The sequence below is a fragment of the Synergistes jonesii genome (genome assembly GCF_000712295.1).
Lineage (GTDB): Bacteria > Synergistota > Synergistia > Synergistales > Synergistaceae > Synergistes > Synergistes jonesii.
In genome coordinates, this window is sequence record NZ_JMKI01000051.1 from 1 (window position 1) to 96,255 (window position 96,255).

The 96,255-nt window shown below is 55.2% G+C and carries 92 protein-coding genes; 23 read left to right on the top strand and 69 right to left on the bottom strand.

Features of this window, described 5'->3' with window-relative positions:
- The 18 genes from EH55_RS11600 to EH55_RS11685 form a co-directional block, all read right to left on the bottom strand.
- On the bottom strand, window positions 1-399 hold a 399-nt coding region (locus EH55_RS11600), incomplete at its 3' end, for a transposase (RefSeq protein ID WP_037978073.1).
- A 280-nt stretch (window positions 400-679) separates the two neighbouring features.
- Window positions 680-2,776 carry a heavy metal translocating P-type ATPase gene (locus EH55_RS11605; protein ID WP_037978074.1) on the bottom strand — a complete coding sequence of 699 codons (2,097 nt, stop codon included), beginning with the start codon at window positions 2,774-2,776 and terminating at the stop codon, window positions 680-682.
- A 79-nt stretch (window positions 2,777-2,855) separates the two neighbouring features.
- Window positions 2,856-3,080, bottom strand: a complete 225-nt coding sequence (locus EH55_RS11610; protein WP_037978075.1) for a DUF1490 family protein — start codon at window positions 3,078-3,080, stop codon at window positions 2,856-2,858.
- Window positions 3,081-3,203: 123 nt separating this feature from the next.
- Window positions 3,204-3,632 carry a flavodoxin gene (locus tag EH55_RS11615; RefSeq protein WP_037978078.1) on the bottom strand — a complete coding sequence of 143 codons (429 nt, stop codon included), beginning with the start codon at window positions 3,630-3,632 and terminating at the stop codon, window positions 3,204-3,206.
- A 27-nt stretch (window positions 3,633-3,659) separates the two neighbouring features.
- Window positions 3,660-4,229 (bottom strand): DUF3793 family protein, encoded by a 570-nt coding sequence (locus tag EH55_RS11620; RefSeq protein WP_037978079.1) that lies wholly within the window; start codon window positions 4,227-4,229, stop codon window positions 3,660-3,662.
- A gap of 164 nt (window positions 4,230-4,393) precedes the next feature.
- Complete coding sequence (gene xth / locus EH55_RS11625; protein ID WP_037978080.1) at window positions 4,394-5,197, bottom strand: exodeoxyribonuclease III; 804 nt, start codon at window positions 5,195-5,197, stop codon at window positions 4,394-4,396.
- Window positions 5,198-5,258: 61 nt separating this feature from the next.
- Complete coding sequence (gene guaB / locus EH55_RS11630) at window positions 5,259-6,737, bottom strand: IMP dehydrogenase (protein ID WP_037978081.1); 1,479 nt, start codon at window positions 6,735-6,737, stop codon at window positions 5,259-5,261.
- A 35-nt stretch (window positions 6,738-6,772) separates the two neighbouring features.
- Window positions 6,773-7,927, bottom strand: a complete 1,155-nt coding sequence (gene ispF, locus EH55_RS11635; protein WP_037978083.1) for a 2-C-methyl-D-erythritol 2,4-cyclodiphosphate synthase — start codon at window positions 7,925-7,927, stop codon at window positions 6,773-6,775.
- Window positions 7,928-7,929: 2 nt separating this feature from the next.
- Window positions 7,930-9,078: a PIN/TRAM domain-containing protein gene (locus tag EH55_RS11640; RefSeq protein WP_037978084.1), complete on the bottom strand. Its 1,149-nt coding sequence runs from the start codon at window positions 9,076-9,078 to the stop codon at window positions 7,930-7,932.
- Between the two features lie 58 nt (window positions 9,079-9,136).
- Window positions 9,137-9,754 (bottom strand): recombination mediator RecR, encoded by a 618-nt coding sequence (gene recR / locus EH55_RS11645; RefSeq protein WP_037978085.1) that lies wholly within the window; start codon window positions 9,752-9,754, stop codon window positions 9,137-9,139.
- Between the two features lie 11 nt (window positions 9,755-9,765).
- Window positions 9,766-10,080, bottom strand: a complete 315-nt coding sequence (locus EH55_RS11650; protein WP_037978087.1) for a YbaB/EbfC family nucleoid-associated protein — start codon at window positions 10,078-10,080, stop codon at window positions 9,766-9,768.
- Between the two features lie 45 nt (window positions 10,081-10,125).
- Window positions 10,126-11,868, bottom strand: a complete 1,743-nt coding sequence (locus EH55_RS11655; protein ID WP_037978089.1) for a WecB/TagA/CpsF family glycosyltransferase — start codon at window positions 11,866-11,868, stop codon at window positions 10,126-10,128.
- A 116-nt stretch (window positions 11,869-11,984) separates the two neighbouring features.
- Complete coding sequence (gene serS, locus EH55_RS11660; RefSeq protein ID WP_037978091.1) at window positions 11,985-13,259, bottom strand: serine--tRNA ligase; 1,275 nt, start codon at window positions 13,257-13,259, stop codon at window positions 11,985-11,987.
- Window positions 13,259-13,744, bottom strand: coding sequence for a 6,7-dimethyl-8-ribityllumazine synthase (ribH, locus tag EH55_RS11665; protein ID WP_037978093.1), 486 nt, complete (start codon window positions 13,742-13,744; stop codon window positions 13,259-13,261). The genes serS and ribH overlap by 1 nt, the downstream gene beginning before the upstream one ends.
- Before the next feature lie 32 nt (window positions 13,745-13,776).
- Entirely contained in the window at window positions 13,777-15,024 is a 1,248-nt protein-coding gene (locus EH55_RS11670) for a bifunctional 3,4-dihydroxy-2-butanone-4-phosphate synthase/GTP cyclohydrolase II (protein ID WP_037978096.1), read from the bottom strand.
- A gap of 29 nt (window positions 15,025-15,053) precedes the next feature.
- Entirely contained in the window at window positions 15,054-15,719 is a 666-nt protein-coding gene (locus EH55_RS11675) for a riboflavin synthase (protein WP_037978097.1), read from the bottom strand.
- Window positions 15,701-16,798, bottom strand: coding sequence for a bifunctional diaminohydroxyphosphoribosylaminopyrimidine deaminase/5-amino-6-(5-phosphoribosylamino)uracil reductase RibD (gene ribD / locus EH55_RS11680; RefSeq protein ID WP_236617130.1), 1,098 nt, complete (start codon window positions 16,796-16,798; stop codon window positions 15,701-15,703). The genes EH55_RS11675 and ribD overlap by 19 nt, the downstream gene beginning before the upstream one ends.
- Complete coding sequence (locus EH55_RS11685; protein WP_037978101.1) at window positions 16,776-18,293, bottom strand: excinuclease ABC subunit UvrC; 1,518 nt, start codon at window positions 18,291-18,293, stop codon at window positions 16,776-16,778. The genes ribD and EH55_RS11685 overlap by 23 nt, the downstream gene beginning before the upstream one ends.
- Before the next feature lie 88 nt (window positions 18,294-18,381).
- On the opposite strand from EH55_RS11685, the gene cysS reads away from it, so the two are divergent.
- Complete coding sequence (gene cysS, locus EH55_RS11690) at window positions 18,382-19,788, top strand: cysteine--tRNA ligase (RefSeq protein ID WP_037978103.1); 1,407 nt, start codon at window positions 18,382-18,384, stop codon at window positions 19,786-19,788.
- A 64-nt stretch (window positions 19,789-19,852) separates the two neighbouring features.
- Here the strand turns inward: cysS and EH55_RS11695 are convergent, their stop codons facing one another.
- From EH55_RS11695 to EH55_RS11725, 7 genes are all read right to left on the bottom strand, one after another.
- Complete coding sequence (locus EH55_RS11695) at window positions 19,853-20,845, bottom strand: RluA family pseudouridine synthase (protein WP_051682876.1); 993 nt, start codon at window positions 20,843-20,845, stop codon at window positions 19,853-19,855.
- Entirely contained in the window at window positions 20,826-23,609 is a 2,784-nt protein-coding gene (ileS, locus tag EH55_RS11700) for an isoleucine--tRNA ligase (RefSeq protein WP_037978106.1), read from the bottom strand. Before ileS ends, EH55_RS11695 begins: the two co-directional genes overlap by 20 nt.
- 386 nt (window positions 23,610-23,995) lie before the next feature.
- A complete protein-coding gene (locus tag EH55_RS11705) occupies window positions 23,996-25,573 on the bottom strand; it encodes a BCCT family transporter (protein ID WP_037978110.1) in 1,578 nt (525 codons plus the stop codon).
- A gap of 27 nt (window positions 25,574-25,600) precedes the next feature.
- Window positions 25,601-26,407 (bottom strand): SDR family NAD(P)-dependent oxidoreductase, encoded by an 807-nt coding sequence (locus EH55_RS11710; RefSeq protein WP_037978112.1) that lies wholly within the window; start codon window positions 26,405-26,407, stop codon window positions 25,601-25,603.
- A 32-nt stretch (window positions 26,408-26,439) separates the two neighbouring features.
- Entirely contained in the window at window positions 26,440-27,372 is a 933-nt protein-coding gene (locus EH55_RS11715; RefSeq protein ID WP_037978114.1) for a glycyl-radical enzyme activating protein, read from the bottom strand.
- A 78-nt stretch (window positions 27,373-27,450) separates the two neighbouring features.
- Window positions 27,451-29,829 carry a glycyl radical protein gene (locus tag EH55_RS11720; RefSeq protein WP_037978116.1) on the bottom strand — a complete coding sequence of 793 codons (2,379 nt, stop codon included), beginning with the start codon at window positions 29,827-29,829 and terminating at the stop codon, window positions 27,451-27,453.
- A 217-nt stretch (window positions 29,830-30,046) separates the two neighbouring features.
- Window positions 30,047-30,958, bottom strand: a complete 912-nt coding sequence (locus EH55_RS11725) for a LysR family transcriptional regulator (protein ID WP_152550732.1) — start codon at window positions 30,956-30,958, stop codon at window positions 30,047-30,049.
- A gap of 267 nt (window positions 30,959-31,225) precedes the next feature.
- Here EH55_RS11725 and rbr point away from each other — a divergent pair, with 267 nt between their 5' ends.
- Entirely contained in the window at window positions 31,226-31,759 is a 534-nt protein-coding gene (gene rbr, locus EH55_RS11730; protein ID WP_037978119.1) for a rubrerythrin, read from the top strand.
- 150 nt (window positions 31,760-31,909) lie between these two features.
- On the opposite strand, the gene EH55_RS11735 is transcribed toward rbr, so the two are convergent.
- Both EH55_RS11735 and EH55_RS11740 read right to left on the bottom strand, forming a co-directional pair.
- Window positions 31,910-32,539 (bottom strand): cyclodeaminase/cyclohydrolase family protein, encoded by a 630-nt coding sequence (locus EH55_RS11735; protein ID WP_037978121.1) that lies wholly within the window; start codon window positions 32,537-32,539, stop codon window positions 31,910-31,912.
- A 96-nt stretch (window positions 32,540-32,635) separates the two neighbouring features.
- Window positions 32,636-34,654: a urocanate hydratase gene (locus tag EH55_RS11740; protein ID WP_037978123.1), complete on the bottom strand. Its 2,019-nt coding sequence runs from the start codon at window positions 34,652-34,654 to the stop codon at window positions 32,636-32,638.
- A 249-nt stretch (window positions 34,655-34,903) separates the two neighbouring features.
- On the opposite strand from EH55_RS11740, the gene hutH reads away from it, so the two are divergent.
- Genes hutH through hutI form a run of 3 tightly spaced genes read left to right on the top strand, consistent with a single transcriptional unit; the run spans window position 34,904 to window position 38,642 of the window.
- On the top strand, window positions 34,904-36,430 hold the full coding sequence (gene hutH / locus EH55_RS11745; RefSeq protein WP_037978126.1) for a histidine ammonia-lyase: 1,527 nt from the start codon (window positions 34,904-34,906) through the stop codon (window positions 36,428-36,430).
- A gap of 42 nt (window positions 36,431-36,472) precedes the next feature.
- A complete protein-coding gene (ftcD, locus tag EH55_RS11750; protein WP_037978129.1) occupies window positions 36,473-37,396 on the top strand; it encodes a glutamate formimidoyltransferase in 924 nt (307 codons plus the stop codon).
- A gap of 1 nt (window position 37,397) precedes the next feature.
- On the top strand, window positions 37,398-38,642 hold the full coding sequence (gene hutI / locus EH55_RS11755) for an imidazolonepropionase (protein ID WP_037978131.1): 1,245 nt from the start codon (window positions 37,398-37,400) through the stop codon (window positions 38,640-38,642).
- An 83-nt stretch (window positions 38,643-38,725) separates the two neighbouring features.
- Here hutI and EH55_RS11760 read toward each other — a convergent pair whose 3' ends face one another.
- The 6 genes from EH55_RS11760 to xseB are packed head-to-tail and all read right to left on the bottom strand — an operon-like array spanning window position 38,726 to window position 45,129.
- A complete protein-coding gene (locus EH55_RS11760) occupies window positions 38,726-40,387 on the bottom strand; it encodes a DNA repair protein RecN (RefSeq protein ID WP_037978134.1) in 1,662 nt (553 codons plus the stop codon).
- 1 nt (window position 40,388) lies between these two features.
- Entirely contained in the window at window positions 40,389-41,279 is an 891-nt protein-coding gene (locus EH55_RS11765) for an NAD(+)/NADH kinase (protein ID WP_037978136.1), read from the bottom strand.
- 11 nt (window positions 41,280-41,290) lie between these two features.
- Window positions 41,291-42,118 (bottom strand): TlyA family RNA methyltransferase, encoded by an 828-nt coding sequence (locus tag EH55_RS11770; protein WP_037978212.1) that lies wholly within the window; start codon window positions 42,116-42,118, stop codon window positions 41,291-41,293.
- A complete protein-coding gene (gene dxs, locus EH55_RS11775) occupies window positions 42,115-43,977 on the bottom strand; it encodes a 1-deoxy-D-xylulose-5-phosphate synthase (RefSeq protein ID WP_037978139.1) in 1,863 nt (620 codons plus the stop codon). Before dxs ends, EH55_RS11770 begins: the two co-directional genes overlap by 4 nt.
- 44 nt (window positions 43,978-44,021) lie before the next feature.
- Entirely contained in the window at window positions 44,022-44,924 is a 903-nt protein-coding gene (locus tag EH55_RS11780) for a polyprenyl synthetase family protein (RefSeq protein WP_037978140.1), read from the bottom strand.
- Window positions 44,917-45,129, bottom strand: a complete 213-nt coding sequence (xseB, locus tag EH55_RS11785) for an exodeoxyribonuclease VII small subunit (protein ID WP_037978142.1) — start codon at window positions 45,127-45,129, stop codon at window positions 44,917-44,919. Before xseB ends, EH55_RS11780 begins: the two co-directional genes overlap by 8 nt.
- Window positions 45,130-45,311: 182 nt before the next feature.
- Between xseB and rpmB the strand changes: the two genes are divergently transcribed.
- Window positions 45,312-45,506, top strand: a complete 195-nt coding sequence (rpmB, locus tag EH55_RS13985; protein ID WP_081839576.1) for a 50S ribosomal protein L28 — start codon at window positions 45,312-45,314, stop codon at window positions 45,504-45,506.
- A 22-nt stretch (window positions 45,507-45,528) separates the two neighbouring features.
- Here the strand turns inward: rpmB and EH55_RS14280 are convergent, their stop codons facing one another.
- Genes EH55_RS14280 through mltG form a run of 4 tightly spaced genes read right to left on the bottom strand, consistent with a single transcriptional unit; the run spans window position 45,529 to window position 50,820 of the window.
- Window positions 45,529-48,204: a DNA translocase FtsK gene (locus tag EH55_RS14280; RefSeq protein WP_141730563.1), complete on the bottom strand. Its 2,676-nt coding sequence runs from the start codon at window positions 48,202-48,204 to the stop codon at window positions 45,529-45,531.
- Window positions 48,205-49,569 carry a TldD/PmbA family protein gene (locus EH55_RS11800; RefSeq protein ID WP_037978144.1) on the bottom strand — a complete coding sequence of 455 codons (1,365 nt, stop codon included), beginning with the start codon at window positions 49,567-49,569 and terminating at the stop codon, window positions 48,205-48,207. It abuts the gene before it with no gap.
- A complete protein-coding gene (locus tag EH55_RS11805; protein ID WP_037978146.1) occupies window positions 49,553-49,813 on the bottom strand; it encodes a DUF4911 domain-containing protein in 261 nt (86 codons plus the stop codon). The genes EH55_RS11800 and EH55_RS11805 overlap by 17 nt, the downstream gene beginning before the upstream one ends.
- On the bottom strand, window positions 49,810-50,820 hold the full coding sequence (gene mltG / locus EH55_RS11810; protein ID WP_051682877.1) for an endolytic transglycosylase MltG: 1,011 nt from the start codon (window positions 50,818-50,820) through the stop codon (window positions 49,810-49,812). Before mltG ends, EH55_RS11805 begins: the two co-directional genes overlap by 4 nt.
- 167 nt (window positions 50,821-50,987) lie before the next feature.
- On the opposite strand from mltG, the gene EH55_RS11815 reads away from it, so the two are divergent.
- From EH55_RS11815 to EH55_RS11825, 3 genes are all read left to right on the top strand, one after another.
- Window positions 50,988-51,233 carry a Veg family protein gene (locus EH55_RS11815; protein ID WP_037978148.1) on the top strand — a complete coding sequence of 82 codons (246 nt, stop codon included), beginning with the start codon at window positions 50,988-50,990 and terminating at the stop codon, window positions 51,231-51,233.
- Between the two features lie 215 nt (window positions 51,234-51,448).
- Window positions 51,449-52,162 carry a GHMP family kinase ATP-binding protein gene (locus tag EH55_RS11820; RefSeq protein ID WP_141730564.1) on the top strand — a complete coding sequence of 238 codons (714 nt, stop codon included), beginning with the start codon at window positions 51,449-51,451 and terminating at the stop codon, window positions 52,160-52,162.
- A gap of 5 nt (window positions 52,163-52,167) precedes the next feature.
- Window positions 52,168-52,971, top strand: a complete 804-nt coding sequence (locus EH55_RS11825; protein WP_037978150.1) for a phosphoribosyltransferase family protein — start codon at window positions 52,168-52,170, stop codon at window positions 52,969-52,971.
- Window positions 52,972-53,054: 83 nt separating this feature from the next.
- Here the strand turns inward: EH55_RS11825 and EH55_RS11830 are convergent, their stop codons facing one another.
- Complete coding sequence (locus tag EH55_RS11830; protein WP_081839577.1) at window positions 53,055-53,531, bottom strand: L,D-transpeptidase; 477 nt, start codon at window positions 53,529-53,531, stop codon at window positions 53,055-53,057.
- 313 nt (window positions 53,532-53,844) lie between these two features.
- Between EH55_RS11830 and EH55_RS11835 the strand changes: the two genes are divergently transcribed.
- Window positions 53,845-54,399, top strand: a complete 555-nt coding sequence (locus EH55_RS11835; protein WP_037978153.1) for a LemA family protein — start codon at window positions 53,845-53,847, stop codon at window positions 54,397-54,399.
- 86 nt (window positions 54,400-54,485) lie between these two features.
- Here the strand turns inward: EH55_RS11835 and EH55_RS11840 are convergent, their stop codons facing one another.
- From EH55_RS11840 to EH55_RS11850, 3 genes are read right to left on the bottom strand one after another with little or no spacing between them, the layout of a single operon-like run.
- Window positions 54,486-54,710, bottom strand: coding sequence for a hypothetical protein (locus EH55_RS11840; RefSeq protein ID WP_037978156.1), 225 nt, complete (start codon window positions 54,708-54,710; stop codon window positions 54,486-54,488).
- Window positions 54,697-55,014, bottom strand: a complete 318-nt coding sequence (locus EH55_RS11845; RefSeq protein WP_051682879.1) for a hypothetical protein — start codon at window positions 55,012-55,014, stop codon at window positions 54,697-54,699. The genes EH55_RS11840 and EH55_RS11845 overlap by 14 nt, the downstream gene beginning before the upstream one ends.
- 50 nt (window positions 55,015-55,064) lie before the next feature.
- Window positions 55,065-55,466 (bottom strand): hypothetical protein, encoded by a 402-nt coding sequence (locus EH55_RS11850; RefSeq protein WP_037978158.1) that lies wholly within the window; start codon window positions 55,464-55,466, stop codon window positions 55,065-55,067.
- Window positions 55,467-55,586: 120 nt separating this feature from the next.
- Between EH55_RS11850 and EH55_RS11855 the strand changes: the two genes are divergently transcribed.
- Entirely contained in the window at window positions 55,587-56,054 is a 468-nt protein-coding gene (locus EH55_RS11855) for an L-2-amino-thiazoline-4-carboxylic acid hydrolase (protein ID WP_037978159.1), read from the top strand.
- Between the two features lie 120 nt (window positions 56,055-56,174).
- Here EH55_RS11855 and EH55_RS11860 read toward each other — a convergent pair whose 3' ends face one another.
- From EH55_RS11860 to rpmH, 7 genes are all read right to left on the bottom strand, one after another.
- On the bottom strand, window positions 56,175-57,698 hold the full coding sequence (locus EH55_RS11860) for a Do family serine endopeptidase (protein WP_037978160.1): 1,524 nt from the start codon (window positions 57,696-57,698) through the stop codon (window positions 56,175-56,177).
- 137 nt (window positions 57,699-57,835) lie between these two features.
- Window positions 57,836-58,606 carry a prolipoprotein diacylglyceryl transferase family protein gene (locus tag EH55_RS11865; RefSeq protein WP_037978161.1) on the bottom strand — a complete coding sequence of 257 codons (771 nt, stop codon included), beginning with the start codon at window positions 58,604-58,606 and terminating at the stop codon, window positions 57,836-57,838.
- A 9-nt stretch (window positions 58,607-58,615) separates the two neighbouring features.
- The gene (jag, locus tag EH55_RS11870) at window positions 58,616-59,311 is read right to left on the bottom strand and encodes an RNA-binding cell elongation regulator Jag/EloR (protein ID WP_051682880.1); all 696 of its coding nucleotides are present in this window, start codon (window positions 59,309-59,311) and stop codon (window positions 58,616-58,618) included.
- A 3-nt stretch (window positions 59,312-59,314) separates the two neighbouring features.
- Window positions 59,315-60,121 (bottom strand): YidC/Oxa1 family membrane protein insertase, encoded by an 807-nt coding sequence (locus EH55_RS11875; protein WP_037978164.1) that lies wholly within the window; start codon window positions 60,119-60,121, stop codon window positions 59,315-59,317.
- Window positions 60,122-60,126: 5 nt separating this feature from the next.
- Window positions 60,127-60,423, bottom strand: coding sequence for a membrane protein insertion efficiency factor YidD (yidD, locus tag EH55_RS13990; protein WP_070110184.1), 297 nt, complete (start codon window positions 60,421-60,423; stop codon window positions 60,127-60,129).
- Window positions 60,414-60,818, bottom strand: a complete 405-nt coding sequence (gene rnpA, locus EH55_RS11885) for a ribonuclease P protein component (protein ID WP_037978165.1) — start codon at window positions 60,816-60,818, stop codon at window positions 60,414-60,416. The genes yidD and rnpA overlap by 10 nt, the downstream gene beginning before the upstream one ends.
- A 6-nt stretch (window positions 60,819-60,824) precedes the next feature.
- The gene (gene rpmH / locus EH55_RS13995; protein WP_081839579.1) at window positions 60,825-60,959 is read right to left on the bottom strand and encodes a 50S ribosomal protein L34; all 135 of its coding nucleotides are present in this window, start codon (window positions 60,957-60,959) and stop codon (window positions 60,825-60,827) included.
- 212 nt (window positions 60,960-61,171) lie between these two features.
- Here rpmH and rpsT point away from each other — a divergent pair, with 212 nt between their 5' ends.
- Entirely contained in the window at window positions 61,172-61,438 is a 267-nt protein-coding gene (gene rpsT / locus EH55_RS11890; RefSeq protein ID WP_037978166.1) for a 30S ribosomal protein S20, read from the top strand.
- Window positions 61,439-61,494: 56 nt separating this feature from the next.
- Here the strand turns inward: rpsT and holA are convergent, their stop codons facing one another.
- Together holA and leuS are read right to left on the bottom strand one after the other, a co-directional pair.
- Window positions 61,495-62,436 carry a DNA polymerase III subunit delta gene (holA, locus tag EH55_RS11895; RefSeq protein ID WP_037978167.1) on the bottom strand — a complete coding sequence of 314 codons (942 nt, stop codon included), beginning with the start codon at window positions 62,434-62,436 and terminating at the stop codon, window positions 61,495-61,497.
- Window positions 62,436-64,934, bottom strand: a complete 2,499-nt coding sequence (gene leuS, locus EH55_RS11900) for a leucine--tRNA ligase (RefSeq protein WP_037978169.1) — start codon at window positions 64,932-64,934, stop codon at window positions 62,436-62,438. The genes holA and leuS overlap by 1 nt, the downstream gene beginning before the upstream one ends.
- Before the next feature lie 476 nt (window positions 64,935-65,410).
- On the opposite strand from leuS, the gene serA reads away from it, so the two are divergent.
- The 9 genes from serA to EH55_RS11945 all read left to right on the top strand — a co-directional run bounded on the left by serA (window position 65,411) and on the right by EH55_RS11945 (window position 76,835).
- Window positions 65,411-67,060, top strand: a complete 1,650-nt coding sequence (gene serA, locus EH55_RS11905) for a phosphoglycerate dehydrogenase (RefSeq protein ID WP_037978170.1) — start codon at window positions 65,411-65,413, stop codon at window positions 67,058-67,060.
- Window positions 67,061-67,172: 112 nt separating this feature from the next.
- Window positions 67,173-68,348 (top strand): ADP-ribosylglycohydrolase family protein, encoded by a 1,176-nt coding sequence (locus EH55_RS14000; protein ID WP_070110186.1) that lies wholly within the window; start codon window positions 67,173-67,175, stop codon window positions 68,346-68,348.
- A 149-nt stretch (window positions 68,349-68,497) separates the two neighbouring features.
- Entirely contained in the window at window positions 68,498-69,358 is an 861-nt protein-coding gene (locus EH55_RS11915; protein ID WP_037978171.1) for a DMT family transporter, read from the top strand.
- A gap of 372 nt (window positions 69,359-69,730) precedes the next feature.
- Window positions 69,731-70,390: a GntR family transcriptional regulator gene (locus EH55_RS11920; protein WP_037978172.1), complete on the top strand. Its 660-nt coding sequence runs from the start codon at window positions 69,731-69,733 to the stop codon at window positions 70,388-70,390.
- A gap of 576 nt (window positions 70,391-70,966) precedes the next feature.
- The gene (locus EH55_RS11925; protein WP_037978173.1) at window positions 70,967-72,052 is read left to right on the top strand and encodes an NAD/NADP-dependent octopine/nopaline dehydrogenase family protein; all 1,086 of its coding nucleotides are present in this window, start codon (window positions 70,967-70,969) and stop codon (window positions 72,050-72,052) included.
- 131 nt (window positions 72,053-72,183) lie between these two features.
- Window positions 72,184-73,599: a Na+/H+ antiporter NhaC family protein gene (locus EH55_RS11930; RefSeq protein ID WP_037978175.1), complete on the top strand. Its 1,416-nt coding sequence runs from the start codon at window positions 72,184-72,186 to the stop codon at window positions 73,597-73,599.
- A gap of 92 nt (window positions 73,600-73,691) precedes the next feature.
- A complete protein-coding gene (locus EH55_RS11935) occupies window positions 73,692-74,429 on the top strand; it encodes an aspartate/glutamate racemase family protein (RefSeq protein ID WP_037978176.1) in 738 nt (245 codons plus the stop codon).
- Between the two features lie 55 nt (window positions 74,430-74,484).
- A complete protein-coding gene (locus tag EH55_RS11940) occupies window positions 74,485-75,453 on the top strand; it encodes a N(5)-(carboxyethyl)ornithine synthase (RefSeq protein WP_037978177.1) in 969 nt (322 codons plus the stop codon).
- 62 nt (window positions 75,454-75,515) lie between these two features.
- On the top strand, window positions 75,516-76,835 hold the full coding sequence (locus EH55_RS11945) for a saccharopine dehydrogenase C-terminal domain-containing protein (RefSeq protein ID WP_037978179.1): 1,320 nt from the start codon (window positions 75,516-75,518) through the stop codon (window positions 76,833-76,835).
- A gap of 124 nt (window positions 76,836-76,959) precedes the next feature.
- Here EH55_RS11945 and glpX read toward each other — a convergent pair whose 3' ends face one another.
- Genes glpX through tmk form a run of 7 tightly spaced genes read right to left on the bottom strand, consistent with a single transcriptional unit; the run spans window position 76,960 to window position 83,423 of the window.
- Window positions 76,960-77,973, bottom strand: a complete 1,014-nt coding sequence (glpX, locus tag EH55_RS11950; RefSeq protein ID WP_037978182.1) for a class II fructose-bisphosphatase — start codon at window positions 77,971-77,973, stop codon at window positions 76,960-76,962.
- A gap of 19 nt (window positions 77,974-77,992) precedes the next feature.
- Entirely contained in the window at window positions 77,993-79,309 is a 1,317-nt protein-coding gene (gene purB, locus EH55_RS11955; RefSeq protein ID WP_037978184.1) for an adenylosuccinate lyase, read from the bottom strand.
- A 19-nt stretch (window positions 79,310-79,328) separates the two neighbouring features.
- Complete coding sequence (locus tag EH55_RS11960) at window positions 79,329-79,895, bottom strand: DUF4416 family protein (protein ID WP_037978185.1); 567 nt, start codon at window positions 79,893-79,895, stop codon at window positions 79,329-79,331.
- Window positions 79,876-80,805: a signal recognition particle-docking protein FtsY gene (ftsY, locus tag EH55_RS11965; protein WP_037978186.1), complete on the bottom strand. Its 930-nt coding sequence runs from the start codon at window positions 80,803-80,805 to the stop codon at window positions 79,876-79,878. The genes EH55_RS11960 and ftsY overlap by 20 nt, the downstream gene beginning before the upstream one ends.
- Complete coding sequence (locus tag EH55_RS11970; RefSeq protein ID WP_037978189.1) at window positions 80,802-82,103, bottom strand: PSP1 domain-containing protein; 1,302 nt, start codon at window positions 82,101-82,103, stop codon at window positions 80,802-80,804. Before EH55_RS11970 ends, ftsY begins: the two co-directional genes overlap by 4 nt.
- Window positions 82,075-82,818 (bottom strand): hypothetical protein, encoded by a 744-nt coding sequence (locus tag EH55_RS13650; protein WP_051682881.1) that lies wholly within the window; start codon window positions 82,816-82,818, stop codon window positions 82,075-82,077. Before EH55_RS13650 ends, EH55_RS11970 begins: the two co-directional genes overlap by 29 nt.
- On the bottom strand, window positions 82,815-83,423 hold the full coding sequence (tmk, locus tag EH55_RS11980) for a dTMP kinase (protein WP_037978192.1): 609 nt from the start codon (window positions 83,421-83,423) through the stop codon (window positions 82,815-82,817). Before tmk ends, EH55_RS13650 begins: the two co-directional genes overlap by 4 nt.
- Before the next feature lie 83 nt (window positions 83,424-83,506).
- On the opposite strand from tmk, the gene EH55_RS11985 reads away from it, so the two are divergent.
- Window positions 83,507-84,388 carry an MBL fold metallo-hydrolase gene (locus EH55_RS11985; RefSeq protein WP_037978195.1) on the top strand — a complete coding sequence of 294 codons (882 nt, stop codon included), beginning with the start codon at window positions 83,507-83,509 and terminating at the stop codon, window positions 84,386-84,388.
- A gap of 72 nt (window positions 84,389-84,460) precedes the next feature.
- On the opposite strand, the gene EH55_RS11990 is transcribed toward EH55_RS11985, so the two are convergent.
- The 4 genes from EH55_RS11990 to EH55_RS13655 form a co-directional block, all read right to left on the bottom strand.
- Window positions 84,461-85,120 (bottom strand): Crp/Fnr family transcriptional regulator, encoded by a 660-nt coding sequence (locus tag EH55_RS11990; protein ID WP_037978197.1) that lies wholly within the window; start codon window positions 85,118-85,120, stop codon window positions 84,461-84,463.
- An 80-nt stretch (window positions 85,121-85,200) separates the two neighbouring features.
- Window positions 85,201-85,785, bottom strand: a complete 585-nt coding sequence (locus EH55_RS11995) for a methyltransferase family protein (protein ID WP_037978198.1) — start codon at window positions 85,783-85,785, stop codon at window positions 85,201-85,203.
- A 3-nt stretch (window positions 85,786-85,788) separates the two neighbouring features.
- Window positions 85,789-86,847, bottom strand: coding sequence for a lysylphosphatidylglycerol synthase transmembrane domain-containing protein (locus EH55_RS12000; protein ID WP_037978200.1), 1,059 nt, complete (start codon window positions 86,845-86,847; stop codon window positions 85,789-85,791).
- A 47-nt stretch (window positions 86,848-86,894) separates the two neighbouring features.
- Window positions 86,895-87,581, bottom strand: coding sequence for a helix-turn-helix transcriptional regulator (locus tag EH55_RS13655; RefSeq protein WP_051682882.1), 687 nt, complete (start codon window positions 87,579-87,581; stop codon window positions 86,895-86,897).
- An 85-nt stretch (window positions 87,582-87,666) separates the two neighbouring features.
- On the opposite strand from EH55_RS13655, the gene EH55_RS12010 reads away from it, so the two are divergent.
- Window positions 87,667-88,425, top strand: coding sequence for a tRNA 2-thiocytidine biosynthesis TtcA family protein (locus EH55_RS12010; RefSeq protein WP_037978201.1), 759 nt, complete (start codon window positions 87,667-87,669; stop codon window positions 88,423-88,425).
- An 11-nt stretch (window positions 88,426-88,436) separates the two neighbouring features.
- Here the strand turns inward: EH55_RS12010 and EH55_RS12015 are convergent, their stop codons facing one another.
- The 8 genes from EH55_RS12015 to EH55_RS14485 form a co-directional block, all read right to left on the bottom strand.
- Window positions 88,437-89,168, bottom strand: coding sequence for a pseudouridine synthase (locus EH55_RS12015; RefSeq protein ID WP_236617132.1), 732 nt, complete (start codon window positions 89,166-89,168; stop codon window positions 88,437-88,439).
- Window positions 89,168-89,794, bottom strand: coding sequence for an SMC-Scp complex subunit ScpB (scpB, locus tag EH55_RS12020; RefSeq protein ID WP_070110188.1), 627 nt, complete (start codon window positions 89,792-89,794; stop codon window positions 89,168-89,170). The genes EH55_RS12015 and scpB overlap by 1 nt, the downstream gene beginning before the upstream one ends.
- Window positions 89,781-90,584 carry a segregation and condensation protein A gene (locus EH55_RS12025; RefSeq protein ID WP_051682883.1) on the bottom strand — a complete coding sequence of 268 codons (804 nt, stop codon included), beginning with the start codon at window positions 90,582-90,584 and terminating at the stop codon, window positions 89,781-89,783. Before EH55_RS12025 ends, scpB begins: the two co-directional genes overlap by 14 nt.
- A 9-nt stretch (window positions 90,585-90,593) precedes the next feature.
- Window positions 90,594-91,589 (bottom strand): tryptophan--tRNA ligase, encoded by a 996-nt coding sequence (trpS, locus tag EH55_RS12030; RefSeq protein WP_037978202.1) that lies wholly within the window; start codon window positions 91,587-91,589, stop codon window positions 90,594-90,596.
- A gap of 57 nt (window positions 91,590-91,646) precedes the next feature.
- The gene (locus tag EH55_RS12035) at window positions 91,647-92,441 is read right to left on the bottom strand and encodes a Nif3-like dinuclear metal center hexameric protein (RefSeq protein ID WP_051682884.1); all 795 of its coding nucleotides are present in this window, start codon (window positions 92,439-92,441) and stop codon (window positions 91,647-91,649) included.
- Between the two features lie 336 nt (window positions 92,442-92,777).
- Window positions 92,778-94,223: a Na+/H+ antiporter NhaC family protein gene (locus EH55_RS12040; RefSeq protein ID WP_037978206.1), complete on the bottom strand. Its 1,446-nt coding sequence runs from the start codon at window positions 94,221-94,223 to the stop codon at window positions 92,778-92,780.
- 33 nt (window positions 94,224-94,256) lie between these two features.
- On the bottom strand, window positions 94,257-95,300 hold the full coding sequence (locus EH55_RS12045; RefSeq protein WP_160170749.1) for a homoserine dehydrogenase: 1,044 nt from the start codon (window positions 95,298-95,300) through the stop codon (window positions 94,257-94,259).
- Between the two features lie 34 nt (window positions 95,301-95,334).
- A partial coding sequence (locus tag EH55_RS14485) for an alanine racemase (protein WP_037978208.1) occupies window positions 95,335-96,255 on the bottom strand: 921 nt, incomplete at its 5' end.

Below are 96,255 nucleotides of genomic sequence, written 5' to 3' on the forward strand. Positions count from 1 at the left end.
CAGGTGAGCCGAGATATCCCGGGTCGTCATGCCTTTTGCATACATGGACAGGACCTGATCCTCTATATTTGAGATATCGGTCTGGTTCTTTTTGACTGACTGCGGTTCGAAGTCACCCTTGCGGTCTCTGGGGACGTCGATCGGGATATCTCCGGCCGAAGAGGTGACTGTTTTAGGGCTGTAGCCGTTGCGGCTGTCATCTGTATGCTTGTTCTTGTAGTCATATTTGCTGTAACCGAGATGGTCATCCATCTCGGCTTCCAGCATCTGCTGGATCGTATCTCCGAGAAGATCCCTCAGCATAGCCTGTACGTCCTGGGCGTCTTCCGGTTTGTAGTGGGAAAGGAGACTCTGAATAAGCGCTTTTCTTTCCGGTGTCAGTTTTCTCTGTCTTGCCATAAAAATATCCTCCTGGATTGAATTTATCTTAACACCAATCCAGGAGGCTTGCTTTCTTCTCTATGGAGTTTACACAGAATTTGTTATACTCTCATCGTACAAGCAGGCAGGCATGAAAATCTGCTTTCCAACGCGGACGGTTACTACTTCAAGCTGTGGAATAAGGGGACAACCCATCCCGCTCCGCAAGAGGCGGTCTGAAATGACTGAACAACGACGACTCCCAGTTCGGCAGAGATTTTCGCGCCTTTCCGCGCCCTGCTTTTTTGGGAGCGTATCCTTAATTTTTTTGCGTCCGCTTCCGCTCAAGGACTGGCGAGAGGCTGTATGCGCTGGCTCCCACCGTCGACAGATTATGCAGCAGCGCCGAGAGCGCCGGCGAAATATATCCGCCGAGTCCAAGCGCCAACAACAGAGAATTCGCGCAGACGATGAAACAATAATTCCTATTTATCTTTGACATCGTCCGCCTTCCTATGCGCACGGCGTCCGTAAGCGGAGAAATGTTATTCTCAAGCAGCACGACGTCGGCTACTTCCTGCGCTATGTCCGCCCCGCTTCTCATGGAAACGCCGGCGCTCGCTGCGGAAAGAGCCGGAGAATCGTTCACGCCGTCCCCCACCATTATCACGCCCTTCTGTTGTCCGGCAAGCGCCTCTACGTACTGCGACTTCTCTACTGGCAGCATTTCGTGGCGGAATTCAGTTATCCCCAGCTTTGACGCGGCGTTTTCAGCGGCCTTTTTGCAGTCGCCGGTGAGCATCACGATGCGCTTTATCCCCTCTCTCCTCAGCTCGGCTACGACCGGCGCGGCCTCGGCGCGGAGCGGGTCGGCTATGCATATTATGCCGGCGAGTCTGTTTCCCACGGCGAGATAAAGCAGCGAGTAATGTCCGCTCTCTTCGTCGATAATCTTCTTTTCTTTCTCCGATATCTCTATCCCCTCGTCCTCAAAGACAAAATGCGCGCTGCCGATTATGACCCGTTTGCCGCTGAGGCTGGACGCTATGCCGTGGGCGACGGCGTACTCCACCTCGGCGTGCTCCTCGGCGTGACGCAGCTCTTCCTCTTCGGCTTTGCAGACGACGGCCTTGGCTATCGAATGGGGGAAATGCTCCTCAAGGCACGCGGCGAGCTTCAACGCTTCGTCGCGGCGGTAGCCGTTTAGAGGAATGACCTTGACGACCTTCGGCTCGGCGACGGTCAGAGTGCCGGTCTTATCGAAGACCACCGTGTCGGCCGCGGCGAGCGCTTCGAGGTATTTGCCTCCTTTTATCAGGATGCCGTGCTTTACTCCTTCGCGCATCGACGCGAGTATTGCGAGCGGCGTGGCCAGTTTTATTGCGCAGGAGTAGTCGACCATCAGCGCCGACGACGCGCGCAGAGGGTCTCTCGTCGCAAGGTAGATCAGGCCGGCGAGCATGAAGTTGAAGGGCACTATGCTGTCGGCGAGATGTTCGGAGCGTCCCTGTATCGAGGCCTTGCGCTCTTCGGATTCCTCGACCACCTTGATGATTCTGCTTATCCTCGTAGCGTTTCCGATCTCTATCGCCTCGACAACTATCATGCCTTCCTCGACGACCGTCCCGGCGTAGACGCTGTGCCCCGTTCTGCGCGCTATTCCCAGCGCCTCTCCCGTCATAGACGATTGATTGACGACGGCTTCGCCTTCCGCGACCCTTCCGTCGACCGGTATCACGCTGCCTGCGCGCACTATGATAAGGTCGCCCTTCACCACTTCGGCGAAGGGCACTTCGATCTCTTCGCCGCCGCGTTTTAGCCACACACGCTCAGTGCGAAGCGCCAGAGTCTTGGCGAGATCTTCTTTAGACTTCTGTTCCGTCCAGCTTCCGAGAAGGTCTCCGAGCCGTATGAGGGTCATCACTACTCCGGCGGAGGTAAAGTCGTTTCTCGCCATAGCGCTTACTATCGCGGAGGCGTCGAGCACCGCGACGTCTATTTTCCGGCGCACGAAAATCGAATGCAGCCCGCGCCTGACGAAGCACAGCGAGCGCATTACGCTGACGGCTCTGCGCAGCGGGAAGGGAAGCATCATGCGCAATACCGAGCGCGCCGCCATCAGGGCGATGCTGCCCATCAGGCTCGGAACCGCCGAATCTCTGCTTAAGGCGTAAAGCTCGCTGTCGTCGTAAATATCCTTAGTGAGCAACGCCGCCGCAGAGAGGACTCTTCCTCTGTACGGCTCGTCGAAATATATCAAAATACTGCCGGTAAGCGCGGAGGCCTTGACTTTTTTTACGCCGCGCTGCGCTTCGAGCAGCGTCTCTATCGCGGCTTCGTTTTTTTTGTTGAAAGCACCCTTCGCCGGGCGCAACCGGATGCGCCCGGGCAATTCGTGTACGATTGAAAATTCCATAAGACTCCCTCACAGCCCGCGGTCCGCGTTTTTTTAAACGCGGACCGCGGAAGATAACAGAAATTTCAGCCGCTGGCGGCTATTTCTCTTCATCCATGCAGCATCTTGCCTCTGCGATCATATCAGACGCCGCTTCCTTCGCGGCCTCGGCCGAGGCCGCCACCTTTTCCTGAAGCTGCATCCCCTTGGCGAGGGCCTTTACAGCGGCTTTCTTAGCGGCGCCGTTCTTTACGAGCGCAAAGGCCCCGGCTCCGACAAGGACTCCAGCTGCGAAAAACAGACAACGCTCACACCCTTCTTTCATCGTGAAAACCTCCCTTGAATCGTTTTATTCGCCGTTATTGGTCGGTTGTCGCGACCATTTCCGCCAAAAAAATAACCCTTTGCGAGAAATTTCTCTCCCCGCAAAGGTTGCTACTCATTTAGTTTAAAACTTTGCGAAACGCGCGCCGAACTCCTCGCACTTTTTGATTCCCTCTTCGTCCGGCGTCAGGTTGATGATGAGCCCAGTCTCGAATACGAGGCAGCCGTCGTCCAGCATCCTCTTTTCCCAATTTCTCATCCATTCGCCGTCTCCCCAGCCGTACGAACCAAAGAGGGCGATCTTTTCTCCGGATAATTGCTTTTCCACCGACGCGACGAAAGGCTCGAATTCGCTTTCCTCGAGGACCTCGACGCCCATCGAGGGGCAGCCTAAAGCAAACTTTTCATAGTCGTTCAGATTTTTTCCTCCGAATTCCGATACCGTGTATACTTCAGCGCATACGTCCTGCGATGCTATGCCTTTCGCGATTGCGTTGGCCATCGCCTCGGTGTTTCCTCCGGAGCTCCAGTAAATTACAGCGATTTTACCCACGATATTCTCCACCTTTCTTTGTCGCATTCAGCTGAACATGGGAGCAGAATAGACTATCTGCGCCATTTCGCGGCCTGCGTCAAAATTTTTACAGAAATATTCGGTGCATCTCTTGTAGCGGTCAAAAAGCTGCAGACTTTTCTCCTTGTCGCCGTAGACCTTCCAAGTTCCGCAAACCTTATATCCGTGCCCGTTATTCTCTATGAAGCCGCGCACGTCTTCGATGGGATAGCCGAGAAAAAGCCCTATCTCATGCGGAAAACAGCCGCAGGAGAAAAAGCGCTCTTTAAGCGTGTCTAGCTTTTCACAGACGCCGGCTTCGGATTTATAGCCGTAACCCTCCAAAAATTCGTTTGCTTCGGGCGTAAAAACCTCTTCAAGCATATTTCTGCGGTATATATAGATCAGCGAATGTCTTTCGCAGCTGCAAAGCACCTCTAATGAAACACCGCAGTCTCTGAGGATATTTTTCGCCGTCGCCGCGCTCATCTCGGAGGCGGGCGCGGCGCGCCAGCTGAACATATTGGCAGGCTTTATTCCGGCGAGCGTCGGAGCGCAATGAAAAGCGATAAGATAATCGAGAGACTTGCTGTCCATAGCCTTCCTCCATTCGAGTTAGCAATATCTAACAAACGTGTATATAATAATTAGCATAAGCTAACTTGTCAAGAGAGAAAAATGAAATTGCCTCGGAGATTTTCCGAGACAATTCTTGTCGCTTTTGCAGGAGCTTGAGGGAAAACTTTTGGCCGTTGGGGGGGTTAATCGAAGCTGAAGGAGGCGACTACGGCCGTATGGTCGCTCGGGCGTTCGGCGGCGCGCAGCCCGCGCTCGACCTTAACGCCTGTGCAGCGGGCCGCGACGCTTTTCGTGCCGAGGATGTGGTCGATGCGCCAGCCGATGTTCCTCTCAAGCGCGTTTTTTATTCGGTAATCCCAAAAGGTGTACTCACCGGCCCCCGGCAGCTGCTCGCGGAATATGTCGACGAGCCCCCACCCCATAGCGTCCTTCAGCGCTTTTTTTACGTCTTCGTGGAAGCAGACGTGCTCTTTTTTATTTTTGGGGTTCGTTACGTCGATATCCGTAGGTGCGACGTTAAGATCTCCTAGCCATACTACCCTATCCTCCGGAGTGCATTTTCTTTCGAGGAGTCCGCGCACACGCGCGATGAAGCGCAGCTTATAAGGGTAATCGGGGTTATCGATCTCTTTGCCCTGAGGAATGTAGGTGTTGAGCACTGTGAGCGGCCCGAAGCGCGCTCTTACAACCCGCGCGTTTTCCGATTCTTCGCGTCCATCTTCCTCTCCGTCGCAGAGGCCGAACTCAAATTCGTCCGGCGCTTCGCGCGAAATGACGGCCACGCCGTTATAGCTCTTCATTCCTTTATAAACGCAGCGGTATCCGCGCCCCTCAAAAAATGCCGACGGGAATTCTTCGTCGCGGCATTTCGTTTCCTGAAGACAGAGGATGTCCGGCGCGCCCGAGTGCGCAAGCCAGCCCTCAAGGAGCGGCAGGCGGCTTTTTACGGAATTTACGTTGAAGGTCGCTATTTTGATGTCGGGCATTCGATTCTCCTTTATGTTCGCAGTCGTACGAACAGAAGCCGCGCTGCGCGGCGTCTGCCTTTTATTCCGCCCAGTAGTTCGGGGCCTCTTTCGTGATGACTATATCGTGCGGATGGCTTTCCTTCATCGACGCCGCCGTCACTTGGACGAAGCGTGCGTTCTCGTGCAGTGCGTCGACCGTCGGCGCTCCGACGTAGCCCATCCCGGCGCGGACGCCTCCGACCATCTGATAGATGACTCCGGAGAGCGGGCCCTTGTGCGGGACCATTCCCTCTATTCCTTCGGGCACGAGCTTGTCCTCCGATATGCCCTCCTGGAAGTAGCGGTCTTTGCTGCAGCCGCCCTTCATCGCTCCGAGAGAGCCCATGCCGCGGTAGCTCTTGAAGGAGCGCCCTTTGTAGATGACGGCCTCCCCCGGACTTTCCTCTGTGCCGGCGAAGAGCGAGCCAATCATAACGACGTCGCCGCCGGCCGCGAGGGCCTTGACTATGTCGCCGGAGTAGCGGATGCCGCCGTCGGCGATGACGGTCTTTCCGCGCCTGTGGGCTTCTTCGGAGACGTTCATCACGGCCGCGACCTGCGGGACGCCGATACCGGCGACGATTCTCGTCGTACATATCGAACCAGGTCCGATGCCGACCTTGACTCCGTCGGCCCCCGCGTCGATCAGCATATCCGCCGCCTCCTTCGTCGCGATGTTGCCGGCGATTATCGGAATGTCGGGATAGAGCGCGCGTATCTCGCTTACCATGTCGATCACCGTTCTTGAATGTCCGTGCGCGGTGTCTATCACGATCACGTCTACGCCGGCCTTCACAAGCGCCTCTGCGCGCTCTTTGGCGTCCTCTCCTACTCCGATCGCCGCGCCGGCGCGCAGGCGTCCGTGCGAGTCCTTAGTCGCGTTCGGGAACGCCTTCGCCTTCAGGATGTCCTTTATCGTGATGAGCCCCTTCAATTTATTTTCCTTGTCGACTATCGGCAACTTCTCCACCTTTGTCCCCATGAGTATCTGCTTGGCGTCGTTGAGCGTCGTCCCCACGGGAGCGGTGATGAGGTTCTCCTTCGTCATTATGTTGGATATGGGTTGGTCGAGATTCGTTACGAAACGGAGGTCCCTGTTCGTGATGATGCCGACGAGGCGTATCTGATCGTCCACTACCGGTACGCCGGAGATATGGTAGTGCTCCATAAGAGCAACTGCCTCGCGCACCGAATCGGATGGGTGACGGTAGAAGGGGTCGACTATGACGCCGGACTCGGAGCGCTTCACTTTATCTATTTCCATTGCCTGACGCTCTATCGGCATGTTTCTGTGCATGATGCCGATTCCCCCCTCGCGCGCAAGGGCTATCGCGAGCCGCGCCTCTGTCACCGTATCCATGGCGGCGCTGCAAATCGGAATGTTGAGCTCGATCTGCGGGGTCAGCCTGGTAGCCACGCTGACTTTCGCCGGCACGACTTCGCTGTAGCCGGGCACCAGCAGCACGTCGTCGAACGTAAAGCCACTGTAGTCAACAAATTTATCTTCTCTCCAGCCCATTTATCAATACCTCCGTATAAAATTAAATTTTTCTCTCAAAGCGCGATGCGGCTTATCTCCGCGACGCAGTGGCAGATCATGCACTCGCCGCGCCCGGCGCTTCCGCACTCCTCGGCGGATTTCACCTTAATGTTGAATCTCGGATGTTCGCCGTCGCCCTCGAGCTCCGCGTTGAGCTTCTCCCTGAATTGCGGGAGAAGAGCGCCGAGCTTGGGGCGCTGCGCGATCAGCGTCGCGTCGACCCAATCGGCGCGCCAGCCCTTAGAGGCGAGCAGCGCAAGCACGCTGTGCAGCAGCGTTATGCTGTCCGCGCCGCGCCATTTTTCATCGCTTGCCGGAAAGAGCGTCCCGATGTCGGCTTCCCCGGCCGCGCCGAGCAGCGCGTCCATTACCGCATGCGTAACGACGTCGGCGTCGGAATGTCCGAAGAGGCCGAAATCAACGCCGGCGACTCTGACTCCGGCGATTATCAGGGGCCTGCCTTCGGCGAGCCTGTGGATGTCGAAGCCGTGCCCCGCCCTTCTTTCGATATTGTTTTCAGCCATCGCGCGGGCCATCTCCCAGTCGAACTGCGTCGTTATCTTAAAATTCCTTTCGTCTCCGTCGACTCGTACGATGCCGCGCCCCGAAGCCGTCCACAGGGAGGCCTCGTCGTCCGCAGGGGATGCGCCGCGCAGCAGCGACGTCAGCTCTTCCCGCCTGAAAGCCTGAGGAGTCTGAGTGCGTAGATAAATATTCCTGTCGGCCGCCGTTAGGAGGCTTCCGTCGATTTTTTTCAGCGCGTCGGTGCAGCGCAGGAGCGGCACGGCGGCGCCGTGCCGCTCCGCCTCGCTCATGAGCGTGAGCAAGAGTTCCTCGGTAATAAAAGGGCGGGCCCCATCGTGCACAAGCACGTGCGACCCGCGGCATTTTTCAAGTCCGTTGAGCACGGATTCGGAGCGCGTGGCTCCGCCGCGCGCAATTGTTATGTTCAACCTCTCACAGTCGGCAGCGAATTCCTCGATTCTCTCCGCGGGAAGCACGAGCACGATGTCGCGCAGCGCCCCTTCCGAGCGCAGACGCTCTGCAGTCTCGTACGACCAGCGCCACACCGGTCGGCCGGCAAGCGCGCGGAACTGCTTCGGCGTTCCGCCGAGCCTGCTTCCGCTGCCAGCCGCTGCGATCAGGAATGACCAGTGAGGAGTTTCCATAGCTATGGGTGTATGCGTCCGAATACCATTCTGCCGGCCGAGGTCTGAAGCATCGAGGTGACGGTGACCTTGACGCGCTCGCCTACGTGGCGCGAACCGTCCTCTACGACGAGCATCGTGCCGTCGTCTAGATAGCCTATCCCCTGATGGTTTTCTTTGCCGAGGCGTATTATGTCTATCTCGACCTTTTCGCCGGGAAGTAACATCGGCTTCAGCGAATTCGCTAAGTCGTTGACGTTGAGAACGTCGACGCCCTCAATCTGAGCAACCTGGTTGAGGTTGTAGTCCGTCGTGATTACTTTCCCGTTCAGCCGGCGCGCAAGCACGACGAGCGCTTCGTCCACCTTGTCGCGATCGAGCTCGCGCAGCGTGACTTCGGGTATTTCGACGGTCAGCCCCTCGACTTTCTGAAGCTCCGTAACGACTGAGAGGCCGCGGCGGCCGCGCGTCCTGCGCAGCGAATCGGTCGAATCAGCGACGCCCTGCAGCTCGGCTAAGATGAAGCGCGGCAGCACGATCGTCCCCTCAAGGAAGCCCGTCTGCGCTACGTCGAGGATACGTCCGTCGATTATCGCGCTCGTGTCGAGCACCTTGGGATATGAAAACTGCGCCCCCTGCGAGATCGCCACGCCGCTCTCGGCGGCGCCCTTCTTTTTCGACGGAAGCGAGAGCTTCGATTTTATGTTGATGTTGGTCAGCATGTTCCAGAAATCGTCTCCGCGCTTCGCGAAGAATCTCAGCCCCCAGTAGCCTAAGGCTACGTTCAGTAGTATCGCGATATATACGCCGATTCCTCCAGGAATCTTGGAAAGCGGAATCGCTATCAGGTTTGCGAGCAGCAGCCCCAGCATCAGCCCTATTATACTTATTATCAGATCTGACACGCTCACGTTCTGTATTCTTGTCTCGAAGAACTGCCCGAATTTAATCAAAGCCCACCAGAAGAGCGGCGCAAGAATAAAGCCTAAAACTGCCGAGAGCAGTACGATAAAGACTGTCATTCCAATCGGGTGTATCGACGACATCGAGGGCCACAGCTTAGCGCGCAGTATCAGCAGGGATATCTGATATCCGGCCGCCGCGCAGACAAACACCATCACCGCGTACACGACTCTTCTCATCATCTTTGAAAGTTCTCTGTCATGGCGCATTGAAAATTCCTCCTCTCTTATTTTGTAGTTGCTTTGAATGCACGCTTTAAATCAGAAATTAAAAATTTTCTCCCGTATGGGTCATCTCCTTTCTCGCCTCCATCGCCATGTGCAGCGTAACGCGGTCGGCAAAACCTATGCTGCCGCCCACCGGCAGGCCGTACGAAAGGCGCGATACCTTGACCGGCACTCCCGAAAGCGCCTCCTGAACGGCGTACGCCGTCAGGTCTCCTTCGATTCTCGGCGCCGTCGCGAGGATTATCTCCTCGACCCCGCCCATTTCGACGCGCTCGCGCAACCTTTCAAGGCTCTCCTGCGGTATCTCTTCGTCGTCGAGCGGCGATAGGCGTCCTCCGATCACATGGTATATCCCGTTGAATATGCCGGCCTGCTCCATCGCAACGCAGTCCTCTTCGTTTTCGACGACGCAGAGCAGCTTTTGGTTTCGCAGGGGGTCGGTGCAGATCTGGCAGGGATCGACGTCGGTTATCGCTCCGCAGAGGCTGCAGTGGCGAATATTTTCGGTAAGTGATATCACGGCCTCGCCGAATTCCCTTATCTGCTGAGGCTCCTGCCTGAGCAGATAAAATACCATGCGCCGGGCAGTCTTTTCCCCGACTCCCGGCAACTTGCTCCACTGTTTTATTAGTTTTTGTACTGGCCCGGGAAGAGACAAGGGGCGCCTCGCTACATAAGTCCTGGGAAACCCGCGCCGAGGCCGCCCGTCAGCGTGTTCATCTTCGAGCCGTAAAGCTCTTTGGCCTTCGAGAGAGCTTCTTTTATCGCTCCGAGCACGAGGTCTTCGAGCATCTCGATCTCTTCGGGGTTTACGACCTCTTTGTCTATCGTTACCGAAAGCACGTCGCCGTGGCCGTTCACCGTGACCTTAACCGCACCGCCTCCGGCCGTTCCCTCGAGCACCGCCTTTTCAAGCTCTTGCTGCGCGAGAGCCATCTGTGCCTGCATTCTCTGCGCCTGTTTGAGCAATTTGTCCATTTTCATTTCAATCACAATCCCTTTCGTTTTATTGAAGCATCCGATTCGGCGTCACTCATCGCCGGCGCCGTCTTTATAGCCGTCGATGTGGAGACGCGTCAGCAGGAAATACCAGACGAAGAGCGGAAGCTTCGAAAGCCTCCTCCAGCGCCACGGCTCCTGTATCGCTCGGTAAAGCCATTCGAGGCAGAGAGACTGCCATAACTTCGGCGCGCGCGCCAGCTTGCCCGAAATAACATCCATGCTGCCGCCTATCCCCATGCCGACGACCGCGCCGGTCGCGGCGAAATATTCGTCGAGCCAGTACTCCTGCTTCGGTACCCCAAGGCCGACGAAAAGTATATCCGTTTCGGCCGCCCTGATAGCTTCACAGCGCGAGCCGCTCTCTTCGGGTTTGAAAAAGCCGTCGCCAGCGCCGGCGACGACGAGCCTCGGGTACTTTTCCATCAGTTTTGCGGCCGCCGCCTCCGCCACCCCCGGCTCGCCGCCGAGCATCCATACGCGCCACCCGTTCTGTTCGGCAAGGCGGCAGAGATGTTCGGTGAATTCTACACCAGGAATGCGTTCCTGTACAGGGGTCCCGTTAAGTTTAAGAGCTCCGGCGAGCCCGGCGCCGTCGGGCAGCACAAGCCCGGCCCCGCGTACGATCCTTCTGTATCTTTCGTCCGTCCTGCTCCTGAGAGCTGCGAGCGCGTCGGGCGTTACGATTATATGAGGGGCGCGTTGGGAATTCATCCAATGCTGGACGCGCGAAAGAGCGTAGTTCAGCGAGATGTTGTCGACCGTCACGCCCCAGAGGCGCGGGCGTCTGCATTCGTCGTTCATATTTCCCCGCTGACGTTTAAAGGAATACCCCACCCAAATCACCCCGAAGATCGCACACACGGCGGCAAGAAGATAAAAGAAATCCGGAAATCCGATCTGTATCGCGGAGACGAGACAGCCGAGCAGAGCGCATACTGCGACTACGAAATGTATCGCGACCGGATGCGAGTAGCCGTGCATTATCAGCTTTCTGTAAAGCATCAGGTTGGCCGCCGGCCGCGGCGAGAAAAAGGCGCTTACGACGCCCACTGAAGCCTCGGTTATCGGCAGCGCGAAAAATCCGAGAGGGAGCAGCGCGAGAGTGTAAAAGGTTATCCCCTTGCTCACGCCTAAGATCGAAAGCCCGGCGAATAGCGTCCCCCAAAGCCCCGTAAGAGGCTCAGTGAGGCGGCGGTAGGCATATATGTGCCTGTTCCAGAAGACGATTAGCATCACGAGCCCGATGACGCAGATCTGCGACGCGTCGCGCAAGCTCTGCGAAGAGGTGAGAATCACGACGGATATCATCGTCCAGCTCACCGTGAGCAAAAGGCCGCAGAGTCCGGGGATCTCGTCGATCTCCTGAAAAAATATCGGGAATATCCCTACCCAGATCGTGCTTATCGCGATAGAAGCGAAGTACGAAAGGTAATAATACTGCCCACCGGCGTATTCGATGAACGCGATGCGCGGTCCGAAGAGCGAAAACACGAGCCCTACTAGAAAGTACAGGCAGCGCAGATTCTTCCCGCGCGTCGCTCTCTGGCAGAAGCCTATACAGGCCGAGGCGACGCCGGCCGCGACGGTGATGCGCAGCGGGCCGTCGGGCATCCATATGCCGCAAAGGGCCCACGCCCCTATCAATGTGATGTCCTTCAGGTAATAATACTGGTCGCTTTCAAGATATTTCTTGAAGAATTTTTGAATCATAACGCAGATCAGCGCGACCATTAGAATCATAATTACCGTTGTGCCATGTGTGCCGACCATATAAAGCCATTCTCCCGTCAAAAGATATAAAGCCTAACGTTAGGTATATCCTACCATAAAACAAGGAAGCCGCAAGATTTTTCCCGGCGGCTCCCAAACTTTATCTCCTTTTTCCGTCAAGCGCTTATCTTTTCCATGCCCCCGACGTAGGGGCGGAGCGCTTCGGGAATCGTTACCGAGCCGTCGGCGTTCTGATAGTTCTCTATGACGGCTATCAGTGTGCGTCCTATTGCGAGCCCCGAGCCGTTCAGCGTGTGGACGAAGCGGGGCTTGCCCCCGTCGGCCGGCTTGTACTTAAGCCCCATGCGACGCGCCTGGAAATCTTCGCAGTCGCTGCAGGAGCTTATCTCGCGGTAGGTGCGCTGCGACGGCAGCCAGACCTCGACGTCGTAAGTTTTCGCGGCTCCGAAACCCATGTCGCCAGTGCAGAGGAGTATCACTCGGTAAGGAATGCCGAGCAGCTGAAGGACCTTTTCAGCGCAGTTCGTCATATGCTCGAGCTCTTCGTAGCTCTTCTCGGGCGTCGATATCTTCACCATTTCGACCTTGTCGAACTGATGCTGGCGCAGCATGCCACGCATGTCGCGCCCGTAGCTGCCGGCTTCGCGGCGGAAGCAGGGCGTGAACGCGCAGAGGTACATCGGCAGCTCTGCTTCTTTCAGCGTCTCGCCGGAATGCAGGTTCGTAAGAGGGACTTCGGCCGTCGGTATGAGCCATAGGTCGTCGTTCAGGCAGCGGTAAAGGTCTTCGGCGAACTTAGGCAGCTGTCCGGTGCCGGTCATCGTCTTCGTGTTCACGAGAGCCGGCGTCGCTATTTCCGTGAAGCCGTGCTGAGTCGTGTGCAGGTCGAGCATTAAGTTCATCAGGCCGCGCTCGAGGCGCGCGCCGGCGCCCTTCAGCACCGTGAAGCGGCTCTCGGCGAGTTTGACACCGCGGTCGAAGTCCATTATATCGAGAGCTTCGCCGATCTCCCAATGAGGCTTTGGCTCGAATTTGAAGTCGCGCGGCGTCCCCCAGCGGCGCATTTCGACGTTGTCGTATTCGTCCTTGCCCTTCGGCACGCTCGGATGCGGGCGGTTCGGGATGCTCAGGGCGAGTTCGTCGAGCTCGCTTTGAATTTCAGCTGCCCTGTCGTCGAGTTTTTTGATTTCGTCGCCGAGCCCGCGAATCTCGTTTTGCAGCGCGTCGGTGTTCTCTCCGGCCTTTTTCTTCGCGCCGACCTCTTTCGAGCCGGCGTTGCGGCGTTCCTTCAGCTTCTCGACCTTCAGCAGCACGCCTCTGCGTTCCTCGTCAAGCTCCTTGTAGCGGTCGAGCGGAAAGGCGTTATTGCGCGACGCGAGCATCTCCGCCACTTCCTCGTAATGCTCGCGTACCCATTTCGTATCGAGCATCAGGCCTTCGTTCCCTCCATAGAGCGTATCTCTCTCATAAGATTTGCCGTCTCAAGCGCCGACAGCGCGGCGTCCGCGCCCTTGTTGCCGGATTTGCTCCCGGCGCGCATGAGGGCCTGTTCAAGGTTTTCGCATGTAAGTATGCCGAACGCCACTGGCACGCGGTACTGCAGCCCGACCTGGGCGAGCCCTTTCGACGCTTCGCCGGCGACGTACTCGTGATGGGTCGTATCGCCGCGAATCACCGCGCCCAGCGTTATTATCGCGTCATATTTTCCGAGAAGAGCTATTTCCTTCGCTATCACCGGCTGCTCCCACGCGCCGGGTACCCAGAAAAGGTCTATGTCCTGATAGTTCACGCCGTGACGCGCGAGCGCGTCTTTCGCCCCTTCGATGAGTTTCGACGTTATCAGTTCGTTGAAGCGGGATCCTATTATCGCGAAGCGCAGCCCGCTTCCCAACATATCTCCCTGAATGGTGCGCATTTTGGTATCCTCCTTGTCCTTCATAAATATAATTATCGGCCGTTGCGGCCGAAATTTTTGCAGTCGTACTGCATCCTGTTGTTCAGCAGATGTCCCATCTTGCATATTTTCGTGTTCATATAGCGTTCGTTGTAGGGATTCGGCGCTATCTCTATAGGCACGCGCTCTGTGACCTCAAGCCCGTAGCCCGCGAGCCCCGTGATCTTAACGGGGTTGTTCGTCATAAGGCGCAGCTTTTTGAGGCCGAGGTCCTCTAGTATCTGAGCGCCGATTCCGTAATCGCGCTGGTCGGCCGCGTAGCCGAGCGCCAAGTTCGCCTCCACGGTGTCGAGCCCCCTGTCCTGAAGCTCGTATGCCTTGAGCTTCGCGAGGAGGCCGATCCCGCGCCCCTCCTGGCGCAGATAGAGGAGGACGCCGCGCCCCTCTTTTTCTATCATGCTCATAGCTCGGTGGAGCTGGGGGCCGCAGTCGCAGCGGAGCGAGCCAAGCAGGTCGCCGGTGAAGCATTCGGAGTGGACGCGCGTAAGGACGGGCTCGTCTCCCGATATGTCGCCCTTTACGAGGGCGATGTGCACGGCTCCCGGGTTGTCGCCGTAGGGACTCGTGTAAGCGTGGCAGGCGAAGTCGCCCCACTGCGTCGGCAGGTGGACGACGGTCTCTTTTTTGACGAACTTTTCGCGCATAACCCTGTAGCGGATGAGCTTTTCGACGGAGGTTATCTTCAACCCCTCTCTCTTTGCGAATTCAACGAGCTGCGGCAGGCGCGCCATAGTTCCATCCTCGTTTATGACCTCGCAGATGACGCCGGCTGGGTTCAGCCCAGCGAGGCGCGTAAGGTCGACCGCAGTCTCGGTGTGCCCCGCGCGCTGCAGGACCCCCCCCGGGCGGGCGATCAGCGGGAAGACGTGCCCAGGTTTGCGGAAATCCCCTGGCAGCGCGTCGGGTTGACCGAGCGCGTGGGCGGTGATCGCGCGTTCTGCGGCGGAAATGCCGGTCGTAGTTCCCTGCAGATGGTCTACGGAGACCGTGAAGGCGGTGCCGTGGGCGTCAGTATTGCGCTCCACCATCGGCGTCAGATCCAGCCTGCGTGCCTGCTGGCAGGAAATAGGCACGCAGACGAGGCCGCGCGCCTTCGTTATCATGAAGTTGACGTCTTCCGCGCGGCAGAAATCCGCCGCCATTATAAGGTCGCCCTCGTTTTCGCGGTTCTCGTCGTCGACGACGATGACCATTTTCCCGGCTTTAATATCTGCTAATGCTTCTTCGATCGTGTTGAGCATATCTTTCCCTCCGTGGGTGTGGCGCGGTTTCAACTCCAGCCATACTCAGTTAGTTTATCCCAAGTCAGCGTATTTTTCACCTTTTCATCGCCATTTTTTCGTCCGAATGTGCTTTCGAGGTACTTCTTTATATACTTTCCTATCATATCGGTCTCGATATTGACCGTGTCGCCGCCTCTCAGCTCCCCTATAGTGGTCCCGGCAAGCGTAGCGGGTATCACTCCAACGGAGAAAAAATTTTCCTCCGCGTCGATGACCGTGAGGCTGACGCCGTCCACCGTCACGGAGCCCTTTTCGACTATGCCGCAAAGAATCTCTTCGAGGGCCGTAAAATATATCTTTTTCGTCGCGCCGAAGCTTTCTATCTCCTTTACCGTCGCGGTGCCGTCAACGTGTCCGGCTACGAGATGTCCGTCAAGACGCGAATCGACGCGCATCGCCCTTTCGAGGTTGAGGCGCGAGCCGGAGCGCAGCGTGCCGAGCTTCGTGCGCTTCTGGGTCTCCGGCATCATCTCCACGCGGAATGTCCGCGCGTCGCAGTACGTCACCGTGCTGCACGCGCCCGAGAGCGAGACGGAATCGCCGTTTATCAGCTCGCCGGCTATGGACGGCGCCTTGACGGTCAGCTCTACGACGTCCCCTTTCGGCGAAATCGATTCGATGACGCCCGTAGTCTCTATAAGTCCGGTGAACATTCAAAAACACCCCTTATCAGCAAATCGTCGCCGCATTTCGTGTATTTTACATCTTTTACGCGCGGCGCGTCCTCTATTTTCGCGAACTCGGCTAAGCCCGCGAAGGATTTTCCATTTCCTATTATCTTCGGGGCGATAAAGAGCGCGAGCTCGTCGCAGAGCTTCTCTTTTATGAAGGATGAAGCGACGGCCGGCCCGGCCTCCACCATCAGATAGTTGACGCCGCGCCCGCAGAGCTCTTTCAAAACCTCCGGCAGAAAATCTTCGCCGGACGCGACGCGCACTATGCTGGCTCCGGCGCTTTCGAGAGCTTCGCCCCTTTCCTGCGAAGCGTCCGCAAGAGTAAATATGACGGCGCCGCCGTCAAGTATTTTTGCCGTCGGCGGGGTACGCAGAGTCCTGTCGAGGAGCGCGCGCACCGGCGATCTGCCCGGCGCGTCGCGCACCGTCATCCGAGGGTCGTCGGCCACGACGGTGCCGACTCCCGTCAGCAGCGCGTCGTTTTCCGCGCGCATCCCGTGCGTACGCTTCCTTGCCTCGGCGCCCGTTATCCATCTGCTTTCGCCGTTTGGCAGAGCTACCATGCCGTCGAGCGACGCGGCGACCTTCAGCGTCACCCACGGGCGTCCGAGCGCCATTCTGCGCAGGAAGCCGCGATTCATCCAGCGGCACTCCTCTTCAAGCACTCCCGTTTCGACCTCTATTCCGGCGTTCCTTAACTTCTTGAGCCCTCGCCCGGCCACCTTAGGGTTGGGATCCGTGAGCGCCGCAATCACCCGCTTCGGCCGGCGCTCCGCGAGCATATCGGCGCAGGGCGGAGTCCTGCCGTAGTGTGAGCATGGCTCGAGCGTTACGTAGACGTCCGCTCCTTCTATATCTCCGCCCGCGTCGCGCAGCGCTTCGACCTCGGCGTGCGGGCCGCCGCATTTTTTGTGCCAGCCTCGCCCTATTATCCCGCCGCCGCGCGCTATCACGCAGCCGACGCGCGGGTTCGGGCTGCACTCCCTGCCGTTCGCCGCGAGCTCGAGGGCGCAGCGCATGTAAAATTCGTCAGTTCTATTCGCCGCCAACTTCACCACCGGCTTTCTCTTTTGGATTTTTTATATCGGCGCCGCTACCCACGGGCTCTTCGCCGAGCTTCGCGAGTATCCTCTTCGCCAGCGTCGGCCCTATGCCGGGGGCCGCCGCGAGCTCCCCCTGCGGCAGGTCCTTTATGGCCTTCACGCTGCCGAAGCGCGTTATCAGCATCGCGGCCTTCGCTTTGCCTATCCCCGGTACCTCTTCTATTTTGCTGCGCTTGAAGCTCTGGGCGCGGCGCGCGCGGTGCGAGGTGATCGCGAATCTGTGCGACTCGTCGCGCACGCGCTGCAGCAGGCGCAGCACCGGGTCGGCGCGGTCGAGGCGCAGAGGCTCTTTTTCGCCGGGCAGGTATATTTCTTCGAATTCCTTGGCCAGGGAGACGACCGGTATGTTATCTATCCCGAGGCCGTCGAGGGCCTGCAGCGCGAAGTCGAGCTGCACGGGGCCACCGTCTATCAGTATCAGCTGGGGCAGCGGCTCTTCCCCGGCAAGAGAGCGCGAGTAGCGGCGCGTGAGCGTCTCCTTCATCGAACGGAAGTCGTCTATGCCCTCGACCGTTTTGATGTTGAATTTTCTGTAGAGGGAGGGATTCGGATATCCCTGTTCAAATACGACGGCAACGCCGACAGTGTAATTACCGGCGCTGTGCGAGATATCGAAGCCGTCGATGCGCCACGGAAGCATAGGAAGACCAAACGTCTTCTGCATCGCGTTCAGCACTTCCCAGAAATCATCCTCGCCCGCCGGTATCTCCGGCGTCGTATGCTGCTGCCGGCTGACGCGCCAGATGGCGCGTATAGTGTCGCGCAGGTGAGCAGCCTCTTCGAAGCGCAGCGCCTTCGCGGCCTTGTCCATTCTCGCGCGCAGGCGTTCGACGAGCTCCGCCCCCTGCCCCTGGAGCAGCAGAACGACGTCTGCGACGCGGTCTCGGTATTCGTTCTCAGTGCAGAGGCCGCAACATGGCGCGAGACAGCGGCCGAGAGAATATTTCATGCACGGCCGGCCGTTCGCCGGCTTAGGCGCGTCTTTCCCGCAGGAGCGCAGCGGAAGATAGCGCTCGACGAGGCGCAACAGAGCGCGCACCTCCCGCACGCGCACATAGGGGCCTATGTAGACCCCTCCGTCGTCGAGTTTCACGCGCGTGACGTCGATTCTCGGATATCTCTCCGCCGTTATCTTTATATAGGCGTAGCGCTCGTTCATCTTCAGATCTACGTTGAAGAAGGGCTGGTAGAGCTTTATCAGCCTGTTTTCGAGGATCAGCGCCTCGATTTCGCTCTCGGTCCTCATCGTGGATATGTCGCGTATAGTTTCGACGAGCTTGCGCAGGCGCGGCGAAGCGAAATTACTGTGGCGAAAGTAAGAGGAAACTCTTTTTTTCAGAGACTTCGCCTTTCCTATATAAATAATCTCCCCGTTCTCGTCCCGCATCAGATAAACGCCCGGCTTGTCGGGGAATCCCTTTACAAAGTTTGTCAGCTCTTCTTTGTTCAAGAAAATTACCCTTTCTTTGTTGCGCTCCGCCCTTTCATGTTATAGGATATCACAATAATGTGCAAGAAGTAATGCGGAGGTGCATTTTATGGCTTTATCGGTGTATAACGATCTGACGAGGACGAAGGAGAAATTCGTCCCGATCGAAGAGGGCAGGGTCCGCTTCTACGTTTGCGGGCCGACCGTCTATAACTTTTTTCATATAGGCAATGCGCGCCCCTTCGTCCTTTTCGACGTCTTCAGGCGCTATCTCGAAAGCCTCGGCTACGAGGTAACGTTCATACAGAACTTCACCGACATCGACGACAAGATGATCAGGCGCGCGAACGAAGAGGGCACGACGGTCGCCGAACTCGCCGAGCGTTTCATCGCCGAATATTACAGGGATGCCGACGCCCTCGGCATCCGCCGCGCGACCGTGAACCCGCGCGCGACGCAGGAGATGCCCGCGATCATCGACGTAATAAAAAGGCTCATCGAAAAGGGGCACGCCTACGAGATCGACGGCGATGTCTACTTCAGCGTCGAGAGCTTCAAGGATTACGGACGCCTTTCCAAGCAGAGTGTCGACGAGCTGATATCCGGCGCGCGTGTCGAAGTGGACGAGCGCAAGCGCGAGCCGCTCGACTTCGCGCTGTGGAAGGGCGCGAAGCCCGGAGAGCCCTTCTGGGAAAGCCCTTGGGGTAAGGGGCGCCCCGGCTGGCACATCGAATGCAGCGCAATGTCAAATAAATATCTCGGCAGTACGATCGATATACACGGCGGCGGCAGCGACCTTATATTCCCGCACCACGAAAACGAAATAGCGCAGTCCGAGTGCGCCAACGACGCGCACTTCGTCAGGTATTGGCTGCACAACGCCTATCTGCTGATAGACAAGGAAAAAATGTCGAAATCGCTCGGCAACTTTCTCACGGTGCGCGACGTACGCCAGAGGATCAGCCCGCTCGTGCTGCGCTTCTTCCTGATGAGCGTGCACTACCGCTCGCCGCTCAACTTCTCCGCCGAAGGGCTCGAACACGCTAAGGGCGCGGTCGAACGCCTCAACAACTGCTGCACGGACCTGATCTTCGCGCTCGAAAACAGGAGTGCCGGAGAAAAAGACGAAGCCCTGCGCATGGCGCTCAAAGCGAACGAAGAGGGCTTCGCAGCGTCGATGGACGACGACTTCAACACGGCCGGGGCCTTCGGCTTCATCTTCGAAAACGTGCGCGCCGTCAACGTCCATCTGTCGGAGCACGAAGCCGTCGACAAAGAAGGGCTGGAAGCGGCAAAAGCTTTCTTCGATAAAACGAATGATATCCTCGGATATCTGGTGAAAGAGGAAAAAGAGGGCGACGGGGACGCGGAAATCGACGAGCTCGTAGCCGAGCGCAGCGCCGCGAGGAAGGCGAAAGACTTCAAGCGCTCCGATGAGATACGCGAGACGCTCGCGGCAAAGGGGATAATAATCGAGGACACGCCGCAGGGGCCGCGCTGGAAGAGGACGATGTAAAACCTGCCGCGCTTCAAAGGGTGAATCTACATTCGCCGCCGCGGCGGTGTTGCCGTCGGTTGCGTTATTTCCCTTCTCTGACTTTCTTGAGATAATCCGTCAGCTCTTCCGGCAGAGGCTGCACGAAAGACATCTCCCCGCCGCTGCGCGGGTGCCTGAACGCCAGCTTCCACGAATGAAGAAAGATTCTCTCCGGCGGAAAGGGCGATTGACGCGAGGGCGCGTAGAGCCTGTCTCCAACGAGCGGGCAGCGCAGCGCCCGCATATGCACGCGGATCTGATGGGTGCGCCCGCTGTGCAGCGTGCAGGCCAGCAACGAAAAAGCGTTCGAACTCCAGAGCGTCCTGTAATCCGTCCGCGCTTCGCGCCCACCCTCGACGCAGGCCATCCTCTGACGGTTGCGCGGGTCGCGCCCTATCGGGCATTTCACCGAGCCGCCGCCGTTCGGCGGCATGCCGTAACAGAGCGCAAGGTATTCTTTCTGCACGCGGCGCGCCTTGAAATCGCGGAAGAGCCCCTCCTGCGCCAGTCCGTTCCTTGCGACGACCATCAGCCCCGAAGTCGTAGCGTCGAGCCTGTGGACTATGCCGGGGCGGCGCACGCCGTTCAGCGTCCCTATGTCGGGGTAGCGGAAGAGCAGGCCGTGCACGAGAGTGCCGCTCCAGTGCCCGGGCGCGGGATGCACGACGAGCCCTGCCGGCTTGTTTACAACGATTATATCGCTGTCTTCGTAGACGGTTTCAAAATCAACATCCTGCGGCTCAAGATCGAGCGTTTCCGCCGGAGGCACCTCCACCCTTATAGCGTCGCCGGCAGCGACCTTCAGCGACGCTTTGATCCTGCGCGGTGGGAAAAGTTCGGCACGCCCCTCTTTTATAAGCCTCTGCGAAAAGGCGCGGCTGACGCCGAGCAGGCGCGAAAGCGCAAAGTCGACGCGGTGTCCGTCGAATTCCGCAGTTATTTCAAAGCGCTGCACCACAGAAGAGGGGGCGGACGAAAGCCCCTCCCCCTCTTCGAAAATCTTATCGCCCGTCCCGCTACTGCTTGTCGAGCACATCGCGGCAGCGGTCGCATATCCCCTTCTCGGCGACTTCGGCGCGCCTCTTCCAGCAGCGAGGGCACTTCTCCGCCGCAGATTTGGAAACGCCGACCACAAGACCCGTCGTCTCGTCGTCGTAGACGATCTCTGCGTTCTTGACTTCATCCGTGACCTTGCAGCCTGAGACGATAAGGATGCTTTCCCACGCCGCGTCGTCGATTCTTCCTTCAAGCGGCCTGTAGTAGTCGCTCAGCTTGATCTGTACCTCAGCGTCGAGCGGGTGGCCGATGATTCCCTTGCCGCGCGCCGCCTCGAGCCCGCGCAGAGCGCCCTGGCGCGCCAGCATCAGCATATCCCATTCGTCTTCTATAGCCGGGTCGATGCCTGCGGCTTCGTTCTCCGGCCAGTCTGCGAGCAGGACGCTCTTAGGCAGCGATTTATCCATCGCGCGCATCTGCTGCCAGATCTCTTCAGCGGTGAAAGAGAGGACGCAGGACATCATCTGCGTCACGCACTTGAGCACGTGCCACATCACCGTGCGTATCGAGCGCCGGCTGCCAGCGTCCTTTGCGTCGGCGTAAAGCTTGTCCTTGCTTACGTCGATGTAGAAGGAAGAAAGCTCGTTGTCGCAGAACTGATGAATCAGCGTCATCGGCTGATGGAACTCGTATTCGTCGAAGCCCGACGTCACGCGCTGGCGCAGACGCTCCAGCTTCAGCATGATGTACTTGTCGACCGCTTCCAGCTCGCCGTTCGGAAGTATGTCTCTTGCAGGGTCGAAGCCCGCAAGGTTAGCCAGCAGGAAGCGCGCCGTATTGCGTATCCTTCTGTAAGACTCTATGAGGTTACGGAAAATTTCTTCCGAGATACGCACGTCGCCGCGGTAATCGGAAGAGGCTACCCACAGGCGCAGAATGTCCGCGCCGTTTTTATCGATGATATTCTCCGGTTTCATGACGTTGCCGAGAGATTTCGACATCTTCTGCCCGTCGGGGCCCATGATAAAGCCGTGGGTCAGCACCGCCCTGTACGGAGCCCTACCGCGCGTCGCGACGCTGTTGAGCAGTGAAGTCTGGAACCACCCGCGGTGCTGGTCGCTGCCTTCGAGGTACATATCGGCCGGCCATGAGAGGTCTTCCCAGTTGTCGAGGACGGCCGAATGGCTAGTGCCCGAATCGAACCAGACGTCCATTATGTCGCTCTCCTTGCGCAGATGCCTGCCGCCGCACTTCGGACAGAGCGCCAGATCTCCGACGAGCTCCTCAGGCGACATCGTCCACCAGCAGTCGCTGCCGTGTTCGCGCACCTTGTCTGCAACGCGCGTCACGCGGTCGGAGGTCAGTATGACCTCGCCGCACTCCTCGCAGTAGAACGCCGGGATGGGGACCCCCCACGTGCGCTGGCGGCTGATGCACCAGTCGGAGCGGTCGCGCACCATGTTGGTGATCCTTTCCTTGCCCCAGTCCGGGACCCATTTGACTTCGTCGATGCACTCAAGGGCCTTGTCGCGGAAGTCGGCTACGGAGACGAACCACTGATCCGTCGCTCGGAAAATCACCGGCTTCTTACAGCGCCAGCAGTGCGGATAGGAGTGCGTTATCTTCAACTTTCCCAGAAGCAGCTTCGATTCGTTTAGCAGCTCGAAGACCTTTTTCTCTCCCTCCGCGAGGCTCATTCCGCCGAAAATCGGCGTATCTTTGTAATAATGTCCCGTCTCGTCGACCGGGTTGTAAATATCTATCCCGTATTTGACGCCCGTCTCATAGTCTTCCGTGCCGTGCCCCGGCGCCGTATGCACGCAGCCGGTGCCGGCGTCGAGAGTCACGTAATCGGCGAGGACAAATGGGACCTTGCGGTCATAGAAGGGGTGCAGCGCGAGAGTCTTTTCCAGCCTTTCGCCGCGGCATACTAAAATCGGCTCGCCGAATGTCAACTGCGTAGCGCGCTCGACTTCGGCCTTGAGGCCGCACGCGATAAGGTAGACCTTATCACCCACCTGGTAGAAGCCGTATTCATAGCGCGGATGCACCGCGACGGCCATCGACGCAGGGAGCGTCCAGGGCGTCGTCGTCCAGATTATAACGTCGACGTCTTTGCCTTCGAGCTCTGGAAATACCTTCGCCGCTTCGAGGTATTTATAGGCGACGAAGATGGATGGCGAGGTCTCGTCGCCGTATTCTATCTCAGCCGCCGCAAGGGCCGTCTGGCAGTCCGTGCACCAGTAGATAGCCTTCCGCCCTTTATAAACATAACCTTTGTCGACCATCTTGGCGAAACCTTCAAGCTGCGTGGCTTCATACGCCGGTATAAGCGTCATATAAGGATGTCCCCAGTCGCCGATGACGCCGAGGCGTTTGAATTGCTCCGTCTGGACGTCCGCGAAAGAGCGCGCATAGGCGGCGCATTTTTTGCGTAACTCGACAGGGTTTATCTCATCCTTGTCTAAATTCTGTTCCTTCAACACCTTAAGCTCTATCGGCAGCCCGTGCGTGTCGTAGCCCGGAACGTAGGGCGCGAAATAGCCGCGCTGCCATTTGTATTTGACTACGAAGTCCTTTAATATCTTGTTCGTCGCAGTGCCTATATGTATGCTCGCATTAGCGTAGGGCGGCCCGTCGTGAAGGATGAACGATGGCTTGTCCTTATTTTTCTTCTTCAATTCGCCGTACAGATCCATATCGTACCAGAACTTCAAAAATTCCGGTTCTCTCTGTGAAAGGTTAGCGCGCATCGGGAAATCGGTTTTCGGAAGGAACAGAGTGTCCTTATAATCGTTCGCCATAAAACAACCTCCATTTAAACTGAATGGAACTCAGATGAGAATTCCATAATGCACAACTTATATATTATAACAGAAATGTCGTAAAAATATTTATACGAACAGGCGAGCGGCATAGGGCGCCAGCATTTACTTTATTAGAGCAAACAAGACATCAAGCAAGAGCTGTGGGTTAAGGGCGGCTTTGAACATCATCTTTCTCTTGCTTAAACGACCGTATTTAGCCCGATTTCTAAACGAAGGTCCGAACTTTTGCGAGTCCGGACCTTACTGTCTGAAACTTTTTCGGTCTGTTCTTATTCCTTTATTATTTCGAACTTTTAAGACTCCTGTTCTACTATTTGTAATATTTCCATATAGGCTAATAGATTTATGTTTTTTGATCGGTACTACTCTTCTGTTTCTTTTGCTGTGAGTTCGAGTGCTTCTCTGCCTTCCTGCGTTTCATCAATAATGTGGTCAACCTCGCCGGTTATTAGTTTGATCGAACCGTAACATACAAGTGTAGTTACAACCAAGAGAGGAATACCGGCAGCAACTGCCAGCGACTGAAGCGCGACAGTGCCTACCTTATCAAGGACAAAGAGGCATATAAGTGTCAAACCGCCTGTAAGAAACCCCCAAAAAAGCCTGACGGGAATCGGTGCGGCTTCAGCACGCGATTTTTTAACTGTCATTGATGCAACGATGCCTGTCAATGCGTCGGCCATTGTCATGAAACCTATGATGACCGCAATCAATGTAGCAGGTATTGTCAAGATACGGAGAGGCATAACATCAAGTAATGCGAAGTTTGCGACAGGTGCCCCCCATTCAGCAATAATTTCCGATATTTTGGCGTGATTGAAGAACTGCTGATAAATGGCACATCCACCCCACATATTGAACCAAACAAGAATAAACGCTGTCGGAACAAGCCAGTTGACGATAATAAATGTACGGATCGAGCGGCCGCGCGCTATTTTTGCATAGAACATTCCTGCAACAGGTGAAAATACAAGTGTCCAAATGAAATAATATGAAGTGTTGAAGTTTGCAAAATTGTTCGTCGTACCTATAAAATCACCATTGAACATCGCAGGGAAGAAATTATTGCACAGAGTGCCTAATGATCCGAGAAGGAGCTCAAAGAGTTTAACTGTCGGCCCAAAGATAATCAAAAATGCAAGGAGTATCATGTAAAGATAGGTATTCAAATTTGAAAGAATAGCCATACCTTTTGAAATACCGCGAGCGCTTGAGAACGAGAAACAAATTGTTACGGCAACAACTACAAAGAAATAAAGCATATTCGAAACCTCAAATCCAGAAACATATGCAAGCCCTGTTGAGAACTGCATTGTACCTAAACCAAAACATGTAATTGTTCCGCAGACAAGCGATACACAGCATAGAATGTCAATAACTGTGCCAGACAAACCGAATATTTTATTCTTGACTAATGGATAAAGTGCGGCAGACGGGCGGAAAGGAAGCCCCTTGTTTATGCTCATATAAACGATAACTATACCCCAGAAAATCTGTATTGCATAATACATCAGCGACCAATGAAAAGTTGACTGTGCAACAGCATTAAGAGCAGCAGCATTAGTTTCTGCCTGAATACCTAAATATACAGGCGGAGCATAAAAATATCCAAGAGGTTCGACAACGGCGTAGAACATCATTGCAATTCCTATAGACGAGCAAATTGCCATTGCTATCCATGTGAATGTACTATAAAGAGGTTTTGCATCTGCTCCGCCGATGATTTTCTTACCGAAATCAGAGAATACCATACAAAGCAAAATTACCCCCATAATTGCAGTCAGACCAAGAATACACCAACTAAGGTTAAGAAGTCCCCAGTTTAAGACAAGCGAAGCCAGATTACAGAATGCATCTCTGCATGTGATTCCGAAAATAAAAAGAGCACCGAGAATAATCGCAACGGGAACGAAAAGTTTCTTATTGAGAACATTAAACATTAGCGTTTTTCCCCTTTCTTATTCTTGTTAATCTTCTTTGTATGTAAATGCGCGATAAACAGACCATCCGCCGTCAACTAAAAAAGTTTGACCTGTTACATATGTACTTGCATTGCTCGCGAGGTAAAAACAGATACCGAGATAGTCCTCTCCCCATGACACTCGCCCCATAGGGATTGTATTTGCAGCCTGTACCATATAGTCAGCCGGACGTGCGTTCATCATCGGAGTCCAAATCCAGACAGGAGCAATGTTATTAACAGTCACACCGGTTTTTGCAAGATCAACGGCAAAATGTCTTGTTGAAGCGGCCATCGCAGATTTGCTTGCCGAATATGGCAAATCGTCTACACAGTTTACTGTGTAGGCGTCAATGCTGCTGATATTAATGATTCTGCCCCACCCATTCTTTGCCATTACGCGTCCGCAGGCCGCATTGATAAAAACAGTGCCGATAAAATTGATGTCCATTGTGCGCCGCAGATCTTTTTCATTAAAATCAAGAGAGGGGCCGAGCGGTGCAATAGCAGATGTATGAAGCAGAATATCAATCTTGCCGAAATCGTTGACAATGTCACTGACAGTATCTTCAACTTGTTGTTTGTCAGAAACATCCATAACGTAACTTTTACAATCGGCATTTTCTTCACGACATATTGCAATTGTTTCGTTCATTTTTTCCAAACTGCGCGAAGCAATTATCACTTTTGCGTCGTTAGCGGCAAATCCGCGCGCTAAGACATTCCCGAGACCGCCGGCTCCAGTAATAAGTGTGACTTTATCTTTTACGCTGAACAGTTCGGAAATCTTTAATGATGTTATATGATCTGACATTTCCACACCTCATTTCGTTTATGTATTACAAACTAAACTATTTCGTCTGAATTCTGGCCGAGAATTTCTACAGTCTTGGTAACTCTTTTGAATTGGCTGGCTATTTCGTGCATCCTTTCATCATCTGGTGCCTCAAAATTCCTGACTTTTTGATTTAAAGCACGGTATTTTGCGATTCCAAGTTCATGATACGGAAGAAGCGTTACACGATTGAAATTATATTGACTTACAAATTCTACGGTTTTATCAATTATTTCTTTTGTGTCATTAACCCCTTTGATCAACGGCATACGAATCCATACTTTATCGCGCAATTCGGGATATTTTGAAATTTCTCTAAGATTATTGATAATAAGATCATTATAAACGCCGGTACATTTATAGTGAACTTCTCTGTCTATCGATTTCATGTCAAAAAGAATGCACTGAACTTTGCCTGCCAAGTGAAGAAAAATTCCTGTACCGCAATAGCCGCATGTATCGATAGCAACGTTGATTACATGTTTTGTACACTCGTCTATTATTGCTTCAGTAAACTCCGGGTGGCTTAAACATTCGCCGCCGCTGATTGTTACGCCGCCGCCGGTTTGAGCGTAATAACCCTTATCCTTCAGGACTTCCACCATAACCTCATCGACAGTGTATTCACGAGCCGCAGGATGAAGTGCTTCCGCATAACAAACCTCCGCACAAATAAAGCAACCGGTGCATTTATCTTTATCAATACGCATACCGTCTTTTTCAAATGATATACATTTGTTAGGGCAAACAATCGCACAGTTGCCGTCGCCGATACATTTTTGACTGCTGAACATCAACTGATTTTCAAATCGAATCAATTCAGGGTTATGGCACCAAAGACAATTTAGTGGACAGCCTTTTAGAAAAACAGATGTTCTGATACCAGGACCGTCTGCCGTACTGAATCTTTGCATGCCGCCAATTAATAACTTAGGCCCATCCATAAGTAACCTCCTCAGTAGACCATAGTAGAAAGAGGCTCCTGTCACGCATAAACAGCAGCAGGAGCCTCTTAGTTAGGATTATTGTGCAAGATGCGCTGTACGTGAAATAATTACATCCTGAACTTCGTGGTCGAGTTCCGTGAAGTAGGCTAAATACCCGGCAACACGGACAACTAGGTCACGATAATCTTCGGGTTTTTTCTGTGCCTCACGGAGTGTCTTGTCGTCTACAACGTTAATCTGGATGTGGTAACCACCCTCGTCAACGTAATTCTTGACAATGCCTTCAATAATATCTACGCCGCGTTCCCCAGCAACTCCCGAAGGATCAAAGCGGGTGTTATAAAGGCTGCCGCCGTGGAAGTTCTCATGGCGCATATGTGCAACGGAATTTGCAGCCGCAGTCGGCCCCGATGTATCACGCCCCATGTTTGGCGATGCATTGTCGCTCAGCGGAGTAAATGCATGTCTTCCATCAGGTGTTGCTCCTACAATGCGTCCGAGCGGTACATTATGTGTCTGTGACTGATTGCCACAGGAGAACTTGCCGTTGTGGCGTCCATCAGAGTGTAGGTTGCACATTTTTACTATTTTATCAATTAGTTCTGCTGAAAGTTTGTCAACTTCTGGAATGTCATTGCCGAATTTAGGCGCCTTGTTGATAAGGTACTGCCGCCAGCGCTCTTCACCCTCAAAGTCGGTATCACAGAGGTCGATGAGTTTGTCCATAGTTAAGACTTTTTGCTTGAATACTGCATAATCGATTGCCACAATTGAGTCTGTTAGGGTTGACGGAGCAGTGATGAAAATATTTGTGAATGAAAGGTTTGCACCGCCATCCTGAATTGATTCACCGTTTTCAATGCAACCTTCAATCAGTGCTGATTGATATATCATGGGGAGATACGATGCCTGAATACCTGTTGTTATGCGGTATGTGCGCATATGGGCATCCCAAAAATGTTCGACCTGCTTCAAATATGCTTCAATAAGCTGTTCTTTGCACGTCCAATCGCAGGGATCTCCTGTTCTGAGTCCGACATCTAAGCCGGTAACCGGGTCTATGCCGTTGTGTAGTGTGATTTCAAGAATCTTCGGCAAGTTGATGTTTCCGCCCGTCGCACTTCCATCTGTGCCGCCACAGCCTGGGCCCGGTTCTACACAGCCGAAAATCCCCCAGTCTCGCGCCTGTTCAACGGTTGCTCCTTTATTTGTGACCATTTTTTGAGCCATTGAATCGCTGAAGAAAGCTGGGTTGCCAATGCCGTCGCGATTCATGCGTATTGCTTTGCGCATGATATGTTCAGGCATATTTTTTGTAACTCTGAGGGCAACAGGCTGTGCAATACGAAGTTCATCAGCCGCATCAAGGACAATATCCGTGATTTCATTGCACATCTCGTTACCTTCTGCATCAACGCCGCCAATAAGGCAAATCTGCCATGTCGGGTAACCTGCGTCGGCCTGTGAATAGTATTCGTCGTTGACGTAGAATACTGTCGTTGATTTGATGAAGAGGCATTCAACAAGCTCCAGCGCACGTTCGCGTGTGATTCTTCCCGCTTTTATATCGGCATCGTAGTAAGGCCAAAGGTTGCGGTCAATTCTTCCGAGGGATGAAGAATATGATGACGACTCAACATTATTTATGACCTGCATCATCCACTGGAACTGGATTGCTTCATGGAATGTCTCAGGCGGGAATTCTGGAACCTTACGACTGATGCGTGCCATTTCTAGGAGTTCTACTTTGCGGGCTTCATCCTGGCATTCAGCAGCTTGGCGCTCGCATTCGTCGGCGCAACGGTTCGCATATCTTATCACCGCTTCGAGTACAATGATTGTTGCACGCCAAAAATTTATTTTGCGTTGTTTGTCGACATTTACGCCTTCGCCAGAATTAATTGCCTCATCTATCAGCTTATTGCAGCGGTCAATACGGCCACGGAAACCGATTTTGAACATCTTCTGGAAATTTGCATGAATCGCACTTGAGCAAATTCCTTTGCCGCCTGACTTGAATGCGCCAGATTTTTCTCCGTCGCGAAGTTTCTGCGGCATTTCGGCATAAATAAGATCCTCCGTAGCCTTACCATCCCAAAAACCAAGAATATCCATGATTTTTTGTTCATCGCCAGGCTGTATAACCATAGGATCGCTTTTACGTTTGCTCATCCCCGGAATTTCTTTACGCAGCCACATCTCTGTCGATTCATATTCGGGGAACAGTATTGCTGCGCGTACCTGTTCTGTAAGCGTTCCTAAAAGTAAATCGTCAGGGCGAACAACGATAGCTTTATTGTCGAGTACATATTCAAGAACGTGCGCCCTGTGAAGGTAAATTGGCTCGCCTGCGTATTTTTTATACGCTTCGGTGGCCAGAACCACACGCTCTGCGCTCAAACCGGGTTTAACGGTCAAGACTTCCTTTTTCAGCCTTGCCACTCGTTCGTTCATAGTAAAGACTCCTCTCGCTTTTTTGTTTACTTTACATATATTTCGTAATCGCATATCTGCAATTTATAGTATAAATTTTTGATATAAAAAGGAATAAAAAATATTTTTATAACCATAAAAATATTTGAGAGTTCAGGAATATCAGATTAAAAACTGCTATATTTAAAAAGGCCTACCGGTATCACGGTAGACCTTTACTGACTTTTATGGCGGTCAATCATAAAGTCCAAGTTTTACTGATATTGATAAAATAATCAGCTAAATCATTTATATAATCAGGCCATATAATTCCCTTTTTAAATGCAATACAAGAATAATACGGACGAAGAGTTTCTCTTATGGGAACTGCTGTGAGCAAAGGATTTTTTATAAATTCACGTGCGATATATGTCGCACAGAACATTGCTCCAAGATTCTGTATCAGAAAGGACATCACACTGCTGTCGCCGGAATTAAAGGCAAGCATAACTTCTAATTCAATGTTTCGGCTTTTGCACGTGTTCATGATATAGTTAAAATCTCTGTAATACTGGTTGGGTAAAGCAAGCTTTATACCCTTTAAATCTTCGAATGTAACAAACTCCATCTTAGCCACGGGATGCTCTTTGTTCACAAGAAGAGCCCATTCTTCTAAGTGCAGAGGGATAAATTCTATGTTAGCGTTAGGATAACAGTCAAATGTAAATCCTATGTCGAGACGCTCGGCAAGAAGTTCTTCGTTTAATCGTTGACCGTGATGTTCTTCAATAAAGTAATGTACATCATTACTACAATGTTCACTGTAATACTGAAAGATAATTGGTGCAAACGCAATATTTAACGTGTTCACCACGCCAATATCTACTTGTTTTTTATCTTTTTTTAAGCAATTGCTAATATGTTGGGAAATAAGTTCAACAGAAAAAACTGCCTGTTTTGCATCAACTATGATTGCCTGACCGTATTTATTAAGTTCCATGCCTCTTGATGTGCGGTTAAAAAGAGGAACACACAGTTCTTTCTCGAGTTTAGAAATCGAATAACTTAGTCCCTGCGGTGATACATATAGTCTTTCTGCTGCCTTGGCAATGCTTTTTGTTTCAGCTAAGATTAAAAACTCAATTAAATTTTGGATTGTCAAATTTGTCACCTCTCTATCTCGGGGATAAAACAAATTTAATGACAGGACATATATCGCTTTGTATACCGTTGTGGTTTCAAAGTATAAAACTATAACTATTTTTGATTATAAATTAAGTCACAGATTTTGACTATAAAAAACAATTTGCTGATTAACAAAATTTTTTTGAGTTGTGCCCAAACAGCTAACAAAAAACACTTTTGCTTATTGAATTATTTTAGAAAAGCCTATAAAATATAAAGAGTTCATTTTATAGCATATAGAGGGGGAATCAACGTGGAACTTAAAGGAAGCAAGACAGAGAAAAACCTTTGGGAAGCCTTTGCCGGAGAATCAATGGCGCGCAACAAGTACACATACTTCGCATCCGCCGCGAAAAAGGCGGGATACGAGCAGATAGCCGCAATATTCCAGGAAACGGCCGACAACGAGAAAGAGCACGCCAAGCTGCATTTCAAAGCCCTTTCCGGCATCGGGGACACTCTCGCCAACCTTCTGGCCGCAGCCGCGGGAGAAAACGGCGAATGGTCGGAAATGTATCCGCGTATGGCGAAGGACGCCCGCGAAGAGGGATTCGACGAGCTGGCAACGATGTTTGAGGGAATCGCCAAGGTCGAAGCGGAGCACGAGAAACGCTATCGCGCCCTCGCGAAGAACGTGGAAGAGGGAACGGTCTTCGCCAAGGGCGGCAAGCTCTTCTGGAAGTGCCGCAACTGCGGGGCGGTTTTCGAACTCGACAAGGCCCCGGAGAAATGCCCCGTCTGCAGTCATCCTCAGGCGTATTTCGAAATCCAGGCTAAAAACTGGTAATCTTCCCTCCTGTCAAAAGAAGAAGAGGCGGTGCGTGCGTGCCGTCTCTTCTTTGTATTTCTATCGTTCAATATAACGTTATCAATATTATATAGCAGTTACACTGACGGGCTAAATTTCAGAAGCCGCCAAAAATATTTGCGCGCGCTTTTATATCATGGCCGCTTCGACGAGCTTCGCCGTTTCGTCGGCGTGCTTTACGACTTCAGCAAGGGCTTTTTCCATTCTTTCGCGGCACTCTTTGGCGAAGGCTTCGTCCGCTATCCCCGGCAGGTTTATTTTCACGTTGTAGGACGCCGCTTTGCCCGCCGCTTCGGCAAGCAGGGCCGCCACTCCGGCGTCGCTGACGGCGTTTGAGTTGCCGTATTTCGCCGCCGTGAAGGAGAGTTCGGCGGCTTTTACGCAGCTTTCAAGCGTGCGGAGCGGCACTGCTGTGGCGGCTTTCGACGCTTCGCCCATCGCCGCTTTGCGGGAGGCTTTCTGCTCTTCCGTCTCTTTGGGCATTTTGAGCGCCTGCATGAAGAGGTTGAAGGATTCTGTGTCTTCGTTCATCAGGCTTATGAATTCGGCGCGCAGTTTTTCGCCTTCTTCAAGAACTTTGTGCATTTTATCCCAGCTAGTCCGGTATTTTTCTTTGCCCAGCGTGAGGTTCGCCACCATCGCTTCGAGTCCGGCGGCAAGCGACCCGCAGAGCGCGGCTACGCTTCCGCCTCCGGGCGCCGGCGAGTTGGAGGCGAGTTCGTCTATGAAGGCTTTTATTGTCGTTTCTTCGAATTTCATTTGCTTTGTCTCCTCTTTTTCCTGTTTTCTTCCGCTAATTAAACGCGGGCGGTTTCCCGCCCGCTTCGCAGGGGGTTAGCTCTTTTCTTACCGCGGTTATTTGTTTTTCCTGACTATGTCCGTCAGGTAGGCGTCGTCTGCGATGTAGGGCAGTGTGATGTGCCCGTCTCCGCGTTTGCCGTTGAAGGTTTCCGCCGTCTCTATCGCGTGTTCGTTGCGCGCCCACGCTCTGCGCGCCACTCCGCTTATGACGTCCCAGCTCATCGATTCTTTGATTATGCGGTCTACTCTTTCGCTTCCGTCGAGGACGAGCCCGAAGCCGCCGTTTATCGCTTTGCCTGTGCCGACTCCTCCTCCGTTGTGCAGCGCTACTAGGCTCATGCCGCGCGCGCAGTTGCCGGCGAAGGTGTGTATGGCCATTTCCGCCATGATGTTGCTGCCGTCTTTGATGTTGGAGGTCTCGCGGTAGGGGGAGTCGGTGCCGGATACGTCGTGATGGTCGCGCCCGAGCATTACAGGCCCTATTTCTCCGTTTCTCACCATTTCGTTGAATTTGAGCGCTATGCGCATTCTTCCCTCTTCGTCCTGGTAGAGGATGCGGCATTCGGTGCCCACTACGAGTTTGTTTTTCTCGGCATCGCGGATCCATACCCAGTTGTCGTGGTCCTGGAAGCGGCGCTGAGGGTCTATACATTCCATCGCCGCTTTGTCTGTCTTTTTGAGGTCTTCGTGATCGTGCGATAGGCAGCACCAGCGGAAGGGGCCGTAGCCGTAGTCGAAGAGGAGCGGGCCCATTATGTCTTCCACATATGACGGGAAGATGAAGCCGTCGAAGGTGTCTTTGCCGTTTTTCGCTATTTCTTTGACTCCCGCGTCGAATACCGCGCGCATGAAGGAGTTGCCGTAGTCGAAGAAGTAGGCGCCTTTTGCGTGGAGGGCTTTGATGAGTTCGAAGTGTTTTTTGAGGCTCTTGTTCACCAGCCCGATGAATTTTTCTTTGTCTTCGGCCAAAAGCCGCGTCCTTTCTTCGAAGCTTACGCCCTGCGGACAGTAGCCTCCGTCGTAGGGGACGTGGCAGGAGGTCTGGTCGGAGAGGAGTTCGACTTTTTTGTCGTTGTCGAGCGCGTATTGCAGGAGGTCTACTATGTTGCCTTCGTAGGCTATCGAGAGGGGTTCGCCAGCCGACATCGCTTCTTCGGCCCATCTGAAGGCTTCCGCAAGCTCTTTAGTCCTTTTGCTTACCCAGCCCTGGCTGTGGCGCGTCTCTATGCGCGATGGGTCTACTTCGGCTATTATCGCCGCCGCTCCCGCTATTTCGGCTGCTTTCGGCTGGGCTCCGCTCATGCCGCCGAGTCCAGAGGAGATGAAGAGGTGTCCCGCGAGCCCCCTGCCTTCCTGAAGGTGGAACATTTTGCGCCCCGCGTTGAGCAGCGTGTTGTATGTGCCGTGCACTATGCCCTGCGGACCTATGTACATCCAACCCCCGGCTGTCATCTGACCGTAATTGGCGACTCCCAGCGCGGTCGCTCGACGGAAGTTGTCGGGGTCGTCGAAGAGGCCGACCATGAGGCCGTTGGTCAATATCACGCGCGGCGCGGAGGGGTGCGAACGGAAGAGCCCCAGCGGATGACCGGACTGCACGACGAGCGTCTGGTCTTCCGTCACGACTTCAAGATATTTTTTGATTAGCCTGTATTGCATCCAGTTCTGACAGACCTGCCCCGTTTCCCCGTAGGTCACGAGCTCGTAGGGGTAGAGCGCGACGTCGAAGTCCAGGTTGTTGTCGATCATCACCTGGAAGGCCTTGCCTTCGATGCAGCGCCCCTTGTATTCGTCTATGGGTTTGCCGTGGATGCGTCCTTTCGGACGGAAGCGGTAGCCGTAGATGCGCCCGTGCTCTTTGTACTCCTGAAGGAATTCCGGCGCGAGCTCCCTGTGGAACCTCTCCGGTATATAGCGCAGCGCGTTCTTCAGCGCTAGCACCGTGTCCTGCTCGCTGAGCACCTGCCCGCGGTCCGGCGCCCTCCTTATACCCTCCTCGAATTCCGCCTTAGCAGGCAGACCTTCCGCAAACTCAAGACGAAGTTCCATCGTTTTTCCTGTCGCATCAAACATAACTGTCAGCTCCATTCTTTATTTATTTTACAAATTTCATTTCCCGTCTTGACGAACAGAAATTTTTAACTATACTAATTGTAGCGCAAAGATTTAAGATTGAAAAGTATTAAATAGGGAAAAAGCGCTATTTTTTTGAAATGTAAGTGCTATTTTTATCGAGGAATTTTTTTCGCCCCACTCCACGGTAATTATAACACTAATGAGAAAATTTAACAAAAATAAAACAGCACAAGGAGGACATTTTATATGGATGCCGTACTTTTGAATGGACAGTCGCTCACGCTTAAGGATGTTGAAAACGTAGCTCGCAGAGGTTACAAAGTTGAGATCGCGCCGGAGGCGAAGGAGCTGATCAAGGAATGCGCCGAATCGGTCCGCAAATGGGTCGAAGAGGGACGCATCGTATACGGCGTAACGACGGGCTTCGGCGACCTGGCTTCGGTCGTCATTCCGCGCGACAAGAGCCGCCAGCTTCAGGAAAATCTTCTCATGAGCCACTCCTGCGGCTTCGGCGAAGCCTACCCCGAAGAAGTAGTGCGCGCGATAATGCTTCTCCGCGTAAATACGCTTACCCGCGGCTATTCGGGAATAAGCCTCGCGACGCTGCAACAGATGGTCGATTATCTTAACGCGGGAATCCACCCCGTCGTGCCCCAACAGGGTTCGGTAGGTGCAAGCGGCGACCTCTGCCCGCTGTCGCACGTAGCGATATCGCTCATCGGCAAGGGCGACGTCGTATATAAAGGAAAGAAGATGACCGCAGCCGACGCGATCGCGGCGGAGGGATTGAAGCCGGTCGAGCTTCAGCCGAAGGAAGGGCTCGCGCTCAACAACGGCACGACGGTCATGACGGCGGTCGCGGCCCTCTGCATTATCGACGCTATGAAGATGGTAAAGAACGCCGACATAGCCGCGGCGATGTCGGCCGAAGCTCTTCACGCCGTCCCCTACGCATTTGACCGCCGCACCCACGATCTGCGTCCGCAGCACGGTCAGGGAATCGTCGCTGAAAACATGCGCCGCCTTCTCGAAGGAAGCGAGATCGTCGAGAAATATAAAAAGGACCGCGTTCAGGACGCCTATTCGCTGCGCTGCCTCCCACAGGTCCACGGCGCGAGCCGCGACGCGATAGGCTACGTGAAGGATAAGGTCGAGATAGAAATCAACTCGGTCACTGACAACCCCATCATCTTCCACAGGGACGGCGAAGCGATAAGCGGCGGGAACTTCCACGGCCAGCCGATGGCGATGGCGATGGACTTCTTCGGGATAGCCTGCGCAGAATTTGCTAATATCGCTGAGCGCCGCATCGCGCGCCTCGTCGACCACAAACTCTCCGATCTGCCGCCGTTCCTCGTCTCCGACAGCGGCGTGAACAGCGGCTTCATGATTCCGCAGTACACAGCCGCCGCTATCGTATCGGAGGACAAGGTGCTCGCGCATCCGTCGGTCGTCGATTCGATCCCGACGTCCGCAAACCAGGAAGACCACGTCTCCATGGGCGGCTACAGCGCGCGCAAGGGGCGCCAGATCCTCGACAACGCTAACAAGGTCATCGCTATAGAAATGCTGAACGCCGCGCAGGGAATGGACTTCCGCGCGCCGCTGAAGCCGGGCAAAGGCACTCGGGCCGCCTTCGCGGAATATCGCAAGCACGTGCCCTTCTACGAGAAGGACCAGGTCATGCAGCCGCTTATGCTGAAGTCGCTCGAACTCGTAGAAGCCGGGACGATAATCAGCGCCGCAGAAGCTGCGGTCGGCGAACTGAAGTAATATAATAAAAACAGCTTACAGCGAAAGGCAGGAAGATATAATATGGCAATGCAGCTTATCGAATGTGTCCCCAACTTCAGCGAAGGCAGAAGGCAGGAGGTAATCGACGAAATAGTGAACTGCTTCCGGGACAAGCGCGGGGTCTATCTCTTCGACCACCGCGCCGACGAGGATCACAACCGCCTGGTCGTCAGCCTCGTCGGAGCTCCCGCTCCCATCTGCGACGCGCTGATCGAAGCGGCCAAGGCCGCCGAGAAGCATATCGACATGAATAAGCATCAGGGCGGCCATCCGCGCATCGGCGCGGTCGATGTCGTCCCCTTCACTCCTATCAAGGGCATTTCGATGGATGAGTGCATCGAACTCGCCCACGCGTTCGGCGAGCGCTATTACAAAGAGACCGGCATCCCCGTCTATTTCTACGAAGACGCCGCGAAGCGCCCGGAGAGGAAGCGCCTCGAGGTCATACGCAAGGGGCAGTACGAGACGCTGAAAGAAGAAGCGAAGACGAAACCGGAGCGCAGGCCGGACGTAGGCGAGGCCTGCCTGCATCCGACGGCCGGCGCCACGGTGATCGGAGCGCGCAAGTTCCTCGTCGCCTTCAACGTCAACCTCGACACGACGGATGTGGCGATAGCGAAGAAGATAGCCGCGGCGGTGCGCGCGTCGTCTGGCGGCTTCTGCTGCGTCAAGGGCATAGGGCTTGCGCTGGAGGAGCGCGGCATCACGCAGGTCAGCATGAACCTCGTCGACTACGAGAAGAACTCCCTTTACCGCGTGCTTGAGACGATAAGGATGGAAGCGAGGCGCTGGGGCGTTTCCGTGATCGAGACTGAAGTCTACGGCATGATCCCCGTGAACGCGATATTGGAAAGCGCCGCCTACTATCTCCAGATCGCGGACTTCAAGCCGGAGCAGGTGCTTGAGCTCAAGCTGCTCGACATCATGAGCGAAAAGGCCGAATGAGATGAAAAAGCTTTACAGAAACATGCGCCTCTTCACCGCCGTCGATAATGGCAGAGCTCTTGCGGGCGCCGAACAGGGAAAGATAAGCGAACTTAAGAACGCTTCTATGCTCGTTTCCAACGGCGTCGTCGAGCGCGTCGGCGCGGAGGACGAAGTGACGAAAGGGATATGCGGCCGCGACATCTCGTTCGAAAAGGATTTCGGCGGAGCCTGCGTGATACCCGGCTTCGTCGACCCACACACGCACATCTGTTTCGCGAAGCGCCGCGAAGACGAGTTCGGTATGCGCCTCGCAGGGCTCCCCTACTTGGAGATACTCGCGCGCGGCGGCGGCATTCTCTCTTCCGTGAACGCGGTGAAGGAAACGGACGAAGAGGAGCTTTTCAGGCGCAGCGAACGCACGGTGCTGGCGGCTCTTTCCAAGGGCACAACTACGATAGAGATAAAGAGCGGCTACGGGCTGGATACGGAGGCCGAGCTCAAAATGCTCCGCGTAATAGAGCGCATATCGAAAGAGACCCCGCTCACCGTCGCGCCCACCTTCATGGGCGCGCACGCCGTGCCGCCGGAATATAAATCGGATCCGGATAAGTTCGTCGACGAAATACTCATCAAAGAAATGCTCCCGAAGGTCAAGGCCCAGGGTATTGCGCGCTTCTGCGACGTCTTCTGCGAAGAGGGGGTCTTCTCCGTCGAACAGAGCCGCAGGCTGCTTAAAGCCGCGGCTGCTATGGGCTTCAAGCTGAAGATACACGCGGACGAGGTCAACGACCTCGGCGGCGCGGGGCTCGCGGCCGAGCTTCACACGACGTCGGCCGAACATCTGCTCGCAGCCTCAGAAGAGCACCTCAAAGCGATGGGCGAAGCCGGCACGATAGCGGTGCTGCTTCCGGCTACAGCTTACAGCCTTAAAAAGCCCTACGCGAACGGCAGGAACATCGTCGACTGGAACGTCCCCGTAGCTATAGCTACGGACTGCAACCCGGGCTCCTGCTTCTGCGAATCGATGCCATTCGTCTTCGGGCTCGCAGTGATGAAGATGAACATGACGGTTGACGAAGCCTTGACGGCGTCGACGCTCAACGCGGCCTACGCTATAGGCCTCGCCGACAAGGTCGGCAGCCTGCAGCCCGGCAAGCAGGCGGACTTCCTCGTCTTAGACGGAGAAACGCCCGTGGCTCTCGCCTACCACGCCGGCAGCACGTCGGTAATGGAAGTCTATAAACTCGGCGAAAAAGTGGCGTAAAAACTTTATAAAGCTGATGCCGCCCGACGCATACTGCGGATCGGGCGGCATTTTCATTCCCGCGCGCCGCTTAGCCGCGCGGTCTATACGAGCGGCTCCTCGCCGTTGTTTTCGAGCAGCGCTTTTGCATGTTCGAGGGCCTCGCGCGAAGTTTCGTCGCCGGAGAGCATCCTCGCTATCTCCCTTTCACGCGCCTCGCCGGCGACTTCAAATATTTCGGTCTCTTCCCCCGACCTCTTTACGACGAAATGCTGATCGGCCATCGCCGCTATGGTGGCCTGGTGAGTTATCAATATCGTGCGGCAGCGCTTCGAAAGGCTGCGCAGTTTGTAACCGGCGAGCAGCGCCGTTTTTCCGCCGAGGCCGGCCTCAACTTCGTCGAAGATAAGTGTGCCGGGCAGTTTTTCGTCGCCGACTGAAAGTTGTAGCGCTATCAGGATGCGCGAAAGTTCTCCGCCGGAGGCGTTCTTCCCCACCGGCAGCGGCGTCTGCTCCGGAAGGGCGAGCATGAAGTGCACGTTTTCCGCGCCGTCCACCCTGACCCTGTCGAGAGGCTCGATCTCTATGCTGAAGAGAGCGTATTCCATCGCCAGACCTCGCAGATGTTCGTTCACCCTGCGCGAAAGCTCCGCCGCAGAGCTTGTGCGCAGCGCGCGCAGCTCCATCGCGAGGCACGAGGTTTCGCGGCGCAGCGACTGAGCCTTTTTTTCCAGCCCTTCGAGCTCTTCGCGGCTCCTCTTCAGCCATTCGATTTCGGCCTCCGCTTCCTTCGCGTATTCGATCAGTTCGGAGCTGCTCTGTATGTTCAGAGTCCTTTTGATTCTGCGCAGCGCGCCGAGCTTTTTCTCGACGCGCTCCTTCGCCTCTTCCGTATCTTCTTCGGAGCCTCCGGCGCGGCGCGTCTCGCTTATCAGCGCCGAAAGCTCCTGCGCGCCGGCGAGGGCTTTCTCTATCGCCTCTTCCCATCGCACGCCGTCGCTCTCGGCGCGCCCGCGCAGGGCCCGCGCCATTTTTTCAAGACGTTCGAGGATCCCATTTTCCGGGTCGTTCATGCCCTCGGCTGCGGCGCTCATCAAACGGCGCTCTCTTTCAGCGTTTTCAATCCTGCTGAGTTCGAGCTCCCACTCTTTTTCGCTTTCCGGCGTGAGTTCGAGCGTCCTGAGCTGTCTTATGACGGCCGGTGCGCCGTCGAATTTTTTTTCGCTTTCCCCGCGGCGCTTTTTAAGCGCGACTATCTCTTTTTCCGCGGCGATAGCGTCGGAAAATACTTTTTCAAGTTCTGAAGAGAGGGCCTTAAGGTTATCTCCGCCGCAGGAATCTACGAGTTCGAGCTGCTTCTGCGGCTCAAGGAGGCCGAGTTGCGCGAATTGGCTCTGTATCACTATGTTGCTTTCCATAGCGCGCGCGAGCACGGCGAGTGGAACCGTCTGCTCCTGCAGCACCGCCCGGCCTCTGCCGCCGCGCGAAAAGCTGCGCTTCGCTATCAGCGTCTGTTCCTGCGGCTGGTATTTTTCAGAGATTCCTTCGATAGGGGCCGAGGTCATCACGGCGCGCACTTCGCAGTTTTCTTCGTGCGTGTGGATATCGCCTGCCTGCGCGCGGCGTCCGGAGATGAATTCCATCGCGCGCACGAGGCTGCTTTTTCCCGCGCCGCTCTCGCCGGTTATAACGATGAAATCCCCTCCGAACGACAGCGAGGCTTCGATGATCCCGCCTACGCCGCGTATCTCAAGCTCCTCTATCAAATCAGTCGCCAGCCTCTCTTATGCCGTTGAAGCCCCAGCGCAGCTTTTCGCGGAGCAGGTCGTAATAGCTGCGCCCCGTCAGCTGTATCGTGCGCACGAATGTCTGGTTGTCGAGCATCACGTGGAGTTCGTCGCCGGGCAAAAGCTCGTAGCCGAGCTGTCCGTCCTGCGTGAGCATCAGGTTTCTCGCGTCTCCTTTAGGTATCACGCAGATGTTGTCCGTATCGCTCAGAATAACCGGCCTCGCGTAAAGAGTGTGAGCACATATAGGCGCCATTATCATGCAGGGGACGTGGGGCGGCACGATCGGGCCTCCGGCCGAAAGAGCGTAAGCCGTCGAGCCCGTCGGCGTAGAAAGTATCAGCCCGTCGGCGAGGAAGAGCGAAAGGATTTCTTTCCCAACTCTGACCTCTATGTCCACGACGCGCGCCAAACTGCCCTTAGATATGACCAAGTCGTTCAGCGCGTATAGCTCGTGGACGAGCCTATTGCCGCGCCACACTTGCCCTTTGAGCAGGCGGCGAAGCTGGACGGAATATTTTCCGGAAATTATCTCTTCTATGTCGTTCTCCGCGGATTCCGGGCTGCCTATCGCGAGGAAGCCGAGGCGCCCCAGGTTGATGCCGTAGAGAGGAACGGCGCAGCCAAAGGTATAGCGCGCTGCGCGCAGGAAGGTCCCGTCGCCGCCGAGTATCACCGCGAAAGAGGATTCCTCCCGCCATTTCTCGTCGTCGACTCCCGGCAGCGCTATCGCCGAGGCTTCATGAGGGGGCAGAAGAAATTTTATATTGTTGCTCTTTCCCCAACGCCAAAGCCGCCACGCCATGTCGATCGCTTCGGGCTTCTGTGTGTTGAAAAGCAGGCCTACTTTATTTTTTTCGACGTTTTCCATGCCAGCCTCCTTTATTTAGGATGAGCGCGGCTTTTGATATGCGCCTCCGCGACCATTTTATCAAAATCCGGCCTTTCCTTGAGCGAAAAATTCACCCTCCGTTTCAGGAAAAAGAGGAATTCTATATTCCCCTCGGGACCGCGTATCGGAGAGTAATCCGCCGCCTCGAGCGACAGCGCCGTACGCTGTTCGATAAAATCGGCGAGCTCGTTCAAAATCGTAATATGAAGAGCGGGATCCGTCACTACTCCCTTGCCGACCCTTTCGTGCCCCGCCTCGAACTGTGGCTTGACGAGCAGCACGATCGCACCGTCGTCTTTTAGAAGCTCCTCCATCTTCGGCAGCAGCAGCTTCGCCGATATGAAAGAGGCGTCCGAAACGATTATGTCGGCCTTTTCGCCCTCTATCATCTCGATAGTCAGGTTTCGTGCGTTCGTGCGTTCGAGCGCCGTGACTCTTTCGTCGCCGCGGAGCTTCCACGCGAGCTGCCCGTAGCCTACGTCGACGGAATAGACATGGGCGGCTCCGCGCTCGAGCAGGACTTCGGTGAAGCCGCCGGTCGACGCTCCGATGTCTACGCAGCGTCTGCCGCGCGCATCGACGGCGAAGCTCTCCATCGCCTTCAGCAACTTATACGCGCCCCTGCTGACCCATTCTTTTTCCGGCGCGTCTATCTTGACGTCCGCGTCCGGACGGACCATCGAGGCGGGCTTCGTCACGACGACGCCGTTCACCGAAACGCGCCCCTCTTCGATATAATTCCGCGCGGCGGCCCGCGATGCGGCCATTTTCCTGTCGCTTACGAACTTATCGAGGCGGACGGGCTTTTCTTTCGTCATGAAAGAGCGAGCCTCAGGATATTTTCCGGCGAAAGGCCGCATTCATCCCACTGCTCCTGCCTTGAGGCGTGCGGGATGAAGCGGTCGGGCACGCCGGCCGAGAATACCCGCGCGGCAAATCCGCGCCCCTTGGCGTAGGCCGCTATCGCCTCGCCGACGCCGCCTGCGAGCGCGCTTTCTTCGGCCGTGACGATTCGCGGGTGAGAGGAAAGGAGGGCGTCGAGCCCTTCGCAGTCGAGAGGTTTTATAAAGCGCAGGTCGACGACGGTCGGGCGCCTCCCCGTGCTTTTTTCTATTTCATCGGCGCTTTCGAGCATCAGTTCCACCGTGCTTCCGACTCCGACGAGACATACGCCGCTTCCCTCTCTCAAGAGTTCAAGCTTGCCCCAGGGAGCCGGCCTCCTTTCGCCGGACGACGAAAGAAGGCGGAGCGGAGCTCCGCCGCGCGGATAGCGCAGCGCCATCGGTATTTCGCGCTTCTTCCATTCGCGCAGGAAAAATCTCAGATCTACCGCGTCGCGCGGGGCCGCGAGCGTCACGTTCGGCACGGCGCGCAGCCACGGCACGTCAAGGATTCCTTGGTGCGTCTCCCCGTCTTCGCCGACAAGTCCGGCGCGGTCTATTCCCAGCAATACAGGCAGTTTTGGAAGGCATATATCATGCACTATTTGATCCGCGCCTCGTTGCAAAAAGGTCGAATATATGCATACGACCGGCAGCAGCCCAGCTGCGGCGAGCCCCGCGGCGTAGACGAGAGTATGCTCCTCCGCTATGCCTGTGTCGAAAAAGCGCGCCGGATTTTCTTTCGCGAAAGCACCGAGCTTTGTACCGTCTTTCATCGCGGCCGTGCAGACTATCACGCGCGGATCTTCCTTCGCCAGGGCGCGCAGCGCGTCGGCCATGACGCCGCTCCAGCTCGGAGGCGCTGGGCTCAGCTTCTCCGGCGCGTCGATATCCGTCCCAGGCCCCACGCCGTGGAAGAAGCAGGGATATTTTTCCGTCTGCGCGAAGCCCTTGCCCTTTTTCGTCATAACGTGTATCAAAAGAGATTCGTCGTAATCGCGCGCAAGCCGGAAGACCTTTTCCATCTCCGCTATATTGTGTCCGTCGAAGGGCCCCCAGTAGCTGATGTTCATCTCTTCGAAGATGTTCGTCGGGAGCAGCAGCGATTTTAATTTCAGCTTTATACCGGAGAGCGCGTGCTTGATGTTCTGACCCTTTTCGCTGCCTTCACACTGCGCCTTTATGCACTCCTTGAGTTTTTTGTACGCAGGGTTGACCGCGAGTCTCGCAAGGTGCTGCGCCATTCCTCCCACGCGCGGGCTTATCGACATCTTGTTGTCGTTGAGGATGATTATGACCTTCGTATGCAGGTCGTCGAGCGCGTTGAGGGCCTCGAAGGAGACGCCGTTCAGCAGGGCGCCGTCGCCGATCACGGCGACGACCTCGTGGTCCTCGCCCTTCAGATCGCGCGCCTTTGCATAGCCTGCCGCGGCGGATATCGACGTGCTGCTGTGCCCCGTCGTGAAAAAGTCGTATGGGCTGTCGTTGAGCCGCGGAAAGCCGGCGAGCCCTCCCTTTCTGCGCAGCGTTTCAAAGGCGTCCATACGCTTCGTCAAAATTTTATACGCGTAGCACTGATGCCCGACGTCGAAGATAATCTTGTCGGCGTCGGGATTGAAAACGCGCAGAAGCGCTACCGTAAGCTCCACAGCCCCGAGCGACGAGCTCAAATGCCCGCCGTTTCTCAGTGAGACTTCTAATATCTTCTCTCTGAGCTCGGCGCAGAGCGCATTCAATTCATTTTCTCCAAGCCCGTAAAGGCCTCTGAAATCCCCGACAGACTTTAAAAGGCTCATTGACACTCAACTCCACCCCAATAATCTGTGTTTTATTATGCACCTTAATGGCTCCTGCACGCCAAATACTCGGGCAGAAGCATTAAAAAATCATCTTCCGCGAAGAGCCCCGCAAGCGCGTCCTTAGCCGCGGCGGATTCCCGCGCCGCCATTTCGCGCGCGCGTTCAACGCCGTAAACGCTGACATGCGTCAGCTTGCCCTGCTCGGCGTCCTTGCCCGGCGTCTTGCCGAGTTCCTCCGCTGTCGCGGTCGAGTCAAGTATATCATCTACTATCTGAAAGGCGGAACCGAGATGCTCAGCGTATTCGGCGTATTTTGCAAGGAGCCTTTCGTCGGTGCAGCCGAGGGAAGCTCCGGTAAGCACGGCGGCCTTTATGAGGGCGCCGGTCTTCAGCTCCGCGATCCTGCTCACCGCGGCCGCGTCGTCGCCTTCGCAGCCGAACATGTCGAGCGCCTGACCTCCGCACACTCCGGCCGGGCCGATCGCCGCGGCGAAAGCCCTCATCGCGTTGAGCACATTCTGCGCCGGAATGTCTCTGAGCCGGGCCATCGGAAATTCGAGGGCCTGTACGAAGAGCGCGTCTCCCGCAAGCAGCGCGAGGGCCTCTCCGAAAAGAGCGTGGTTCGACGCTTTGCCGCGCCTCATCTCGTCGTCGTCCATGCAGGGCAGGTCGTCGTGTATCAATGTCGCCGTGTGGAGCATCTCAAGACCTATGGCCATAGGCATCGCGCTTTTCTCCGCTACGCCGCACTTCGCCGCGGCTTCAAGGCACAAGATCGGGCGGAGCCTCTTGCCGCCGGCGCGCAGCGAGTATTCCATCGCTTCAAAGAGCTTAGGCGGAACGCCGCGCGCGCGTATCGTTTCCGTTTCCGCGATGTATTTTTCGATCAGCGACGCGCCGGCGGCCAGCCTCTCCTTTACAATCGCGATCCCTCTGTCATTCATCAGCAGAGCCCTTCCCCACGTCGTTTTCCTCTTCCTGCGAAAGCATCGTTATCTTCTGCTGAGCCTCCGCAAGGTAGGAGCGGCACTCGCGAATGAGTTTGACGCCGCGCTCGTATTCGCTGAGCGCGCTGTCGAGCGGCAGCGCGTCGCCCTCCATTTCCTTTAATATTTTTTCAAGCTCCGCCATCTTCTCGGCAAAATTCATCCGATACAACCCCTTTCATATTTATGCGCCGCGGCAGGCCGCCGTGCGCGGTCCAGACTTGCTCTTATTCCCGCGGCGCGATTCCTCTTCGACCGATTTGCCCATAAGCTGTTGCAACTTCCGGCTTCGTTATGATACAATACGCAGGTTGACTGCTTTAAATGAAGCAAGGAGGGAAACAAATGTCAAAGTACTGTGACTGCTGCGGACGCGGCCCCGTAACAGGGAACGCCGTCAGCCATTCCAACCGCCATACGAGACGCCGCTGGCTCATCAACATTCAGAGCGTCAAGGTAGACGTAGGCGGAGGAGAAACGCGCAGACTTCATATCTGCACCAAGTGCCTTCGTTCCGGAAAAGTACAGAGAGCCGTTTAGCGCGGCTCTTTTTTTATTCCCCTTACTCATCGCTTCCGCCGCTTTCAGCATCTTCCAAAAGCTCTTTCGCAGTCTCCTCGTCCACTAATATTTCGCGCGGGCGCGCTCCGTCCGCCGCCCCCACTATACCGAGCTGCTCCATCATATCTATCAGCCGCGACGCGCGCGAGAAACCTACGCGCAGTCGGCGCTGCAGGCCGCTCGCCGACGCTATGCCGGTCGACATGACCGTCTCCAGCGCCTCTTGGAGAAGCTCGTCGTCGTAGTCCCCGCCGTTTCCTCCGGAGGCTCCGTTCCCCTGATCTTCGATCTTTATAAATTCCGGCTCGCCGAAAGTATTCGTCATGTACGCCAGCCAGTCGGCAAGTATCTGGTCCGCGATCCACGGAGACTGCACGCGCAGCGGCTTCGGATGCTTAGTAGACGAGAAGAGCATGTCCCCCTTGCCTAAAAGTTTTTCCGCGCCGGCGCAGTCGATGATGGTGCGGGAGTCCGCGTTGCTAGGCAGAGTGAAGGCGACGCGCGCTGGAATGTTCGCTTTGATGAGCCCTGTGATTATGTTGACGGAGGGCCTTTGGGTCGCCAGCATCAGGTGAATGCCAGTGGCGCGCGCCATCTGGGCGAGGCGGCAAATATATTCCTCGACTTCCTTCGGCGCCGTCATCATCAGGTCGGCGAGCTCGTCGACGACGATCACTATATGGTAGATGCGATCCTTCGGAAGCACCCTTTCATTATAGCCTTCGAGATTGCGCACGCGCAGCTTCGCGAAGGTGGTGTAGCGCTTCTCCATTTCACGTATCAGCCACGCGAGGGCCTGCACGGCCTTCTTCGGATCCGTGACAGGCGGCGTCAGAAGGTGCGGCAGTCTGTCATAGACGGCCATTTCGACGCGCTTCGGGTCCACGAGTATCATGCGCAGCTCCTCCGGCGTGCGCTTAGAACAGAGGCCGACTATGCAAGAGTTGATGAAAACGCTTTTACCGGAGCCCGTCGTCCCCGCAACGAGGAGGTGCGGCAGCTCTTCGAGTCCCACTACTACGGGATCGCCGTTCACCGCGACGCCGAAGGGCAGAGGGAGGGAGAGTTTCGTTTCGGCGAAGGCGTCGGCTTCGACGACGGTGCGCAGCGGGATGCCGCGGCGCTTCGGGTTCGGTATCTCGATTCCCACATAAGGCTTGCCGGGAATCGGCGCTTCGATGCGCAGGCTCGAAACGGCCATCGAAAGCGCTATATCGTTCGAAAGCGCGGCGACCTTGCTGACCTTAACTCCGGGGGCGAGTTGTATCCTGAACTGTATGACCGTCGGACCGACGAGAATCTCCGCAAGATGCGACTCTATGCCGAACTGAGCGAGCGTCGACACTATCTTGCCGCCGAGCGGCGCAGCCCGCTCCTCGTCCATCTCGCCGTCCCGCGATTCGGCGGGGCCGAATATTTCGATCGGCGGCGGGAATATTCCCTGTCTTATACGCCTTCCGCCTTCGTCGCCGTAGTTGAAGCTGGGGTCTTGCACGACGGCGGGCGTGTTCGATGCTCCTTCGCGCGCGGCTTCGCTTTCCTCGGCGCGCCTTACGCTCTCGAGATCGTTGTAATCTATTTCCAGATCGTCGAAGCCCTCTTCGGCACGTCCCGCGGGCGGCATACCCTCCAATGTCTCTGCCGCTCCGCACGCTGCCGCCCTCCTTTCAAAGACGGACGCTTCAGGCTTCGGCTTTCCGCCCCAAGCGGCATAAACGTCTGCTTCAGCTTCTTCGCCGGGCTCTCTCGTAAACTTGTATTCCGTTCCGGAAGAGTCCGGCACCTTCGTTATCCTGTATCTGGCGCGCGGCCTTCCCTCTTCGTGACGATAATTATCGTATCCTTCGCTTCCCCGCTCACAGAAGCCCTCAGGCTTTTCCTCGCCGTAAGCGAAGTAGTCGCCTTCCTCGAACTCGGAGATGTTCGGCGCCTCTTTTCCGTAGGGCGCTTCAGCGCCGGCATCCTCTTCATTTTCATTTTCGGCGGACTCAGCCTCCTCAGCTTCGGCGCCGTCGGCGATATCGGCGTCGCTATAGGAAGGAGCATCCCCTTTTCGTAAGCGCGGCAGGGCGAGCTTGAACTCGGGCAGCTTTAGCAAAGGCAGTTTGGGCAGTTTTATATATGATAAAATATGAATATTATATGCAAAAAGTATCAAATAGAGCAAAAGGGCGCCGATTATAAACGTGCCCACTACCCCGGTCGTCCTGTAAATCAGCAGGCTGAACAAGGCTCCGAAGCTGCCGGCCGAATTCCAGCAGAGGCGCGCCTCCCCTTCGTCCGCCGTAAGAAAGTTAAGGCCGAATAGCAACGAAAGGAGCAGGAAAATAGCGGTCGAAGAACAAAGATGTCTGTAAAAATTTTCCCTGCCTCTTGAAAGCAGCGAGGAGGAGAGCGCGTAGAGCAGGAATAACAGCGGAATTATTACGGCTCCGCCGACCTTCGTAAGAAGGAGCGCCGCGATTTTCGCGCCGAAATTTCCGGTCCATGAGGTGTAGAGGGAGGCGATAACAAAGACAGTGAAGAGCAACAACAGGACGGCGGCGATTTTAAGCGCCGCTGCCAGCTGAGCCAAGCCCCTCGCCGCGCGCTCTTTTATATCCGCGATGCGCTGTCCGCGTTTTGCCCTCTCCGCCTTCTGCGTCTTTTTCCTTCTTTTCGGCAGCTGTTCTTCCATTTAAACCTCGCTTCCTCCGACCGTGAGCCCTTCGATCAACATCGACGGCTGCCCGTCAGTGACGGGCACGCTCTGCCCCGCCTTGCCGCAAATTCCCGGGTCCATGACAAGATTATGGCCGAGAGCCGAGATATTCGCAAGCGCGGCCGGACCGTTGCCGGTCAATATCGCGCCGCGCACGGGCTCGCCGATTCTGCCCTTTTCGATCAGATAGCCTTCCGTAACGTGGAAGACGAAGTCGCCGGACGTCGGGTCGACCTCGCCGCCTCCCATCTTCTTCACATAGAGCCCCTTCTCCGCTCTCGCGAGCATCTCGTCGAAGTCGTCGCGTCCTGGCAGCAGGAAGGTGTTGCTCATGCGGGGCACGGGGACGCTCCTGTAAGATTCGCGCCGACCATTGCCCGTTAAAGGCATACCGTAGAGCCACGACGAAAGCACGTCGGTCATGTAGCGCTTGAGCACGCCGTTTTCTATAAGGATCGTGCGTTCTGCGGGGGTACCCTCGTCGTCGCATCTGAAAGAGCCGTAGAGCCCTGCGAGAGTCGCGTCGTCGACCATCGTGACGTTCTCCTGCGCTACCTTCTCGCCTATGCGACCGCGGTAAACGGAGCTGTCTTTTTCAACTATATCGGCTTCCAGCCCATGTCCGCAGGCCTCGTGCACGATCGTACCGCCGGCTTCGCCGTCCATCAGCACATTCATCACGCCGGCGGGGCACGCTCTGGCGCCGAGCATCAGCACAGCGCGCCGCAGCGCCGTCTCGGCGATTTCAAGAGGCGCAGAAGTTTCCCAGAAATCTTTTTCCGGCAGCGAAAAGCAGCGGCGCTCTCTGCCCGTCTGGAGCACGCCGTCCTTTTCGACTATCACCTGAACGGAGAAAGAAGAATAAAAGCGCGCGTCGAACGCCGTAGCGCCGTCCGGCTTCACTACCGCGAAGCGCCTGTGCAACAAAGAATATCTGTAAGAGGTCTGGCGTATACAATCCGCCTCTTTTTTTACAGCGTCGTCCATTTCGCGGAAGAATTCAGCCGAAGGCGGCGCCATGGGGGTTTCGCGATCGATAAGAGGCCTGTGCGAATCGGATGCTTTGATTCCCGCGATCGAAGCTGATTCCGCGCAGTCTACGAAGGAGGAGGAAACCTGAGCGAGCGCATTTCCCGGCGTATGCGAATAAAAAGTTTTCCCTCCGATTATTATGCGGCTTCCGGCGCCGTCGGATATAGACGACGATATCTCGTCTATCTTTCCATCCTCGTAATGCAGCGAATGCCCTTCGCCGCTCTGTATATATATGTCGGCGTAGTCGGCCCCGCCCTTCAGCGCCTTTTTTATGCTGTCGTGCAAGAATTCAAATTTGTCGCTCATTGTCTCTTTCGTCCGCCTCTGTTTCCTTATCTTCCTCAATATCTACGCCTTCGGCGCGCAGTGCCGCGAGCAGTTCGAAGAGATAGCGCTGCTGCTCATTCGGAGAAAAAATCGTAATTTTGCCCGCCTTCGCATCGTCTGTCTGCAAAAAGCCTATGCCTTCGGCCGCGTCGATTATCCAGCTTATATAGTATATATCCTTATGCGGCACTGTGAAATGCAGCGCCGCTATCTCCGGCTTCACAGTCCGAGCTCCTTTTGCTTCCTAAGGTGTTCTTCGTAGCTCTTGCTGAAGACGTGCCTTCCGTCCCTTCCCGCGAAGAAAAAGAGGAAATCGCTCTTCCTGGGGTGCAGCGCCGCGAGCCACGACTGCGCCGACGGCACGCATATCGGCGACGGCGGCAGTCCTTCGTTCCTATATGTATTATAAGGGGAATCGATTTTCAAGTCGCCGTACGAAAGATTTCTCTTCTTAACGCCGCGTTCGCCCCACGCGTAGACGACGCTCGCGCAGGATTGAAGCCGCATTTTTTTCTGCATGCGGCTCAAGAATATGCCGGCGAGCAGTGGGCGTTCGTCTGCGGCCTTCGCCTCTCCTTCAACGAGCGAGGCGAGTATTCCGCTTTGAAGCACGACCTCCTTCCGCGAATTTTTCGGCAGCTCCGAACCTACGCGTTCAAGCCACAGAGCCGACGCCCTTTTTATAAACTCGGCCGCCGCACCCTTTCCCGGGGCGACGAAATAAGTCTCGGGCAGAAGGAATATCATGCGAGCATCAGCGCTATCGGGGAGATATTCGCGTACCCCGCTGTGAAAATTTCCGTCGTCCTTCATCGCAGCGACGAAGAGCTCGCGCCCTCCCTCTTCGTAGTCGAAGAGCGCGGCAAGAGCGCGGCTGCCCGAGCCAGGGATGAGAGTGATCTTATTCGCTTCCGGCTTCGCATTCGCAAGCTGGCGCGCTACGCCTTTAGGAGTCGATTTGAAAAGTCTGTAAAGTCCGGGTTTTATCGCACGGTCTATCCCCAACTCGGCCATCGCGTGCGAAAGCGCCTGAGCGTCGTCTGCGACTCCGCCCTTTTCAAAAATCGCAGCCGCTTCCAGCGCGGAAGCTCCGCCGGGAATCACGACCTCTATTTTCTGCGAAAGAGTATGGGGCAGTTCCGGGCAGGCGAAAGGGAGATAAAAAACGACAAACGAATAAAGGGCCGCCGCTATAAGAAAAAGTATCAGATCTTCGTTTTTCTTCGGCACAACGCTCTACCCCCGCCAATCGCATTCCCGTTATTATATAGTAAAATCAGCTTATTGTAAGCAAAGGGCAAGGGCCGAAAGAGGCGCCGCCCGGCTTAAATACAGCTGATTTGCATTTTTCACAATTTTGATGTACAATATCCAAATGATTGGCGGAGGTGTTGAAGATGGCGATGTCTATAGAATCGATTCGGGAAACGGTATCCCTTCACAAGGGGGCGAAAATCTCCTACCGCGCAGCCAACGGCAGACGCAAAATTGAAGAGCGCACAGGAATAATAAAGGAGACATACCCCAGCCTCTTCACAGTTTTCATTGAGTCACAGCAGAGCATCATCTCGTTCAGCTATACGGATCTGCTCACAAAAGAAGTCGAATTGCAGCTGGAACCGAGCGGAAAGAGCATAATCTAACCGGATTCGTAAAAGCCCCGGCTTGCTGCCGGGGCTTTTTCGTTATTTTCACTTTGAGGAGAAAGATGGAAATTACACTCTCATGCCCCGTGAAATTAAATCTGACACTGCGGGTCCTTTCCCGCAGGCCTGACGGCTATCACGAACTCTATTCACTTTTTTGGAAAAAATATTCGGACGAAAGGTTGACAATTTCTCAAAATTGCGATGAAATTATGGGAGATTCTCTGGACGTCAGCGGAACGGAGATCGACGGCGAAAATCTGGTGACAAAGGCGCTTGCCGCAGCAAGGCGCTCCTTCGGCGGAATACCGGCGCTGAAGATGAAGCTTGATAAAATTTTTCCCGCCGGAAGCGGCATAGGAGCCGGAAGCGGAAACGCGGCGGCCCTCCTTTCGTGGCTTGCCGACAATTATGCGCTTTCGCTGTCGGCAGGCGAGATCGGAAAGCTTGGCGCCGACGTTTCCTTTCTCGCGCAGAAATACGAGATGGCCGAAGCGCGCGGGATAGGCGAGATACTCGAGCCGGTCGGGGCCGCGCCGCCCCTCTGCTGGCTGCTCGCCTTTCCCTCTTGGAGTTCGAATACCAAAGAAGCGTATTCGGCGCTCGACGAAATGCGCGGCAGAGATTACGCGCCGATGACGCCGATGGAAGCCGCGAACGAGGCGAGGAACTGCGTCAAAACGCTCGCCGGCGGCGGCAGGAGCGGCCTGCTGCCGAACGATTTCTATCCGCTGCTCGCTGAGAGACACGGCGAATACAAAACGGCGGAAAAAATCGCGGAAGAGAGCGGGGCCGCGGGCTGGGGGCTCTGCGGCAGCGGAAGCGCCTTCTTCGCGCTCTACGCCGACATCGAGGCGGCCGAAAGAGCCGGGAGTGAGCGCTTCGCGCGCGAAAAATGGATAATAAAAACACATTACCTGGAGTGATAAACATGAGAGGTCAAAGAACAGAAAGATTAGTCAGATTAGCTGCGAAGTTTATGCTCTCTCCGTCAAAGCTCATATCGCTGACCGACCTTGCAAATAAATTCAACGTATCCAAGACGGTAATCAGCGACGACGTGGAAGTGATAAATTCCGCAATGGAAGAAGAGGGCTTCGGGCAGATGCAGGTCGACCGAGGCAGAAGCGGCGGCGCGCGTTTTATTCCGCTGTGCACCCCGCAGTACAGAGACACTATCCTCTCCGAGATAGCGGTGAGGCTCTCCGACCCGGAAAGAAATCTTCCCGGGGGGCTCATATATTACAGCGACTTGATATTCAACCCTGAAACTGCCCTGACGCTCGGCTACTGCATGGCGTCCCTTTTCACCGAGACTGAGCCGGACGTCGTCATGACGTCGGAGGTCAAAGGGATACCGGTCGCGATGTTCGCGGCCTACGCTCTCGGAGTGCCGCTCGCCGTCTGCCGTTTCCGCAACCGCCCGAGCGACGGCGCGGCGGTAGGCGTCCATTATCCTACGGCGAACGGAGACGTCAAGACCATGTATATAGGCACCCGCCAGCTGCAGCAGGGCGCCCGCGTGCTCATCGTCGACGACTTCATGCGCGGGGGCAGCACCGCGTCGGGAATGCTTCTGATGGCGAAGCAGTTCGAAGCCGAGGTTACGGGCGTCGGCGTCTTCATCGCCTACGACGAGCCAAAGATAAAGTCCGTGCCGAACTACCGTTCGCTGCTAACTCTGCATAACATGGAAGGGGAAAACCGCCTCAGCGTGACGAAGCAGAAAGATTAGCCGGCAACGCGTTGCAAAAAAAGATACGAGCCGCAGGGAAGCCCCGGCGGCATTTTTATAGCCCGCAAGTTTGAAAGCGCCTCTTACTTGACGACTACGACCTTCATGCCAGTCGTCACATATTCTTTCTTCAGCCTGTCGAGGTCATCGTTGGCGAGGCGTATGCAGCCTTCTGTGACATTCTTGCCGATCGAGAGGGGGTCGTGGGTGCCGTGAATTCCTATGCCGCTCCAACCGGTCTTCAGCCTTATGAACCAAGGGCCGTAGGCCCCCTGAATCGGCCCCATGCCGTCGTGAAAGTCGTGGGACCAGCTTCTCGCGTCCTGCACCTGCTTGACGGAAAATATCCCCTCCGGCGTGCGGCAGTCGCCCTTCTTCCGTTTATCGCCGCTGTTTTTGCCGACCGCGACGGCGAACTTCTCCAGCTCTTTGTCGCCGCGCATCACATAAAGCAGATGTTCGCCTTTGACTATTTTGAGCCACGTCTGCGGCGCCGCGCAGGCGTCGTGCAGCGCGCAGAGAAGCACAAGTGCGAAAATCGCTGCAAATAATTTCTTCATAGGCATACTCTCCAGAGTTTGTTACGTTTACTGCGCCGTGCCGACTCTTTCGCCGCGTAAAAGCACGGTATGCCGCCTGAGTCGACGTCGAATGATTTTAGCGCGAAAGAGGCGAGAACTGTCGACAAGCGGCCTCCGTACGTGATATAGTAAAGCACAGCTTACTGATTTCCGCAACGATTTTAGCCTGACCTGAGAGGAGGAAAACCGCTAACAAAAGAACATAAACGCAGAAAGAGGCGGCGTTTTCTTCTCTCATGCGCTGCCAGAGAAGATAAAAACAGATAATAATTTTTAAAAGGAGTTGGCTGAAGTGGTTGCATTAACTGCGATTATTGTGGTCGCCGCGCTTGTGGGACTCTGGCTCATGTCTACCTACAACCGGCTGGTTAGGCTGAAGAATCTCAACGCCGAAGGCTGGAGCGGCATCGACGTGCAGCTGAAAAGGAGGTTCGATCTGATACCTAATCTCGTCGAGAGCGTGAAGGGCTACGCGTCGCACGAAAAGGAGACCTTCCAGCGCGTTACGGAGGCAAGGTCGATGATCAACAACGCGGGAGACGACCCAGAAGCGCGCATGAAAGCCGAGAACGCGCTGAGCGGCGCTCTGCGCTCGCTCTTCGCCGTCGCTGAGAATTATCCCGAGCTCAAGGCAAACGAAAACTTCATGCATCTGCAGAACGAGCTTTCAAGCATTGAGAACGAGATTCAGATGTCGCGCCGCTACTACAACGGCACCGCGCGCAACCTCAACACCGCGATACAGACCTTCCCCGCCGTGCTGGTGGCGCGTCATTTCGGCTTCAGGGAGGCCCTGTACTTCGAGGCCGAGGAAGAAGCGAAAGCGATTCCAAAGATAAAATTCTAAGCGGGCGCTGCGCGGAAATTTCGATATTGCGGAAAAAGGCCGGCAGCGCCGGCCTTTTTGATTCGCGAAAAGCGCCTTCCTAAAAATTATTTTTTCAGCCTTGCCAAGCGATTATAGACCGAATATATCTCCCTTATGGGAATCGGCGCGGCGCGCAGGCTCCCCGCCGCTACGGCGACCAGCGCGCCAGCGAAGGCGGCGAAAGCGACGCTCTGCAGCGGCGCCCGCCTGATCACCCTATCGAGCGCCATATCATCCATAGCCGCGGCAAATCTTTTCTTCGCCGCAGCGAGCTCATCATTTCTCGGCATCTTCCGCCTCACCGCCGTCTGCCGCGCCGCCACCGTCGTCAGGCTGCGACTTTTTGATCAGGAGGGAGCCGGCCGCACATAGCATCAGCGCTATAACGAAAGCAGCCCCGGGACGACCGATCATCAAAGAGAGCACGAGATAAAGAGCGTATCCCGCGGCGAGCGCGCCGGCAAAAAGAAAGGCCAGGCCGAAGAAGAGAAAAAGCGTGCCGCGTATGACGCTCAGCGCGCCGCTGCGGAATTGCCGCCCTTCGGCTTCGAGCACATCAAAGAAACTCAGTACGAGTCCTGTAAGCCTGTTCATGTAGCGCCGCCGCTATATAAACGCATCAGCCGCGTATTAGCCCGGAGCTGTCAGCGATAGAAGCGCTCGGAGCGGCAGATTTTGTTTTCCAAAAGCTTAGCCGCCACGAAGCCGATCCCGAACGCGGCCGCGACTGCCGCGATCGGATGCTCGCATATCTTTTCGGCTGCCTTCTCGGCGACCTCGCCGCGCCTGTTCCTGTACTTTTCGGCGAGAGGAGCGAGAACTTCGTGGAGCTTGAGCAGCCCGCTCCTGAGCTTTTTCAGCAGGCGCCTTTCCTCTTCGACGCGGCATTCTCCGTCCTCGTAATCGCCCTCGTCGTATTCTTCGCCGTAGCCCCCGCTGAGAGCGCGTAATTGCCCTTCGAGCTCGGCGATCTTCGCCTCAAGCTCGCTTATCTTCTGGCTGCGCTCCCCTTCTTCGTTCATGTTCTCATTTATTTCTTCACTCATGCCAATGACCCCCATTCATGATTGTATGTGCCGCGTAGTTTAGACTATACCATAAATCGGGCGTAAAAATGATAGAATATAGTCAAAATTTTTAATTTCATTTTACAGGGAGGCTTTTTGATGGGAAAGGGCAATGAGGTTCCTCTGCTTCGTCAGAGAGAGATCGAGGCAAAGGTGATCGCGCCGCTGATTCGTGCGTTCGCCGCCGAGATCGGAGAGGAAAGGGCGCGCCTGGTGGCGAAAGAGGCGATGAAGAAAATTTCGCGCGCCCAAGGCGAAGCCGTCGCAGCGAAATTCGGCGGCGGACTTGAATCTCTGAAAAATAACTGCATATCGGCGTGGCACAGCGGCGGCGAGCTCGAAATAGAAGAGAAAAAAGACGACGAGGGGGAGTATTCGTTCAACGTGAAGCGCTGCGCCTACGCCGAACTCTATGAAAAGCTCGGCTGCCGCGAACTCGGCGCCGTCATCTCATGCTCGCGCGATTTTGCGTTCCTCGACGGCTTCGACAGAGGGCTCGAACTGACGCGCACGAAAACTCTGATGGAGGGCGGTGACTGCTGCGATTTTTGCTACAGGAAGAAATAGCCGCTTTTCGCGACGCCGGACGCTGAGAGAAGCAAGCGGGGCACACGCCGGATTCGCGCGTGCCCCGCTTCTTGCCTCTTATTCGGCCGCTTCGCTCTGCATGAGGTGCGGCTCCATCTCTTATTCTCCGACTGAGATGAAGAGCGTCTGTCCCCGGCGCGAGACCAGAAGCCCGAGCGCCGCCTTTTCGTTCGCCATCGCGCGTTCCCAGTCCGCTATCGAGTCCATCTTGATGCGGTTAACTTCGAGAATCACATCTCCCCTGCGCAGTCCAAGATTCTGCCCTTGAGAGCCTGGCGCGACCCTCGTCACTACTACGCCCTCAGTCTCTGAGATGTTATACTCCTTCGCGAGCTCCTCGCTGTTCTTAACGACGGAGATCCCCCTCTTGGTCGACTCTTCGGGAGCCTCGCCCGCCCTCGGGCGCCTGCCCGTCGTTTGTCTCTTCGCGCCCTTCACGCTGTCGATGTCGCCGAGCTTGACCTCGATAGTCATCTTCTTGCCGTCGCGGTATATCTCGAACGGCACGATCTCGCCGGCGAGCTTGTTGCGCACAGCAAATACCACGTCTTCGCTGTTCTTTATGACGCTGTCTCCCACCTTGACGATGACGTCTCCGCGTTTCAGGCCGTAAGTGTCGGCCGGCGAATTTTTCTGAATGTCGGCTATGATCGAGCCTTCCTTGACCGGTATCTTGTACGCTTCGACGAGCGAGGGCGTAAGCTGCTGCACCGTCGCGCCGAGCCATCCGCGGCGCACTTCGCCGTGCTTGATGAGGTCGTCCATTATCTGTTTCGCCATGTTGACGGGAATCGCGAAGCCGATGCCCTGTGCGTAGGGAACTATAGCCGTGTTGATGCCGATGACGTTGCCGTTAAGGTCGATAAGTGGACCGCCGCTGTTGCCCGGGTTGATAGCCGCATCGGTCTGTAGGAAGCCCTGGAAATTCACCCCGGGAGCCTGAAGAGTCCTGTTCTTCGCGGAAATTATGCCGGCAGTGACGGTGTTCTCAAATCCGTGCGGGTTCCCTATCGCGACGACCTGCTCGCCGACCTGCGTCACGCTCGAATCGCCGAGCGGCAGAAACGGCAGGTCTTTCGCCTTGACCTGTATCACCGCCAGGTCGAAGGTCGGATCCTGCCCGACCTTCTTGGCGTCGAACATGCGCCCGTCGAGCAGCGTTACCTTTATCTTGTCCGCGTCCTCGACGACGTGGTTGTTCGTCAATATATAGCCTTCTTTGCTGACTATGAAGCCCGAGCCCTTGCCCCTGACGGGAACTTTGCGCGCCCGGCCCCCCTGCTGCCCGAAGAAATTGTCTCCGAAGAATTCCTCGAAGAACGGATCGCCTTTGAAAGGATTCACCATCGGCTGCTGCGTCACCATCGTCTCGACGTCGATGTTAACGACGGCCGGAGAGCTCTTCTTCACTATGTCGACGTAGGGATTCCTCTGCGCGTATTCCGAGTCCGTTGAGGCCGCCGCCGCTCCCTGCGGGCTTTCGGCTTTTTCGATACCGCCGCCGGACACTGTATATCTTGTCGCGAGATACGAGCCGCACGTCCCGCCGGCAAAGAGCACGAGCGCGGCGAGCGAAGCCGCCCCGAATTTTTTAATTCCGCCGTTCAAATCGAACTTTCCCATGGAAAAACACCTCCGAGTTTTTTTCCCATTTATTTCATTTCATTATAATAGGCGTATGGTCAAACTAAGTCAATAAAGATTATATGTGATTTTTATGAGGATTTTGTGACGGCGACTCAGCCTGCGCTCGCTTTGCGTCAGCCGCGGGAAGCGCAGCGCTCTCCGATGAAAGATGCGGCAAGCCATAAGACGCCGGCGAGAGCCGCGGCTGCCCACAGCACGCGCGCCTCCGGCGAGACGGCTTCGCGGTACGCGTCGAAGAGGAGCCGATAGAGCGAATAAAGAAGCATATAAAGCGGGAAGCAGAACGCGTGTCTCGTGCCGCCGCGCTTCTTCCGCAGATATTTTTCGACGGCGAGAAGCAGAAGCAGCGAGGCAAAGGAGAGGAGCGACTCTGCGAGCTGCGAGGGAAAGCGGTAAAATCCGCGCGCGTCGTTCCGCATATGGACGGTCCAGCAGGGAGGAGAGGCGTAAAATTTTCCGACGCCTGCGCAGCAGCCTTCGAGAAAGCATCCTATACGGCCGACCGCCATCATCGCGGCAGCCGGAAGCGCCGCGCTTTCGGCGAACGCTTCGATTCTCATGCCGCGCTTCTTCAGAGACCAGAGCGCCGTCAGCCCGCCGGCAAGAATTCCCCCCCACGACTCGAGCCCGCTAAGCGCGGCGCCCAGCGCTATTTCACCGGCAAAGAAGCGCGGAAGCTTTTCGGTCACCGCGGCCGCGTAAGAGCCTAGGACGCCGGCGCAGTAGACGCGCAGTAGGACGGAAGTCACGTCGCCGTCCTCCATGCCCCACAGCCTTTCGGCGCGCCTGCGCGTCCATGCGACGAATATAAATAAAGCTGAAGCCCACAGCACGTAATAGCTGCGGACTTCAAGAAAAGAAATTTTCAATATTACCGGAAACATCGTTTCCTTTTACCTGTTGCTGAACTTACCGCGCGGCGGGCGGCGTCTGCCGCGTTCGCGCGAAGCTCCTCCAAGCGGGCAGACGAGCACGCGGCGCATCGGCTCCTCGCCTATCGAGCGCGTCTCGACGTCCCTGTTGTCGCGCAGCGTGATATGTATCAGGCGTCTCTCCCAGCTCGTCATGGGTTCAAGGCTCACAGGCGAGCCCTTGCGCTTCGCCTCGCGCGCTATCGACTCGGCGAGGCGGCGCAGCGTCTGCTCGCGGCGTTCGCGGTAGCCGCCGCAGTCGAAGCGGACGCGGCGGGTCGATATATCGTCGTGGCAGACGAGGTTTGTGATATACTCGAGCGCCTTCAGCGTTTCGCCGTAGCGCCCTATCACGACTCCTGCATCCTCACCGACGAGATTTATGATTCCGTCGTCGGTAAGTTCGGGAATGAGATCCAGATCCATCTTGTCGAGTATCTCATTGACGAAATGGCAGGAGCGTATATAGGAGACCGGCGCGAAGGGCTTCACTTCCACCCTGTAGGTCGAGCCGAGCAGGCCGAAAAGCTTTTTATCCTCGGAGAGCACCGTAGCGTCGACGTCCTCCGGCTTGATTCCCCATTTTTTCGCGCCTTTCTTTTTAGCTTCGTCGATCGAGGCGCATTCAAAAACTTCGCTTTCTATTTCTGGCATCGGTATCTGTTCCGTATCTTTCATAATTTATTCCTCATCATCGTCGTCCGCCACGTTGACCGGCTTGTTTTTATGCAGCACCGGCTTTACGGCCATTTCCTCGCTCGTCTTCTTCATCACGAAATACTGCTGCGCCACTCCTATCAGAGAGGAAAGCCCCCAATAGAGCATCACGCCGCCCGGCATCGAAAGGCATATAAAAGCCATGAAGAAGGGCATTATCGTGTTCATCATCGCCATCTGCGGGTTGCTGCCGCCGGAAAGCTTCTGCTGAGCCCAGGTCAGGAAGGAAATGCCGACAAGAAGCGCGAGGTTCCCGAGGTAATAATGAACGTTCGCGAGCCCGCCGGGATTCGTGAAGAGGGCCGAAAGCGCCGTCATAATATGGTACTCTCCGTTCGCGGCAGGCGCGACGCCGAGCGCTTTGGAAAGTCCGGCGGTCGTCGAAGAGCCGAGAAGCACCCCGAAGAAGGAGGTGTCGGCGAAGTCGTAGGTCCGCAGAACATTGAAAAGTAGAATCAATATAGGAAGCTGTACGAGAAGGGGAAGGCAGCCCGCCGCCGGATTGACCTTGTATTCCCTGTAGAGACGCATCGTCTCTTCCTGCATTTTCTGTTTGTCGTTCGCAAATTTCTCCTGGATGACCTTCAGCCTCGGCTGTATCTTCTGCATCTGCTGCATCGAGAGCATCTGCTTCTGGTTCAAAGGATACAGCGCGATCCTTACCGCTATTGTCAAGAGAATGATCGCAAATCCGTAAGAGTTCGTGATCCCGTAGAAAAACTCAAGTATCTTGAGAAGGAGATCGCTCGCTCCGCTCCATATCGCGCCCAAAACCTTCACCTAACCTTTCGAAGTCCGCTTCGATTTTTAGTGAGATATTTCCTGCCGAACATTGCCGCAATCTCGTCGCGTCCCGGCACAGGGTCGAAGCCGCCCTCGTGCCACGGCCCGCACTTTACAATCCGAGCGGCCGATAGCCTCAATCCTATCAGAGGCCCGTATTTGGAGATCGCCTCGGCCGCGTACTCCGAGCATGAGGGATAAAATCTGCACTTCGCCATGCCGAGGTGCGGGGAGAGGATCGACCGATACGCCTTTATGCAAAAGAGCATACAAAACGTTACTATACGCATTTTCCGCCGTCTTTTGAATCGACGGTCCAGCCTCGGTTTTTCCATTCCTTCGTCAAAAGCCCGCGGCGCTTGAGCGATTTTGCGACATCCTCATAGATATCGTCCGCCTTCGCGTCGAGCGCGTTTTCGCGCAGCGACGCCACGATCCATACGCCGTCCTTAACCCACGGCAGAAGCCTGCGCAGAGCTTCGCGCATAACGCGGCGCCCCCTCGTCCTCTTGACGGCGCGCGCAATTTTCTTCCCCACCGTGACTCCGGCGAGAGCCGAGTTTCCCCTGTCCGTCAAAAACGACAATCGCACCAACGCGCCGGTTTCTCGGCGCCCGGTGCGGAATACAAGGTCAAACTGCCACCCTCTTTTGAGCCTCTTTGCGGCAGGGAAGCCAAAATCCACAGCAAATCAGACGGCGAGACGCGCCCTGCCCTTACGGCGACGATTTCTGAGAATGCGGCGCCCGCTGGGGGATGCGGAACGTTCAAGGAAGCCCATCGCGCGCTTGCGTCTTACGTTGTGCGGTTGAAATGTCCGTTTCATGAAACTACACCTCCTGCGTCTTTCATCGTTATCAAACTATCAAAAATTCTTTTCAGAATAATTAGCTCTCAAACAACCTGTTAAATATAGCATAGAGTTTGCGTTGCCGCAAGAAAATCTTACTTTTTCGGCCAGGAAAATTTTTAAGGTATTGCGCAAGGGCGCGTATATGTGCTAAGATGGTCGCTGTCTTTGTGAAGGAGGTGACGGCATTGCCAAACAAGAAATCAGCAAAGAAACGAGTCCTGGTCGCTGAGAGAAACCGCATTTACAACCGTTTCTGGAAGACCCGCTGCAAAAACGCAGTGAAGAAGTTCCTGGAAGCGGTGGAGAGCAAGGACGTGGAGCTCGCTAATAAGAGAATGAATGACGCTCAGGGCGTATTGGACAAGGCGGTAGTCAAGGGCGTCGTTCACCGTAACACTGTCGCGCGCCGCAAGTCCAGCATGGCGGCGAAAATCAAAGCGCTCTCTGCGTAGGCTGCGAACATCCTCAAAATAAAAAATGCGGAGCTCAAAAGAGTTCCGCTTGTTTTTTATATGCGCGCCCCCGGCGCCTTACCCATCAGCTTTATCACAGCCGCTTCGAGCCCGCGCCACCCGGCGCCGGCGCCGCTTCTTTCTTCTATATTTATTCTGATCAGATCCGAGATGAATTCCGTCATCGCCGCATGCCCGTATCTCCTGTCGGCCTGCGCGGCCATGCGCCAAGCGTAATCCTTGGCGCCGAGCGCCTTCGCGAACGCCGCGGCGTCGCGGCCGAGTCCCGCATACCACGCGAGCCTCATGCGGTTATGCAGGGGCACGAGCGCCGGTATCAGATCCTCCGCCTTCGACATCGCGCCGAGGCTCTTAAGAACGCCGGCTATTTCACCGGTGCAGAGGCCGTCGAGCAGGCGCAGAAGATTCCTGCCGCCGTCGTCGAGACAGAGTTCCTCTACGTCGGCGGCCGTTACCGCCGAAAATTTTTTGAGCAGGCCGAGGCTTTTGAGCTGTGCGCGTATCTCCTCGGGGTCCTCGAGCAGCTCGACTATCATCGCGATCCCCTCCGGCGCGACGTTCACGCCGAGCTCCTTTGCAAGCGCCGCTACCCACATCTGGCGTTCGCGCGGCCAGCGAGGAAATTCCGCGGCCTTTACGGTGCGGCACCTCGCCAGCACTTCTTTGGGGATGAACTTCGACGGCTGCGATTTGACGTCGCTTTCGTATACGAGCACGAGGACCACCGCAGCGGAGGGCGCTACCATGAAGGAGAGTTTCTCCGGAAAAGCGCCGAGAAGCGGCGCCGCTTCCACAATTATATATCTCTTCTCATCAAAAAGGCCGCCGGTCATGTTGTCGGAAAGAAGGGAGCTCCACTCCCCTCCTTCCCCTTTTCCTGCGGCCGCGTATCCTTTTTTTTCAAGATCGGCGCAGCTCTTCTCAAGAAGGCGCCTTTGAGCGGTCCCCGAGGCGGCGATCAGCAGGAGAGCCGGCATCAGCCTTTCACCACTATGTTCACCAGCTTGCCCGGCACGGCTATCGTCTTGACTATTTCCCTGCCCTCGAGGCGTTTTTTAGTCGCTTCGCGTCCCATCACTTCGGCGAGCAGCTCCTCCTTCGAGAGCCCCGCCGCGACCTCGAACTGCTCGCGGACCTTGCCGTTAATTTGAAGCACGACCGTCGCGCTGTCCGCTACGAGCGCGCTTTCGTCGACCTCGAACCATTTGTGCGTCGAGAGGAAATCTTCGTTGCCGAGCATTTGCCACAGCTCTTCCGTTATATGAGGGGCGAATGGCGACAGGCAGCAGAGCAGCGTCTCGACGCCCTCGCGCTTAACGGCCCGGCCTTTGTCGTCCTTCGGAGCGAATGAGAGTAGAGCGTTCGCAAGTTCCATCAGACGGGCTACCGCGGTGTTGAACTGGCGTTCGTCGCGGATATCCTTCGTCACGCGGTCGAGCGTGCTGTGGATTGTGCGCTTCATGTCGCGTTCTGCCGGAGCGCTCAGATCGCTCATCTTCACGCGCCGTCCCGAGCCCTTTTTCAGCTCCTCTACGTTCTGCTCGACGAGCCTGAAGACGCGTCCGAGGAAGCGATGCGCGCCCTCCACGCCGCTTTCGGACCAGTCGAGGTCCTTTTCAGGAGGCGCTGCGAAGAGTATGAAGAGGCGCGCCGTGTCCGCACCGTATCTTTTGATTATCTCGTCCGGGTCGACGACGTTGCCTAAAGACTTGGACATCTTCGCCCCATCCTTTATCACCATGCCCTGGGTCAGCAGGCGCTTGAACGGCTCGCGCATGTCGGAGGGCAGAAGTCCGAGGTCGGAGAGGACCTTGGTGAAGAATCTCGCGTATATAAGGTGCAGGCACGCATGTTCGATTCCGCCGATGTACTGGTCTACCGTCATCCAATACTTCGCCGCCTCCTTGTCGAAAGGCTTGTCGTCGCACCAGGGAGACGTGTATCTGTCGAAATACCACGACGAGCAGAAGAAGGTGTCCATCGTGTCCGTTTCGCGGCGCGCCGGCCCTCCGCAGAGAGGGCAGGTCGTGTTGTACCAGTCGGGGCGCAGCGCCAGCGGGTTGCCGCCGTTCTTCGGCATCTCTATGTCGAGCGGCAGCTCCACGGGCAGCTGATCCTCCGGCACGGGAACGATCCCACAGCGGTCGCAGTAGACCATCGGTATCGGAGTGCCCCAGTAGCGCTGGCGCGATATCAGCCAATCGCGCAGACGGAAGCGTATTTCCCTCTTTCCCCTGCCGTGCTCTTCGAACCAGTCGGCCGCCTTCTTGATCGCCTCCTCCGTCGGCAGCCCGTCGAGGAAGCCGGAATTGCACGCCACTCCGTCGGCCGCCGCCGCCGAAGGCATTGTGGCTCCGTCCGGCGCTGGGCCGTCGGCTGGACGCACGACGGCGACGACCGGTATGTCATATTTGCGCGCGAAGTCGAAATCGCGCTGATCGTGGGCGGGGACGCCCATGATCGCGCCGGTGCCGTAATCCATCAGGATGTAGTCGGCGATCCAAATAGGCGCCTTCTCTCCCGTCAGCGGATTGATCGCGAAAAAGCCGGTGTCGATTCCTTCCTTATCGACTCCGACGGCCGTGCGCTCTATAGTGCTGCGCGACGCCATTCTCTTCACGAAGGCGCGCATCTCTTCCGCTTTTTCGCCGCCGGCCATTTCGGCGAATTTCTCCACGCAGGGATGCTCCGCGGCGAGCGCGACGAAGGTGACGCCGAAGATCGTGTCGATGCGCGTCGTGAAGGCTTCGAGCTTCAGATCGGTATCGGCGACCTCCATCTCGAAATGGACGCCCTCCGAACGCCCTATCCAGTTGCGCTGCATCGTCACGACGCGCTCCGGCCAGCCTTTCAATTCGTCGAGGCAGTCGACGAGCTCCTGCGCGTAATCCGTGATGCGTATGAACCACTGGTCGAGGTTGCGCTTCGTCACAGGAGTGCCGCAGCGCCAGCAGACGCCTTCACCGACCACCTGTTCGTTGGCCAGCACCGTCTGGCACTTCTCGCACCAGTTGACCGGCGCGTGCCTGCGGTAGACGAGCCCCTTCTTATAGAACTGCAGGAAAAGCCACTGATTCCATTTATAGTAGTTGACGTTGCAGGTCTCGACGCGGCGCCTCCAGTCATAGCTGTAACCGGCGCGCTTCAGCTGCTGCGTCATATGTTCGATGTTGCTCCACGTCCAGTCGGAGGGAGCTGTGTTGTTCTTTATCGCCGCATTTTCCGCCGGCATTCCGAAAGAGTCGAATCCCATCGGATAAAGGACGTTCTTGCCCTGCATGCGCAGAAATCTCGCGAAGAGGTCGCCTATCGAATAGTTGCGCAAGTGCCCCATATGCAGCGCGCCCGAGGGATAGGGAAACATTTCGAGACAATAAAACTTTTCTTTGCTGGGGTCGGGTTCGGCTTCAAAAATCTTCGCGTCGGCCCACTTCTTCTGCCACTTCGGTTCTATGGCGGAAAAATCGTACGGCATCTATCTCTCTCCTTAAAATGAAGATTTTTCTTTTGCACATCGTAGTATTATATACATTGAGCTAAGCAAGGTCAAACTTGAGCGCCCGGCGGCGGACGCGCCTAACAAAAATATTGACACTGCCGTCGCTTTGGCGTATAAAGATAACGAAGTTAATGTTTTGGCAGAGGAGAGCGAAAACAGTGCGCACAGCTTTTGCATCACGGTCAATATCTTCGATTCCCTCCGGACTTTCATCGTGCGGATGTATTTCGTCGTGCCGCAGGTCTCGGAGCGTTTAGCCGCGATGCAGTAGTTCAGAGCGCTGACAAAAGGCTGCGTTATCGAGACCGGAGGTTTCTTCGGTCTCTTTTTATTTTTCTGAAACGGGGGTTTTATAGCGACTGGGATCTGGACGGCGGAGAAAAATATTTTGGGCGCATTTGCCAAAACGGCCTGCAAATTACCACGCATAATGGACGATGGGAGCTGTGATCATGGATAGCAACAAATGGAAAATACTCGTTACCGAAAAGGTCGGGGAGGCCGGGCTCGATATTTTCAGGAACGCGCCCGACGCCGAGCTTGACATAAAGATAGGGCTCACGGAAGAGGAGCTCACAAAAATAATGCCGAACTACGACGGCGTACTGACGCGCAGCGGCACGACGATGGACGAGAAGAAGATCGAAGCCGGCAGAAAGCTGAAGGTCATCGGCCGCGCCGGCGTCGGCGTCGACAATATAGACCTCGCCGCCGCGAGCCGCCGCGGGATCATCGTCATCAACGCGCCGAGCGGCAACACCTTAGCCGCGGCGGAGCTCACTATGGCGAACATGCTCGCCGTCATCCGCCGCGTACCGCAGGCCTGCGCGTCGCTTCACGGCGGCAAGTGGGAGAGGAATAAATTCCTCGGCCGTCAGCTCAGTAACAGGCGTCTGCTTATCATTGGGCTCGGGCGAATCGGCAGCGAGATATCCAAGCGCGCGCACGCCTTCGACATGGAGGTCATCGCATACGACCCGTACATTCCGCAGAAGAAGGCCGATTCTCTGCACGTTGAGCTCGTAGACGACCTCGAGGGTGCAATATCCCTCGCGGACGTCGTCACGATACACACTCCGCTCACAGAAGAGACGACTAATATGATCGACGAGGAGACGCTCCGCGCCTTCAAGCAGGGCGCTTACCTTATCAACTGCGCTCGCGGCGGGATCGTGGAGGAAGCCGCCGTCGCCAGGGCGGTGCGCGACGGCCGCCTCGCCGGCTTCGCGACGGACGTCTACGCGTCGGAGCCGCTGAGCCACGATCACCCCTTCCTCGCGGAGGATATAGCGGACAGGATAGTGATAACGCCCCATATCGGAGCAAACACGGTGGAGGCGCAGTCAGAGGTCTCGCGCATCGCGGCGCAGAATATGCTTCTCGTCCTCCGCGGCGAGCCGTACGTGCACGCGGTGAACCTGCCGTTCATGGAGCAGGCCCTGAACGCCGACCAGCGCATGTATCTGTCGCTCGCGCGCAAACTCGGGGTGCTCGCCGCGAAGCTCGCGCAGATTCGCGGCGCGGCGGCGCACAACTGCCACGTGACCCTGCGCGGCGCGCTCTTCGCGGACGACGAAAGGCTCGCGGCGAACCAGCTGCGCCCATACACCATCGCTCTGCTCAAGGGCATGCTCGAGGTAAGCATCGGCTCTTCCGTGACCTACATGATCGCGCCGCTGCTCGCAAAGGACAGGCACATTTCGATCGACGAGAGCTCCGGCGATTCAAAGACCTATAAGAATACGATCGAAGTCGAGCTCGAAACGGAAAAGGGTCCCGTCTCGCTGCTCGCCACGATCACTGAAGAGGGACGCCAGCGTGTCGTCCGCGTCAACGACTACTGGGTTGACTTCGTGCCGAGCGGCAAGCTGCTGATCTTCCAGAATCACGACCGCCCAGGCGTCATCGGCAAAATAGGGAGCCTGCTCGGCGCGGCGAACGTCAACATTGCAAGCTTCGCGCTCGGGCGCAAGGAGGGCAGCGGGCTCGCCTTAGGAGCGCTGGAAATCGACGGAGAGACCGACGAGGCGCTTCGCAGCGAGCTCATGAAGAACGGCGACATGATCTGGGTGACGACTGTCGACTTCTCAAACGCCAGCTGAAAAATTTTCAAAAAAACGCACGCACCGCATTTTTATTGGTACGCGCGCCGCTGGCGAGGGTTGTAGTATAATGATAGCCGTTGAACTTAAATAATTAAGCGAGTGATGATAAATGTTAGGCGCGCTTGTTGGCGACATCGTGGGCTCGGTCTTTGAACGGACGCCGCATAAATCAAAGAAATTCGAATTCATAAACGAGAAAAGCCGCTTTACCGACGACAGCGTGCTGACCATAGCGACTGCGGACGCGCTGCTGCACGGAAGCGGCTATACGTCCGCGTTCAAAAGCTGGGGACGCGCGTATCCGAAAGCCGGCTACGGGCAGAAATTTTTCCGCTGGTGCCTCTCCGACGGCGAGGAGATAGGCGACAGCTGCGGGAACGGCTCGGCGATGCGCGTTTCGCCGGTCGCCTGGGCCTTCGACACGCTCGACGAGGTGCTCGCGGAGGCGAAGAAGAGCGCGCTTCCCAGCCACAGCCACCCGGAAGGGATAAGAGGCGCTCAGGCGGTCGCCGCCGCGATATTCCTCGCGCGCGGCGGCAAAAGCAAGGATGAGATAAAGGATTACATCTCGAAGGAGTTCAAATACGACCTCGGCCGTACGCTCGACGAGATACGTCCTAAATATTCCTTCGACGCGACGTGTCAGGGCAGCGTCCCCGAAGCGATAATCGCCTTCCTCGAATCAGAAAATTTTGAAGACGCAGTCAGCAACGCCGTATCGCTGGGCGGAGATGCGGACACGCAGGCCTGCATTGCTGGGGCGATAGCCGAAGCGTTTTACGGCGGAGTCTCCAAGCGCTGGGTCTCGATGCTTCCGATACTGCTGCCCCAGGAAGCGCTGCATGTCATCGAAGAATTCAACAGGAAGTATCTCGCTTCGCGCTACAACTTTTTCTGCTGCGCGACGGAGAGCGAAGAAGGCAGGGCGGCCGAAAAGGGCATGCCCTACGATATAGTGAAGCTGCGTCCCGAAAGCTGCCGCTGGTGGGTCAGGAACTTAGAGGGCGACGACGAAGTGTGGGCCTTCGCCACGGAAGGCGACGACCGAAAGGCCGCCGTCTACTTCTCCACAGAGACGCCGGTGATATTCGACGAGCTCTGCTTCGATTCCTTCGAGGACGCCTTCGTCGCCCTCGCGAGAAACGGCTTCGACCTATTCTTTGAAAATTACGCTTACTACGACGGCTACGGCTACGCGCCGGCGCCGCCGAGCGGGCGCTTTGCGATAGAGCCTCACCCGATATTCTCCGCCGGCACGGATTGGGAGCGGCGCTCCGGCGGTTAAATCCCCAAAAATGCGCACGGCGCAGCGCCGCCATCGCATCTAAAGGCTAATTGCGCTTTTTCCGCATTTACAAAAGCACCGGCAAACATTTAAAATGACGGTGTGTAAGGCGCTCTATGCCGAACTGATTTTTTAAAGAGGGGCGCGCAATGGACAAAAGGCTCGGCGGGCTGCTGCAGATTCACGCGGCGGTTCTGCTCTTCGGACTGACCGGGATATTCGGCAAATCTATAAACCTGCCGGCGAGATACATCACTCTCGGCAGAGTCTTCTTTGCGTCCTTTTCCATGGGGCTCTTCTTCCTCGTCAGAAAACGCGACGTCAGGCTGAAAAGCGCGAAAGATTACGCGGCGATAATTTTCGTCGGCGCGCTGCTCGCTTTCCACTGGACGGCGTTTTACACCTCGGTGCAGATATCCACGGTCGCAATCGCGTTGCTTACCTTCGCCGCCTATCCGATCTTCGTGACCTTCATCGAACCTGCGATGTTCGGAGAAAAGCTGAAAAAGATAGACGTCTTGTTCTCGTTCATAATGTTTGCCGGAGTGCTCTTGATAGTGCCGGCCTTCGACCTCGGCAACAACATGACCGTAGGGCTCCTGTGGGGCCTGGCGGCCAGCGTGGTATTCGCCTTTATGTCCCTGCTGAACAGAAAATTCGCGTCAAACTACGGTGGCAGCGTCGTCGCGTTTTACGAACAGGGCGCGGCGGCGCTCTTTTTGTCGCCGATACTGCTCTTTTACCGCCCTGCGGCGACGGCTCGCGACATGGGGCTGCTCGTTCTGCTCGGCATACTCTTTACCGGAGTGGCTCATTCGCTCTTTATCGGAGGGATGAAATACGTCCGCGCGCAGACCGCCGGAATCATAGCAAGCCTTGAGAGCGTCTACGGGATCATTTCGGCGGCGCTGCTGCTGGGCGAAATCCCCTCCGTCCGAGAGCTGATCGGAGGCGCTATAATCCTCGGCACCGCCTTTTACTCGACGCTGCGCTCGCAGAAAGAAGGATAGCACGCCTAATTTAATTATTTTCTACCAGGCAATATATTTATCCTAAAGTTATATCGCAAACACCAATTCTCTGTTTATTCAGTCCATGCCGTCATGCTGTTGCAAATACCTTGGCAATCAGATTTCTCAAATGAAAAGTACCGCCCATTACTGAATTTGTTGTTAGTCGCTTGGGTGAATGTCAGGACGGAGATGACCAGTTAGCGGTTTTGTTGATGTTTGAACAGTGCATGTTTAGGTGAGAATTGCCGCGAACAGCTATGTCCTCTATAATTGAGGCTGCGCACAAGGTAACATCTTATATGGTATCTTATGCTTGTGATGAAGTTTATAATATCTACTTCTTAAGAAGATAGTGCAGGTGAATATTTAATGGAAAACGCCGAAGAAAGAGCATACAGACTGATTATCAACGAAATACTCTCTGGCGTATATCATCCGGGAGATTTTTTACTAGAGCTTGATATCGCAGCCCAAATGGAAATGAGCCGGACCCCTGTGAGCCGTGCTTTAAGCCGCCTTGTGGCCGAAGGCTTCCTGAAGAAAATGCCTAAAAAGGGCTGCTACATTCCTATCCCCACGCCAAAAGATGCTGAACTCGTATTCACGGCGCGTCAGGTAGCCGAAGGCGAGGCAACCGCACTTGCGGCGGCGAATGTGACCGAAGAAGATATACTGACGTTGGAAAGCATCGTGGCGCAGGATAAATACATAATGGATGCCGGAGATAAAGAACGGTGGGCCAAGATAAACGAGGCCTTCCACCTTTCAATAGCGAAGCTCTGCAATAACCCATATATTGAAAAATGGGCAAAGAACATGTTTTGGCACTCCAATGTATATATTTTTTACTTTGACGGTTTTTACAAACCATCAGATATTGTTATAGAGCACCAGACACCCGCTCAGCATCGAGAGATCATCGCCGCGATAAAGGAAAGAGATGTCAAAAAGGCCCGCAGCGCGATGAAGCGGCATATTTACACTACATACACAAAACTCCTGCTGCCGCAGGGCATTGAAAAAAATTGACCTGTTGTCTCTCCTATACGTTATAAAACATGTCTTTTAACCGGCAAACTTTCGCCATTGAGTTCCGCCTAATCCTTCCACAGTATAGACGTTTAGCAGACATATCCCCGGTTATTAAGAAGATATCAAATCGCGGCCCGCTTTGACGAGACTAACTCGCCGTTCTCGTCAGCTTTTCCTATGCGCCGCTTTTACACACCTCAAAAAATTCCGATATCCGTATAAATGGCGCGGATGCAGTTTCTTTTATTATCTCTAATGTTAACGATACGATAACTACATTATACATACATACATTCATACATACTATGGATACAACGTGAAATCAAGAGAAAAGCAAGAGACTGAAATTAGAAAAATATTAATCCATGGTCTTTTGCCTGCCTATGATTGTTATAATACCGCGTGAATTAGGACATTAAAATTGTAACATATATTTATTTATTTTTATAGTTGACATAAATTATATTTAATGCTACATTATGTGCTATGCAATAATTCATTAATGTATTCATTAAAATATGTATTTAAAAATACATTAATGAGTTTATAAAAAGCAAAGGGGGAGTTTTTACTATGAAAGTCGCCGTCTTGGGCTCCGGTAATGGCGGATGCGCCGTTGCCTTTGATTTTGCACAGCATGGGCATGACGTCTATCTTTACGACCAGCCGCAGTTTCCCCAAAACATTTCAGCAGTGGCAAAGGCAGGCGGGATCCGTGCCAGCGGCGAGCTTAAAGGATTTGCGAGGATCGCCGGCGCCGGCCATGACGCAGAATGCACCTTGAAAGACGCCGATATAATATTCGTCGTCGGCCCGTCATATTCAACAATTCCCTTCGCTGAGACATGCAAACCGTTTATTGAAGAGAGGCAGATGGTCGTGGTCTGCCCAGGTTCATGCGGAGGTGCGATAGTTTTTAAGAAAACGTTGGACGAAGAGCTTGTCTCGCAAAAGTATATCATCGCCGAGACGTCGACTCTTCCATACGCCGTCCGCGCGGACGGTGCTGGGAACATCCAGGTTTTCAATAAACTGAAAGGGGGACTTTTTCTCGCTGGACTACCGGGCTCGTGCGGACAAAAAGTTCTCGATCAGATAAAAGAGGTATATCCCCATATGAGCCTTGCGCGAAATGTTATGCATACCTTCCTGCAAAATGGGAATCCCGTAATCCATCCAGCAGTCGTGATTATGAACGCTGCGCTCACGGAGCGCGATAAAAGCGGTTTCATGTTTTATGAAGAGGGTATAACACCGGCGGTAGGGCGCCTTATGAAGGCCGTCGACGACGAAAGGATAGCCATAGCCCGCGCTATAGGTATCGAAGTCATTCCAGATCCGCGTTTGGGCTGCATGCAGGGTTATCAGGATGAAGAAAATTACGACCATAGTTATAACGTGGCCAGAGGCTTCAAGGGAATCGCCGCCCCGGAGACGCTGCGGAGCAGGTATTTGATCGAGGATGTCGGGCACAGCATGATAATATTGCGCGCCCTGGCAGAAATGGTCGGCATCAAGACGCCTACTATGGACGCCATCATCAGGATTGCTTCGGTCATACTTGAAGAAGAACTGTTGGAGCGCGCGGATCAAGAGCTGGCACATCTAGGATTGGATAATATCGGTATCGAAAAGTTTATGGAATTAGTCAATAAATAATACCTATAAAATACGCAACTTTGCAATTTGTCGAAAGGGGGTAACTGTCTTCGCCAACGGCATGGATACTCTTCAAACAATATTATCAGTGCCAACTATGAGAAATACCTAAACAGAAAGGAGCTTTTAAAATGGAAGCAATGGCGACAAAAGGAATTTTTTCGTTAATACCAGTGTTTGTCACTCTTTTCCTTGCATTCAAAACAAAAGACGCCGTATTTTCTTTAATTGTCGGCTGTATTATCGGTGTATGCCTTGCGGGATCCGATCCTGCTACCGGCATGTCGAAGCTTTTCCAAGCCGCGTTGGGGAATGCTGATTTTATTTGGGTCATGATGATAGAGGTTGCGGTTGGGATAATGATAGCTTTTTATATGAGAGCTGACGTCATCTCGGCGTTCGCTGAGGCGGCGCGCTATAAGATCAAAAGCCGCCGCGCCGCTTCCGGCATAGGATGGTTGTTGGGAATTTTCATATTCTTCAGCGACTATTTCAGCCCTCTCTTTTGTGGTCCGATTTGCCGTCCGATAACGGACTCGCATAAAGTCTCTCGTGAGATGCTCGCATATACTCTGGACTCAGGAAGTGGCCCTGTCTGCACCTTAGTTCCGCTTTCCGGTTGGGCCGTTTATATGGCAGGTCTTCTAAAGGGGCATGGACCTATTGATTCGGCCGAGGTTGGTATGTCGGTATTTATTTCGTCGATACCTTACAATTTCTATGGATGGCTAGCCGTCGTAGTCTGTGGCCTTTTCGCCTGCCAGGTGTTGCCAAACTTCGGTCCCATGAAAAAAGCCGAAGAGCGCGCGAAGAATGAGGGCAAGGTCATACGCGACGGGGCCATACCTTTGGCAGGTCCTGAGCTCGATCAAATAGAAAAGATTCCCGGCAAAAGAGCAAATATCCTTGTTTACCTTATCATTCCCGTCCTTCTCCTTATAAGTATAGCGGTCGGAACGTTTGTCACATTACATAGTGTTAAAATTCTCGAGGCCTTCTTCGCCGTCATCATGTATCAGTCCGTAGTGATGGCCTTCGGAGGTTATTTTAAGAGCATCAGAGACTACACGGAAACGGCGACCGCCGGCATCAAGGCCGTCCTTCCGGCCATACTCATACTCGCGCTTGCCTACTGCATCAACACCATCTCAAAGAATCTAGGCGCACAGCAATATGTAATGGAGCTGACCAAGGCATGGATGACGCCAGCTCTGCTACCGGCGCTTACTTTCGCTGCCGGCGCATGCATCTCGTTTTTCACCGGTACATCGTGGGGAACATATGCCATTCTTGTTCCGTTCTCAATCCCCATTGCTATGAATCTGTCTGGCGGACAACTTACTCCTATAGTCTTTGCCACAGTGTCGGCAATTATGGGGGGCGGCCTCTTCGGCGACCATTGCTCTCCCGTATCGGACACAACATGTTTATCGTCTTTCGGCGCAGCATGCGACCACATGGACCACGTAACGACACAGCTTCCGTATGCCCTTGGCTGTGCGGCTGCAGCGCTTATACTGTTTGGAATATTAGGCATAGCGCTGTAACAGGTACATAGACAAGGCAGATACGTGCAGATCATTGTTATATCATAATAGAAAAGTGATTTTTTCTTTAAGCAGTATATGAGGGTATATTTATGCAAAACGTATGTTCCGCTAAAATAGCGATTCTCTGCTGGGAAGAGGGGCAGATCCCGCGAGGGTTGATGCAGCTTGAAGCACTTGTGGGAAACAGCACCAATCCTGCCTCTTATTTTTTCCCGGTACGTTTTTGCCGAATAAAGGGCACCAATATAGAGACGGTGCTCGAAAATCCGAGTGAAAACGTGTTGAAAAACATGATAGAGGAATCAAAAAAACTTATAGGCGAAGGGATAGAGGTCGTTACGACAAGCTGCGGCTTCAACGCTATATTTCAACGCGAACTTTCCGCCGCGCTGCCTGTTCCCGTTTTCACCTCAAGCCTGCTGCAACTCCCATTTGTCAATAGCTTTCTCGCCCCCGGCAAGTCAACGGCCGTGATCACGGCGAAAAAAAGGGCGTTAAAAGGGGAACATCTCAGGGCCGTGGGTATAACGCCGGAGATGAGGGTGGAAATTTTCGGCATGGAGGATTCTCCTGAGTGGAATAAAATTTTCACCCGTCCGGATGAATTTTTTGACATGGATTTGGTTGCAAAGGAGGTTGTAGCAACGGCGGTAAAGGCAGTGCGAGAATATCCGGAGATAGGGGCCTTCGTGCTAGAATGCACGGACCTGCCCCCCTTTTCTAAGGCCATACGTGAGGCAGTTAAGCTGCCAGTTTTTGACTTTATCACTATGATGTGCTATGCGGCGCGGTCGGTCGGGATACGGACTGATTGTTCCGCATTATAGAAAATACGCGGCAGTCAAAAGCAAATGCATAAATAAAGATAGGAGAACGAGAGATATGAACAGCTTAAAAACGGTTGGCTTCCCCATCAACGATAAGGAAAACGAAAAGCGCCGCAGCCTGCTTCCAACGGATCTAAAAAGAATCAAACATACAGGAATGATATACATAGAGGAGGGGTACGGGGAGGTGTTGGGCATACCGGACGAGGCATACGTAAAAAGCGGGGCTCAGGTCGCGTCAAGAAAAGAAATACTCGACAAAGATATTATATGTGACGCAAAGATTGGAGACGCCGCATATCTTGCGGAGCTGCGCGAAGGACAGATCATTTTTGGCTGGGTCCACGCCGTACAAAACCGTGAAATAACGGATGCCATAGTGGATAACAAATTGACGGCCTATGCGTGGGAAGATATGTTTGAGCTTACGCGTCACTTGTTTTGGCGCAACAACCAGATGGCCGGCGAGGCTGCCGTCATGCATGCTTATCTTTGTTACGGCAGAATGCCATATGAGACGAAAGTCGCCGTGCTCGGCAAGGGCAATGTGGCGCAGGGCGCGATAAAAATACTCACCAAGCTCGGCGCCGACGTCACGATATACGATATCCAGGATGAGACGTTGTTTAAAAAAGATTTTAAACAGTATGACGTTGTCGTAAACGCCGTACTGTGGGACACGAAGCGTAAGGACCACATAATCTATGAACGCGACCTCCCAGAGATGAAGCACGGCTCAATGATCGTCGACATAAGCTGCGACAAGCATGGCGGGATAGAGAGCTCCGTGCCGACGACGATAGAGGAGCCATATTTCTTCAAGGGCGGCGTAATGCACTATGCGGTGGACCACACGCCCTCTCTCTTCTATAAGACGACGTCGGCCTGTATTTCCGTTATAGTTTCAAGGTATATCGACGAACTTATAACAGACGAGCCAGATGATATACTGAAGAAATCGCTGATAATAGAGGGGGGCGTCATACTCGACCAGCGAATAAAAGATTTTCAAAACAGATGCTGACGTATGTATGCGGCTACCTACAGGGGCTCCCTTTTCTTATTTTTTGATTGGAGGAATACCTTATGAAAAAAGTACTGTTGTTCGGCGCTGGACGTATCGCCGGGCCGTACATAGATTATCTGACACGCAAAGGAGACTGTGAACTGATCGCAGCCGACATTTCGTCTGACAGCCTGGCTCGTGTCGCTGGACTCTCGGAAAGAATTACCGTTGAAAGGATGGATGCCTCCAACGACGTCGAAGCCATTATTGATAGATATGCGCCGGATGTCGTGAGTATTTTTCTACCTCCAGAATGCTTAAGGGAAGCTGTACATATATGTATGGAGAAAAACGTCAACGTCGTGCATCCGATCTATCTTTCGGACGAACTGCGCGCAATGCAGGAAGAGATAGAGGCACGTAGATTGATTGTTATCGCCGAGCTCGGCCTTGATCCCGGAATAGACCATATGGCTGCCGCGCGGACGATAGATAAGATACACGCGCGCGGCGGCGCCGTGGAATCGTTTAGGTCCCTCTGTGGGGCGCTGCCGGCGCCGGACTCCAATGTGAATCCGTGGGGCTATAAGCTCTCGTGGTCGCCGGCCACGCTGATAGCGGCCAGCAAACGCACGGCAAAGATCCTAGAGAACGGCGAAGAGATTGTCTGGCCCAACGGCGAAACATACGAACATCCATTCTTATATGACATTGATGGGTTAGGCACCTTTGAAGCCTACGCAAATGCGGATGCCGCGGTATATGCCGCCGTCTACAACATTCCAGAGGCGAAGTCCATATACAGAGGCACACTGCGCTATCCTGGCTGGTGTGAGACTATCTCTTACATGAATCGGATCGGCTATTTCGAAACATCTCAGAAGGAGACAAAGGGGCTAACTTTTGCCGACTTTACCTCGCGCCAATGCGGTTTCCCGGGAAAAGAGGCAAAGGAAGCGATGATGAGGCGCTTTAATTTAAATCCATGGTCGGCCTTCATCATGCGGATGGAATGGCTCGGCTTCTTTGAGGATAGGGCGCTTCCTTTTGACGCCGGCTCTCCGCGCGACGTAGTGTCGCACTTGTTTGCGGAAAAACTGAATTTTACCGAAAAAGAGCGTGACATTGTAATCCTCTACGACACGGTGCGGGCAAGATACCCCGATGGGAGAAGAAAAGAGTACAAGTCCGTGCTGATCGATTACGGCGTCCCCGGCAAGTGGACCTCCTGCGCAAGGACTACCGGCGTTCCTCCGGCAGTCGCGGTTAGATTTATACTCGAAGGGAAAATATCAACGCCCGGCCTTTATACCCCTACGTCGCGGGAGATATACGAGCCGGTCCTTAATGAGCTCGAGAACGAGGGCATAATATTAGATGAGTATGAGTCGGATCTATAAAGCAAACCCCGGCAAATCAGCGCGAACACGAGAAAGAAAGCGGCATATCGTGTGAACAGGCAAGCGGCGGGCATTTGGATGTCCGCCGCTTGCTTGATTCAAATCTTAAATTTAAATCGCAGGATTATAGGCAGGAATAGCCGCCGAGGGAGGGGGCGCCGTATTTGATGCCGCTTATCTCGTCCAGCTTCTGCACGTTGTGGACCGCATTTATGTAGCGCATCGTTCCGCTCTTAGCGCGCATGACGAGCGACGACGTTTCGATTCCGTCTCCCGAATAACGGACTCCTTTGAGCCATTCGCCGTCTGTGACGCCGGTCGCGGCGAAGAATACGTTTTCGCAGCTGACGAGGTCGTTGAGCGTGAGGACCTTGTTGACGTCCATCCCCTTTTCCTTGCATTTTTCGCGCTCTTCGTCGTTGCGCGGCCAGAGTTTGCACTGCATGTTGCCGCCGACGCATTTGAACGCGCAGGCCGTGATGACCGCTTCGGGCGAACCGCCGACGCCCATCAGAAGGTCGATGCCGGAGTTCGGCTTACAGGTCGAAAGGGCTCCGGCGACGTCGCCGTCCGGTATGAGGCGGATGCGCGCGCGCATCGAGCGAATCTCCTTGATGAGCTCCGCGTGGCGCGGCCTGTCAAGGACGATCACCGTCACGTCTTCGACCGACTTTCTCAGAGCGCGCGCGACGGCCCTGATGTTGTCCGACGGAGAGGCTTCGATGTTGATCGCGTGCGCCGCGAGAGGGCCGGTGGCGATCTTATCCATGTAGAATATGTGCTGCGGGTTGAAGAGGGTTCCGCGTTCCGCAAAGGCGACTACGCTGACTGCGTTCGGAAGTCCGAGCGACGTAAGGCGCGTGCCGTCGATCGGGTCGACCGCTATATCGACCTTCGGCTCCTCGCCGGTGCCGAGCTTTTCACCGTTGAAAAGCATCGGCGCTTCGTCTTTTTCTCCTTCACCGATTACGACTACGCCGTCCATTTCGACAGTATTGAGAATAAAGCGCATCGCGTTAACTGCAGCTCCGTCGACTCCATTCTTATCCCCACGTCCCATCCAGCGTCCGGCGGCCATAGCAGCGGCTTCGGTCGCACGAACCATTTCAAGAGCCAGGTTTCTGTCAGGTGCAGACATGATAAACTCCTCCGTATTTTTATTTTGAAGCTTCGGCGCCGCCTAATTCGGGAAAGCGGGCGAAGACTTCGTCTATGTGTTTAAGATAATACCCCAAATCAAACAAACTTTCCAGTTCAGAATGAGTCGTTTTGCTTATACGCGGGTCGCTCTTAAGCAGCTCGAGGAGCGGTATTTTTTCGTTCCAGCAGCGCATCGCGTCGTCCTGCGCGATAGCGTAGGCCGCCTCGCGGCTGATTCCTTCGTTTTCAACGAGGGCGATGAGAACGCGCCCCGAGAAGAGCAGCCCCTTCGTGATGTCGAGGTCCTTCATCATTTTGTCTGTGTCGACGGCGAGGCCGCTCATGATCTGTATCATCTTTTTCGTCATGTAGTGGGCGAGGTGGAAAGCGTCGGGCCACATCACGCGCTCGACCGACGAATGGCTTATGTCGCGCTCGTGCCACAGCGCGATGTCTTCGAGCGCCGGCAGCGCGAAGCCCCTCAGCAGGCGCGACATACCGCAGACTCTCTCGCAGAGTATCGGGTTTTTCTTGTGGGGCATCGCCGAGGAGCCTTTCTGCCCCTTTTTGAAAGGCTCTATCGCTTCGAGAACCTCCGTGCGCTGCAGATGGCGGATCTCCAGCGCTAAGCGCTCGAGCGTCCCCCCCGCTATCGCGAGGTCCGTGACGATTCTCGCGTGCCTGTCGCGCTGGATTATCTGCGTCGAGACGGGGTCTACGGCAAGGCCGAGCAGCTCGCATACCCTCGCTTCTATCTTCGGCGGGCAGTTCGCGTAGGTCCCGACCGCGCCGGAGAGTTTGCCGACCATTATCTCTTTTTTCGTCTGGTTGAGGCGCTCTATGTCGCGTCCGAGCTCGGCGTAGTGGTTGAGCAGCTTGAGGCCGAAGGTCGTCGGCTCGGCGTGCACTCCGTGGGTGCGTCCCGGGCAGGAAGCCAATTTATATTCGACGGCCTTCCCTCCGAGCAGCTTGTGCAGCTTTTTCATCTCGGCGACCACTACGTCGAGGCTCTCGCCGAGCAGCAGCGACGACGCCGTGTCGATCACGTCGCTGCTCGTCAGGCCGAGATGCACGAAGCGCCCCGACTCCCCTATAGTTTCGGCCACGCTCGAAACGAACGCGATGACATCGTGCTGCGTCACCTCTTCGATCTCGCGTATGCGTTCGACGGAAAATCCGGCGCGCTCAATAATGTTTTTGCAGTCCTCGTCGGGTATGGCTCCGGCTTCGTTCCAAGCCCGCACCGCCGCGAGCTCGACGTCGAGCCAGCGGCGGAATCTGTTTTCGTCCGTCCAAATCTTTTTTATTTCTGGCGTTTCGTAGCGCGGTATCACAGGATCGGCCTCCCTTTGTCTATAAAATATTTTTTATTTCTTTTTTCCAGTCTTTGCGCACCGCTTCGAGCCATTCGTCGTAAGCGCCGCTCGCAAAGTCCGGAAAGGTGTAGAAGAAGCGCTCCCATCTCCCCTTGCGCCTGCAGAGCGTGACCTCGCAGAAGATTCCCTCTCTCAGATAGACGCGGTGCGCCTGCCCCTTCGTCGACGCGAGGAGCAGCCTCGCTCCGTCGACACATCCCGGGTCGATATTTACGCGCCTGCTTTCGCCCGTCATTTTCTCGACGGCGCAGCTTTCGAGCTTCCATCTGGGCAGTTTCGACATAGGATATAGTCCGGGATACGAAAAAAATATTCTGTCAAGCTCCGGCGCTATCTTTTCGTAGTAGTCGGTCCAGTCAAAGGGGATTCTTTCGCTGACGCGCTCCGGCTCCCCCCATATTTTTTCGAGCAACGAGCGCATATTGTCGTAGACTTCCGCGCCGCCGCGCGGAACAAGCAGAGCGGCGATCTTTTTCACGAGAGGGTCGCGCGGGTCTCTGTCTTCGCATTCGTGAAGCAGAACGTTATTCGGCGTCTCTGACATCGAGCAGAGTCTCCACGAACGTTTTCGGCTCGAAGAGCTGGAGGTCGTCTACGCCCTCGCCGAGTCCGACGTATCTTATCGGCATTTTCAGCCTGTCGGCGATCGCTATCACGATGCCGCCTTTCGACGTATTGTCGAATTTCGTCAGCACGACGCCGGTGACGGGCATCGCCTTAGCGAAGGTCTCGGCTTGTATGAAGCCGTTCTGCCCCGTCACCGCGTCGAGGACTATCAAGACCTCGGCGGGCCCTTCGGGAATTTCGCGCTTTATGACGCGCGCTATTTTCGAAAGCTCTTCCATCAGGTTGGATTTCGTGTGCAGCCGTCCCGCAGTGTCGGCGATTATCACGTCGGCGCCGGAGGCCTTCGCGGCCATGATCGAATCGTACACCACAGCGGCGGGATCGCTCTCCGGCGCCTGCGCTACGACTCGCACGCCAGCTCGGCCCCCCCAAGCTTTGAGCTGTTCTATCGCCGCGGCGCGGAAGGTGTCGGCCGCCGCCATGATTACTCGTTTGCCTTCGCCCTTGAGTTGGGAGGCGAGCTTGCCAGAGGTGGTCGTCTTGCCGCTTCCGTTCACGCCTATCATGATTATAACCGACGGCTTTGCTGAGAGGTCTAAAGGCGCGCCCATCTTCGGCACGGCTTCGAGGCGGGAGACCAACAAGCCGGCGAATTCCGCCTTCAATTCTCCGCGCTTCGTTATCCTCCGCTCGACCATAATTCTTTTAAGTTCGGTGATAAGCTCTTCAGTCGTGTCGACTCCGACGTCGCCCAATATCAGGCTTTCTTCGAGTTCGTCCCAGAAGTCGTCGGTAACCGGGTCGTCGGAGAAGATGTTGGAGACGCTCTGCGTCCATTTGTTACCGGCGTTTTTCAGCTTTTCGGCGAAGTTTTTGAAAAAGCTCATTGCTGCACCTCCGCTTTTGCCGTCTGCGCGCCGTCGTCGTTTTTCTTCGGGGCCGGACGCCTGCGGCGGTGCTGCTGACGTTTCTCGGCGCGCTCTTCAACGCCCTGCGCTGCGCCCTCCTTCGGACGTTTCGCCGCCTCCACGCGCTTCGGCTTCTGCGCCTCCGCGCCCTCTGCGGTTTCGCGCGGCTGCCTATCTTCGCGTTTCTGAGAGCGTCTTCTTTTCTTTTTCGCTCCGCCGGCGCCTTGATTATTCCCCCGTTCCGCGTCGTTTCCGCCCATCCGCTCGACTTTTTGTGGACAGCGCTTTCCCTGCGCCGACTCCGCCGGCGTTTCGGAAGCTTCAAAGCGCGGCATCATACACTTCGGGAAAATATCCTGCATCTTGAAGGAGGGCTCTTCGACTATATCTTCGGGTTCGGCCCATTCGCCACCGCCTGAGACGACTTCCTTGAACTCTTCGAACTTATCCTTCGCGACTTTTACCTCTCCTTTATTTGGAATAAAGCAGCGCAGGCAGTTTGAGGAGATGTCGATGCCGCTTACGACGACGTTGCCGGCCGGAGTCTTTATCTTCGAGCCCGGATTCGGCAAGCCTTCCCACGCCTCGCGGTAGACCTCGTGCTCGTAGCACATGCAGCACATGAGCCTGCCGCATATGCCGGATATCTTCGCGGGGTTGAGCGCGAGATTCTGCTCCTTTACCATCTTTATGCATATCGGCGAAAACTGATTGAGCCAGTAGCTGCAGCAGCAGGGGCGGCCGCACGGCCCTACACCGCGGATTATCTTCGCCTCGTCGCGCACGCCGACCTGCCTGAGCTCTATGCGCGTTTTGAACTCGCGCGCAAGGTCGCGCACGTAGGCGCGGAAGTCTACTCTCTGTTCCGAGGAGAAGTAGAAGAAGAGCTTGCGCCTCTCGTGCAGGAACTCCACGTCTATAAGCTTCATGTCGAGGTTGTGCGGCAGCAGGAGCTTTTTCGCCGACGCGAGGATGTTTTTTTCTTCGCTGCGGTACTCTTCGGCGTCGTCGAGATCACCATCCGACGCGAAATCGACAAACGTGAGGTCGGTGACGACGGGTTCGGAGTTCTTCGCCATCCCGTCGCTGTGTTCGAGCGTGCTCCTCATCTGGCGGTAGAGGGTCTCCTGCTCCTCGCTTACCGCGCCGACGACGACCGCCAGCTCCTTGCCGCGCACCGATTCAACGACGAGGGTCTCTCCCTTCTCTATTTCTTCTTCATGCTCGACAAGTCCTAAATAACGCGGCTTACCATAAACCGCCAAATATTTGCTCATTTGGAACTTCCTCCTTGAATAAAGCAAACGCCAAGTCCTCTATGACCGGAACGGAAAGACGCCTCTGTTCCATTATCCGAACGAGAAAATCAATTTCCGCGGCTTTTTTGTAATCGTTCTTCTGCACAAAGTCACGCGCCCACGCCTGCATTTCGAGGTATAAGATCTCGGGCGACGGTTTTCTGCCAACGTCCATCCAGCGGGCCCACTCCTCGTTGCTCCGCGGCATCGGCTGCGCCTTCGACATCTCCTCCGGCAGCTCTACGTGCACCAGCCAGATGCGGCTTTTTATCGTCGGAATAAAGTTGTCTTCTTCCGATATAAAGAGGATGTTGCCGTGCGCCGGAGGTTCCTCCGTAATCTTCAGAAGGCTGTTGGAAGCCTCGGTGGAAAGCCTGGCGGCCATCCATACCACGGCGAGGCGGCGGCGCGCCGAAAGAGGATGGAGCGCGAGCTCCCCCTGAAGCCTCCGGCAGTCGTCTATATTCGGCGGCGTCGCGACGTCTCCGGCGCTTATCATATCGGGATGCCTTCCCTCCCGCCAGAGATTATCGTCGCCGAGCACGAGACGCCCGTACATTTCTGCGAAGGTCTCCTGCATGACGCGAGGGATGACGACGCCGGCGGACTGCGGCAAACGGCCTCCCTCAGCCGCCGCCGAAAGCTCGCGCCAGCCACCGGACGCTTCGATCAGAGCGGAGGTTTCAGCGTTCATATAGCAAGCCCCTTTCCTCGCAGCGACGTCCTTACGTTCTCAAAAATCTCTTCGGGAGTTCTCTTTCCGCACTCCACTACGACCCAGCGCGAACGTTCGTTCTTCGCGAGGGTGCGGTAGCCTTCGTCTATCTTCTTCATGAAGCCAAGTCCCTCGCGCTCGAAGGCGTCGGGCGCGCCGCGCCTGGAAACGCGCGATAGAGCCGTTTCCGGCGATACCGAAAAGAAGAAGGTGACGTCGGGCACGGGGAGCCCCGCAAGGAGCAGCACGTCGCGCAGGGGGCCGTAAGGCAGCCCTCTACCCCATACCTGGTAAGCCAGCGTCGAATCGTGGTAGCGTTCGCAGATTACGTGGCGCCCTGCGGCGAGCGCCGGCTCTATGACGCGTGCGGCGTGCTCCGCTCTGTCGAGCATGAAGAGAAAAAATTCACTCCAGCCGTGGCGCAGCCCGCCGCTCAAAACGAGCGAGCGCAGCGCGTCGCCTCCGTCCCATCCGCCGGGCTCGCGCGTCAGAACGGCGCCGCCGTTTTTATTCAAAAGCTCGAAGAGCATTTTTGCCTGCGTGGATTTTCCACAGCCGTCGATACCCTCGAAGGTGATAAACATAGCTTACACACCGCCTTTACAAATCATTATCATAACATATAATTGTCTATAATTACGAATTTTGAGAGACGGGGGCGTTGGGCGTGTACGAATTTGTGAAGCTGAGCGACAGATGCGGCTACATTAAAAATCCGGCTAACGTCGGAGTTGTTTCTCTCGGCGACAGAGACGTCTGCCTGATAGATTCCGGCAGCGACGGCGAGGCCGCCCGTAAGATATTGAAAAAAATCAGAGAAAACAAGTGGAACGTCCGCTGCATAATCAACACTCATTCAAACGCCGATCACACGGGCGGCAATCAATTCATACAGAGCCGCACGAACTGCAGCGTTCTTTCGACCGACGTAGAATGCGCGATCGCGCGCAACTCCTATATCGAGCCGTCGTATCTGTGGGGAGGCAGGCCCTACGCCGAGCTCCGCAACAAATTCCTGATGGCGAAGCCGACGCCCCAGACGAAGGATTTGGAAGCAAACCTTCCAGAAGGACTGCAAATAATAAAACTGCCCGGTCATTATTTCGACATGGTCGGGATAATGGCCTGCGACGGGACCTGCTACATAGCGGACGCCGTCTTTGCGGAAGAGATAGTGCGGAAATATCACATCGTTTTCATCTACGACGTCGCTAAATTTTTGGAAACGCTCGACATGCTTGATACGCTCGAGGCAAAGATATTCGTGCCCGCGCACGCTGAGCCGTCGGCGGATATACGCGCGCTGACCGCGGCGAACCGCGCGAAGGTGCTGGAGGTCGCAGAGCTCATCTACGACATATGCTCGGAGCCGATCACCTTCGAAAAAATATTGAAGAAGCTCTTCTACCATTACGATTTGACGATGAATCACAATCAGTACGTGCTCGTAGGAAGCACCGTACGCTCCTATATCGCATACCTACACGACGGCGGCAGGATAGACGCCGAATTCATCGGCAACGAAATGTTCTGGAAGAAGACGAATTGAGTATAGATGGCGTCGATGCCCCAAAAAAATAAATGAAGTTTGCCGAAAGCCTAAGTTAAGAGGATAAAACCACTATTCCGCCAGCTCGCGCAGGCGCTTTAAATCCGTCAGCGCGACGCTGCCTCTGCTCAAGTTGACCGCGCCCTCCGACTGAAAATAGCGTAGCATCCTCGTCACGACCTCACGCGCGGTGCCGAGGTGCGCCGCTATTTTATCGTGCGTAAGCGTTATAGTATCGCTTCCCTCAACGGCGCGCTCCTCCAGCAAAAAGCCGGCTAGCCTCTTGTCGAAGCTCTTCCACATTATCTGCTCCATCAGCCACATGACCTCCGAGAAGCGCGACGCCATCAGCCTGTTCGTGTAGTTGGCAGCCGCTATTGATGAACCCATAAGTTTTTTGTAGACCGCCGCTGGAATGACCCACAGCTTCGTCTCTCTCTCGGCCTCTATGGAGATTTGAAATTGTATGCCGTTCATCGCGCATGAGGCGGAAAAGAGGCAGATGTCGAACTCAAAGAGGCGGTAAATCGTGATTTCCTTCCCCTCGTCGGATAGGACGAAGATTCTCAGCTGCCCGGAGCGGACGACGAGGAGCCCGAGGCAGCCCGCCGTACCGCCGTGGAGCAAAGCCCCCTTCGACAGCACGCGCTCGACGGCCGAGCGCGCAAGCATGCTCCGTTCGTTATCGTTCAGCTCTTTCCAAAATGGAATATACTTTTCTTCGATCTCCATATGCCCCTCTTGTTCCGATGTGAATTTAAGAATAATGTCCGCGCCACAGCGAAATTTCTAAAAAAGTTCCTTACGAAGCGTCAGCTTATCATCAGCCTCGCTATTATCGCGGCGGTAACTACCACGTTGACGCGAATCGAATATATTTCCTCTTCCCTCGCGCGCTTCGCGTCGAAGGGCCTTTCGCTCTGCGAACGCTCCGGGAAGCCGTTTCGCGGCCACGGTATCAGTGCGGGGACTGTTTTTCTGTAATCGTCGTACTGCGCTCCGAATTTTTCGGCGAGGAACTCCTCCTCGGCGGGTATGACGATCAGAGAATAGAGTAGAAAGAAGGCGATCACGAAGGCGGGCACCCACCGCCAGCCGACCATCAGCGACCAGCCGAGCCCCATAACCGCGTTCCCCGCATAGAGAGGATTTCTCACCCATTTGTAGGGACCCCAAGTGATAAGGAGCGGCGCGCCTATCACCTCGGTGCGGTACTTCGGGATATAGCCGGCGGCCCAAAGGCGCAGAGCCTGTCCCGAGAGAAGCAGCGCGGCGCCGGCTATAAATCGCGGCATGCTGAAGCTCCCGGGGAATATCAGGACGCCGACGGCGAATATCCCCCACAAGAGCCCTCTGCATTTGAACGCTAAATGGCTTACTTTTTTATTTATTTTCAATTTCTAATTCCTTTCCGCCTCTTTTTCCGTCCCGCCATCTTCGTTCATCACCTTGTTCGCGCCGCCCCAGCCGAGCATTCGAATGACGATGACCGTCCCTATCAGGATGCCGGTATACTCTGATATGAGGCGCCAGGTCACGGACATCACGCCGGCGACGCTCCAGGGGACGAAGAGCCCGAAGACGGCGACGGCGCCGCCTTCGGCAGCACCGCTCGCGCCGGGCGTCGGCACGAAGTAGAGCATGAAAAGCAGAAGGGACTCTGCGAGCAGACAGCGTAGGTAATTCACTTCAAAGCCCGCCGCAGCTATCAGGCAGGGCATGATCGACATGTAAACTATAAGGTGGATTATCGCAAGGAATATCGAGAGGATGAAATACCATTTGCCGGTGGTGGTGAATAATTTTATATTCGAATTGTAGGCGTCGACCTCGCGGCTCACCCAGCGCACCGCACGCAGCAGATATTTAGATTTCAAAAACCCGACCTTGCGCACCCATACGAGCGCCGCGTTCACCCAGTGCTTTATCAGCTGCGGCCGCGCGACGCTGACGATGAGCAGGAAGGCGCAGAGCGCGACGAAGAAGGCGACGTAGCAGACGTATATGCGCATACAGGCGTACCTTTCGAGCAGCTCCGGGTCGGCTATCAGCGAAAAAGGGATTACGAGCGCCAGCAGGATCAATATCTGGATAGTGCGGACGAGCGTTATAGCGACAGATTTTCCGACCGACACGCCCTCTTTGTATAAAAGATATATCTGGAAGGGGCCGCCGCCGCTCTGCATCGGGGTTATCGCGCAGCCGAAATAGTTGATCCAGACGACCGATATGGTAGATTTGAAGGAAAGCCTCTCTCCCGCGGCACGCGCAAGAGTCATAAATTTGCAGGCGTCGAGCGACCAGCCGACGCAGACAAGCAAAAGCGCGCAAAGCAGCATCTTCATATCCGCGTTCTGGAGCATCGAAAAGGTCGAGGCGTCTATGCTGAAAAAGAGAACGCCTATTATCGAGAGTATCACTATTATGATAAATATAGAAAAACTCTTCTGGACGGTCAAAAATCTGTCCTCCCTGCCGAAGCAAAGCCCCTAACGGTGATTACCGCCTATTTTATCACAGCACGCAGAGATGAAATAGAGAAAAACTCCTCTTCCACAAGGGGCAGCCCCTCTTCCCAGGCGATGGCGGCCGCTTTGGTCCGGTCCGATATGTCGAGCTTTTTCAGTATGTGGCTCACGTGGTTCTTTATCGTTTTTTCGGATAGAATCATCCTTTTCGATATTTCGCGGTTGGTCAACCCCTTAGCGAGCCAGTAAAGCACCTCGCGCTCACGCTGGGTTATCTCGGAGAGTGGTTCTTCCCGCCGGTCTCTCTCTTCAGCCGGCGCAGAAGCGCTCAAAACGGCGCGGCTTATATAGCGCTCGCCGCGCAGAAGCGAAAAAACGGCTTCCCTGAACTCGGCGATGTCCGCGCTTTCCGGCATGATTCCCACGCCGGCGCTCTCGCCGGCGAATGAAAAGAGTTCCGGCGTGCTTTCTTTTATAACGAAGAGTATGCCCATATCCTTAGCGCGCCGGCGCGCTTCGCGCAGAGTCTGCACCGCGGCCGCGCCAGCATATCTTTCATGCAGGACGAACAGATCAGGCTTGGCGGCGATTATGCCGCACAGCAACGCGGCGTCGGTTCCCTTCACGACGGCGGCATCAAAATCGCCGCCGCTTCCAAGCACGACGCGCAGCGCGTCCGTAAAGAGCCTGTTCTCGCCGGCGAGTATTATCTTCTTTTTTTTCACTTAAGCACCGCCCCTCGTCATAAACAGAGCAATATGTGTTAGGATTATCGCTGTAATTTTTGCCGCCAGAAAGGGAGTGCTTTTTTTGAAAGAGGACTTCGAGGAAAATTATCCGCTGTCAAAAAAAATATCGCGCTTTGCCGGTGAAGCTATAAGGGATTATAGCATGATACGCGAAGGCGACGGAATACTTATCGGGCTTTCCGGCGGAAAGGACAGCCTTCTGCTCTCGCTTTCGCTCGCGCTGCTGAGAAAAAGAAGCCCCGTAAAATTTACGCTGCGCGCGTGCCTCATAGACCAGTCCGACGGCTCTATGCAGACCGACAAGGTCGCGGCTTATATGGACGAGCTGGAGATTCCGCTGAAGGTAGTGCCGCACCCTATCTGCCAGATCATGGAGGAACGGAAAGAGCGCTCGCCGTGCAGCCTCTGCGCGAACATGAGGCGCGGCATGCTCGCCGGCCAGGCGGCGGCCCTCGGCTGCGGCACTATAGCGCTTGGGCACCACAAGGACGACGCGGCGGAAACCGTGCTGATGAATCTCTTTTACGGCGGGCGCTTCAAATGCTTTCATCCGCACCTTTACATGAGCCGCAGCGGCATCCGCGTGATACGCCCCTTCGTGTACATCGAGGAGCGCCGGATAGAACTCGAAGCGTGGCGCCTCTCCCTGCCGGTCGCGAACTTCTGCTGTCCTTACGGAGAGAAATCGAAGCGCAAAATCGCTAAGGAAACCATGGCTTCGCTGCTCAAAGAAGCGCCGGAGCTGAGAAGCAACATAGTGCACGCGCTGAAAAACCTGCACGAAAACGAAAGCTGGCCGAAGGGTATGCTGAAAGAATAGCGCGCATTTTCTCAAACTACCTTGCCGTCCCTTATATAACGCCAGAGCTCCTCGCGGCTGACGTCGATAAACTCTCCTGAGGGCAGTTTTTTTAACGTTAATTTGCCAATTTTTCTGCGAAAAAGCCTGCGCACGTCGTTGTCGAGTGCGCGGGCCATCATGCGAATCTCGCGCTTTATACCCTCGCCGAGCACGACTTCGAACCAATGTTGCAGCGGCGCGCGCCCCATCCTCCTAACGGAGATCGGCTTGAGGAAGCGGCCGTCGTACGTCACGCCGTCGCTCCACTCTATAAGATGGGGCTCGTCCATCGGCCTGCGCAGCTCCACCTCGTAGGTCTTCGTAAAACCGTTCCGTGGATGTATCAGCTCCTGCGAGAAGATACCGTCGTTCGTCAGAATTATCAGCCCTTCGCTGTCGCGGTCAAGGCGCCCTGCGGGAAAGAGGCGGAAGCGGTCGTAGGAAGGCGGCAGTATATCGATCACGGTGCGTTCGCGCGAATCTTCGACAGCGGAAAGCACCCCCCTCGGCTTGTTGAATATCAGGTATTTCTGAGCCACAGTAGAAAGCGCTTCGCCGTCCAACTCGACTTTGTCCTGCGGGAATACCTGCCTTCCCAGCTCAGTCACGACTTCGCCGTTTATCTTGACGCGTCCCGCCGCGATACATTCTTCGACCTTGCGCCGCGCTCCCGCCCCGCACATCGCAAGGTACCTGTTCAAACGAACGCTCTCTTCGGGCACTACTCTGCCTCCTCATCGCCCATCTGCTTTTCGGGCAGTTTTTCATCATCTTCTTCAGCGCTTTCTTCGTCATGCTGCGTTTCTCTCAGCTCCTCGAGCGTCGGAAGTGCGCTTATGCTCGAGAGGCCGAAAATTTCCAGAAATTTGTTCGTCGTGCGGTAGCGCCGCTGAGATTTTTTCCTGTTCTCCCGATGCGGGCGGTCGATCAGCCCGTTTTTCAGGAGCGTCTCGACGACGCGGTCGCACCTTACCGAGCGTATTTCCTCAATCTCCGCCATAGTCACAGGCTGGTTGTAGGCTATCACAGAAAGAGTCTCTAGCGCGGCGCGCGAGAGCCTTATGCGCTGCATAGACAGATAGGAGGAAAAGCTGTCCACGACATCGGCGAGGTCCGGCGCGGTCGCCATCTGCCAGCCTCCAGCGAGATTCAGCAGAGTGAGCCCGCTCCGCCCCTCGTAACTCTTTTTTATCGCCGCAATTGCTTCTTCGGCGCGTCCAGTCGAAATTCCGAGATGGTCGGCAAGCTCGGCGGCGGTCACGGGCTGCGTCGAAACGAAAAGAAGCGCCTCTATCTGCCTCTCTATCTGCCCGATCTTTACGGCGTCGCTCCTTTCAGTCGGCTGCAATTTCAACACCTCCGAGCGTTTCCGGCTGTATTATGCGCACCATGCCGAGGCGCGACATCTCAAGAAGGGCGAGAAGCGTCACGATCACCGTCTTCGCGCTCTTATCGGCGAGCAGCTCGCCGAACGACATTTTTTTGCCGCGCAGCACGGAGATAAGTTCCTCCATGCGCTCCTCTATCTGGCGCTCTTCCGGCATCGCGTCGGGAATCTCATCCCACAGCGTCGATTCTTCGTCGTACCTCTCGGCGTGCACGCGCTCTTCGTAAAGCGCGAGAGTCTCCCACCACTTCAACGCGAGCGTGTCAAGGTCGCCGATATCGTAATAATAATTATCCTCCTCGTCCGTCACACGCAGGAAACATTTTTCGCGCTCCTCCTTCAGGCTTCCGAGGAGGAGTCCGGCCGCGCGGTACGGTTTGTACCTTTCGATTATTTCGGCGAGTTCCCCTTCTCCTTCGATGAAGTCTTCGCAGTCGTCCAACGGCGCTTCGCCGGTTTCATCGTCCTCCGCGCTTAGTGGGAAGAGCGAATTCACCTTGCGCAGAACAAGGCGGCTCGCGAAGGCGAAAAACTCCGCCATCTCGTTTAGAGTCGCCCCTTTAGCCTTCACAAGAAAGCTGATATACTGCCCTACGACTTCGGTCAGATTCAATTTCAGCGCGTCGAGCTCGCGCGACTCGACAAGGTGGCACAGCAAATCAAGCGGCCCGGAAAAGCTGCCCAGACGGACCTCAAATCCTGCCGCTTTGTTTTCGCCTATATTTCCGTTGGCCTTTGTCTCTTCCGTCAAAATTTGCCTTTAATGAAGAAGGTTCATAGCGCGGTAAACGTCCGCCATCGTCTCCTCGGCGACGGCGCGCGCGCGCGCCGCCCCCGCTTCGAGAATCTGCTTCAGATCGTCGCGCTGCTTCGCAAATTCCGTACGGCGCTTCTGAATTGGATCCATCATCTCAGAAAGGTGTACCATCAGTTTCTTCTTGCAGTCGACGCAGCCGATACCGGCCGTCATGCAGCCCTCGTAAATCTCCGAGAGCTCCTGGGCGTCCTTGTTGAAGAATTTGTGCACGTCCCACACCGGGCATTTCTCGGGCGTGCCCTTATCCGTCCTGCGTTCGCGCGCAGGGTCCGTCATCATCGTGCGGACCTTGCCCCATATCGTGTCCATATCCTCCGCTATCTGCAGCGAATTGCCGTACGATTTGCTCATTTTGCGGCCGTCCGTGCCAGGCATCTTTGCGGCGGGCGTCAGCAGCGTCCCCGGCTCCGGAAATATTTCGCCGTAAAAGCCGTTGAAGCGCCGCGCAATCTCGCGTGTAAGCTCAAGGTGCGCGCTCTGGTCCTCCCCCACCGGCACCGCAAACGATTTGTAAAGAAGGATGTCACCCGCCATCAGTACTGGATAGCCGAGGAACGCGTAGGTCGAAAGGTCTTTGTTCTGCAAATTCAGAATCTGCTCTTTATAGGTCGGGCAGCGCTGCAGCCAGCCGAGCGGCGTTATCATCGAAAGGGCTAAGTGAATCTCGGCGTGCTGCTTGACGTGGGACTGAACGAATACCGACGCCTTTTCCGGATCGACGCCGACCGCGAGCCAGTCGAGCAATATCTCGTAGCAGTTGTCCTTGAGCCTGCCTGGATCCGCGTAATCGGACATCATCGCGTGCCAGTCGGCGATGCCCCAGAAACAATTATATTCATCCTGCAGCTTCACCCAGTTTATAAGGGCCCCGGCCATATGCCCGTAATGAAGGCGCCCAGTCGGTCTCATCGCGCTGAAAATCCTCTTCCTGTTATCCATAAAAAGCTTCCTTTCTAAAAATCTAAAAACCACTTGCGCGGCGTCCGCCGCATTTATTTAATCTTGATTCCCGTTCCAGTGTTCGAACGGGGATTTTCTCTCTTCAAGCAAAAAAACGGGGATTGTCGTCTCCTCCTCAAGAATCTTTTTGAGAGCCGGAAGCGACGCGCGCTCCATCTCGCCGTGATCTGCGGAGACGAGCCGCAGCCCGGCCGCCAAAGCCTCCTGCCTGACGTGGTAGGAGACGTCCGCTGTTATAAAGCAGTCCGCGCCGTACGCAAGAGCGTCGCGCCAGAACTCCTGGCACGCGCCGCCGCCGAGCGCGATCTTTTTGACCCGATTACTGCTGTCGCCGTAAAAAGTAAAATTATAAAGACGCCATCGCACGTGCAGAAGCTGCTCCAGACTCGCCGGCAAAAGCGGCTCGGGCAGTTCCCCTACCGCGCCCATGCCCCACGCTCCGTTCTGCGAGCATACGAGAGGCTCGACGCCCTCAAGCGCGAGCAGCGACGCGAGGACGCAATTGACGCCTTCGGGCGACGAATCCCAGTTCGTATGGGCTGCGTATATAGCGACGCCCTTCTCCGCCGCGCAGAGAAGCGTCCTGCCCGTAAGGGTATCGTCCACTATCGACCTGAGCGGGCGGAAAATGATCGGGTGGTGCGCGACGAGCAGTCGGCAGCCGAGCGCCGCCGCATCTGAAACGCTCTCAGGCGTCGCGTCGAGCGCAAGGGCTATGCGGGATACCTCCGAATCGAGGCGGCCGAAAGCAAGCCCCGGATTGTCCCACTCCTTTGCCCAACTCTTTGGCATCCTCTTTTCTATCAACGCAGTGACATCTGAAAGCTTCATACGCAAGCCCCCTTGGCGATTACCGATTCACCGGTTAATTCTATAACAGCACGGCAATAACGTCAAAGTTGAGCGAGTGCGCCTCGGCCAACATCTGCTCCTGCAAAGCATCGTCTCCACCGAAAAAACATGGCGTCGCGGTATAGGCGTAAAGATATCTATGGCATGTATAACGAAAGCGAAGCCACGCTCACAGAAGAAGAAATTGAAAAGTCGATGTGTTACGGTAAGGGCAATGCAAAATAGGCGGTCCGGAGATGGACCGCCAACTCTTCTACTTATTGTGAGCGTATTCTCACGGATAACAATGTTAAAACCTAATTTTCCGCATTGCGGTCAGTTTGCTTTTTTCAATCTGACAGCAGGTTCCGTCGGCAGGCCGAAAAGAGGTATAAACCTGTCCCAGCCCGTGAAGGTAAGAATATATATCGAAACGACACAGATTATTCCCATAAAGTTATAGTACAGGTCGCCTATCGTGAAATGGTACAGCGGATAGACCGCCGCCGCCAGCCCCATGTAATAGGCGACGCCGGTGTGCCAAGGTATCAGAGCCGCCGAATGTACGCCGACCGCGTCTGAAAAAAGAGCGTTCCTGTTGCGCAATTTGTATTTATCCTCTTCGGAGCCTTCTACATTATCGTTGATGATATCCTTAAGAACAGGCCCAACCGTAGCCATCTGTGACATCTCTTCATTAACGGCGGCGTTGATTATCAAGCAGAGAAGCCCGTTGCAGACCACGAGATGACGGACTCGGCGGCTGATTCTGACAAAGAATTTAGCCAGCGGTCCGAATGCGTCCATTCTGCGCATAACCGCCCCAAATCCCATAGCCCAGAAAAGCATGATGACCGCCCAGCTTCCCGCGCTTTCAAAACCCGACTGTACAAGCCTTATAACGTCTTTTAGGGATGTGACCGTGCCTGCGCTGTAGCCAAATGCGATCGCGCAGACTATTCCTGTTGAAAGGCAGGTGATAGTATCTACGCGCATAATTGCCATGGTGATAACGATTATTACGGGGATTATCATATAAAGAGGCACGCCGTCTCTGACTTGCGCAAGCAGCGTCAGCACGGAAGGACGCTCCTCTTCTATGACCTTTATCGTCTCCTGCGACATCGAAGACAATATCTGTGAGGGGTCTCCGCTTGTTTCTGGGAGCCCCATCGATACGCTGACGACGTAGAAAAGTATTGCGGAGGCTATCACGCATAAGACGGACCACGGCCCCTGAGCTCTCACCCTGTCGACGACTTTGACTCCCTGTAGCCCCGAACTGAGTATAGTCGTATCGGAAATCAGGCCGATGTTGTCGCCGAATGCAGAGCCGCCCACAGCAGCTGCGAATGTCATAGCAGGATTACCACCGACTACGTTGCAGAGCCAGATGAATATCGGTATGCAGGCCGCGAACGTCCCCCACGATGTTCCGGTGGAGACTGAGAGCGCGCAAGTAGTGAGAAATGCAACGACGGCTACCGTCTTGCCGGTAACGCCGAAGTTAATGAACAACGAAATGGCTGCCGCACCGACGCCGGTGCTCATAAATATCTCAGCCAGAGCATAGGCAAGCATCAGGATAAAGGCAAGAAGGGTAGCCTCTTTCGCCCCTTCCACGGCCTCGTTCATGATGTCGGCGAACTTCATTTTTTCTGTGAATTTACAAATAAAAGCCGCGACAAAAAGACCCACAGAGGCGGAAATGAGGATATCTACGCCGTTCACCACCATTGCCGCAAGCAGAATTACAGGAGAAAATTTTAAAAATGCCAACATTTTAGCGCCTCCTCGTTTCTCAGTAAAATATTTTTATTTTGTGTCCTTTATCAGCGTCAGCAGATCGCTGTAAAGACCATAGGCGGTTTGAAGTATCCCCGGGTCGGTCTGCACGATGGATATCTCGCCGGCGAGGTCGGTGTATAGCGTTATCGCCGCCGACGTGCCGTTGACGTTCGCCAACGGATCGTTCAGAGGGAGCAGTTCTGGCCTAACGCTCAATCTGACGCCGCTATTTTCGACGTCAGGCTCGGCGCGACAGATGTACTTTATCCGGCAGCCCTTTTCACGCGCGGCTTCGATATCGCCGCAGCCGATTTTCGCAACGCTTTCCACTTGGGCCTGCCGGGGATTCGTTTTCGCCTTCATCAGGATGTTGGCCAGCGCGCAAATCTTTGCCGCGCCATCCCAGCCTTCTACATCCATCGATGGGTCTGCTTCGGCGAGCTGCCTGCGCTGCGCTTCTTTGATGGCCTCCTCGTATGTACCCCCCTTTTCCAATTCGCCGAGAATAAAGTTCGTCGTGCCGTTAAGTATCCCCTTTATGCCGAAGATTTTGTTGCTGCGCAGCGTCTCTTTCACAAGATTGAAGATCGGTGTACCATCCATGACGATTGTCTCATAAAGGAACATCCGCCCCTTTTCCTTCGCCAGCGCATCGATCTCGTCGAAGCGCCACGCCTCCGGCCCTTTGTTGGCGGTTATCACATGCATGCCGCGGTCCAGGGCCTCTTTGATGTAGCTCGCCGCAGGTTCGCCGTCGTCAATGGAGAGCGTCGTAAGTTCGATGAGCAGTTCTGCGTCGGCTTCTTCGATCATCGTCTTTGTATCGCAGCGGACAAACGACGGGTCGGCTTCATCGAAGCGCCCAAGCTTTTCGTTCATTGCCAACACCTTTTCAAGGTTTAGCCCGTTCGGATTCATCAGCGTGCCCTTAGAGCGCGTGCAGACTGCCGTCAGACACATTTCACACCCGTAGACGGCGGCAAGTTCCACGCTCTTTTCCAGGAGCAGACGAGTGAATCTCACGCCGACATTGCCAAAGCCGGCCATGCAGTATTTGATGACTCTGTTCATGATTTTTCTCCTTTTTGTCATATACGCAGTACTCTTAGCTCATAAATCGTTTTTCAACGAAAGGGTTTTCTGTGGAGAAGAGCATCGCCTGGTAGCGGAGGGTGAATGCCGCTATGTCTCCCAGTCTGTAACTTTCGGCGCTCTCCTGAATGTCTATTATCATGTGGTCGCTGCTTGCTCCGAGGATTTTTATTCCAGCGTCGTCGGGGATGAGTTTGTACGCATCGCCGATGTCGAACGCACCTATGGCCAGCAGCGCGCGGCGGCGGACGCCGCGGTCTTCATAATGGACGTATGAGCCGAAGCAGTTTGTCCCCAGCTTTCCTATCGGGTGAGTGGGTTTTTCGCCTATCTCGATTATCTCCGCTTTAAGCACGAGGCCTCTGTTTGAAAGGCCTTCTATCGGACACTGCCCGCGTTCGATGAAGTCGCAGGGGACGACGTTGGCCTCGCCTATGCGAAGGTTGTTTATCTTTTTAGGCATTCCGCCGCTCATCATGAGCGGTATGGAGGTGGTGCCGCCGCCCGATACAACTTCAAGCTCCCTGCCGATGACTTCTTCTATTTTCATTGCATCGGCGGAAAGCAGGGAGAGGTTTTCTGCCGTCGGAATGACGGAGCCGTAGCAGGTGAGGTTTGTACCCGCGCCGTAAAGGCGCAGGTTTTTGAGTTCCCGCTCAATGTAGACCGCCGTCTCGATAAATTCACGGCTGTCAAAAATCCCTTCCCGCAAGTCGCCGAGATCCCTCATCAGGATCACATTGTGGACGACGTCGGCAGTCTCCGCCGCGCGGTCGAGCGCGCGCATGGTTTCAATTTCGGAGTTGAGGCTGATATCGCAGAGCTTTACGACGTCGGCCGCTTCGGAGAGCATCGGGATGCGCAGCCCAAGCGTCTTTACCGGAAGTCCCGCTTCTTTCACGGCGGCCAGATGCGGCAGCCTTGAGCTCGCGAG

What these genes read in the sequence shown, in the direction of transcription:
- leuS (WP_037978169.1), bottom strand. Translation starts at nt 64,934, where the DNA reads ATGCCGTACGATTTTTCCGCCATAGAACCGAAGTGGCAGAAGAAGTGG.
- ileS (WP_037978106.1), bottom strand. Translation starts at nt 23,609, where the DNA reads ATGGCGAACGATTATAAGGACACTCTGTTCCTTCCGAAAACCGATTTC.
- EH55_RS12040 (WP_037978206.1), bottom strand. Translation starts at nt 94,223, where the DNA reads ATGTTGGCATTTTTAAAATTTTCTCCTGTAATTCTGCTTGCGGCAATG.
- guaB (WP_037978081.1), bottom strand. Translation starts at nt 6,737, where the DNA reads ATGGGCTGGAGAGAAGATAAATTTGTTGACTACAGTGGCTTTACGTTC.
- EH55_RS11765 (WP_037978136.1), bottom strand. Translation starts at nt 41,279, where the DNA reads ATGGAAAACGTCGAAAAAAATAAAGTAGGCCTGCTTTTCAACACACAG.
- EH55_RS11675 (WP_037978097.1), bottom strand. Translation starts at nt 15,719, where the DNA reads ATGTTCACCGGACTTATAGAGACTACGGGCGTCATCGAATCGATTTCG.
- EH55_RS11770 (WP_037978212.1), bottom strand. Translation starts at nt 42,118, where the DNA reads ATGACGAAAGAAAAGCCCGTCCGCCTCGATAAGTTCGTAAGCGACAGG.
- ispF (WP_037978083.1), bottom strand. Translation starts at nt 7,927, where the DNA reads ATGGAAACTCCTCACTGGTCATTCCTGATCGCAGCGGCTGGCAGCGGA.
- cysS (WP_037978103.1), top strand. Translation starts at nt 18,382, where the DNA reads ATGGCTTTATCGGTGTATAACGATCTGACGAGGACGAAGGAGAAATTC.
- ribH (WP_037978093.1), bottom strand. Translation starts at nt 13,744, where the DNA reads ATGCGCACCATTCAGGGAGATATGTTGGGAAGCGGGCTGCGCTTCGCG.
- EH55_RS11720 (WP_037978116.1), bottom strand. Translation starts at nt 29,829, where the DNA reads ATGAACGAACGAGTGGCAAGGCTGAAAAAGGAAGTCTTGACCGTTAAA.
- EH55_RS11740 (WP_037978123.1), bottom strand. Translation starts at nt 34,654, where the DNA reads ATGTTTGATGCGACAGGAAAAACGATGGAACTTCGTCTTGAGTTTGCG.
- ftsY (WP_037978186.1), bottom strand. Translation starts at nt 80,805, where the DNA reads ATGAGCTTTTTCAAAAACTTCGCCGAAAAGCTGAAAAACGCCGGTAAC.
- EH55_RS11830 (WP_081839577.1), bottom strand. Translation starts at nt 53,531, where the DNA reads ATGAAGAAATTATTTGCAGCGATTTTCGCACTTGTGCTTCTCTGCGCG.
- EH55_RS11670 (WP_037978096.1), bottom strand. Translation starts at nt 15,024, where the DNA reads ATGCTCAACACGATCGAAGAAGCATTAGCAGATATTAAAGCCGGGAAA.
- EH55_RS11940 (WP_037978177.1), top strand. Translation starts at nt 74,485, where the DNA reads ATGAACAGCTTAAAAACGGTTGGCTTCCCCATCAACGATAAGGAAAAC.
- rpmB (WP_081839576.1), top strand. Translation starts at nt 45,312, where the DNA reads ATGTCAAAGTACTGTGACTGCTGCGGACGCGGCCCCGTAACAGGGAAC.
- tmk (WP_037978192.1), bottom strand. Translation starts at nt 83,423, where the DNA reads ATGTTTATCACCTTCGAGGGTATCGACGGCTGTGGAAAATCCACGCAG.
- trpS (WP_037978202.1), bottom strand. Translation starts at nt 91,589, where the DNA reads ATGGATAACAGGAAGAGGATTTTCAGCGCGATGAGACCGACTGGGCGC.
- glpX (WP_037978182.1), bottom strand. Translation starts at nt 77,973, where the DNA reads ATGTCTGCACCTGACAGAAACCTGGCTCTTGAAATGGTTCGTGCGACC.
- hutH (WP_037978126.1), top strand. Translation starts at nt 34,904, where the DNA reads ATGGATGCCGTACTTTTGAATGGACAGTCGCTCACGCTTAAGGATGTT.
- EH55_RS11945 (WP_037978179.1), top strand. Translation starts at nt 75,516, where the DNA reads ATGAAAAAAGTACTGTTGTTCGGCGCTGGACGTATCGCCGGGCCGTAC.
- EH55_RS11840 (WP_037978156.1), bottom strand. Translation starts at nt 54,710, where the DNA reads ATGCCGAGAAATGATGAGCTCGCTGCGGCGAAGAAAAGATTTGCCGCG.
- EH55_RS11850 (WP_037978158.1), bottom strand. Translation starts at nt 55,466, where the DNA reads ATGAGTGAAGAAATAAATGAGAACATGAACGAAGAAGGGGAGCGCAGC.
- EH55_RS14280 (WP_141730563.1), bottom strand. Translation starts at nt 48,204, where the DNA reads ATGGAAGAACAGCTGCCGAAAAGAAGGAAAAAGACGCAGAAGGCGGAG.
- EH55_RS11925 (WP_037978173.1), top strand. Translation starts at nt 70,967, where the DNA reads ATGAAAGTCGCCGTCTTGGGCTCCGGTAATGGCGGATGCGCCGTTGCC.
- EH55_RS13650 (WP_051682881.1), bottom strand. Translation starts at nt 82,818, where the DNA reads ATGAACGCTGAAACCTCCGCTCTGATCGAAGCGTCCGGTGGCTGGCGC.
- jag (WP_051682880.1), bottom strand. Translation starts at nt 59,311, where the DNA reads ATGAAAGATACGGAACAGATACCGATGCCAGAAATAGAAAGCGAAGTT.
- EH55_RS14000 (WP_070110186.1), top strand. Translation starts at nt 67,173, where the DNA reads ATGTTAGGCGCGCTTGTTGGCGACATCGTGGGCTCGGTCTTTGAACGG.
- xth (WP_037978080.1), bottom strand. Translation starts at nt 5,197, where the DNA reads ATGCCCGACATCAAAATAGCGACCTTCAACGTAAATTCCGTAAAAAGC.
- EH55_RS11800 (WP_037978144.1), bottom strand. Translation starts at nt 49,569, where the DNA reads ATGAGCGACAAATTTGAATTCTTGCACGACAGCATAAAAAAGGCGCTG.
- EH55_RS12035 (WP_051682884.1), bottom strand. Translation starts at nt 92,441, where the DNA reads ATGAAGCTTTCAGATGTCACTGCGTTGATAGAAAAGAGGATGCCAAAG.
- EH55_RS11640 (WP_037978084.1), bottom strand. Translation starts at nt 9,078, where the DNA reads ATGCGCCATGACAGAGAACTTTCAAAGATGATGAGAAGAGTCGTGTAC.
- EH55_RS11695 (WP_051682876.1), bottom strand. Translation starts at nt 20,845, where the DNA reads ATGTGCTCGACAAGCAGTAGCGGGACGGGCGATAAGATTTTCGAAGAG.
- yidD (WP_070110184.1), bottom strand. Translation starts at nt 60,423, where the DNA reads ATGCGTATAGTAACGTTTTGTATGCTCTTTTGCATAAAGGCGTATCGG.
- EH55_RS11865 (WP_037978161.1), bottom strand. Translation starts at nt 58,606, where the DNA reads ATGTTTCCGGTAATATTGAAAATTTCTTTTCTTGAAGTCCGCAGCTAT.
- xseB (WP_037978142.1), bottom strand. Translation starts at nt 45,129, where the DNA reads ATGAATTTTGCCGAGAAGATGGCGGAGCTTGAAAAAATATTAAAGGAA.
- EH55_RS11930 (WP_037978175.1), top strand. Translation starts at nt 72,184, where the DNA reads ATGGAAGCAATGGCGACAAAAGGAATTTTTTCGTTAATACCAGTGTTT.
- EH55_RS11650 (WP_037978087.1), bottom strand. Translation starts at nt 10,080, where the DNA reads ATGAAAATGGACAAATTGCTCAAACAGGCGCAGAGAATGCAGGCACAG.
- EH55_RS11970 (WP_037978189.1), bottom strand. Translation starts at nt 82,103, where the DNA reads ATGAGCAAATATTTGGCGGTTTATGGTAAGCCGCGTTATTTAGGACTT.
- EH55_RS11710 (WP_037978112.1), bottom strand. Translation starts at nt 26,407, where the DNA reads ATGTCAGATCATATAACATCATTAAAGATTTCCGAACTGTTCAGCGTA.
- EH55_RS11715 (WP_037978114.1), bottom strand. Translation starts at nt 27,372, where the DNA reads ATGGATGGGCCTAAGTTATTAATTGGCGGCATGCAAAGATTCAGTACG.
- EH55_RS11605 (WP_037978074.1), bottom strand. Translation starts at nt 2,776, where the DNA reads ATGGAATTTTCAATCGTACACGAATTGCCCGGGCGCATCCGGTTGCGC.
- EH55_RS11780 (WP_037978140.1), bottom strand. Translation starts at nt 44,924, where the DNA reads ATGAATGACAGAGGGATCGCGATTGTAAAGGAGAGGCTGGCCGCCGGC.
- EH55_RS11845 (WP_051682879.1), bottom strand. Translation starts at nt 55,014, where the DNA reads ATGAACAGGCTTACAGGACTCGTACTGAGTTTCTTTGATGTGCTCGAA.
- EH55_RS11935 (WP_037978176.1), top strand. Translation starts at nt 73,692, where the DNA reads ATGCAAAACGTATGTTCCGCTAAAATAGCGATTCTCTGCTGGGAAGAG.
- hutI (WP_037978131.1), top strand. Translation starts at nt 37,398, where the DNA reads ATGAAAAAGCTTTACAGAAACATGCGCCTCTTCACCGCCGTCGATAAT.
- serS (WP_037978091.1), bottom strand. Translation starts at nt 13,259, where the DNA reads ATGCTCGATACGAAATGGGTACGCGAGCATTACGAGGAAGTGGCGGAG.
- EH55_RS11960 (WP_037978185.1), bottom strand. Translation starts at nt 79,895, where the DNA reads ATGTCAGAGACGCCGAATAACGTTCTGCTTCACGAATGCGAAGACAGA.
- EH55_RS11915 (WP_037978171.1), top strand. Translation starts at nt 68,498, where the DNA reads ATGGACAAAAGGCTCGGCGGGCTGCTGCAGATTCACGCGGCGGTTCTG.
- ftcD (WP_037978129.1), top strand. Translation starts at nt 36,473, where the DNA reads ATGGCAATGCAGCTTATCGAATGTGTCCCCAACTTCAGCGAAGGCAGA.
- EH55_RS11655 (WP_037978089.1), bottom strand. Translation starts at nt 11,868, where the DNA reads ATGGTCGGCACACATGGCACAACGGTAATTATGATTCTAATGGTCGCG.
- EH55_RS11860 (WP_037978160.1), bottom strand. Translation starts at nt 57,698, where the DNA reads ATGGGAAAGTTCGATTTGAACGGCGGAATTAAAAAATTCGGGGCGGCT.
- EH55_RS11815 (WP_037978148.1), top strand. Translation starts at nt 50,988, where the DNA reads ATGGCGATGTCTATAGAATCGATTCGGGAAACGGTATCCCTTCACAAG.
- EH55_RS11825 (WP_037978150.1), top strand. Translation starts at nt 52,168, where the DNA reads ATGAGAGGTCAAAGAACAGAAAGATTAGTCAGATTAGCTGCGAAGTTT.
- rpmH (WP_081839579.1), bottom strand. Translation starts at nt 60,959, where the DNA reads ATGAAACGGACATTTCAACCGCACAACGTAAGACGCAAGCGCGCGATG.
- EH55_RS11920 (WP_037978172.1), top strand. Translation starts at nt 69,731, where the DNA reads ATGGAAAACGCCGAAGAAAGAGCATACAGACTGATTATCAACGAAATA.
- EH55_RS12045 (WP_160170749.1), bottom strand. Translation starts at nt 95,300, where the DNA reads ATGAACAGAGTCATCAAATACTGCATGGCCGGCTTTGGCAATGTCGGC.
- EH55_RS11610 (WP_037978075.1), bottom strand. Translation starts at nt 3,080, where the DNA reads ATGAAAGAAGGGTGTGAGCGTTGTCTGTTTTTCGCAGCTGGAGTCCTT.
- serA (WP_037978170.1), top strand. Translation starts at nt 65,411, where the DNA reads ATGGATAGCAACAAATGGAAAATACTCGTTACCGAAAAGGTCGGGGAG.
- EH55_RS11620 (WP_037978079.1), bottom strand. Translation starts at nt 4,229, where the DNA reads ATGGACAGCAAGTCTCTCGATTATCTTATCGCTTTTCATTGCGCTCCG.
- holA (WP_037978167.1), bottom strand. Translation starts at nt 62,436, where the DNA reads ATGCCGGCTCTCCTGCTGATCGCCGCCTCGGGGACCGCTCAAAGGCGC.
- dxs (WP_037978139.1), bottom strand. Translation starts at nt 43,977, where the DNA reads ATGAGCCTTTTAAAGTCTGTCGGGGATTTCAGAGGCCTTTACGGGCTT.
- EH55_RS11855 (WP_037978159.1), top strand. Translation starts at nt 55,587, where the DNA reads ATGGGAAAGGGCAATGAGGTTCCTCTGCTTCGTCAGAGAGAGATCGAG.
- EH55_RS11735 (WP_037978121.1), bottom strand. Translation starts at nt 32,539, where the DNA reads ATGAAATTCGAAGAAACGACAATAAAAGCCTTCATAGACGAACTCGCC.
- EH55_RS11990 (WP_037978197.1), bottom strand. Translation starts at nt 85,120, where the DNA reads ATGGAGATCGAAGAAAAGTATATTCCATTTTGGAAAGAGCTGAACGAT.
- EH55_RS11705 (WP_037978110.1), bottom strand. Translation starts at nt 25,573, where the DNA reads ATGTTTAATGTTCTCAATAAGAAACTTTTCGTTCCCGTTGCGATTATT.
- EH55_RS11820 (WP_141730564.1), top strand. Translation starts at nt 51,449, where the DNA reads ATGGGAGATTCTCTGGACGTCAGCGGAACGGAGATCGACGGCGAAAAT.